Origin of the sequence: Sphaerisporangium sp. NPDC049003 (assembly GCF_043197795.1) — a bacterium.
In the GTDB taxonomy this organism is placed as follows: Bacteria; Actinomycetota; Actinomycetes; order Streptosporangiales; family Streptosporangiaceae; genus Sphaerisporangium.
The window spans coordinates 288358-372730 of record NZ_JBICTU010000003.1; the positions used below are offsets into that span (position 1 = coordinate 288358).

Annotated in this window: 66 protein-coding genes and 2 pseudogenes (1 of these 68 cut by a window edge); 34 read left to right on the forward strand and 34 right to left on the reverse strand. The window is 71.0% G+C overall.

Translation table 11 applies throughout. The annotated features are described in order from the left end of the window. The 3 genes in view from ACGFIV_RS04705 to ACGFIV_RS04715 are tightly spaced (each overlapping or abutting the next) and all read left to right on the forward strand, a layout consistent with a single transcriptional unit that may run on beyond the window. A protein-coding gene (locus tag ACGFIV_RS04705) for a DUF6421 family protein (protein WP_358552339.1) crosses the window boundary here: on the forward strand, positions 1-599 show its end. Its footprint begins 1462 nt before the window's first position; the window shows 599 of its 2061 coding nt (coding positions 1463-2061); its start codon lies beyond the left edge, outside the window; it ends in the stop codon at positions 597-599. Then, positions 596-1267: an SDR family NAD(P)-dependent oxidoreductase gene (locus ACGFIV_RS04710; protein WP_392831961.1), complete on the forward strand. Its 672-nt coding sequence runs from the start codon at positions 596-598 to the stop codon at positions 1265-1267. The genes ACGFIV_RS04705 and ACGFIV_RS04710 overlap by 4 nt, the downstream gene beginning before the upstream one ends. Further along, entirely contained in the window at positions 1264-2325 is a 1062-nt protein-coding gene (locus ACGFIV_RS04715; RefSeq protein ID WP_392831964.1) for a threonine aldolase family protein, read from the forward strand. Before ACGFIV_RS04710 ends, ACGFIV_RS04715 begins: the two co-directional genes overlap by 4 nt. 10 nt (positions 2326-2335) lie before the next feature. On the opposite strand, the gene ACGFIV_RS04720 is transcribed toward ACGFIV_RS04715, so the two are convergent. Next, a complete protein-coding gene (locus ACGFIV_RS04720; RefSeq protein WP_358552345.1) occupies positions 2336-3007 on the reverse strand; it encodes a DUF305 domain-containing protein in 672 nt (223 codons plus the stop codon). Between the two features lie 120 nt (positions 3008-3127). Between ACGFIV_RS04720 and ACGFIV_RS04725 the strand changes: the two genes are divergently transcribed. Next, positions 3128-3838, forward strand: a complete 711-nt coding sequence (locus tag ACGFIV_RS04725; RefSeq protein ID WP_358552347.1) for a DUF3105 domain-containing protein — start codon at positions 3128-3130, stop codon at positions 3836-3838. 69 nt (positions 3839-3907) lie between these two features. Here the strand turns inward: ACGFIV_RS04725 and ald are convergent, their stop codons facing one another. Continuing rightward, complete coding sequence (gene ald / locus ACGFIV_RS04730) at positions 3908-5023, reverse strand: alanine dehydrogenase (RefSeq protein WP_358552349.1); 1116 nt, start codon at positions 5021-5023, stop codon at positions 3908-3910. 385 nt (positions 5024-5408) lie between these two features. On the opposite strand from ald, the gene ACGFIV_RS04735 reads away from it, so the two are divergent. Then, the gene (locus tag ACGFIV_RS04735; protein WP_392831968.1) at positions 5409-7037 is read left to right on the forward strand and encodes an excalibur calcium-binding domain-containing protein; all 1629 of its coding nucleotides are present in this window, start codon (positions 5409-5411) and stop codon (positions 7035-7037) included. 31 nt (positions 7038-7068) lie between these two features. Here ACGFIV_RS04735 and ACGFIV_RS04740 read toward each other — a convergent pair whose 3' ends face one another. Beyond that, a complete protein-coding gene (locus ACGFIV_RS04740) occupies positions 7069-9252 on the reverse strand; it encodes a molybdopterin cofactor-binding domain-containing protein (RefSeq protein ID WP_358552353.1) in 2184 nt (727 codons plus the stop codon). A gap of 167 nt (positions 9253-9419) precedes the next feature. On the opposite strand from ACGFIV_RS04740, the gene ACGFIV_RS04745 reads away from it, so the two are divergent. From ACGFIV_RS04745 to ACGFIV_RS04765, 5 genes are all read left to right on the forward strand, one after another. After that, positions 9420-11132 (forward strand): PucR family transcriptional regulator ligand-binding domain-containing protein, encoded by a 1713-nt coding sequence (locus ACGFIV_RS04745; protein ID WP_358552355.1) that lies wholly within the window; start codon positions 9420-9422, stop codon positions 11130-11132. Positions 11133-11326: 194 nt separating this feature from the next. Beyond that, entirely contained in the window at positions 11327-12619 is a 1293-nt protein-coding gene (locus ACGFIV_RS04750) for a helix-turn-helix transcriptional regulator (RefSeq protein ID WP_358552357.1), read from the forward strand. Positions 12620-12791: 172 nt separating this feature from the next. After that, positions 12792-13376, forward strand: a complete 585-nt coding sequence (locus ACGFIV_RS04755) for a copper resistance CopC family protein (RefSeq protein WP_358552359.1) — start codon at positions 12792-12794, stop codon at positions 13374-13376. Positions 13377-13504: 128 nt separating this feature from the next. Continuing rightward, positions 13505-15493, forward strand: a complete 1989-nt coding sequence (locus tag ACGFIV_RS04760; protein WP_392832079.1) for a cytochrome c oxidase assembly protein — start codon at positions 13505-13507, stop codon at positions 15491-15493. 299 nt (positions 15494-15792) lie between these two features. Next, positions 15793-16170, forward strand: coding sequence for an ATP-binding protein (locus tag ACGFIV_RS04765; RefSeq protein ID WP_358552363.1), 378 nt, complete (start codon positions 15793-15795; stop codon positions 16168-16170). Positions 16171-16256: 86 nt separating this feature from the next. On the opposite strand, the gene ACGFIV_RS04770 is transcribed toward ACGFIV_RS04765, so the two are convergent. From ACGFIV_RS04770 to ACGFIV_RS04785, 4 genes are all read right to left on the reverse strand, one after another. Beyond that, positions 16257-19160 (reverse strand): ABC transporter substrate-binding protein, encoded by a 2904-nt coding sequence (locus tag ACGFIV_RS04770; protein ID WP_392831974.1) that lies wholly within the window; start codon positions 19158-19160, stop codon positions 16257-16259. Between the two features lie 288 nt (positions 19161-19448). Beyond that, entirely contained in the window at positions 19449-19955 is a 507-nt protein-coding gene (locus ACGFIV_RS04775; protein WP_392831976.1) for a GNAT family N-acetyltransferase, read from the reverse strand. Then, the gene (locus ACGFIV_RS04780) at positions 19952-20281 is read right to left on the reverse strand and encodes a DUF397 domain-containing protein (RefSeq protein WP_358552369.1); all 330 of its coding nucleotides are present in this window, start codon (positions 20279-20281) and stop codon (positions 19952-19954) included. Before ACGFIV_RS04780 ends, ACGFIV_RS04775 begins: the two co-directional genes overlap by 4 nt. Then, positions 20272-21090 (reverse strand): helix-turn-helix transcriptional regulator, encoded by an 819-nt coding sequence (locus ACGFIV_RS04785; RefSeq protein WP_358552371.1) that lies wholly within the window; start codon positions 21088-21090, stop codon positions 20272-20274. Before ACGFIV_RS04785 ends, ACGFIV_RS04780 begins: the two co-directional genes overlap by 10 nt. Positions 21091-21557: 467 nt before the next feature. Here ACGFIV_RS04785 and ACGFIV_RS04790 point away from each other — a divergent pair, with 467 nt between their 5' ends. Next, complete coding sequence (locus ACGFIV_RS04790) at positions 21558-22550, forward strand: LuxR C-terminal-related transcriptional regulator (protein WP_358552373.1); 993 nt, start codon at positions 21558-21560, stop codon at positions 22548-22550. Positions 22551-22928: 378 nt separating this feature from the next. Then, positions 22929-23438, forward strand: coding sequence for a hypothetical protein (locus ACGFIV_RS04795; RefSeq protein WP_358552375.1), 510 nt, complete (start codon positions 22929-22931; stop codon positions 23436-23438). Between the two features lie 96 nt (positions 23439-23534). Here ACGFIV_RS04795 and ACGFIV_RS04800 read toward each other — a convergent pair whose 3' ends face one another. Both ACGFIV_RS04800 and map read right to left on the reverse strand, forming a co-directional pair. Then, entirely contained in the window at positions 23535-25223 is a 1689-nt protein-coding gene (locus ACGFIV_RS04800; RefSeq protein WP_358552377.1) for a thiamine pyrophosphate-requiring protein, read from the reverse strand. Between the two features lie 38 nt (positions 25224-25261). Next, a complete protein-coding gene (gene map / locus ACGFIV_RS04805; protein WP_358552379.1) occupies positions 25262-26110 on the reverse strand; it encodes a type I methionyl aminopeptidase in 849 nt (282 codons plus the stop codon). A gap of 103 nt (positions 26111-26213) precedes the next feature. Here map and ACGFIV_RS04810 point away from each other — a divergent pair, with 103 nt between their 5' ends. Then, on the forward strand, positions 26214-26396 hold the full coding sequence (locus ACGFIV_RS04810; protein ID WP_358552381.1) for a hypothetical protein: 183 nt from the start codon (positions 26214-26216) through the stop codon (positions 26394-26396). Here the strand turns inward: ACGFIV_RS04810 and ACGFIV_RS04815 are convergent. Then, entirely contained in the window at positions 26393-26680 is a 288-nt protein-coding gene (locus ACGFIV_RS04815) for a hypothetical protein (protein WP_358552383.1), read from the reverse strand. The genes ACGFIV_RS04810 and ACGFIV_RS04815 overlap by 4 nt on opposite strands. A gap of 357 nt (positions 26681-27037) precedes the next feature. Then, positions 27038-27622, reverse strand: coding sequence for a hypothetical protein (locus ACGFIV_RS04820; protein ID WP_358552385.1), 585 nt, complete (start codon positions 27620-27622; stop codon positions 27038-27040). A gap of 97 nt (positions 27623-27719) precedes the next feature. On the opposite strand from ACGFIV_RS04820, the gene npdG reads away from it, so the two are divergent. The 3 genes from npdG (at position 27720) to ACGFIV_RS04835 (ending at position 30818) form a co-directional block, all read left to right on the forward strand. Continuing rightward, complete coding sequence (gene npdG / locus ACGFIV_RS04825) at positions 27720-28391, forward strand: NADPH-dependent F420 reductase (protein WP_392831983.1); 672 nt, start codon at positions 27720-27722, stop codon at positions 28389-28391. Between the two features lie 251 nt (positions 28392-28642). Next, complete coding sequence (locus ACGFIV_RS04830; RefSeq protein ID WP_358552389.1) at positions 28643-29818, forward strand: aminotransferase class I/II-fold pyridoxal phosphate-dependent enzyme; 1176 nt, start codon at positions 28643-28645, stop codon at positions 29816-29818. Between the two features lie 10 nt (positions 29819-29828). Beyond that, a complete protein-coding gene (locus ACGFIV_RS04835; RefSeq protein ID WP_392831987.1) occupies positions 29829-30818 on the forward strand; it encodes a threonine/serine dehydratase in 990 nt (329 codons plus the stop codon). Here ACGFIV_RS04835 and ACGFIV_RS04840 read toward each other — a convergent pair. Further along, a pseudogene (locus tag ACGFIV_RS04840) lies at positions 30816-31151 on the reverse strand (leucine-rich repeat domain-containing protein); the annotation flags it as partial. The gene ACGFIV_RS04835 and the pseudogene ACGFIV_RS04840 sit on opposite strands and share 3 nt — an antisense overlap. On the opposite strand from ACGFIV_RS04840, the gene ACGFIV_RS04845 reads away from it, so the two are divergent. Beyond that, the gene (locus tag ACGFIV_RS04845; protein WP_392831989.1) at positions 31035-31292 is read left to right on the forward strand and encodes a hypothetical protein; all 258 of its coding nucleotides are present in this window, start codon (positions 31035-31037) and stop codon (positions 31290-31292) included. The pseudogene ACGFIV_RS04840 and the gene ACGFIV_RS04845 sit on opposite strands and share 117 nt — an antisense overlap. A gap of 153 nt (positions 31293-31445) precedes the next feature. On the opposite strand, the pseudogene ACGFIV_RS04850 reads toward ACGFIV_RS04845, so the two are convergent. Continuing rightward, positions 31446-31751: pseudogene (locus ACGFIV_RS04850) on the reverse strand (leucine-rich repeat domain-containing protein); the annotation flags it as partial. A 341-nt stretch (positions 31752-32092) separates the two neighbouring features. Next, on the reverse strand, positions 32093-32314 hold the full coding sequence (locus ACGFIV_RS04855) for a DUF397 domain-containing protein (protein ID WP_392831991.1): 222 nt from the start codon (positions 32312-32314) through the stop codon (positions 32093-32095). Between the two features lie 398 nt (positions 32315-32712). Between ACGFIV_RS04855 and ACGFIV_RS04860 the strand changes: the two genes are divergently transcribed. Further along, positions 32713-32961, forward strand: a complete 249-nt coding sequence (locus ACGFIV_RS04860) for a cell division protein CrgA (protein ID WP_392831994.1) — start codon at positions 32713-32715, stop codon at positions 32959-32961. Positions 32962-33070: 109 nt separating this feature from the next. Here ACGFIV_RS04860 and panB read toward each other — a convergent pair whose 3' ends face one another. Then, positions 33071-33919 (reverse strand): 3-methyl-2-oxobutanoate hydroxymethyltransferase, encoded by an 849-nt coding sequence (gene panB, locus ACGFIV_RS04865; RefSeq protein WP_358558552.1) that lies wholly within the window; start codon positions 33917-33919, stop codon positions 33071-33073. A 355-nt stretch (positions 33920-34274) separates the two neighbouring features. Here panB and ACGFIV_RS04870 point away from each other — a divergent pair, with 355 nt between their 5' ends. Both ACGFIV_RS04870 and ACGFIV_RS04875 read left to right on the forward strand, forming a co-directional pair. Further along, entirely contained in the window at positions 34275-35786 is a 1512-nt protein-coding gene (locus ACGFIV_RS04870; protein ID WP_392831998.1) for an MFS transporter, read from the forward strand. 7 nt (positions 35787-35793) lie between these two features. Further along, positions 35794-36399, forward strand: coding sequence for a TetR/AcrR family transcriptional regulator (locus ACGFIV_RS04875; protein WP_392832000.1), 606 nt, complete (start codon positions 35794-35796; stop codon positions 36397-36399). A 27-nt stretch (positions 36400-36426) separates the two neighbouring features. On the opposite strand, the gene ACGFIV_RS04880 is transcribed toward ACGFIV_RS04875, so the two are convergent. From ACGFIV_RS04880 to ACGFIV_RS04905, 6 genes are all read right to left on the reverse strand, one after another. Next, positions 36427-38217: an NAD+ synthase gene (locus ACGFIV_RS04880; RefSeq protein WP_392832003.1), complete on the reverse strand. Its 1791-nt coding sequence runs from the start codon at positions 38215-38217 to the stop codon at positions 36427-36429. Positions 38218-38371: 154 nt separating this feature from the next. Then, positions 38372-39775 carry a BTAD domain-containing putative transcriptional regulator gene (locus tag ACGFIV_RS04885; RefSeq protein ID WP_392832006.1) on the reverse strand — a complete coding sequence of 468 codons (1404 nt, stop codon included), beginning with the start codon at positions 39773-39775 and terminating at the stop codon, positions 38372-38374. 238 nt (positions 39776-40013) lie between these two features. Next, the gene (locus ACGFIV_RS04890) at positions 40014-41936 is read right to left on the reverse strand and encodes a sensor histidine kinase (protein ID WP_392832009.1); all 1923 of its coding nucleotides are present in this window, start codon (positions 41934-41936) and stop codon (positions 40014-40016) included. Positions 41937-42039: 103 nt separating this feature from the next. Further along, entirely contained in the window at positions 42040-44052 is a 2013-nt protein-coding gene (locus ACGFIV_RS04895; RefSeq protein WP_392832012.1) for a sensor histidine kinase, read from the reverse strand. Between the two features lie 135 nt (positions 44053-44187). Next, positions 44188-44733: an MFS transporter gene (locus ACGFIV_RS04900; protein WP_392832015.1), complete on the reverse strand. Its 546-nt coding sequence runs from the start codon at positions 44731-44733 to the stop codon at positions 44188-44190. Between the two features lie 129 nt (positions 44734-44862). Next, entirely contained in the window at positions 44863-46368 is a 1506-nt protein-coding gene (locus ACGFIV_RS04905) for an expansin EXLX1 family cellulose-binding protein (RefSeq protein WP_392832018.1), read from the reverse strand. A 608-nt stretch (positions 46369-46976) separates the two neighbouring features. Between ACGFIV_RS04905 and glnA the strand changes: the two genes are divergently transcribed. The 4 genes from glnA to abc-f all read left to right on the forward strand — a co-directional run bounded on the left by glnA (position 46977) and on the right by abc-f (position 52041). After that, the gene (gene glnA, locus ACGFIV_RS04910) at positions 46977-48338 is read left to right on the forward strand and encodes a type I glutamate--ammonia ligase (RefSeq protein WP_358558535.1); all 1362 of its coding nucleotides are present in this window, start codon (positions 46977-46979) and stop codon (positions 48336-48338) included. A 329-nt stretch (positions 48339-48667) separates the two neighbouring features. Further along, entirely contained in the window at positions 48668-49042 is a 375-nt protein-coding gene (locus tag ACGFIV_RS04915; RefSeq protein ID WP_358562347.1) for a hypothetical protein, read from the forward strand. Between the two features lie 396 nt (positions 49043-49438). Continuing rightward, entirely contained in the window at positions 49439-50170 is a 732-nt protein-coding gene (locus ACGFIV_RS04920; RefSeq protein ID WP_392832023.1) for a hotdog fold domain-containing protein, read from the forward strand. A 236-nt stretch (positions 50171-50406) separates the two neighbouring features. Next, positions 50407-52041, forward strand: a complete 1635-nt coding sequence (gene abc-f / locus ACGFIV_RS04925; RefSeq protein WP_392832025.1) for a ribosomal protection-like ABC-F family protein — start codon at positions 50407-50409, stop codon at positions 52039-52041. On the opposite strand, the gene ACGFIV_RS04930 is transcribed toward abc-f, so the two are convergent. The 10 genes from ACGFIV_RS04930 to ACGFIV_RS04975 all read right to left on the reverse strand — a co-directional run bounded on the left by ACGFIV_RS04930 (position 52000) and on the right by ACGFIV_RS04975 (position 70807). Beyond that, entirely contained in the window at positions 52000-52338 is a 339-nt protein-coding gene (locus tag ACGFIV_RS04930) for a hypothetical protein (protein ID WP_358561199.1), read from the reverse strand. The two genes, abc-f and ACGFIV_RS04930, sit on opposite strands and share 42 nt — an antisense overlap. A 110-nt stretch (positions 52339-52448) precedes the next feature. After that, on the reverse strand, positions 52449-54299 hold the full coding sequence (locus tag ACGFIV_RS04935) for a hypothetical protein (RefSeq protein ID WP_392832027.1): 1851 nt from the start codon (positions 54297-54299) through the stop codon (positions 52449-52451). After that, positions 54299-56566 (reverse strand): hypothetical protein, encoded by a 2268-nt coding sequence (locus ACGFIV_RS04940; protein ID WP_392832030.1) that lies wholly within the window; start codon positions 56564-56566, stop codon positions 54299-54301. Before ACGFIV_RS04940 ends, ACGFIV_RS04935 begins: the two co-directional genes overlap by 1 nt. A gap of 6 nt (positions 56567-56572) precedes the next feature. Further along, a complete protein-coding gene (locus ACGFIV_RS04945; protein ID WP_358557765.1) occupies positions 56573-57745 on the reverse strand; it encodes a hypothetical protein in 1173 nt (390 codons plus the stop codon). A gap of 4 nt (positions 57746-57749) precedes the next feature. After that, the gene (locus tag ACGFIV_RS04950; RefSeq protein WP_392832033.1) at positions 57750-60338 is read right to left on the reverse strand and encodes a hypothetical protein; all 2589 of its coding nucleotides are present in this window, start codon (positions 60336-60338) and stop codon (positions 57750-57752) included. A gap of 12 nt (positions 60339-60350) precedes the next feature. Further along, a complete protein-coding gene (locus ACGFIV_RS04955; protein ID WP_358557771.1) occupies positions 60351-61934 on the reverse strand; it encodes an Hsp70 family protein in 1584 nt (527 codons plus the stop codon). 3 nt (positions 61935-61937) lie between these two features. Beyond that, positions 61938-62579: a nucleotide exchange factor GrpE gene (gene grpE / locus ACGFIV_RS04960; protein WP_358557774.1), complete on the reverse strand. Its 642-nt coding sequence runs from the start codon at positions 62577-62579 to the stop codon at positions 61938-61940. 364 nt (positions 62580-62943) lie between these two features. Further along, on the reverse strand, positions 62944-68049 hold the full coding sequence (locus ACGFIV_RS04965) for a DNA repair ATPase (protein WP_392832037.1): 5106 nt from the start codon (positions 68047-68049) through the stop codon (positions 62944-62946). A gap of 6 nt (positions 68050-68055) precedes the next feature. Beyond that, on the reverse strand, positions 68056-70113 hold the full coding sequence (locus ACGFIV_RS04970) for an SPFH domain-containing protein (RefSeq protein WP_392832040.1): 2058 nt from the start codon (positions 70111-70113) through the stop codon (positions 68056-68058). 10 nt (positions 70114-70123) lie between these two features. Beyond that, entirely contained in the window at positions 70124-70807 is a 684-nt protein-coding gene (locus tag ACGFIV_RS04975) for a hypothetical protein (RefSeq protein WP_358557785.1), read from the reverse strand. A 194-nt stretch (positions 70808-71001) separates the two neighbouring features. Here ACGFIV_RS04975 and ACGFIV_RS04980 point away from each other — a divergent pair, with 194 nt between their 5' ends. The 5 genes from ACGFIV_RS04980 (at position 71002) to ACGFIV_RS05000 (ending at position 77764) form a co-directional block, all read left to right on the forward strand. Next, the gene (locus ACGFIV_RS04980; protein ID WP_358557782.1) at positions 71002-71748 is read left to right on the forward strand and encodes a type 1 glutamine amidotransferase; all 747 of its coding nucleotides are present in this window, start codon (positions 71002-71004) and stop codon (positions 71746-71748) included. 109 nt (positions 71749-71857) lie between these two features. Beyond that, positions 71858-74845 (forward strand): bifunctional [glutamine synthetase] adenylyltransferase/[glutamine synthetase]-adenylyl-L-tyrosine phosphorylase, encoded by a 2988-nt coding sequence (locus ACGFIV_RS04985; RefSeq protein WP_392832044.1) that lies wholly within the window; start codon positions 71858-71860, stop codon positions 74843-74845. Between the two features lie 70 nt (positions 74846-74915). Then, entirely contained in the window at positions 74916-75413 is a 498-nt protein-coding gene (locus ACGFIV_RS04990; protein ID WP_392832047.1) for an NUDIX domain-containing protein, read from the forward strand. A gap of 103 nt (positions 75414-75516) precedes the next feature. Beyond that, positions 75517-76539 carry a hypothetical protein gene (locus ACGFIV_RS04995; protein ID WP_392832050.1) on the forward strand — a complete coding sequence of 341 codons (1023 nt, stop codon included), beginning with the start codon at positions 75517-75519 and terminating at the stop codon, positions 76537-76539. A 217-nt stretch (positions 76540-76756) separates the two neighbouring features. Then, entirely contained in the window at positions 76757-77764 is a 1008-nt protein-coding gene (locus ACGFIV_RS05000) for a polysaccharide deacetylase family protein (RefSeq protein WP_358560797.1), read from the forward strand. A gap of 13 nt (positions 77765-77777) precedes the next feature. On the opposite strand, the gene ACGFIV_RS05005 is transcribed toward ACGFIV_RS05000, so the two are convergent. Beyond that, positions 77778-77960: a hypothetical protein gene (locus ACGFIV_RS05005; RefSeq protein ID WP_358560794.1), complete on the reverse strand. Its 183-nt coding sequence runs from the start codon at positions 77958-77960 to the stop codon at positions 77778-77780. Between the two features lie 278 nt (positions 77961-78238). On the opposite strand from ACGFIV_RS05005, the gene ACGFIV_RS05010 reads away from it, so the two are divergent. The 5 genes from ACGFIV_RS05010 to ACGFIV_RS05030 all read left to right on the forward strand — a co-directional run bounded on the left by ACGFIV_RS05010 (position 78239) and on the right by ACGFIV_RS05030 (position 81693). Further along, on the forward strand, positions 78239-78388 hold the full coding sequence (locus ACGFIV_RS05010) for a hypothetical protein (protein ID WP_358560791.1): 150 nt from the start codon (positions 78239-78241) through the stop codon (positions 78386-78388). Between the two features lie 118 nt (positions 78389-78506). Next, positions 78507-79517, forward strand: a complete 1011-nt coding sequence (locus ACGFIV_RS05015; RefSeq protein WP_392832054.1) for a LacI family DNA-binding transcriptional regulator — start codon at positions 78507-78509, stop codon at positions 79515-79517. Between the two features lie 43 nt (positions 79518-79560). Then, positions 79561-80142 carry an IS607 family transposase gene (locus ACGFIV_RS05020; RefSeq protein ID WP_358560785.1) on the forward strand — a complete coding sequence of 194 codons (582 nt, stop codon included), beginning with the start codon at positions 79561-79563 and terminating at the stop codon, positions 80140-80142. After that, positions 80139-81485 carry an IS607 family element RNA-guided endonuclease TnpB gene (gene tnpB / locus ACGFIV_RS05025; RefSeq protein ID WP_392832056.1) on the forward strand — a complete coding sequence of 449 codons (1347 nt, stop codon included), beginning with the start codon at positions 80139-80141 and terminating at the stop codon, positions 81483-81485. The genes ACGFIV_RS05020 and tnpB overlap by 4 nt, the downstream gene beginning before the upstream one ends. 52 nt (positions 81486-81537) lie before the next feature. Next, on the forward strand, positions 81538-81693 hold the full coding sequence (locus tag ACGFIV_RS05030) for a hypothetical protein (protein WP_358560781.1): 156 nt from the start codon (positions 81538-81540) through the stop codon (positions 81691-81693). A gap of 65 nt (positions 81694-81758) precedes the next feature. On the opposite strand, the gene ACGFIV_RS05035 is transcribed toward ACGFIV_RS05030, so the two are convergent. Both ACGFIV_RS05035 and ACGFIV_RS05040 read right to left on the reverse strand, forming a co-directional pair. Next, positions 81759-82613, reverse strand: a complete 855-nt coding sequence (locus ACGFIV_RS05035) for a DUF1996 domain-containing protein (protein ID WP_358560778.1) — start codon at positions 82611-82613, stop codon at positions 81759-81761. A gap of 848 nt (positions 82614-83461) precedes the next feature. Then, complete coding sequence (locus ACGFIV_RS05040; protein WP_358549482.1) at positions 83462-84040, reverse strand: RICIN domain-containing protein; 579 nt, start codon at positions 84038-84040, stop codon at positions 83462-83464. Between the last annotated feature and the right edge of the window lie 333 nt (positions 84041-84373).

The following is an 84373-nucleotide window of genomic DNA, read 5'->3' on the forward strand; positions in this document are numbered from 1 at the left end:
ACGGCGACCTGCCGTTCGACCCCTTCATGATCAAGCAGCGCATGCCGTACTGGCTGTACTCCCTGGAGGAGCTGCGCTGCGACCTGACGGCGTTCGGCGAGGCGGTCAAGCTGGAGAAGGAAGGCGTGCCGCACGCACGGTACGTGCAGTTCGGGATCCTGTTCGACAGGCTGTTCCGGTTCCCGATCACCGGCGATCGGGTGCGCAACTACGACGGCCTCGGCGGCCAGCTCCTGTTCGCCTACCTGCACCGCAACGACGTCGTCCGCTGGACCGACAACCGGCTCAGCATCGACTGGGACCGGGTCGCCGGTTGCGTGGCGGACCTGCGCGGCGAGGTGGAGAAGCTCTACCGCGACGGCATCGACCGCTCCAAGCTGGCGCACTGGCTCGCCGCCCACCAGCTCGTCGCCGCCTACGTCGCCCCGCACCCCTCCTCGGTGTGGAACCGCGGCGCGGACGCTCTCCCCGTCGAGGGCTTCCCGAAGGCCGTGGTGGACGCGGTCCTGCCCGACGAGTTCCCCCTGAGCATGTTCTACGAGGCCCTGCGTCGTAAGCTTTCAGGCGTCATCGAGGCCACGAAGGGAATCCGCGCGTGAGCAACCCCAGCCATCGGCCCCGTACGGTCGTCGTCGCCGGGGCGGGCGGGCCCACCGGCCGCACCGTCGCGGCGCGCCTCGCCGCGCGCGGCGACATCGTGATCGGGGTCGGCAGGCACGAGGCCGACGGCGTGACCGCGGCCGACCTCACCGACCCGAAGGCCGTTCGCGAGCTGGCCCACCAGGTCCTCGCGGAGCACGGGCGGGTCGACGGGGTCGTCCACCTCGTCGGTGGCTGGCGGGGCTCGAAGACCTTCGCCGAGACCGACCTGGCCGACTGGGACGTCCTGCACGAGCAGCTCATCCGCACCCTGCAGAACGTCTCGCTGGCGTTCGAGCCGGCGCTGCGCGAGAGCGACGGCGGCCGGTTCGCCATCGTCTCGGCCAAGGCGGCCCAGGAGCCCACCCAGGGCAACGCGGCCTACGCGGCGGCCAAGGCCGCCGCCGAGGCGTGGACCCTGGCGCTCGCCGACGCGCTGCGCGGCACCCAGAGCGCCGCGACGATCCTGGTGATCAAGGCCCTGGTCAACGACGACATGCGCGCGGCGAGCCCGGAGCGCAAGTTCCCCGGCTTCACCGACGTGAACGACCTCGCCGAGGCCGTCGCCGGTCTGTGGGACCGCCCCGCCGGCGAGATCAACGGCACGCGATTGGACCTCACCACGTGACCCAGGCACGACGTCACCACGACCCCGCGGTGAAGGGGTTCGCCAGCGACAACTACGCGGGCGTCCACCCGGAGATCCTCCAGGCGCTGGCCCTCGCCAACGGCGGCCACCAGATCGCCTACGGCGAGGACGCCTACACCGAGGCGCTCCAGGAGGTCTTCAAGCGGCACTTCGGGCCGGCGGCCGAGGCGTGGCCGGTGTTCAACGGCACCGGCGCCAACGTCGTCGGCCTGCGGTCGATGACCGCGCCGTGGGAGGCGGTCGTCTGCGCCGAGACCGCGCACATCAACACCGACGAGGGCGGGGCCCCCGAGCAGAGCGCCGGGCTCAAGCTGATGAGCGTGGCCACGCCCGACGGCAAGCTCACCCCCGACCTGATCGACAGGCAGGCGTGGGGCTTCGGCGACGAGCACCGCGCCCAGCCCCGGGTGGTCTCGATCTCGCAGAGCACCGAGCTCGGCACGCTCTACAGGCCCGAGGAGATCACCGCGATCGCCGACCACTGCCGCGAGCTCGGGATGCTCCTGCACCTCGACGGGTCGCGCCTGATCAACGCCGCCGCGGCGCTGGACGTCCCCCTGCGCGCGCTGACCACCGACGCGGGCGTGGACGTGCTGTCCTTCGGCGGCACCAAGAGCGGGCTGATGTTCGGCGAGGCCATCGTCGTGCTCAACCCCGCGGCCGTGCGGGGCCTGATCTACCTCAGGAAGAGCGCGATGCAGCTCGCCTCGAAGATGCGGTTCGTGTCGGTCCAGTTCGAGGCGCTGCTCGGCGGCGACCTGTGGCTGCGCAACGCGACGAACGCCAACGCCATGGCCGCGCGCCTCGCGGCGGCCGTGCGCGACATCCCGGGTGTGACGCTGACCAGGGCCGTCGAGGCCAACGCGGTCTTCGCCGTGCTGCCCCCCGACGTGGCCGAGAGGGTGCGCAAGCGGTTCCGCTTCTACACCTGGAACGAGGCCACGGGGGAGGTCCGCTGGATGACGGCCTTCGACACCACCGAGGCCGACGTGGACGCCTTCGCCGCCGCGATCGCCGAGGAGATGGCCCAGGCCTGAGGGCCCAGGCCTACTTGAGGATCGAGGGGTAGGGCTGGGCGCCGCGCTCCTTCAGCAGGTCCGTCATGTACTGGATCTCGCTGTCCTGCGTGTCCACGATGCTCTGCGCCATGCCCCGCACCTCGGGGCGGTTCGACAGCTTCAGCAGCGCCTTCGCCATCTGGACCCCGCCCTCGTGGTGACGGATCATGAGCTGGAGGAAGAGGATCTCGGCGTCCTTGCCCTTGGCGGCCTGGAGGCGCTTCAGCTCGTCGGCCGAGGCCATGCCGGGCATCGCGGCCGGCCCAGCGGAGGGCGCAGCGGAGGGCACAGCGGAGGGTTCACCGGTCGCCGGGGCCGCGCCGTGGCCGTGACCCGCCATCCAGGCCATCGCGGGCCGGTCGGTCGCCTGGTTGAGGCCCCACTGCTGGAGCCATCCCATGAACACGCCACGCTGGGCCGTCTGGGTGGTGATGATGTCGTACGCGAGCGACCGGATGTGGGAGTCGTCGCTCGCGTCGCGCACGGCGAAGCCCATCTCGACCGCTTGGGCGTGGTGGACCGCCATGTCGCGCGAGAAGCCCGCCTCGGGCGAGGCGTCCCCCGGAGGGGCGGACCGCCCGGTGATCAGCAGCATTGCTACGGCGGTGGCCACGCAGGAGACCAGCGCGACGAGGACCAGGCGAGTTCGTGAGGTGATCATTGCCAGCCAGAAGAGTGATTGCCTTGGGCATTAGACGCAAACGTTATTACCTACCCACTATCCTCCACATAAGCACGGGAGCTTGACCATTCAGGGTCATGACCAGCCGTTGGAGGATTGATGGCCAAGGAGAGGACGCAGGCACGGCGGGAGCACCTCGCCCAACTGCGTGCCGCGCAGAAACGCAAAGAGCGGCGCACCGCCATGCTCATGTGGGGAGCGGGGGCCTTCGTCATCGTCCTGCTGGTCGGCCTGGTCGGTTTCTACGTCATCCAGGAGCGGTCGCAGTCGGCGCTGGACGGGGTCAAGACCTTCGCCTACAAGGGCTCGCAGCACACCCCGATCAAGGTCAACTACAAGGAGACCCCGCCGGCCGGCGGCGAGCACAACCCCACGTGGCAGCAGTGCGGGGTGTACGACCAGCCGATCAACAGCGAGAACGGCGTGCACTCCATGGAGCACGGCGCGGTGTGGATCACCTACAAGCCCGACCTCCCCAAGGCGGACGTCGACAAGCTGAAGGCGCTCGTCACCTCCGACTACCTCCTCCTCAGCCCGTTCCCCGGCCTCTCGGCGCCCGTCGTCGTCAGCTCCTGGAACCACCAGCTCCCGCTCAAGGGCGCCGACGACCCCCGCCTGGCCAGGTACATCACGAAGTACAAGCAGAATCCGCAGACCACCCCGGAGTACGGCGCGACCTGCTCCGGCCAGGGCAGCACCGACAAGCTCGCCTCCGACAACCCGCTGCCGACGACGATGCCCTCCCAGGCTCCGAGCGGTGCGGCGACGCCGGAGGCCGGCATGGCCCCGAGCGCCACGCCGTCTTCCTGACCCGCGCCTTCCCCCGCCGTACGGCCCCGCGACCCCGGTCGTGAGCGGCCGTACGGCGGATCCGCCGTCTCAGCGAAGGATCTCCTCCGGGCCCACCGCCGCGAGGCCGTGGGCCTCCCCGACGGGCGGGCTGGTGAGGGCGCCCCCGTGCGTGTTCAGCCCGAGCGCCAGCGCCGGGTCGTCCAGCAAGGCCTCACGCCATCCCTTGTCGGCGATCGCCAGGGCGTACGGCAGGGTCACGTTGGTCAGCGCGTACGTCGAGGTGTGCGGCACCGCCCCCGGCATGTTGGCCACGCAGTAGAACACCGAGTTGTGTACCCGGTAGGTCGGATGGGCGTGGGTGGTGGGACGGGAGTCCTCGAACGCGCCCCCCTGGTCGATCGAGATGTCCACCAGCACCGAGCCCTCCTTCATCCGGGAGACCAGCTCGTTGGAGACGAGCTTGGGCGCCTTGGCGCCGGGGATCAGCACGGCGCCGATCACGAGGTCGGCGCCGAGGACGGCGCGCTCGATCTCGTAGCTGTTGGACGCGACGGTCTGGAGATGCCCCCGGTAGATCATGTCGGCCTGGCGCAGCCTGTCGATGTTCCTGTCCAGGAGCAGGACCTCCGCCTGCATCCCGAGCGCGATCGTCGCGGCGTTCATGCCCGTCACCCCGGCCCCCAGCACCACCACCTTGGCCGGGTACACCCCAGGGACCCCGCCCATGAGCACGCCCCTGCCGCCGCCCTGCCGCATCAGGTGGTAGGCGCCCACCTGCGGGGCCAGGCGTCCCGCCACCTCCGACATGGGGGCCAGCAGCGGCAGCGCCCCGTTCCCCGTCTGCACGGTCTCGTAGGCGACGCCGGTGACCCCGGACTCCATCATCGCCAGGGTGAGCTTCCGCGAGGCGGCGAGGTGCAGGTAGGTGAAGAGGATCTGGCCCTCGCGCAGCAGGGGGTACTCGGAGGCGATCGGCTCCTTGACCTTGAGGATGAGGTCGCCCTCCCGCCACACCTCCTCCGCCGATTCGAGGATCGTCGCGCCCGCCGCGCGGAAGTCGTCGTCGGGGATGGACGACCCGGCGCCCGCCCCGCGCTCGACGAACACGTCGTGGCCGTGACGGGTCAGTTCGTTGGCTCCGGCGGGGGTGACGGCGACGCGGTGCTCGTGGTCCTTGACCTCTCGGGGTATTCCGACCTTCATGAAATCCTCCTTCGACCCCAGGGGTGGCCCTCTGGCATGTCTGTGGACTGCCCGCCACCCGCCCCGGTTCACTGTGCGAGCCGGGCTCTTGTGCGCTCCTGGCTCCCCGTTCGACCGTGCCGCCCGGCCCGCTTCCTGGAATCCCCGGCGCGGCGGGCGCTGTGGCGGGCCGTGACGGCCGGTCCGTGTTCACCCGGCGTTCCCCGGAAAGCTCCTGCCATGGAGCTGTTGGATGAATTGTCCTGTTGTGCGGCAAATTGTCAGGACATCTACAGCCTAGAACTCTCCGCCGAGAGGCCCATCTGCGGTTAGCTCGATGCCGCGAGCCTCGGTAGGCTCGCCCGAGCGATGTCAGTCAGGGGTGAGGATGCGTAACCATCCGGCGGTGGACGATCACAGTGATCGACCCAAGGCGCCGCCGGACGTTCCTGGCGCGTTCGGGGACGAGCCGACGCTCACCATGGAGCGTGTGCCGGCCCACCTGGAGGAGCCTCCGCACACCCCGGACCAGCCTCCGGACGCACCGGACCGGCCGCTCACGCCTTCCGACCGGCCCCCGTCCGGGAGCGGCGAGCCGCCGTCAGGGGCTGACAAGGTCGCGGCCGGCAGGTTCGGGGAGGCCGAGCCGCCGTTCGAGGCGGACAAGCCGCCGGCCGGTGCCGATGAGCCGCCGATGAGCCCGGCCGAGCCGCCGATCGGTCCGGCCGAGCCGCCCATGGGTCCGGCCGAGCCGCCGATCGGTCCCGGTCAGCCGCCGATCGGCCCCGAGGGGCCGCCTCCCGGACCCGGAGGCCCCGGCACGCCCGGCGGACCGGCCGGTCCGAGCGGGCCGCCGCGCGCCGCGCGCGCCACGACCGTCGCCCTGATCGTCGGGCTCTTCGTCGTGGTCCTCGTCACCGGAGTCCTCGGCACGATCGCCGTGCTGATGACGCGGGAGCCCGGCCTCCCGCTCGGCGCCTCGCCGCCTCGCCGCCTCGCCACCCCCATCCACTTCGCCCCCGTCATCGGCGTGCGGGCGGCTCCGTGCCCGGGGGCGGAGGCGGTGCTCGACGACGCGGGCACGACCTGCTACCAGGTCGACGCCGGGGTCACCGTCACCTCGGTCGTGAAGGTGACGACGGTCGCCGACAAGGACGGCACGTACTCCGTGCGCGTCGTGCTGGCCCCCGAAAGCCGCGAGAAACTGGCCAGCCTCACCAAGGACGCGCTCAACCAGCAGCTCGCCGTGGTGGTGGACGACAAGGTCGTCACCGCACCGAGGGTCGCGCAGCCGATCACCGACGACAGCCTCAGCATCGCGGGGCTCACCAAGGAGGCGGCCGACGCGCTGATGTCCCGCCTGCTGGGATCGGGGGGCGCGGTCACCGGCACGTCGGCTCCCGAGAACCCCGCCCAGACGTCCACCTGCCCGCCCGCCGACGGCGCCACCCAGCCCAACGGCGCCACGCAGCCTGACGGCACCAATGGCGTCAACGGCGGCAACGGCGTCACCCAGCCCAACGGGCCCATCGGCGCCAACGGCGCTACCGGCACCGACGGGAACCCAGGGACGACGGGGACGCCCCCGGCCAACGGCGCGCCCGACGGTGCCTCCACCTGCCCGCCCGGCACGGGAGCAGGCACGGGAGCAGACACGGGGGCAGGCACGGGAGCAGGTACGGGAGCAGACACGGGGGCAGGTACGGGGGGTCCCACGGGGACCAGCACCGGCGGCGCGCCCAGCACGTCCGCGTCCCAGCCGGGGTCCGCGCCGCTGGCGCCCCCGTCCGCGACGCACACGCCCGGCACCGGAGCCCAGACCTCGCCGGCCGCCCGCGACGGCGGGGCGCCGCAGACGCGGCCCACCGGTTCCTCGGCCATGAGCAAGCGCACCCCGGACCCCCGCTTCGCGAGCTGCAAGCAGGCCCACGCGGCGAACTACGGCCCGTACACCAAGGGCGTCCACGTGGAGTACGACTGGTACGTCGACGGCGACCACGACGGCGTCGCCTGCGAACGCGGCGACGTCACCTAGGGATCACACCAAGGCCGGGTGACGCCCGCGCCTACTCGGCCAGGGCGATGTCGTGGGGGCGGATGGGGACCCGGGTCAGGGGGAGTCCGGTGGCGGCGCGGACGGCGGCGGCCACGGCCGGGGTGGAGGACAGTGTGGGCGGCTCGCCCGCTCCCCGCAGGCCGTACGGCGCGTCGGGGTCGGGGTTCTCCAGGATCGACAGCCTCATGGGCGGCATGTCGAGGATCGTCGGGATCAGGTAGTCGGTGAACGACGGGTTCAGCACCCTGCCGTCGCGGACCTGGATCTCCTCCATGAGCGCGAGCCCGAGCCCCTGCGCCGAACCGCCGTGGATCTGCCCTTCGAGCGCCAGAGGGTTGAGGATCTTGCCCACGTCCTGCACGGCGGCGAGCTCGACGACCTTGACCAGGCCGAGCTCGACGTCCACGTCCACCACGGCGCGGTGGACGCAGAGCGCGAGCTGGGTGTGGGAGTCGCCCTGCCCGGTCACCGGGTCCATCGGGTAGGTCGGCCGGTGCCGGTACTCGCGGGTCTCCTCCACGGGCCCGAACGCCTCAAGCAGGTCTTCGAGCGGGACCCCCGGGTTCTCCTCCCGCAGCTTGTCCAGCCGCTCGCGCACGGCCTCGCACGCGGTCTTGACCGCGCCCCCGGTGACGTACGACTGCCGGGAGGCCGAACTGGAGCCCGCCGACCCTACGGAGGTGTCCGCCGGGGCGACGGTCACCCGCTGGATGCCGAGCTCGGTGCGGGCGATCTGCGTCTGGACCATGAGCAGGCCCTGCCCGACCTCGGCGGCGGCGGTGTGTACCAGCACGTGCGCCTCGCCGCCGAGCAGCTCGACCTTGACCCTGGCCGTCGAGTAGTCGTCGAAGCCCTCCGAGAAGCAGATGTTCTTGATGCCCACGCCGTACCCCACGCCCCGGCGCACGCCCTCGCCGTGGGTCGTCTGGGCCACCCCGCCCGGCAGGGAGCGCAGGTCGGGGGAGCAGTTGGAACCGGGCAGGGGCATGGCGGCCAGCTCACGCAGCATGCCGGCGAGCGGCGCCGGCGACTCGATCACCTGCCCGGTGGCCAGCCGCGACCCCTGCGAGACGGCGTTGAGCACCCGGATCTCGACCGGGTCGATCCCGCACGCCTCCGCCAGCCGGTCCATCTGGGACTCGTAGGCGTAGCACGCCTGGACGGCGCCGAAGCCGCGCATCGCCCCGCAGGGCGGGTTGTTGGTGTACGCGCCGTAGGCGTCGATCCAGACGGTGTCCACCTCGTACGGCCCGACGCCAAGGGAGGCCGCGTTGCCGACCACGGCGGGGGAGGACGAGCAGTACGCGCCCCCGTCCAGGATGATCTCGGCCCTGACATAGACGAGCTTGCCCTCGCGGGTGGCCCCGTGCTCGTAGCGCATCCGGGCGGGATGCCGGTGGACGTGGCCGAAGAACGACTCCTCGCGGCCGTAGACCATCTTGACCGGCCTGCCGGTGCGCAGGGCCAGCATGCTGGCGTGGATCTGCATCGACAGGTCCTCGCGGGCGCCGAACGCGCCGCCGACCCCGGCCAGCGTCAGCCGCACCTTGTCCTTGGGCAGGCCGAGGCAGGGGGCGAGCTGGTCCTGGTCGACGTGCAGCCACTGCGTCGCGATGTAGAGGTCGACGCCGCCGTCCTCCGAGGGCACGGCGAGGCCGGACTCGGGGCCGAGGAACGCCTGGTCCTGCATCCCGACCTCGTACTCCGCGGTGACCACGACCTCGGCCATGGCGGCGGAGGGCTCGCGGCCGACCCGCACCGGCTGGTGGCGTACGAGGTTGCCCCCCGGCTGCACCTTCGGGCACTCGGGGTCGAACAGGGCGCGTCGCGCGTCGCTGACCGCCTCGCGCGGCTCGTACTCGACCACGATCGCCGACGCCGCGCGCCGGGCGGTCTCGGGGTGGTCGGCGGCCACGATCGCGACGGCCTCCCCCTGGTAGCGGACCTGGTCGATGGCCAGCACGGGCTGGTCCTTGTGCTCCAGGCCGTAGAACCGCTCGCCGGGGACGTCCTCGTGGGTCAGCACGGCGTACACGCCCGGCATGGCCAGCGCGGCGCCCACGTCGATCGACCGGACCCAGGCGGACGGGTGGGGGCTGCGCAGCGTCGCGCCCCACAGCATGTCCGCCAGGTAGAGGTCGGAGGAGTAGGCGAACTCGCCCGTCACCTTCAGGTTGCCGTCAGGGCGGGTCACGCTGGCCCCGACCCCTTGCCCCTGGCTCTGGCTGCTCGCGGTATGGGTCACACGGGCAGTACATCAGCCCAGTTCAAGGCCGCCAATAGGCACACCCGTGAAACGCCGGGGCGGGCCACCGACGCTGCTTGTAGGTTCGTCCAAACGTGCGCGGTTAGCCTGGGTCTGTGCGCATACGTGATCTGCTGGCGATGGACCAGCTCCGGCTAGGCCTGCTGTCGGACCCCGGGCATCTGGACCGGCGCTTCACCGGCGTGCACATCACCGACCTGCCCGACCCCGGCCGCTACCTGTCCGGCGGAGAGCTGGTGCTGACGGGGATGATGTGGCGCAGGGAACCGGAGGACTCACGCCGGTTCGTCGAGATCCTCGCCACCGCGAAGGTGGCGGCGCTCGGCGCCGGCCGGGCCTGGCTCGGCGTCGTGCCCGACGACGTGGTCGAGGCGTGCCGCGAGCACGACCTGCCCCTGCTGGACGTGCCGACCGAGGTGTCCTTCCGCACGCTCAGCGAGCTGGTGGAGACGCGACTGGCGGGTGCGAGGGTCGTCGACCTGCGCGGCGCCCTCGGCCGGCACCGCCGGATCGTCGCCGCGGTGGCCGACGGCGCGGGCCTGGACGAGCTCTTCGCGCTGACCGCCGAGGAACTGGGCGTCACCGGCGCCGTGATCTCCTCGACGGGCACGGTCATCGCGGGACGGCTCGAAGGAGACCTTCCCGTACGGCTCGCGCGGGAGTACCTGTCGGCCACGCGGCTGCCCCATCTGGTGCGGACCCCCAAGGGGCCCTTCACGCTGTTCGGGGTCGACCGGGCGCACCGGGCGGCCGGGTGGGCTCTGGTCTGCGACGCCGACCTGCTCGCCGACGCCGACACCGGTTTCGAGCTCGCGGCCTGCGTGGCGCTGGAGCGCGGTCGCGCCGAGGAGGGCCGCAGGGTCGAGCGCCGCCTCGCGGAAGAGCTGATCGCGCTCGCCTGTTCCGGCGAGGCCGACCCCGCCGAGGTCGCCGCGCGGCTGCGCACCTGCGGGATCGACGCCGCGCAGCCGTACGCGGTGGTCACGGCGACCGTCACCCGGCCCGGCGCGACGGACGGGCCAGACCCCGCCGTGCTCGGCGGGCAGGTGATCGAGGAGCTGCTGGACCGCAGGGTGGTGGCCGCCGCGGGGGCGGACGGAGCCGTGGCGCTGGTGCCGTTGATCGACCCGGACACACCTGGTGGCCGTAAAGCGCATATGGGCGCGACCGGAAACGAGGCGGAGCGAGCGCCCGGGGCCGGGACCGGAAAGGAGTCCAGAACGGTGCCGGAAACCGGCACTGGTGCCGGGATCGTCCCCTGGACCGCGGTGCGCGTGCGGAGTAACGTGCAAGTGCAAGCCCGATCGCAAGTGCAGCGTAGTGTGCAAGCGCTTCTCGACCTGTTGGGGGGCAGGGTGGCGACACTTCAGGCGGCTCTGCCGAGGACGCGAGTGTCAATCGGCGTGAGCGCGGGCCTGATCGGCCCCGGAGCCATCCGCGGTGGCGCCGAGGAAGCGGGCCACGCGCGGCGCATGGCGGAGGCGCGCGGCGGAGGAGTGGTGACCAGCGATGAGATCTACACTCATGTCCTTCTGCTGGCCACCGTCCCCGACGACGTGCGGCGGTCCTTCGCTGATCGGATCCTCGCCCCGCTGTTCGCCTACGACCGAAGGCACCAGTCGGAGTTGGTCCGCACGCTTGGGACCTTCCTCGACTGTGCAGGTTCATGGAACGTTTGCGCGGAGCGTCTGCACGTGCATGTGAACACGGTGAGGTATCGCATCCGGCGGGTTGAGGAGTTGACCGGACGTGATCTGTCCTCGATGGCAGACAGGGTCGATCTTTTTCTCGCCCTGCGTGCCGGCTGAGTTACAAGTTAGCAGCAGGGATAGTCAGCAGCCCTGCTAAAGGCAGACGCGCTGGCTTCTGCTGTCATAGCATTGCACGTGAGGCCGGGTACGGTGATGACGAAGAATGCTAGTACGGACAAGGCGAGGCGGCGGCGCATGTTGACTCCCGTCGATGGCGGTCTAGCGGGTCTTAGATCTTTCAAGGGGTGCCAGTGACTAGTCAAGATCTCATAGGCCAGCGTATCAAGACGATGCGTCGGCAGCGTGGTCTCTCGCAAGCGCAACTGGCTCACCCTGAGCTCTCGGATAGTTATGTATCACTAATCGAGAGCGGCAAGCGAACGCCTACGGCGGCCGTTCTGGAATTGCTGGCGGCAAAGCTCGACTGTTCTCTAACTTATCTGATCAACGGCGTTACGGCCGAGCAGATGCAGGACCTGGAGCTCGGCCTCGGCTATGCCTCCCTGGCCCTGAACAACGGCGAGGTCGCCGAGGCCAGAAGCCGCTACGCCGACCTGCTGAGCGATGGCACCATCGCCGGCCTTTCCTCGCTGCGTCAGCAGGCGCAGTACGGTTACGCACTGGCGAGCGAGGCATGCGGCGACCTCGAAGAGGCGATCACCGTCCTGTGCCGGCTGCGCGAGCCCGGCGCTGATCCGCTGCCTCCGGAACGTGCCATCGCGGTCGCGATCGCGCTGTCGCGGTGCTACCGGGAGCGCGGCCAACTCGCCGAGGCGGTGCGCGTCGGCGAGGAGGCGATCATGGGCCCTGGCCGGCCCGTGTGGAGCGACGACCTGGTGGAGCTGGGCGCGACCCTGCTCGCCGCCTATGACGCTCGCGACGACATGCTCAGGGCACGCCAGTTCGCGGCGGAGTTGCTCGCCACGGCCGAGATGCTCGGCACCCCGCGCGCGACCGTCGCCGCCTGCTGGAACGCCGCCATCGTCGCCGAGCGCACCGGGCACGGGCAGGAGGCGCTGGCCCTCGCCGAACGCGCTCTGGCCATCCAGTCGGAGAACGGGGAGTCCCGCAATCTGGCGCGGCTCCGCATGCAGTACGCCGTGCTTCTGCTCCGGGTGCGTCCCGGGGACGCCACCGTGTGCCGTGACCTGATGCTTCGCGGCGAGCGCGGCATGGCCGAGTCTTCGGCCGGTACTCCCGACCTGGCGCGATGCGCCCTCGACCTTGCCCGGGTCGAGATCACCTTGGGCAACGCCGAGAAGGCCGTCGAGCACGCCCGCCGGGGCAGGGAGATGCTCGACCACCGCAATCCCGCGCTCCTCGCCGACGCCCACATAGTCCTCGGCAACGCGCTCCTCATGCTCGACGAGAACGCCGAGGCGGCCGAGGAGTTGGCGGCGGGTCAGGAGATCTTGGAGCACTCGGCCAACTCTCGAAGGGTGGCGGAAGGCTGGCTGAGCATGGCCAAGGCTCTTGAGCGCCTCGACGACGGCTCGGCGAGCCCGGAGGCCTACGAGCGGGCCCTCGTCTGCGCCGGCCTGTAGGCGGCCTGGCCCGGCTGTCCTCATGACCGGCACCGGTCGGATCGGCCTCGGCCCATCCGACCGGCCCGGCCGCGGGCGGGTGCCTCCCGGCAGGGCCTCGGCGGGCCCTGTTTTCCACAGGGGGTGCGTGCGGTGGGGGACCGGGCCCTCACCTGAGTAGCCTTAGGGTGCTATGAGGACTTCCCCGCTTGCCGCCGCGCTCGCGCTCGTCGTCGCCATCGTGCTGGGCACGGCCTTCGCGGCTCCAGCCCTGGCCCACACGGCGCTCAAGAGCAGTGACCCGAAAAAGGGCGCCACTGTCGAGAGCCTCGACGAGGTGACGCTGACGTTCAACGAGGCCGTGCGATTCCCCGTCGTGCTCGTGCGCGATGCGGGCGGCCACGCGTACCACGACGGTAAGCCCAAGATCGACGGGCCCAAGGTCATCCAGAAGGTGTCCGGCGCCCTGCCGTCCGGGAAGTACACCATCGCCTGGCGCGTGGTCTCCGACGACGGGCACCCCATCGAGGGGGAGATCCCCTTCACGGTGAAGGCCCCGGAGGCCTCGCCGTCGGCCTCGCCTGTCCCCTCCCCGCAGGAGAGCACCGCCGCGCCGAGCACGGCGGCCGCGACGACGCCCGCGCCGGTGGACGCGACTCCCGCCGCCCAGCAGGAGGAGCAGAAGAGCGGCGGCATCCCCGCCTGGGTGTGGATCGTGGTCTTCGGCATCGCCGGCATCGGCATCGGCATGGCCCTCAGCCTGCGGAAGAAGCCGTGAGCAAGCAGCCCGCGAGCAGGCAGCCGGGAAGCAAGCAGCCCGGAGGCAAGCAGCCCGCGAGCAAGCAGCCGGGAAGCAAGCAGCCGGGGAGCGAGCAGTCCGTCGGCGGCACGCTCGCCGGCGGCGGCGTGAGCAGGACCGTCCGCCTCGCGGTCGCGGGCGTGTGCGTGGCGCTCGGCGGCCTGGCCGTCGCCATGATCGTCGGGGGTGCGGCCACCCCGCGCATCATCCCCGGCCTGCCCGACGAGGGCACGCTGACCCGCTGGGCGCTGCCGGTGTCCAAGCTGACCATGGACGTCGCGGGCGTGCTCACCGTCGGCCTGCTGCTCCTCGCCACCACGCTGCTCCCGAGCGACAAGGGCCTGCTCGGGAAGTCCGCGCTCGGCTACGTCAGGGCCGCCTCGTGGACGGGCCTGGTCTGGGCCGTGGCGGCGGCCTCCACGCTGGTGTTCAGCCTGTCGGAGACGCTGGGCACACCGGTCACCGACGTCCTCGGCGGCGAGGAGCTGACCAGCTACGCCAGCCAGGTGCCCCAGGGCATCGCGCTGACCCTCGTCGTGCTCTTCGGCACCGCCATCGCGCTCTTCTCGCGCGGCGCGATCACCGCGGGCGCCTCCGGAGGGCTGCTGCTCCTCGCGCTGGCCACCCTCATGCCCCCGGCGCTGACCGGCCACTCCTCCTCCGCGCCGAACCACGGTCTCGCCACGACCAGCGTCGCGCTGCACCTGCTGGTGCTCTCGCTGTGGGTCGGTGGGCTCCTGCTGCTGTGCGCGCACGCCCTGCGCGGCGAGCCGCACCTCGACCTCGCCGCGCACCGGTTCTCCCGCATGGCGCTGTGGTGCTTCGCCGGCGTCGGCCTGTCCGGGGTGTTCAGCGCGATCGCCCGGCTGACGGCAGTTTCCGAGATCTTCACCACCTCCTACGGGCTGATCGTCCTGGCCAAGGTCGTCGCCTTCACCGGTCTCGGAGTGATCGGCTGGTGGCATCGCGGCCGCACCCTTCCCTCGCTGACGGCCGGGAACCCGGGAGCCTTCACGAGGCTCGCCGGCGTCGAGGGCCTGATCATGCTGGTGGCGGTCGGCCTCGCCGTCGCGCTCTCGCGCACCGCCCCGCCGCCCCTCGACCTTCCGGTCGACCGGGCGTTCGAGCTGCTGGGCTACCTGATCCCGCCGCCGGTCTCGATCGGGAATCTCCTGACCCTGTGGTGGTTCGACCTGTTCTTCGCGGTGCTGGCGGCCCTGCTGGCCGGGCTCTACGGCGCCGGAGTCGTACGGCTGGCGCGTCGCGGGGACCGCTGGCCGCGTGGACGCACGATCAGCTGGGCCGTCGGCGTACTCCTGCTCGTCCTCGTCACGCAGAGCGGCGTCGCGCGGTACGCCCCGGTGCTGTTCAGCGTCCACATGACCGAGCACATGATCCTTTCGATGCTCGTGCCGATCTTCCTGGTGCTGGGCGCCCCGGCGACCCTGGCCCTGCGGGCGCTGAAGCCCGCCGCGCGCCGGGGCGACCGCGGCCCGCGTGAGTGGATCGTCACGATCCTGCACAGCAGGGTCACCAAGGTCATCACCCACCCGGCGATCGCCACGGCCATCTTCATCGTCTCGACGTACGCCCTCTACTTCACCCCGCTCTTCGCCGCCGCCATGGAAGAGCACCTCGGGCACATCGCGATGACCCTCCACTTCCTGGTCAGCGGGTGCCTGTTCTTCTGGGTGATCATCGGAGTGGACCCGGCGCCGACCAGGCTGCCGTACTTCGGGCGGCTGCTGCTGCTCTTCGTCACCATGCCGTTCCACGCGTTCTTCGGGATCGCGCTGATGAACATGGGCACGGTCGTGGCCTCCGAGTGGTACGACCAGCTCGGCCGCACCTGGGGGGACCCCGCCCTCGCCGACCAGGGCACCGGAGGGGCCATCGCCTGGGCGTTCGGCGAGATCCCCACCCTGATCGTGCTGATCGCGCTCGCCTTCCAGTGGTACCGCGACGACGACCGTACGGCCAGGCGCGCCGACCGGCGCGCCGACGCCGTCGCCGCGAAGGAGGGCGGCACCGGGGACGCCGAGCTGGACGCTTACAACGCCTATCTCGCCAAGCTCGACAAGACCAACAGAGAGTGACCGGAGGGAGTCCCCTCTGGGGAGGAGGGGAACCTTCGCCCTCTCCTGAGCACGCCGGCACCTACCTGCGGGTAGCGTGGCATCAAGGAGTTCGGGCATAGACACCTTGGGTGGGCTTTCTCCGGAGAGCCCCACCGGGGTGGCTTCGCCTCTACCCCAAGCGAGTTCCAACCGCTCTTCAGCAACGCGTCGGTAGCGTCGCCGCCATCACACCAACAGGGCGACGCGGTGGGGCCGGGATCACGTAGCCCCGGAGCGGTGCGCCCAGGAGGGTTGGGGAGTTGTACGAAGAGTTGCGCATGCGCGGAAAGCGAAGTCTGGCGCCGGCGATCGAGGACTACCTGACGGAATGGTCCGAGCGTACCGGCATCACCGTCGAGGTCTGGGCGATGCCCAGGGAGCGGGTGACCGGGCCGGTCGCCGACGCCGTCTACGCCGTGGTGCTGGAAGCCCTGACCAATGTCGAGCGGCACAGTGGAGCCCACACCCTGTCCCTCGCCCTCACCACCGGACGCGGCGGGCTGAGGCTCACCGTGAGCGACAACGGCATAGGCTTCCCGCCGGGCCGCACGGGCCGGGGGATGGACACCATGAAGCGGCGCTTCAGCGAGGTCGGCGGGACGCTGACGATCAACAGCGTCGTCGGAGAGGGCACGACCGTGAGCGGCCAGATCTGACCCAAGGGGCCGCGCCGCGACAGCCGCGACCTAGGGCGCCACGATCGGCGCGCGGGGGCCGGGCGTTCGATCGGATGGCGGGGCCCTCAGTCACAGGTGGGGCTCGGGGGCTGCTGCGCGTAGAGGCGGCCGCACTGGCGGATCACGACCTGCTGCCCGGCCGGGTTCACGGTGACCAGCAGGATCGGACGGTCGAGGGCGTGCCGCCCGTCGGGGGCGCCGTGCAGCTTCACCAGCCCGCTGTCGCCGTCGATCTCCTCCAGCTTCTCCAGCGCCAGCAGCACGCCTCCCCGTTCGACCACGTCCGGCCGCCCGTCGGCCGTCGAGGGGCCTCCCTGGCCGGAGAACGCCACCTGGGCCGCCCGCATGAGCGCCTCCGCCGCGTCCTGCGCCTGCACCGCGTACTCCTTGGACGGCTGCTGGGTCCCGGCCAGCTTCTGCATGCCGAGCGAGGTGACCAGCGCGTCGAACTTCTGGAAGAAGTCGGTCCTGAACTGCCGGGGCACGGACGCCCAGGCGCTCGGCGACGCCAGCGCGACGTAGGTGACCCGCACGCGGTTGTTGCGGCCGAGTTGCGGCTCGTGGTCGTTGACGTACTGGGTGATGTCGTCGTTGGCCATGACCGTCAGCTGGTGGCACTGCGACTTGGCGATCGCGTCGACGAAGGCCCCGAACTGCGCGGTCCGCCCGGCGTAGTAGACCAGGTCGGGCTTCTCCGGCCGGGTGCACACCTCGGTGACCTTCTCCTCCAGACCGGCCGCGTTGGTGTACCCGACCGACGTCGCCCCCTTGCCGAAGGCGCGGACGAACCTGGCGCCGAGGTCCCTGCTGAACAGGTCGCTCAGCATGGTGTCGGTGAAGACCGCCGCCGTGCGGGCGGGCGGGATGCCCTGCGCGGGGAGGCCCTCGCGCGCCCAGCGCGCGGCCACGGTGGCCAGCAGGCTGTTCGGGGTGGCCAACGGGAAGAAGGAGGGGACGTAGGCGTCGCCGCTCTGGCGGCGTCCGAGATCGTCGAACGTCGCGGTGGTGCTGATCAGCGGGATGGCCTTGCGGGCGAGAAGCTGGATCGCGGTCTGCACCTGCTGCCTGCTCTCACCCAGCCCGACCACGCCGATGACGGTCGGATCGTCCTGGATCCTGCGCAGCGCCTCCTTGGCGACGTCCTCGGCGAAGCGGAAGTCGGCTCCCGCGTTCGCGATGAGGATCCGCATCTGCAGCTTGCTGCCGTCGCCGCTGTTGTCGATCAGCTTGCGCTGCTCCAGGGCGAGGCCGGCGAGCTCGCCGTGGATGTCGGTGATCGGATCGGCGGCGCCGGCCGACGACCTCCCCGTGGTGGTGAGCTTCCCGAAGTAGATCACCGTCGCGTACGGATGGCCGGAGGAGAGGATGGCGCGGTTCTGCTCGTCGATCACCCCGAGCATGCGGGAGAGGTGCGCGTCGAAGACGAAGTCGCCGTCGCCGATGCCGATGCACTCGCCGGTGGAGGCGCGCCAGATGCCGGGGCCGCAGTTGGTGGTGGCCGACGCCAGCACGCGGACGAACGACAGGGAGACCAGCGCCGTCACCACCAGCCACGGCAGGACCGGATGCGCCAGCGCGGGACGCCGCCGCCCGCGGACCGGAACGTTGATCTTCTCAAGGATCGGGGCGTCCTTGGCCTCCATCTCGATCCGCAGCACGCGGTGGGATCCCACGGCGCGGTCCCTGGCCAGCTCCGCGCCCCACCGCTGCCACAGCTCCTCGGTGAGCTCGGGGCGTCCCGCCATCACGGGAGCGCGGACGGCGGAGGGCGTCCCGGAGGACGGGCCCCCGGCGCCGCCCGGGCCGGTCACGACGACGAGCAGCGGGTCGGGCAGGCACGTGGCGGCCCGTACCTCCTCGATGCGCGTGACCAGGCGGGTGACGCCACCGTCCACCAGCAGGACGGGATAGGACGTGCGGGCCCACGCGACCCGCCGCCAGACCTTCCACAGCCGCCGCTCGTACCCCTGCCGGAGATCTTCGAGGAAGGCGTTCACCAGCAGGTGCTCGATGCCCTCGTTGGCCTGGACGGCCTCCTGCCTCTTGCGGTCCTCGGCGGACCCGGCCTCGTACAGGGGGACGGCCTCGGCGCGGCCCCGCGCCTGGAGCAGGCGCACGGCGAACCCCGTGATGTCGTGCGGCTGGTTCCTGCGCTGCCCCGGCATGAGGTAGGGCTGGCGGCGGAACCACATGTAGCGGCGGCGCCCGGCCCAGCTGCGGGACATCAGCAGCACGTGCAGCGACCCGATGACCGGTCCCGCGAGGATCGCGCACACCCCGAACAGGGTGGTGAGCTGGTCGGCCCACCCCGCGCCCAGCAGGGCGGTGGCGGCGGCCCACGCGGGCAGCGGGCCCTCGGAGTAGGCCCGCACGTTGGCCCAGAAGTTCCGCCGATCCTGGCCCGTGCCCGCCCGGATCTGCCTGCGGCGCTGCCGGACGGCCCTCTTCACCCCGTCGTGGAGCCGGTCGGGCTCGTCGTCGGTCACCTGGAGGTCGAGCAGCCACAGCACCTGCGCGAACAGGGGGAACCGCAGGTGCGCCTCACCGGGCGGGGCGACGGCGGCGAGGTCCCGCGTGGCCTGCCGCAGCTGCGTCACCAGCGCGGCGTACGGCGGCGTGTGGCGCTCCCGGACGGGCGGCGCGACCTCCTCCACGTCCAGCGTGGGGCCGAGGTGGGCGAACGGGGTGCCGTCGCACCGCGCTTCCAGGGCCTGGGTGACGGAGGTCGTCGCGGTGTACGGCCCGGTGACCCAGAGGACCGGCACCGGCAGGTCCCCGTTCCGCCAGGTGGGGCGGACGCGCATCTGGTCGAAGACGCGCAGGAACTCGCGGATGCCCTCGTGCCGCCGTCGGTAGCTCTCGTCGGGGTCGTGTTTCGAGATCACACCGATGTCGCCGGGGGGCGGGGAGATCGGCGCCGGGGCGACCGGGTCTCCCGGGAACGGGGAGGAAGGCACTGCTGAGGTCACTTCGGTCTGCTCCGGATCGACAGGGGCTTGTCGGGCTCGCTTTCCGGCGTTCTGAAAGAATGGATATGAGTGGTTTCCACTGGTTTTGGGGATGCCTGATTCCGTGTGGAGTGACCCCCCATGATCGGTCTTTGTGCATATGGGTGGATATGCAGGGCGTCGCTCTGTCCAGCATAGGTCGCAAGGCAAGCCGGCGGGGGTTCGGTCGCCTTATTCGCGGGTGGAACGCTCGCCTTTGATTTCGCGCGTCCGTTATTACCGCAATACCAATGCCGAAATGTCGGCGTATCAGAGGTCGCGGCGCATGCAGGCCCGGGGCCAGCGGTCCAGGCCGTGCGCGGCCTCCTTACGGCGCAGGGCGCGCAGCCCCGGTGTCAGCTCGGCGTCGTCGAGGTACCAGAACCCGCAGCGCTCGTAGTACGGGGCGTTCCACGGCACCCGCGTGAACGTGATCAGGGTGAGGGCGGGAATGCCCTCGTCCCTGGCGTAGGCCGCGGCGTGCTCGATGAGCGAGCGGCCCATGCCGTGACGCGCCGAGGCCGGATGCACGGAGACCTGTTCCAGGTGGAGGCTGCCGTCGATCACATCCGCGATGAGGTAGGCGACCGGCCGGTTGCCGGAGTCGGCCTTCACCCACGCCCGCCCGGCGCGCTGGTAGCCGGCCAGGACGTCGAGGGGGAGGGGCTCGTCGGCGGCGATCGCCGGCATGCCGATGTCGTCGAAGGCCAGCCCGGCCGCACGCTCGATGTCCTGGAGGAGGGAAAGCTCGTCGATGCCGGCCACACGGATGCTCATCGCGTCATTGTCGCCGGAGCGGAGCCCGGTGAACAGTCGTTATCCGTCTCGCGAGATGACCGGCCCTGGCGGGCGTCGCGGGCGGGCGGGCGTGACGGGGGCCTTGCCGAGGGGAAGCGCCGCCCTGTGGGCGGACATTTCCCTTTTTTCATGCTATTGATAAATAAAGACCATTGGGTGGGAGGGAAAATCAGGGCAGGGCCGCCGGGATCCTTGGAGTCGCGCACGGCGATCGAACCGGGAAGGTTGCTCGCCACCTCGACGCAGTGGCCGCCGTTGTCACCGCTGAAGGTTGATTTGCACCACTGCGCCATGCTTAAGTCCATTTGTCCGCTGCTTCCTTTATCACCTTGAGCGAGAGGGACTGTGGGTAGGCCTCGGACCTGATGGCGTCGTAGCGAGTGGTGAGCGATGCGATCACGTTTCGCTCATTCATCGTACGGCCATCCGGAATTGAATCCACATATACCGTATAAGGTGTGCCTCGCTGTTCGGCTATAACAAAACCGGCAAGCAGCCCGGGGATCGCCTCCGCGTCGAAGGGGACGATCTGGATGGTCACCTTCGGGTGCCGGGCGATTTCGAGAAGGTACTCCAGCTGCGCGCGCATCACCTCGGCGCCGCCGATGGGCCGGCGAAGGACTCCCTCGTCGATCAGGCTGAGGATCGCGGGCGGGCTCTCCTGGGACAGGATGTGCCTGCGCTGCATGCGGCCCCTGACCCGCTCCTCCACCTCCTCGGGCGGGCTGCCGGGGGCGCGCGAGAAGACCCGCCTGGCATACGGCTCGATCTGGAAGATGCCGGGGACCAGCAGTGGATCCCATGCCTGGAGCGCCGTCGCCCGGCGCTCCTCGACGGTCCAGTCGCGGAAGTGGTCGGGAACCGGGGGAGGGGGCGGCCAGCCTTCGAGGTGGAGGGTGGCGAGCACCCCGTCGAGGCCGAAGACGGCGTCGCAGCGCTTGGCGAAATCGTCGCTGGGAGTGCGCTTGAGGTTCTCGACGGCGCCGACGAGGCTGCCGGAGAAGCCGATGCGGTGGCCGAGCTGACCCTGGGTGAGCTTCGCGAGAAGGCGGTGGCGCTGGAGCTCGTACGCGAAACGGGCGCGCGCGGATTCCTCAGGGTTGATTTTCGTCATATGCGGCATTTCAAACTCCTCGCTCCGGCCTCCGGGGATGTCGCGGCAGGCGACGACCGTTCCATGTAGGAGACAACTCCTACATGTAGCTATTCGGCTACTCAAGGTAATGGACGTTGACGAATTCGGCCGCTCCTTGTGCGCGAAAGCGCGGGACGCGGCCGGCGGGGCCTTGACTCGCTCGAATCCTCGCGCCGTCAGGGTGTGCGGAGCGTCACCTTTCGAATCCATCGAGACCCCAAGGCCGTCGCGCCATAACAAGAGCGCATCGGCCCAGGTGAGCGGCGTGCGGGGGGCGGGTGCCCCATGTCGGATCTCTCCCCGCGGGGTGCGGAATGATCTCTTAATGACACCAGATCGGCAGAAATGATGACGAGACGGGCGTCAGTCAGTAAGGCTCACAGCTACGCCCCGCGTTCTTTGGGGATTCGGTCATCGGGACGCCAGGCATGGGAGGGCGAGTGTTGGTGCCTCGTTCGAGCCACGGGTTCTCACCGGCCGTGGCGGCGTCCCTGAGCCAGGCCGATCGAGGGCTTCGCGCGCGCATGGGGAACCATCACGCCCTGTTCGACTACTGGCGCTACGCCATGAGCGTGATCTGCGGCGTGGACGCGTTCTACGTGGGGTTCTACCGGGAAGGCCGGAAGATCGTCTACCCGTACACCTTCGACGACACCATCGCCTTCAAGAGGTACATCCCCCCTGAGGTCTTCGGGTACGGGCCGAAGGGGCAGGCCGCGTGGATCCTGGAACACCGCCGCCCGTACACCTTCGCCATGGACACCGGCCTGCTGCTGCATCGCGGCGTATCGTTCGGCGACGAGGAGCGGGTCTCGGCCGACGCCATCACGATCCCGCTGTTCGAGACCAGGACCGGCGTCCCGCAGGTGATCGGCCTCGCGTCCATCCAGACCTACAAGAGCAACGCCTACACCGACGAGCACGTGCGGGCGTTCGAGTGGACGGCGAGGTCCGTCATGACGGTGCTGGCGCGGGAGCGGGAGGACGACCTCAACCGCAGGGAACTGGCGGTTCCCGTGGACGGCGGGGCGGAGAACGACCAGCCCTCGGTCGCCGAGGTGGTCCAGGACGTCTCGGAGCTCCTCGCCGGCCTCCACGCCAGGATCTGCGTGCTCGAAGAGGCCGTCCCGATCGGCGAGCGCGGGCTGGCGCGCCTGGTCGCGGAACTAAGGCAGCAGTGCGAGCAGGGGCAGACCAAGACGATGGACATCATCTCGCGGCCGTCGGTCCACGCCGAGAACCTCCTCAACTCGCTGTCCTCCAAGGAAAGGGAGATCGCCTTTCTGATCGCCCGTGGAGGCATGACGAACAAGGAGATCGCCGCCCGCGTTTTCGTCACCGAATCCACCATCAAAGGACACGTCTCCCGGATATTGCGCAAACTCGGGGTCGAGCAGCGTTCGGGTATCGCGGCGAGGCTGGAGCATTTCTTCGACTAGCGGCACCACCGGCGGGCACGGGAGACGCCCCACCGGACGACCCGGGGATCGGGGCATCGGCCACGTACACGTTTGTTGCCTTCGGGATGCAATAAACGTGCAGCTGCACGTTCGAGGGACGTGCTTGCGGCTTTCCCCGGACCGTATTCGGCTATTCCGTCACCCACGGTTCACAGGAGTTCACCCGCTGAGCGCGGGTAGTACTAAGTACTGGCGCCCACCCGCAGAAAACCCCTCCTAGATGGGTGCGCTTTCGCAGATCCGTACAGATATTGTCCTTATGTCATGAGGGAGGGCATTGCCCGTACCTGGCGGCATTCCAGTGAGCGGCGGTCGCGCGAAGTCGTACGCGGTACGGGCGCAGGCAAGGAGCCGGCTTTGGAGGGGTTGACCATCGCCATCCTCGCGATCATGCTGTTTTCCGGAATCATGTTCTCCTGGAGGAACCGCCAGGAGAGCGACGCGCTGGAGTCCGTCGCCGGCGATTTCCCGCTCACTCCGGAAAGGGCAGCAGAGATCGTGGCGGGGGCCGGTCTGACGACGTGGGAAAGAATGGCGGGGAGAACCGCGAAGGTCGTACCGACCGTGGACGGGCTGCGGTTCGCGTTCGCGTGCAGGGCGGGAGTGATGGAATTCGAGGTGGGAGGCCTGCCGGGCTCGGAGGGCTGCCGGGTGACCGGCCGCGCCGAGCATGTAGCCGGCATCCGGCTTCCCGCGGTGGGAGGCCTCGGCGCGTCCTCCTCCACCAACGTTCTCTCCATGAAGATGGGAATGCCGTGTCACCCGGCGAAGCTGCTCCGGCGCCGCGAGCGGGTGTTCCGCGCTCTCTCGCGGGCGGCGCAGGGGCGGGCCGAGCGCGCCGACGCCGGCGAGGTGAGCCGGCGCTGAGCCTCCTTGAGGTCGTACGTCCGTTTCGTCGCCAGGCGGGGGGTGACGAAACGGACGTACGACGGGATTTCATGGCCGGAGGCCCGTGCGGGAGGTTCAGTCGCGGGTGATGCGGACGTCCACGACCGCGGACCGGCCCGACTCGACGGCGCTCAGCCCGCGTCGCAGGGCGGAGACCAGATCGGCGCGGTCGGTGACGGTCTCGCCGTGGGCGTGGCACGCGCGGGCCACCGCGGCGAGGTCGGGTGGCGCGCTGAAGCGCGTGCCCTCGGCGTCGCCCCGGGCGGCCGAGACCCCCTGCGGGAAGAGCTCGAAGACGGGCAGCCTGCTGGCCCGGTAGCCGTCGTTGTTCAGCACCACCGCCATGATCGGGGCGCTCGCCTCGGCGGCGAGGCACAGCGCCGCCGTCGGCACGCCGAACATGAAGCCGCCGTCGCCGAGCACGGTCACCACCCGGCTCCCCGGTGAGGCCATGCTCACCCCGACCGCCCCGCCGAGCCCCCAGCCGAGACCGGGCGACCCCGTGCCGTACATCGTGGCGGGCCTGCTGCGGTCCAGGACCTCGTGCAGGACGCGGGCGTTGGTCACGGCCTCCTCCACCACCAGGTCGTCCGCGCGCAGCACGTCGTTCAGCGCGCTGACCACCTCATGCGCCGTGATCGGCCCCTCCGCCGGGGCCGCGACCGCGGGGGGAGGGGCCGCCTCCGGCCGCCGGGCGGGGGGCATGGTGCGGCCCGTCTCCTCCAGTCGCTCGACGATCTGGCCGAGCGCGGTGGCGCCGTCGGCCGTCACGGCCACGTCGGCGGGGAACGTCCACATCGGCATGTCGGTCTTCAGCGGGTCGGCGTCGATGTGGACGATCGTGGCGTCGTCCCGTGGCCGGGTGAACCTCGGGATCCACGGCACGTCGGCGTCCACGACGAGGATCAGGTCCGCCTCCTCGACCGCCCGCTGCCCGCCGGCCGCAGTCAGGAGGTTCATCGGATGGGACGTCGAGATGTTGAGGCATCCGCTCTCCGCGAGGTCGACCACCCGGACCCCGGCCAGGTCGGCGAGGCGGGTGACCGACAGGAAGCCCTCGGGACGCCGCCCCGCCTTCGCCGTGATGAGCAGGGGCCGCTCGGCCTCCACCAGCCGCTCGGCGATCCATCGCACGGTGTCGGCGTCGGCCGCCGGAGGGCGCGGGACGGCGTACCCGGTGGTACGGCCGAGGTCGCGCGCGGGCGGGTCCATGAGGACGTCACGGGAGACCATGAGGTACGCCGGGCCCGGCAGGCCACCCGTCGCCACCTGCACGGCGCGGCCGACGGCGCGGGCGAGCATCGTGGGCCGGGTGACCTCCACGACCCACTTGGCGTAGCCGCGGACCGTGCCGGCCTGGTCGGGCACGTCCTGCTGCCAGTGGATCGTGTGCGAGCGCCCGCCGGGGGAGTCCGGCTCCTCGGCGTAGGGGGTCCTGCCCGCGATGACGATCACCCCGGCGCGGTCCCGCAGCGCGTTGTGCATCATGGCGCCGAGGTTCTGCGTGCCCACGTCCACGTGGACGAAGACGCACTGCGGGCGGCGGGTCACCTGCCAGTAGCCGTGCGCCGCCGCGAGGGCCACCGACTCGAAGGAGCAGGTGATGATCTTCGGGATGGCCACCTCCGCCTTGGCGAGCGTGGCGACCGCCTCCTGGAGCGGGGCGGAGTCCGTGCCGGGGTTGAGGAAGAGGTGCTCGACGCCGTGCTGGGCGAGCAGCCAGAGCAGGTGCTCAGCGGTGGTCGCCGGCTGGAACTCGTCCACGCGCGTTCTCCTCGTATATGACGTCATCCGGCCGTAGGTCACGGGAGCGTGAGGATCTCGCTGCCGGTGTCGGTGACGACGATCGTGTGCTCGAACTGGGCGGTGCGCTTGCGATCCTTGGTCACGGCGGTCCAGCCGTCGGCCCAGACGTCGTACTCGATGGTGCCGAGGGTCAGCATGGGCTCGATCGTGAAGGTCATGCCGGGCACCAGCGTCACCGACAGGGACGGGTCGTCGTAGTGCGGCACGATCAGGCCGGAGTGGAACGAGGTGGAGATGCCGTGGCCGGTGAAGTCGCGGACCACGCCATAGCCGAAACGCTTGGCGTACGCCGCGATGACGCGGCCGACGATGTTGAGCTGGCGGCCGGGGGCCACCGCCTTGATCGCGCGCATCATGGCCTCGCGGGTGCGCTCCACGAGCAGCCGCGACTCCTCGTCGACCTCTCCGACCAGGAAGGTCGCGTCGGTGTCGCCGTGGACCCCGCCGATGTAACCGGTGATGTCGATGTTGATGATGTCGCCGTCGTTGAGCACGGTGTCGTCGGGGATGCCGTGGCAGATCACCTCGTTGAGCGAGGTGCACAGCGACTTGGGATAACCCCGGTAGCCGAGCGTGGAGGGGTAGGCGCCGTGGTCGCACAGGAACTCGTGGCCGATGCGGTCGAGCTCGTCGGTCGTCACGCCGGGGGCGACGTGCCTGCCGACCTCCTCCAGCGCCTGGGCGGCGATGCGCCCGGCGACGCGCATGCGCTCGATCGTCTCGGGCGTCTGGACGTCGGACTCGCCCCTGCGGGGCTCCTTGCGGCCGACATACTCCGGGCGCTCGATGTGGGCGGGAACCTTGCGTGGGGGCGAGAGCCGTCCGGGCCGGAGCAGTGTCGTCATGCGCCAAGTCTAGTTCGGCTCCAAGGGGGCAGGATCTGCCCTGAGAGCGAGCACGGCGGGCGTTTCGGGCGTCATGCTGGAGGCCGCCGGGCGAGGAGGGCAAATGAGTGATGACCAGTGGTGGTTCTGCCTGAAGCACATGGCGGTCGAGCCCGACAAGGGCTGCCCCAACAAAGACCGTCTCGGGCCCTATCCCACGCGCGACGAGGCGGCGGCGGCGTTGCGGACGGCCGCCGCGCGCAACAAGGCCTGGCGGGAAGAGGACAAGGAGTGGGACGGCGACTAGCGTCCCGCCGACGAGCCGTCCGGGAACTGCCGGCGCCTCCACGGCCGCGTGGTGGCGAGCCGCCAGAGGGCCATCAGCCCGATGCCGCTCCAGATGAGGTTCAGCACCGCCGAAGGCCACGCGAAGTGGACGGCCGAGTTGACCATGAGCGCGACCGCGCCGCCCAGGTTGATGACCTGGTACGCCAGGCTGTCACCGGACATCTTGCGCATCGACAGCATGGCGTAGGCGTAAAGGAGCGCCCCGGCGCCGAGCATGCCCAGGATTTCGAGAACAAGAAACACGGCCTCAGGCCCTACTTAACAGGATTGATCGCCCTAAATTAGGACGCATGCGCCTAGGAGTGTACACATCTGCATAAGTCAGGCGTATGACCGTAAAGCGCAAGTTAAACCACCTTAATCTATGCGGAAGCTGGTCTGTACGGAGGGATGACGCACGCACGGCCCCGGCTCCGCGACGCCGGCGGTCGTCGCGTGGAGCCCCCGTGACCCCCTCGGTTCTCACGCTACGCCGATACTCGGGGCGGCCCCTGGGGCTCCGGAGCAGGCATGCGACGCGGGGGGTCAGGGTTCAGAAGCGAGCGGAAGCCCGTCCCATCCTGGTGAACGTATTGCCCACGATGATCCGGAAGATCGGCCTCAGTCGGCGACCTGGGGGCCGGTGATGCGCTCGGCGAGCCGGGCCAGCCGGTCGAGCAGCCTGGTGCGTGAGCGCGGGCTCTCGCCGGCGGCCATGCTCACCAGGTGCTGGGCGGCGTCGAAGGTGAACAGGCCGTCCCCGGCCGGGACCGCGAGCGCGTCGTGGGCCAGGCCCTCCAGCTCGGGGTCGCCGCCGTCGAGGGCGAGGATCGTCGCCCCCGTGCGCCGCGCGTCGTCGACGCGTTCGAGCAGCGGCACCGGGGCCTTGCGCTCGGAGACGACGAACAGGGTCTCGCCCCGCCGCGCCGCCTCGATGCGGTCGATGCCCACCGCGAGGTGCGGCGGGGCGCCGGGCGGCGGGGACCAGCGGACGAGCGTGGGCGCGAGCTGCGCGAGCCCGGAGACGCGGGCCTCGTCACCGAGGTGCGCGGCCAGATGCCACGGCTCCTCGTCGGGCGTGCCGACGACGAGCAGGCCTCCGGGGGTGCGGGTCGAGCGCAGGGAGAGCGCGAGCTCGCGGGTGCGCTCCACCCACCCGCTCGTGGAGAGCACCTCGCGGAGGAATGCCACCGACGCAGCGTCCATGGGTCCATGGTGCATCACCGCCCCCGCCGCCGTCCTGAGAAGAATCACCTGGCATGATCTGGAGAAATCAGGGGCGAGTAAGGAGACGAGCGAGATCATGAGCGATGAGCTCCGGGATGTCAGCGGCCTGTCGATCGGGATCCTCGGCGGCACAGGCGATCAGGGCAAGGGCCTGGCCCGCAGGTTCGCGCTGGCGGGGCACCCCGTGGTGATCGGGTCGCGGAGCGCCTCGCGCGCCCAGGAGGCGGCCGACAGCCTCGGGCCCGGCCTTCCCGTGCGCGGCGCCGACAACGCCGCGGCCGCCTCCGAGGCCGACCTCGTGATCGTGGCGGTGCCGTACGACGGGCACAAGCCCCTCCTTGAGGCGCTGCGCTCCGAGCTGACCGGCAAGATCGTTGTCGACTGCGTGAACCCCCTCGGCTTCGACAAGCAGGGCGCCTTCGCGCTGAAGGTGGAAGAGGGCAGCGCCGCCCAGCAGGCGGCGGCCGTCCTCCCCGGCAGCCGCGTCGTCGGCGCCTTCCACCACGTCTCCGCCGTCCTGCTGCTCGACCCCGATGTCGCCGAGGTCGACCTCGACGTGCTCGTGCTCGGCGACGACCGCGAGGCCACCGACACCGTACGGGCGCTGGCGGCGCGGATCCCCGGCGTGCGGGGCGTGTACGGCGGGAGGCTCCGCAACGCCCACCAGGTCGAGGCCTTCACCGCCAACCTCATCTCCATCAACCGCCGCTACAAGGCCCACGCCGGGCTCCGCGTCACCGACGTCTGAGCCCTGTCCCGGATGGAGGGGCCCGATGATCGGGTCCTTCCGGTGGCGTTCACCCGGGGGTCACGGGACGGACGCGCGAACGACGGGCAAGACGTCCCGCGTCGGCCGGATCCTGGCCGTCGACATCCGTACCGGCAGGCCCACTGCCGAGTACGCCTACCCCTTCGAGGACGTGGCCACCTTCGACCCGGAGGAGTCCACGGATCGAACAGATCTGACAAAGTGCCCTCATTGTGGTCATCCTTGACGACATGAGTTCCCTGCACCCGGACACGCGGGCCGTCCACCTGCCCAAGGCGCCTCTGAACGGCAGTACGCCGATGACGACCCCCCTGTACCAGACCTCCGGATTCGTCTTCGACGACCCGGCCGTCTTCGCCGACGGCATGGGCCGCCCCGACGGCGCCTTCGTCTACGGGCGCCACAGCAACCCCACGGTGCGCTCTCTGGAAGAGGCCGTCGCCGGCCTTGAGGGGGGAGTGGCCGCCGTCGCCACAGGCTCGGGCATGGGCGCGATCAACTGCGTGCTGCTCGGGCTGCTCAAGCCCGGCGACCACCTGATCGCCCAGACCGCGCTCTACGGGGGGACCGCCGCGACGATCGCCGACCTGGTCGGCCGGTTCGGGATCTCGGTGACCTACGTGCCCGAGGACGACCCCTCCGCGGTGCGTGAGGCCGTACGTCCGGAGACCAAGCTGCTCTACCTTGAGACCATCGCCAACCCGATGACCCAGGTGGCCGACCTTCCCGGCATGTGCGCCGCCGCCCGCGAGGCGGGCCTTCTCTCCGTGGTGGACAACACCTTCGCCTCGCCGGTCCTGTGCCGCCCGCTGGAACACGGCGCCGACATCGTGGTCCACTCCACGACGAAGTACCTGAGCGGTCACAGCGACGTGGTCGGCGGCATCGTGGTCTTCGCCGACGACGCCCTGTACCGCAAGGTCTGGTCGTTCTCCACGAAGCTCGGCGCCACTCCCGACCCCTTCGCCGCCTGGCTGACGCTGCGCGGCATGCAGACGCTCCCCCTGCGCATGGCGCGGCACTGCGACAACACCCGCCTGCTCGCCGGCCGCCTGGCCGAGCACCCCGCGGTCACCGCCGTCCACTGGCCGGGACTGCCCGGACACCCCTCCTACGAGCTCGCGGCCAAGCTCCTGCCCGACTTCGGGGGCGTCTTCTCCTTCGACCTGACCGGTGGTCGCGCGGCCGGCGAGAGGTTCATGAGCTCGGTACGGCTGGCGCTACTCGCCCCGTCGCTGGGCGGGGTCGAGACGCTGATCCTGCACCCGGCCACGACCTCGCATCGCACGCTGAGCGCCGAAGAGCTGAGCCGATCGGGGATCGGCGAGGGCACCGTACGCGTCTCGGTCGGCATCGAGCACCCCGAGGACCTGTGGGCCGACTTCGTCCAGGCCCTCGGCCAGTAGGAGCGACCAGATGACCGTGACACGCGAGGACATCGAGCGGGCCGCCGCCAGGATCGCCGGCCGCGTCCGCCGCACACCGGTGATGGAGGGGGAACCCGGGCTCCTGCTCAAGCTGGAAGGGCTCCAGCACGCGGGGTCGTTCAAGGTCAGAGGAGCCTTCAACCGCATCCTTTCCGCCGGCCGGCTGCCCGCGTCGGGCGTCACCGCGGCGAGCGGGGGCAACCACGGGGTGGCGGTCGCGTACGCGGCCCGCGTGCTCGGCGTCCGGGCGGAGATCTTCGTGCCCGAGATCTGCGCCCCGATCAAGGTCGCCGGCCTCCGGGCCCTCGGCGCCCATGTCACCCAGACCGGCGCGATCTTCGCCGAGGCGTACGAGGCGTCGGCCAAGCGGGCGGCCGACACCGGCGCCCTGGACATCCACGCCTACGACCAGGCCGAGGTGGTGGCGGGGCAGGGCACGGTCGGCCTGGAGATCCTCGAACAGGCCCGCGCGGCCGGGGGCGTCGACACCATTCTGGTCGCGGTGGGCGGCGGCGGGCTGGTCGGGGGCATCGTGGCGGCGGTGGCCGGCGCGGCCAGGGTCGTCGCCGTGGAGCCCGAGCGCATCCCGACGCTGCACGAGGCCCTCGCGCGGGGCGGCGGTCCGGTCCAGGTGGAGGTGAGCGGGGTCGCCGCCGACGCGCTGGGAGCCAGCAGGATCGGGCGCATCGGCCTCGACATCGTGAGGGAGGCGGGCGTGCGGGCGGTCCTGGTCGGCGACGACGCGATCGTCCGGGCACGCGAGGAGCTGTGGCGCGACCACCGCATCGCGGCCGAGCACGCGGGAGCCACCGCCCTCGCGGCCCTGCGGTCGGGCGCGTACGTCCCAGAACCGGGGGAGAGGGTCGCCGTCCTCGTCTGCGGCGCCAACACCGACCCGGCGACCCTCGTGGCAAGTCAAATGGTTGCCGCCCAGGTTGAGCCGTTTGAGGGCGGTGAGGTTTCCCAGCGACTTGGGTAGAGCGGTCAAATGGTTACGGTTCAGGTCGAGTCGTTTGAGGGCGGTGAGGTTTCCCAGTGACTCGGGTAGAGCGGTCAAATGGTTGCGCTTCAGGTCGAGTCGTTCGAGGGCGGTGAGGTTTCCCAGCGACTCGGGTAGAGCGGTCAAATGGTTACGGTTCAGGTCGAGTCGTTTGAGGGCGGTGAGGTTTCCCAGCGACTTGGGCAGGGCGGTCAAATGGTTGCGCTTCAGGTCGAGTCGTTCGAGGGCGGTGAGGTGTCCCAGCGACTCGGGCAGAGCGGTCAGTTGGTTGTCGCCCAGGGAGAGCTGTGCGAGGGCGGTGAGGTGTCCCAGCGACTCGGGCAGAGCGGTCAACTGGTTGTCCTCCAGGTCGAGTTCGGTGAGGGCGGTGAGGTTTCCCAGCGATTCCGGCAGGGTGGTCAGTTGGTCGCCGCTCAGGGAGAGCGATTTGAGGGCGGTGAGGTTTCCCAGTGACTCCGGCAGGGTGGTCAAATAGTTGCCGCCCAGGGAGAGCTGTTCGAGGGCGGTGAAGTTCCCCAGCGATTCCAGCGGGGCGGCCAGTTGGATGCCGCTCAGGGAGAGCGATCTGAGGGCGGTGAGGTTCCCCAGCGATTCCGGCAGGGCGGTCAAAAAGTTGCCGCCCAGGTCGAGCCGTTCGAGGGCGGTGAGGTTCCCCAGCGATTCCGGGAGAGCGGTCAAATGGTTGCCGCCCAGGTCGAGCCGTTCGAGGGCGGTGAGGTTTCCCAGCGACTCGGGCAGAGTGGTCACCTGGTTGCCACGAATGTCGAGCGAGATCAGGTGGGTGAGCTGGGCGAGTGACTCGGGCACTGTGCTCAGCCCGAGACCGGACAGGTCGAGGCTGATCGATCCGTTCTCCAGGCACTCGGTGATCCGTGTGAAGGCGATCGCCTGGCCTGCCTCGGGCTCCATCATGAGCTCTCTTCTCCTTGTCGCTCACGCGCCTGGGCTCGCCCCTGCGCCGTACCGGTCTCCGGCCCCCTCGGCCGCATCGGGGATGACGCTAGAGACCGGCACTGGAGAACGACTTGTAAGTCATGTCGGGTGGCCAGATCCGGACTCCGCTATCGTCAACGTGGTCACGGGTGTCCAGGAGATGGCCCGCTCGGCGACGTAGCGCCGTCCTCGGCGGTGACCTGTGCCTCACCCAGGCCGGGTCCTCTGGCGTGTGATGCGCACCCACCCTGCCGGAAGGACGAACTTGTCGTACCCCCGGCAGGTGGCTGGGACAGGGCTTTTGGGAGTGGAGGCGCTTCTTAGCCGAGCCGCCCGGTCTTCACGTCGCCGAGGAAGGTGGTCCATTCCCCAGGGGTGAAGACGAGCACCGGACCGGCCGGATTCTTGCTGTCACGGACGGCGACAAGCCCAGGGAGATTGCCGGCGACCTCAATACAGTTCCCGCCGCTATTGCCGCTGCGGGAGCTCTTCTTCCACGCAGCGCCAGGGAGGTCTGCCGAGGTCAGGTTCTTCGAGTCCATAGAGTCACTGCTTCCTTGATTCTTTCGAGCGAGTCACCTGGACGATATGCCTCTGCTCGTATCACGAGGGATCCTCCGGCGCGATCCCGCTGATTCCCGCACAGGTGGACCCGCTCAGCGAGAGCGGCCGGGGCCTGTGGCTGGTCCGGGAACTCTCGTCATCTTGGGGCTGGAAAGACGACGGGAGCGGCCGGCTCGTCTGGTTCGAGATGGCGTGAAAAGGGGGGCCTCGCGGTTCCCGTGATGCAGCTCGACGTTTTGAACGGGAGATACGGCGGGCATTGGCGGCCAGAGGACGCGGGCAGTGGCCTTTATATCGTCATTCCTCACCATGGCCCGCGGAAAGCGACTAGCGTTCAGGGTGATTTGTTCGTGAGGCGCTGGACAGGAGTCATTCGGTGGACGATTCCGATGCTCGTCGGAAACCGGTCGGGGGCGGATCGCGGTGGCAGGTTCTCACCGCGGTGCTCTTGCCGGTCGTCGGTGTTCTGTGGATCGCCGGCTTCTACGTCAGCCCGGAGGCCCCGGTTCTGGGTGCCCTGGGGAACTGGAACCTGCTGATCGGGTTCGCCCTCGTCATCACGGGCGTGGTGCTCGGGGTGGTCCTGCTGGTGAAGGCGGCGGTGGCGCCGCGCCGCCGGGCCTGACGGCGTCGAGGCCGTTCCGCGAAGGACGTCCGCGCCGGGGCGTGCCGCGATGGTGGGCCCTTGGGGAGATGGCTCCGGAGCCGGGGGTGCCGGCTCCGGAGTGGGCAGGTCAGCTGTAGCTGTGCTCCGCGGTGGGGAAGGCGCCGGAGGCCACCTCGTCGGCGAAGGCGCGGACCGCGTGGTCCATCTCCCCGGCCAGGTCGAAGTACTTCTTCACGAACTTCGCCGGATGCGGGGTGAGGCCCATGAGGTCCTGCCAGACGAGCACCTGCGCGTCGCACGAGGGGCCCGCGCCGATGCCGATGGTGGGCACCGACAGCGCGGAGGTGACCCGCGCGGCGAGGTCGGCGGGCACGCATTCGAGGACGACGGCGAAGGCTCCCGCGTGCTCCAGGGCCTTGGCGTCGGCCATGAGCTCGTCGCCGGACTGGCCGCGACCCTGCACGCGGTAGCCGCCGAAGGCGTTGACCGACTGCGGGGTCAGGCCGAGGTGGCCCATGACGGGGATGCCGGCCGAGACCAGCGTCTCGATCTGCGGGAGGACGCGGCGCCCGCCCTCCAGTTTGACCGCGTGGGCGCCCGCCTCCTTCATGAACCTGGCCGCCGACTCCAGCGCCTGCTGGGGTGACGACTGATAGGAGCCGAACGGGAGGTCGGCGACCACCAGCGCGCGCGACGAGCCGCGTACCACAGCGGCCGTCAGCGGGATGAGGTCGTCGACGGAGACGGGAAGGGTGGAGTCGTAGCCGTACACCACCATCGCCGCCGAATCGCCGACGAGCATGACCGGAATGCCGGCCTCGTCGAAGACTCTCGCCGTCATCGCGTCGTAGGCGGTGACCATCGGCCATCTCTCACCGCGCTCCTTGGCGGCTGAGATGTCGCGGACGGTCACTCTTCGCCCAGCTTTGCCGCCGTAGAGCGCGGTCGACGAGCTGGAAACTGACGTAGAGGACATCGTGGATCCCTCCAGGCCTCGAGGCGCCCTTGTGGCGTCCCCGGACGGTCAGATCATCGCACGTCTGACCCTTATAGCAACACCCGGGACGACTCCTGCCCATCCCCTCAGACCCGAGATCCGCGTCACTTCGCGGGCCTCGGCCAGCCCCCAGGAGGGTGCCGACCGTAACCCGGACGAAACCCCTCGTACACCCCCGATAAATATCGAAACGGTACGGTTGCGTATCGAATTAAGAAGCGCTACGGTAGCGTAGCGAAACACCGCCGTATCGAAATATCCGTGAAAACCGTGCTTTGGGGGCATAGTGGAACAACCGACAGGTCACCCACGCCGATGGCAGATCCTCGGCGTGATGGTGTTCAGCCTGCTGGCGATCGTTCTCGACAACACCATTCTCAACGTCGCGCTGAAGGTGATCTCCGACCCGGTGGCGGGGCTAGGGGCCACGCAGAGCCAGCTCGAATGGGCCATCAACTCCTACACCCTCGTCTTCGCCGGCCTGCTGTTCACCTTCGGGGTACTGGGTGACAGGTTCGGGCGCAAGCGCATGCTCCAGGTCGGCATGGTGCTGTTCGGCCTGGCATCCCTGGCCAGCGCCTACTCGACGGATCCGACCCAGCTGATCTTCGCGCGGGCCGCCATGGGCCTCGGCGGCGCGGCCGTCATGCCGGCCACGCTGGCGATCATCTCCAACGTCTTCGCTCCCGCGGAGCGCGGCAAGGCGATCGGCATCTGGGCGGGAGGCGTCGGCCTGGCCATCGCCATCGGCCCGATCACCGGCGGCGTGCTGCTTGAGCACTTCTGGTGGGGCTCGGTCTTCCTGGTCAACGTGCCCGTCGTGATCATCAGCTTCATCCTGATCGCGGCCCTGGTGCCCGAGTCGCGGAACCCCGACAAGGCCCAGCTCGACCCGTTGGGCGTGCTCCTGTCCATCATCGGACTGGTCGGCGTCGTCTACGGCATCATCAAGGGCGGCGAGCTCGGCACGGTCACCGACCCCGAGGTCTGGGCCCCCACCCTGGCGGGCGTCGCGGTGCTCGCGGCCTTCGTCTGGCACGAGCGCAGGACGGCCCACCCCGCATTCGACGTCCGGTACTTCGCCATCCCGAGGTTCTCCACGGCCGTCGCCAGCGTCGGGCTCGTGTTCTTCTCGATGATGGGCGTGATGTTCTTCCTGGCGTTCTACCTGCAGATCGTCAAGGGGTACTCCCCGTTGCAGGCCGGCGCGCTCGTGCTGCCGTTCGCGGCGGCGCAGCTCATCTTCTCGCCGCTGAGCGCCCAGATGGTCCGGCGGTTCGGCGCCAAGGTCGTCGCCACCACGAGCCTGGTGATCGTGGCCGCCGCGCTGGCGAGCTACTCGTTCCTCCAGGTGGAAACCTCGATCTGGGTCTTCGAGCTCATCGGCTTCGTCCAGGGCGCCGCGATGGCCAACATCAACCCGCCCGCGACCGAGGCCGTCATGTCCTCGCTGCCCCGCGAGAAGGCCGGCGTGGGCTCGGCCATGACCAACACCGTCCGCCAGGTCGGCGGCGCGCTCGGCGTCGCCATCCTCGGCTCGCTGCTGTCCGCCACCTACCGCGAGAACGTGGCGAGCTCGCTGACCGTGCTCCCGGAGAACCTCCGGCACGCGGCGGGTGAGTCGATCACGGCCACCATGGGCGCCGCGCAGGCGCTCGGGCCCAAGGGCGCCACGCTGATCGCCCCCGCCAAGCAGGCATTCATGGACGGCATGCACCTGACCGCCCTGGCCGGCGCGGTGGTGGCGCTGATCGGCGCCGCCGTGGTGGCGAAGTGGCTGCCCGGCAAGAACGCGCCCGAGACCCCGGTCGCGCGACCGGAAAGCAAGGAACCGGCAGTAGTGTGAGCTGATCATGGTGAATGAGCAGATGGGGACGGCCCGCACGCCGGGCCGTCCCCGCAGCGAGAAGGCGGAGAAGGCCATCGTCGACGCGACGATCGACCTGATCGCCGAAGGCAGCGGTGTGGCCGAGCTCTCCATCGAGGCGATCGCCGCGCGGGCGGGTGTCGGCAAGACGACGATCTACCGCCGATGGTCCAGCAAGGAGGACCTCGTGGTCGACGCGCTGGCCACCCTGAAGGCCCCGCTACCGGAGCTCGACGGTACGTCCGTGCGCGAGAACGTGGTCCGCTACCTGGCGGCCATGCAACACGAGTCGCACGACCGCCGCACCCGCTGCATCATGAACATCGCGCTGAGCGAGTCCGACCGCTTCCCGAACCTGGCGGAGCGCTTCCGCGAGATCGCGATCAAGCCCCGGCGGGAGGCACTCAGGGGGATCATCCAGCGAGGCGTCGACTCGGGGGAACTGCGCGCCGACGTCGACGTCGAGGTGGCGATGGCCGCACTGACCGGCGCGATGCTGTTCTTCACCAAGTGGGGCGACACCGACGGCGAGCTCCCCGCCGACCTGGCCGAACGCGTCACCGACCAGGTCCTCGGGGGTCTTCGCCCGTGAGCCGCCGCGCCACCTGAGCCGCCGGCATCAGGTGGCGGGGGTCTCCCGCCAGCGGTTGGTGATGGGCAGGCGCCGGTCGCGGCCGAAGTTCTTCGGGGTGATCTTCGGGCCCGGGGGATACTGCCGGCGCTTGTACTCCGCGAGGTCGACCAGGCGGATCACCCTCGCCACCAGCTCCGGGTCGTGCCCGGCCGCGACCAGCTCCCCCTTGCCCATGTCGTGCTCGACATAGTCGGCCAGCAGCCGGTCGAGCACGTCGTAGGGCGGCAGCGAGTCGGTGTCGCGCTGGCCGGGCCGCAGCTCTGCGCTGGGCTCCTTGGTGATGGAGTCCTCCGGGATGGGCGGCACGGCGAAGTGGTGCAGCAGGTCGCCCCCGCGCCCGGCCTGCGCGTTGCGCCAGGTCGAGAGCCGCCAGACCATGGTCTTCAGGACGTCCTTGATCGGGGCGAAGCCGCCGGCCGAGTCGCCGTAGAGCGTGGAGTAGCCGGTGGCCAGCTCGCTCTTGTTGCCCGTGGTCAGCACGAGGTGGCCGTGCTCGTTCGACAGCCCCATGAGCAGCATGCCGCGCACCCGCGCCTGGAGGTTCTCGGCGGCCAGGCCGTGCAGGTCGACCTCCTTCTCGAAGGCGTCGACGATGCCCTCGATGGGGACCAGCCGGGCGTGGAGCCCCTGCCGCTCGACCAGGTCGCGCGCGTCGCCCACCGAGTGGTCGGAGGAGTGGCGCGAAGGCATGAGCACGACGTGGACCCGGTCGGGGCCGACCGCGTCGGCGGCGATCGTGGCGGTCAGCGCCGAGTCGATGCCTCCCGACAGGCCGAGGATGACCGACCCGAAGCCGTTCTTCGTGAAGTAGTCGCGCACGCCGAGGACCAGCGCCGAGTAGACCTCTTCCAGGTCGTCGAGGCGCGGGGCGACGCTCGCGGGCTCGGGAGCGTAGGCGGGCAGCGGCTCGGCCGACAGCTCCAGCCGCTCGACGGTGATCGTGGTGCCGTCTCCGGCGTCCACGGGGAACGAACCGGGCCGGGCCCCGGGATCGGCGAGCGGCAGGTCGAGGTCGGCGACCAGGAGCTCCTCGCGGAACTGGCCCGCCCGCGCGACCAGCCCTCCCTCGGCGTCCACCACGATGGAGTCGCCGTCGAAGATGAGCTCGTCCTGGCCGCCGACCTGGTTGGCGTAGGCGAGCGCGCATCCGGCCTCACGGGCGCGGCCGGCGCACAGCTCCAGCCGTACGTCGTCCTTCTCGCGCTCGTACGGCGAGGCGTTGGGCACCACGAGCAGCCCCGCGCCCGCCTGGGCCACGGCCGACACCGGGCCGCCGTCCTGCCAGAGGTCCTCGCACACGGCGATGGCGACGTCGACGCCGTGGAGGCGGAAGATCGGGAGCCGGTCGCCGCGGACGAAGTAGCGGTACTCGTCGAACACCCCGTAGTTGGGCAGGTGGTGCTTGGCCGTGCGGGTGACGACGCGGCCGCGGTGCAGCAGCGCGGCGGCGTCCAGCGGCGCGCCCTTGGGCTGCCCGGTGCGCGGGGCGACCCCCGAGCGGTCGACGTACCCGACGACCACCGGGATGTCGCCGAGGCCCTCGCCGGCCAGCCGGGCGGCGGTGGCCTCCAGCGTCGCGATCGAGGCGTCGACGAACGACGTGCGGAGCACCAGGTCCTCCACGGGATACCCGGTGAGGAACATCTCGGTGAACACGACGAGGTGCGCGCCGCGGTCGGCTGCGCGGCGGGTCCACTCGACGAGCTTGGCGGCGTTGGCGGACAGGTCGCCCACCGCCGGGTTGGTCTGGGCCAGGGCTATACGCAGTTGTGGCACGGTCTCCACCTTACGTGTGGTCGGCCGCGAGGACCTCGCGGGTGAAAGGCACGAGGACCTTGCGGGTGGTGGGCACGAGGAGACCTTGCGGGTGGTCGGCCGCGAGGACCTCGCGGGTGACGGGCGCGCTACGTCGCGCCCGGGGCGTGGGGTGTCACGCCCCCGGGCTGATCAGGCCGGACTCGTAGGCCAGGATGACGAGCTGGGCGCGGTCGAACAGGCCGAGCCGGTCGAGGACGGAGGCGATCGCGGTGGCCACCGCGTCCTCCGGCACCGCCAGCGTCCCCGCGACCTGCTCGTTGGTCAGGCCGCGCGCCACCAGCTTCACGAGGTCCAGGTCGCTGTCGGACAGCCCCTTCAACCCGTGCGGGACGGCCGGGTCGCCCTGCCCGGCGAAGGTGGCGATGAGCCGGGTCGTCACGGCGGGGTCGATCAGCGCGTCCCCGGCCGCGGCGGCGCGGATGGCCGCGATGAGCTGCTCGGGCGCCGAGGTCTTCAGCACGAAACCGCTGACTCCCGCGCGCAGGGCCGCGTACAGGTTGTCGTCGGTGCCGAAGGTGGTCATCATGATCACCTTCGGCGGGGCGGCGTCGGCCAGGACGCGGCGGGCCGCCGCCAGGCCGTCCAGCCGGGGCATGGAGATGTCCATGAGCACCAGGTCGGGCTGGGTGCGGCGGATCAGCGCGATGGCCTGCTCGCCGTCAACGGCCTCGCCGACCAGCTCAAGGCCCGGCTCGCTCTCCATGATGACCCGCAGCCCGGTACGGACGAGGGCCTGGTCGTCGGCGATGACCACCCGCAGCGTCGAGGTCTCCAGCGCGCGTGCGCCGGACGGCGAAGAGTCCGGCGCCGGGGCGTCCAGGTGCGCCGCCTGGGCGAGGATGTCACGCTCTAGACGCTGGAGGGTCGTGCCGAGGTCGAGCCCGAGCTCCTCGCGGAGCAACGTGCGCGCCCGGCGCAGCGCTCCGAGGGCGTCGCCCTGCCGTCCCGCCCGGTACAGGGCGAGGGCGAGCAGCCGCCAGGCCTCCTCGCGCAGCGGGTGCGCCGAGGCGTGGGCCTCCAGGTCGGGGATCGCCGCGGCGGCCCTGCCGAGGCGCAGCGCCGCGTCGGAGCGGTGCTCGATCGCCATCAGCCGCAGCTCGTCCAGCCGCATCGCCTCGGCCGAGGCCCACTGCAGATCCGCGAACTCCGCCAGGGCGGGGCCCCGCCACAGGGAGAGCGCCTTGTCCATGCGCTCGAACACCGTGGCCGCGTCGTCACCCTGCTCGGCGCGTACGAGGCTCTCGAACAGCCAGGAGTCGACGCTCCCGGGATCGGTGCGCAGCGCGTAGCCGGGAGGGGCGGAGATCAGGACCTCGGCCTCCTCGCGGGGAGCCCGGTCGGGCTCCAGCGCGCGGCGCAGCCGGGAGACGTAGCCCTGGATCGTGGACAGCGCCTGCGCCGGGGGATCGCCGGGCCACAGCTCGTCGATCAGCACGCTCATGGGGACGGCGCGACCGTGGGCCACGAGGAGGCGGGCGAGAACGGCCTGCTGGCGCTGTCCGCCCAGATCCAGCACCGAGTCTTGGTGAAGCGCTTGAAACGGTCCGAGAGCATGAAATTTCAACATCGCAGCGCATAGCGTAGGGCCAAAAGCGCGGTTGTCCGTACGGCAACACCTGCTGACGTTCAGAGTGGTAAGAAAGCGTGACCAGCAGCCCGCCGCAGAGCGTGATCGCCTTCACCTCGGAGCGTGATCACCCCCGCTCCCGGGCGGAAGGGCACCTGAGCCGGCCAGGGTAGTACGGCCTGGCGGGTCAGAGCGGGAGCACGGCCTCCACCACCGTCCCGCCACCCGGCGCGGAGACGGCCCCGCAGCTGCCGCCCAGCTCGGCGGCCCTTTCCCGCATCGAGGTCAGGCCCACTCCCGCGCGCGGACGGTCCGGCAGCCCCTTGCCGTCGTCGCCGATCCGCAGCCGCAGGGTGTCCCTGCCGCGATCGAGGGTGATGTACGCGCTGGTGGCGTGGGCGTGCCTGCGGACGTTGGTGAGCGCCTCCTGGACGATCCGGTACACGGCGACCTCGACGGCGGCGGGCAGGTCGGACAGCTCGCCGGTGACCTCCACCGTGGTCTCGGGCGGACCCTCGGCGGCGAGGGCACGTACGGCCGAGGCGAGCCCGAGGTCGTCGAGCGCGGGCGGGCGCAGCCCGTACACCAGCTCCCTGATGTCCCCCGACACCGCGTCCATGCCGGTCCGCAGGTCGCGCAGCAGGGTGTCGGCCGAGTCGGGGGAGGACTTGAGGCTGCTGCGGGCCATGTTGATCGTCATCGCCATGGTCGAGAGCGTCTGCCCGAGGCCGTCGTGCAGGTCCCGGCGCAGGCGGCGGCGCTCCTCCTCCCGCGCGGTGAGGATCCGCTCGCGAGAGCGCTGGAGGTCGGCCGCCATGCGGACCGCGTGGGCGACGTCCGCGGCGTACGGCGCGAGGGTGCTGAGGACGCGCTCGTCGTGGGCGGCGGCGAAGCGGCGGGGGCCGGGGCGCCCGAGCAGCAGGCGGCCGACGGTCTCGCCGTGCCAGATCAGGGGGATCTGGCGGGGGGAGTCGCCCACGTCGCCGCTCTCGACGTACTGGGGCTTGCCGTCCTCCACCTCGACCGCCGCGCCTTCGACGGCGAGTCCGTCCTGCAGGACCGTGACCACCGACGAGAGCGCTCTGGCCGGGTCGGCGCTGCGCACCTCGTCGGTCAGGCGCTCGGCGAGCAGCCGGGGGTCGCCCACGCGGCCGTACATCATGCGGTCGACGAGCCGCTGGAACATCCGGCGCAGCGGCTGGAAGAAGGCCCCCGCGAAGAGCGCGGCGGCCAGGCCCGCGATCTGGTGCTGCTGCGACACCACCACGCTCGACAGGGCGCCGATGCCGAAGTAGACGCCGCTGACCACGGCGATCACCCCGGCGGCGACGAAGGCCCTGCTGACGATGGTGTCGATCCCGTACAGCCGGTAGCGCGTCACCGAGAAGGCTATGGCGATCGGCACGAGCGCCGCCCAGATCGTGGCGGGGGCCCACCAGTCATCACCGAGCACCATGAACGCGACGTACCCCGTGAAGGCCAGCAGGGGCCAGGCGATCTGCCGCCGCACCACCGGGCCCGAGTAGCGGAAACGGACGGCCAGGGAGAGCAGCGACAGCACCACCGAGCCGATGATGCACGTCCAGGCCACGTCGCTGACCATCGCGTTGTACGGTCTCAGCGCCTCGACGGCCAGCGGGTTCGGGATCACCACGGGAAGGGCGCTGGGGTTCGGCGCCGGCCTCACGATCTGCCGGGCCAGCTCGACCGAGATCGAGACGATGCCGAGGGCGGCGACCGGCCACCAGCGGCGGGAGGGCAACCTGCCGTCGGGTGAGAGGAGGGGCAGCAGGATCGCGAGCGACACGCCGCACACCGCCCAGCCGATCGAGGAGGCCCAGCGCAGGTAGGCGGCCGCGGTGAGCTCGCCGTCCGCCAGGAGGCGGAGCATCAGCCTGCCGCTGAACTCGCTGATCCCCCCGGCCAGGCCGCCGGCGCACATCAGCCACGCCATGGTCAGGCGGGGCCTGTGGAAGATCAGGAAGGCGCCCACGGCGGGAAAGGTGAGGCCGGCCGCCAGATCGGGGCTCGCGGGCGGGCCCAGCCGGTACTCGGGCGGCAGGCCGACGGAGATCATCAGTCCGACGACCACCAGGAGCGGGGACGCCACGCCAATGACGGCGGCCACCGTTCGCGGCGGCGTGATCCTTACCATCCCACCCACCCTTCCCGGCGATGGCCGGTTACTCGTGCTCTCCCCGCCATCCAGCGAATTATGGGGCCCTGTGATGCGACATTTCGTGCAAGGGAAGGTTGTAGGACTTGGTCGAGATGGTTCTTTGGTCCGAGGCCTCGTCCGCGGTCATCGGAAAGCTCACCTCGACGAGCGTGCCGCCCTCGGGCTCGGCCGTGATCGCGCACGTCCCGCCCAGCTCCGCGGCGCGCTCGCGCATGGACGCCAGCCCCACGCCCGCGCGGAACTCCGCGGGCAGGCCGGCGCCGTCGTCCCGCACGCGCAACCGCAGCTCGCCGGCCGAACGGCTCAGCGTGACCACGATGGACGAGGCATTCGCGTGGCGCCGGGCGTTGGTGAGCGCCTCCTGGGTGATGCGGTAGACGGCCACCTCGACGGCGGCCGGGAGCACGTCCAGCTCGCCCTCCACGGTAAGGCTCGCGTCCGGCTCGGCCAGCAGCCGTACGGCCCCTGCCAGGCCCAGGTCGTCCAGCGCGGGCGGGCGCAGGCCGTAAACCAGTTCGCGGATCTCCTGGGTCACCCGGTCCATGCCCGCGCGCAGGCGCACGAGCAGGCGTTCCGCCGACTCGGGGGAGTCGTGCAGCACCTTCCTCGCCATGGTCACCGACATGGCCATGTCGCCGAGTGCCTGCCCGAGGCCGTCGTGCAGGTCCCGGCGCAGGCGGCGGCGCTCCTCCTCCCGCGCGGTGAGGATCCGCTCGCGCGAGCGCTGCAGGTCGGCGGCCATGTTGGCGGCGTGGGCGACGTCGGCCACGAACGGGGTCAGCACCGCGATCATGCGCTCGTCGTGGGCGAGCGGAAAGCGCCTCTGGCCCGGCCGGCCGATGAGCATCCGTCCCACGCGCGCGCCGTGCCAGACCAGCGGCACCTCGCGGGGGGAGGGGCCGACCAGCCCCACCGCGACGCGACGCGGACGCCCGCCGGTCACCTCGACGGCCACGCCAGAGACGGTGAGGGACTCGCGGGCCGTCGCGACGACCGCCGCCAGCGCGCTCGCCGGCTCGGTGGAGTGGACCTCCATGGTCAGCCGTTGCGTCAGATGGCTCCCGTCGCCGCTGTGCCCGTAGAACAGCAGGTCGGCGAGCCGCCGCAGCGCTCTCCGCAGCGGCTGGAAGGCCACGCCCGCGAACAGCGCGGCGGCGAGCCCGGCGAACTGCCCGATCCCGACGGCCACCACGCCGAGGGTGCTGACCACGAAGTAGACGGCTCCGACCGCGCCCAGCAGGCCCGCCGCGATCAGCGTCCGGCTGACCAGGGTGTCGATGCCGTACAGGCGGTAGCGCGTCACCGCGATCACGATGGCGGCCGGCACGGCGGCCGTGGTCAGCAGGGCGGGCACCGAGTGCGGCATCCAGGTCTGGACGGCCCAGTCAACGGCCACCGTGTACAGCAGCCAGCCGATCTGCCGCCGCACGGTGGCGTCGGCGGTCCGGAACCGGTCCACCAGGGACAGCAGGCAGAGGCCCTCGGCGATCAGGTACCAGTCCAGGTCGAGGCCGCCGGCCCAGTCCCGTACGGGCGCCAGCGCCGCGATCTCGAAGGGGTTCGGCCCCGCGGGCGAGCCGGGCACCGCGGGCCGTACGACCTGAAGGAACGCCAGGAACAGCACCGTGCCCACGGCGAACGCCGCCACCGGCCGCCACCGGCGGGCGGGAAGCCTGCCGTCGGGGAAGAGCAGGGGCAGCAGGAGGTGCACCGAGACGATGGCCAGCGCGCCCATGAGCACGTTGTAGTCGCCGAGGAGTGAGGCTGTGGGGAGGTCGCCCGCGACGCGCGAGCGTTCCCAGAAGGCCTGAGACAGGCCGAGGGTCGCGGTGGCGAAGCCTCCGGCCAGCATCAGCCAGGCCACCGGCAGCCGGGGCTGCCGGAGGGCGAGCACCAGTCCGAGCGCGGGGTAGACGACCCCCACCACGTCATTCCCGCTCATCACGTGGTCGGAGCCGCCGACCTGTAACCGCAGTGACATCCCCACCGCGACGAGCCCGGCGGATGCCACCGCCAGCGATCCCGCCGCCAAGCCCAGCCTGCGCATTCCCCCTGCCCCCCCCTCTGCGCTCCCATGAAGCAGGAGGCATCCGGAAAAGTATCGGACGGCGGATAACGGGTAATCAACGATCTCTGGCTATCGCATTTCAACTGATATACAGCTCAAAAGTGCTGACTCCGGTCAAATAGGTCTTACAGGACGCGGCGGCTCACCGGCCGACGCTGGGAGCCGCAGGTCAGACGGCGGAACGGCGGCGGATCGCCGGGTGGTCACGTAGACGACCATCAGGCGGTCCTTCAGCACCTCCCGGAAACCGCCCGCCTCGTGGGACTTCTCCGGCCTGGTCTCGGGCACCGCCCTCCACACCAGGAAGCCGAAGACCAGCGAGGTCACGGCGTCGATCCAGAACAGCCACAGGAACCCGGACTGGGCGAGCCAGCCGCCCGCGACCATGGCGACCGCGAAACCGAGGTTGATCGCCCAGAAGAGCATCCCGAACGCGCGAGGACGGTCGTGCGGCGGGATCAGGTCGGCCACCAGGGCCTGGGAGGCCGGCCGGTAGGCGTCCACGACCATGCCGAGCACCGTCATCGCGGCGATGATCGCCGGCAGCGACGTGCTGTACCCGAGAGCGATCATGGTGACGGCCGTGGCGACCATCCCTCCGGTGAGGGTCGCCCGCCGGCCCAGGTGGTCGGACAGCCGGCCCGCGACGATCTGTGACATCAGCGAGTCACGCCGAACACCGCCATGACCGCGCCGGCCGTCGCCAGGGACATGCCACGGGCCTGGGTCAGGTAGATCCCGATGAAGGGCTCCACCATCGTGCCGAGCCGGCAGGCGTGTGAATGGGCTTCAGCAGAAGAACGGGCGGCTGGAGGGCAGGGCGGTGAGCGGGGCCCGGTCGGGATCGGGGGGCAGGGTGCCGTCGGAGGGCGTGTCGAGGGTGCCCGTGGCCGTGTGCTCCTCGGAGCCGGAGACCCCGGCGCCCGCCCCGGCGCCCATGCTCCCGCCCCCCGAGCCTCCGCCGAACCCTCCAGCCCCTGGGACTCCGACGCTTCCGAGCCCTCCAGCCCCTGGGCCTCCGCCGCTTCCGAGCCCTCCAGCCCCTGGGCCTCCGCCGCTTCCGAGCCCTCCGGTCCCGGGGAGCCCCCCGCTTCCGAGTCCTCCAGTCCCGGGGACTCCGCCGCTCCCGAACCCCCCGGCCCCCGCGACCCCGTCGCTTCCGAGCCCGTCGGATCCGCGGACCCCGTCGCCCCGGGTTCCGGGGTCGCCCTGGGTTCCCGGGACCCCGTCGCTCGGGGCTCCGGTGCCTTGGGCGGGTCGCCCGGCGCCGGTCGCCTTGTCGCCCTGGCTCCCGGGGGCCGCCGGTCCGTGCCCCGGGGCTCCGGGCGCCGTGCCGCCTGGTGACGTCCTGCCGGAGTCCCCGCCTGACGGGAGCGTGCCGCCGGGCCCGCCGTCACGGTCTCCCGCGCCGGCCCTCGGCCCGACCCCGCCGGTCGTGCCGTGCGCGGGGCGGTCGCGTGGCACGGGGGACGACTTCGCCGGGCCGTACAGGCGGCGCGTCGTGCGCTGGACCCCCCTCGGCACGAGGCGGATGCCGGTCGCGGTGACCCGCTGGCCGTACACGTCGGTGATGCGCACGGTGTACGGCCCGGTGCCGATGCCGTGGTCGGCCACCCAGTAGTTGTCGAAGTCACGGGTCAGGGCCTGCCACCGGCCGTCCCGCAGGACCTCCAGCCGCTGGAGGGGGTTGCCGTGGTCGATCGCCTGGATCGCCAGCCACCGGGACGACGAGCCCTGCTTCAGCCGGAACGCCACCGGTCGTGGGACCTCGGGGTTGTGCACCGTGTGGTAGCTGACCCGTGTCACGCCGAGCTCGGTGCCCGCCACGCGGGCGAAGGCCGGCCGGCTCAGGTCGAGCTCGCCCGGGGCGCATGACACGCACTCGTCGACCACCTGGACGCGGACCGTGCCGCCCGGTCCCGTCACGTCGAGATACGCCCCGCAGGCGGCCGACCCGGCGTACTGCTCGGCGGACACGGCCGCCACCAGGTCGCCGAGCAGGGCGCCGCCGAGAGAGCAGTCGCCGCCGAGCCACCTCGCGTTCTCGGCGGCCACGCCGCCCCGTCCGGTGACGACCCAGGACCGCCCAGTGACGAACCCGGACCGGCCAGTGACGAACCCGGACCGCCCGGTGACGAGGCCGGACCGGTCGTTGACGAGCCCGGACCGGCCCGGGGAGTCCCCACGGCCGGTCATGCCTTCCGCGCAGGCGCCGTTCCTGCCGGCCTGGGCCCCGAGCGCCACCAGCGTGAGCGCCGCCGCCATCGACAAGGCCCACGCCAGCCGCTGCCACACGACGGGCTGCCTGGCCGCCCCCGGGCGACCCAGCGCCGGGCGGCCGCGCCGAATTCTCAGCAGCGACGGCGGCACCGTGACCCGGGGCCACGGTCGCGACCACACGACCGGTGGCCGGCCTCGCCGCCGGAGGGACGGACGCCACAGTCGCCGCCGGAGGGGCGGATGCCACAGTCGCCGCCGCGGGGCCGGGTGCCCGGCGCGCCGCCGATCCGCGTTCATGTGCTCTCCCTCGCCGGACCTCACCCTTGACGAATGCAGAACGGCACCATGCTGTCACATTAAGCGACGACGTACCGCCCTCGACCGTCTACTGATCTCCGGCACGGCCACCGGGGGCTCCCGGTGGGTTAACGGGGTGTTTCCGTGACCTGCGGCGACGGGCGCGGCAGGCGATCTGGGAACCCCGTCCGGCCGCCATGGGATCCGAGTTCCGGGATATGGGTCACGCGGCCGGCTTGGTCGTGTCCTCACTACGGACCCGCGTAACGTGTGCGAAACACCAAGCGGGCAGACTGGTAGATGACCAGACAAGTCTTCCGCCGACTCAGAGACGGGTTCAGCGCGACGACGATGGTGTCCGACACCGTCCGGCAGAAGGGGATGCCTTGGACCGCCAGCAGGAGTTCGTGCTCCGTACGCTCGAAGAACGCGACATCCGGTTCATCCGGTTGTGGTTCACCGACGTGCTCGGCTTCCTCAAATCGGTGGCGATAGCCCCGGCGGAGCTTGAGGGGGCGTTCGCCGAGGGCATCGGCTTCGACGGTTCGGCGATCGAGGGTTTCGCCCGCGTTTACGAGTCCGACATGCTCGCCAAGCCCGATCCCTCGACCTTCCAGATCCTCCCTTGGCGCAGCGAGACGCCGGGCGCGGCCCGCATGTTCTGCGACATCCTCATGCCCGACGGCTCGCCCTCGCACGCCGACCCCCGCTGGGTGCTCAAGCGGACGCTCGCCAAGGCCGCCGACATGGGCTTCACGTTCTACACCCACCCTGAGGTGGAGTTCTTCCTCCTCAAGGGGCGGCCAGGGGACGGCCAGAAGCCGGTGCCGAACGACTCCGGCGGCTACTTCGACCACACTCCGCACAGCTCCGGCCACGACTTCCGCCGCAATGCGATCATGATGCTGGAGGCGATGGGCATCTCGGTGGAGTTCAGCCACCACGAGGGCGCCCCCGGTCAGCAGGAGATCGACCTGCGGTACGCCGACGCGCTCACCACGGCCGACAACATCATGACGTTCCGGCTGGTCATGAAGGAGGTCGCGCTGGAGCAGGGCATCTGGGCGTCGTTCATGCCCAAGCCCTTCACCGAGTTCCCTGGCTCGGGCATGCACACCCACATGTCCCTGTTCGAGGGTGACCGCAACGCGTTCTACGAGCCCGGGGCCGACTACCAGCTCTCCAAGATCGGCCGCTCGTTCATCGGCGGCCTGCTCAAGCACGCCGCCGAGATCACCGCCGTCTGTAACCAGTGGGTGAACTCCTACAAGCGGCTGTGGGGCGGCGCCGAGGCCATCGCCGGGCTGGGAGGCGAGGCGCCGAGCTACATCAGCTGGGGCCACAACAACCGGTCCGCGCTCGTCCGCGTCCCCATGTACAAGCCGCACAAGGGGAACTCCACCCGCGTGGAGTTCCGGTCGCTCGACTCCGCCTGCAACCCCTACCTGGCGTTCGCGGTGATCCTCGCCGCCGGCCTGAAGGGCATCGAGGGAGGGTACGAGATGCCGCCGGGAGCCGAGGACGACGTGTGGGCGCTGACCAGCGCCGAGCGCCGGGCCCTCGGCATCGAGCCGCTACCGCAGAGCCTCGACGAGGCGATCACGACCATGGAGCGCAGCGAGCTGGTCGCCGAGACCCTGGGCGAGCACGTCTTCGACTACTTCCTGCGCAACAAGCGCGCCGAGTGGCACGACTACCGCCGCCAGGTCACCGAGTTCGAGCTCGGCCGCTATCTCCCGGTGCTGTGAGCGCGGGCCGGCGGCGGATTTCCTGAGTATGCGGGCGTGGGGCCGGCGGCGGTGAGCCGCCGGCCCCACGCCGTCTCGCGAGCCCCGGGCCGCCCGCGGGCCGCCGGGCCGGCATTCGGCGGCGACGCGGCACGTCGCCGACCGGCGATCCCCTTCCCGCCGGGCCGCGGTACGCGATCATGTCCGGGCCGCCGCGGGTCAACCGCCGGACAACCGCCGGTCGAGCGCCTGCCGCTCGGACCGTCGCGGACGGTTTCCTTGAGGGGCCTCACCGGTCCTGTTGGGCCGGGCCATCAAAAGTGGGGCTCACACCTGGAAGGGAACCGAACATGCGCGTACTCGGCTCGAAACTCGGAATGATCGCGGTGGCCACCACCCTTGCCTCCGGGGCGCTTCTCACGGGCGCCACCGCGTCGCAGGCGGATGCCCTCGGCTGCAACGGAAACGTCTGCATGTACCTCTCCACCCCCAAGAACGGCACGGTGTACGTCGAGGCGTACCCCCAGCACGGCTCCTTCTACGGAAACTTCGATCTCACCGGCCCCAACGGGCTGTACCGGCACGGCTCTACCCAGACGTGGACCAACGGCGCGTTCGAGCCCAACCAGGTGTGGACTGGCATCCCCGCCGTCGTCGGGAAGTACTGCGTCTCGGGTTGGGACCACGGCCAGCGCATCGGGCTACCGTGCGAGAGCATCAAGTAAGCGTCGGCGATCTCAGCGGGGCGACGGAGCGCGCTCGTGCGGCCGGGTGGCCCCGGCAGGAGCCCTGCTGACCATACGAGATGCCCGTGAGCCAGGCGGGCCGTGGTCGTCGGGTCCGGCGTACCGAACTCCTGGGTGGCGACCTGGGGAATGGTGCGCCGGGCTCGGCGGTTGGGAGGTTCGTGCCGCCCTCGCCGAGGATCCGCTGTGCCTTGTCCAGCGGTGGGTCGGGCGGTGGGGGGCGTACTCGTCACGCCGCCGTTACCCCTGGCTAACGGGTCCGACACCGGGGCCTGATGCCATGACAGTGGAGCGTGCGGATAAAATGTGACGGTATCTCACAAAATTTACTAAGTGTCGCTCCTTGATGTGGAGCAGCATGGGGGGTGCTTCAGCATGACGACTTCGGCTGGCCTGCGTACCGTGCTCACCGTTCCGGCTCGCTTTCGCGGGCCCGAGGGCACCGCCAACGGAGGCTGGATCGCGGGCGCGCTCGCCGGCACCCTCTCGGGCACGCTTGAGGGGTCGCATGCGCTGGAGGTGACCCTGCGCCGGCCGGTTCCCCTGGAGACCGAGCTGGCCGTCGGTAATGTCGCGAACTCCGCCTCGCTCTCGCACGGCGGGCAGGCGCTGGCCGAGGCGATCCCCGTCGCCGAGGACGTGACGGCGCCGCCGTTCGTCCCGTTCAACGAGGCCGCCCGCGCGGAGGCCGGGTTCGCCGGTCTGACCGGGCCGCACCCCGTGCCCGGATGCTTCGCCTGCGGCCTCCGCAACCCGGGTGACGGACTGCGGATCTTCCCGGGTCCCGTCGAGGGCACAGATCTGATCGCGGCCGGCTGGAGGGTCCCGATGACCATCACCGACGAGGACGGTGTCGTCCCTGACGCCCTCGTCTGGGCCGCGCTCGACTGCCCCACGGGCTGGGCCCACGCGGGCTCCGGCGGGCCGGGCCTGCTGGGACGCATAACGGCGCAGGTCTTCCGGCGCGTGTACCCCAACGGTACGTACTCGGTCGTGGCGCGCGCCACGGGACGTGAAGGCCGCAAGCTCTTCGGCCAGAGCGCCGTGTACGAGACCGACGGCACCCTGGTCGCCGCCGCGAAGGCCACCTGGATCGTGCCCGCCTGAGACGGGCGCCGGGCCGTCCGCGAGCGCGTGGGCGGCCTTCGGCTGGTAGCGTAGCCAGGCGGTAATGGCGAAACGGAGCATGACATGGCAGGCGACGACGACATCTCCGGGTGATCCCGGATCCCATGGCCATCGGTGACGCGCCCCTCGCGCGGCCGCCGGTTGGCGATGTCCTCGTGTCCTGACCATGTCGCCGGGCGGGCTGCGCCGTGCCGGCCGAACGCGGAAGCGATTCGATGTCCGACGCCCAGATCGTTGTTTCCAACCTGTCCTTTTCCTGGCCCGACGACACCCCGGTGTTCCAGGACCTCTCGTTCACCGTCACGGCGGGACACACCGGCCTGGTGGCGCCCAACGGCGCCGGCAAGAGCACACTGCTCAGGCTGATCGCCGGCGCGCTTCGCCCGGCCTCGGGCTCGGTCACGGCCGAGGGGGTGGTGGGTTACCTGCCCCAGACACTGCCGCTGGCCGGTGACCTGACCGTGGCCGAGGTCCTGGGGATCGCTCCGGTGATCAGGGCACTGGACGCCATCGAGTCCGGAGACGCGAGCGCGGAGCACTTCACCACGATCGGCAACGACTGGGACATCGAGGAGCGCACCCGTGCCCAGTTGGACCGGCTCGGGCTCGGGGACGTCTCCCTCACCCGGCGCCTGCGCACCCTCAGCGGCGGCCAGGTCGTCTCCCTCGGCCTGGCGGGACAGCTGCTGAGGCGGCCCGACGTCCTGCTGCTCGACGAGCCGACCAACAACCTCGACCTCGACGCACGCCACAAGCTCTACGGCGTGCTCCAGGACTGGAACGGCTGCCTGCTTCTCGTCAGCCACGACCGGGCACTGCTCGACCGCATGGACCGCATCGCCGAGCTCGACCGGGGCGAGGTCAGGTCCTACGGCGGGAACTTCGCCGCCTACGAGGAGGCCGTGCGCGCCGCGCGGGAGGTCGCCGAGAAGAACGTCCGCGACGCCGAGCAGGAGGTCAAGCGGGAGAAGCGGGAGATGCGGCAGGCCCGGGAGCGGGCCGAGCGCCGGGCGGGAAACGCCGCCCGCAACCTCAAGAGCGCCGGCCTGCCGAAGATCTTCGCCGGGACGATGAAGCGGCGCGCGCAGGAGTCGGCGGGAAGGTCGGACGAGACGCACGCCGCGCGGCTCAGCGAGGCCAGGTCCCGGCTCGACGAGGCGGGCCGCACCCTGCGCGACGAGCAGAAGATCGCGCTCGAACTGCCCGATACCAGCGTGCCGGCCGGGCGCACGGTCTTCCTCGGCGAGCGGATACAGGTGCGCTACGGCGAGCGTGCCCTGTTCGCGGGGGAGGGCGCCGACCTGACCATCCGCGGGCCCGAGCGCATCGCCCTGACCGGCCCGAACGGTGTCGGCAAGTCCACCCTGCTGCGCGTGATCAGCGGCGATCTGGAGCCGGAGGCCGGTGAGACCAGGCGGGCCGACGGCCGGGTCGCCTACCTGTCCCAACGGCTGGACCTGCTGGACCTCGACCGCACCGTCGTGGAGAATCTGGCGGCGTTCGCGCCCGGGATGCCGGAGTCGCGGCGGATGCATCTGCTCGCCCGCTTCCTGTTCCGGGGAGCCCGCGTCCACCTCCCGGTCCGGGTGCTGTCCGGCGGAGAGCGGCTGCGCGCCACCCTGGCCTGCGTCCTTTCCGCGGAACCGGCGCCGCAGCTGCTTCTGCTGGACGAGCCGACGAACAATCTCGATCTGGTCAGCGTGGCCCAGCTTGAAGGCGCACTGCGGTCATACCAGGGCGCGTTCGTGGTGGTCAGCCACGACGAGCGGTTCCTCGCCGAGATCGGGATCGGCCGCCGGCTCCGGCTGTCAGAGGGCCGCCTGCTCGAAACCGGCGTTCCCGGCGCGTGAGGAGACCCCCGGCCCCTGAGTACCAGGGCCGGGGGTCTCCTCCTGGCCGAACGCGATCACGATGTACCTGCCGTTGGCGTAGCTGACCACGGGCCGCTGGAGCATGTCACCCACCCGGCGGGCGACCGCCTGGAACAGGTCCACCATCTCCTGGGTGTCGGCACTCACCCTGAACCGCCCCTTCTCAAGGAGCGTCTGGGCGACGTACGGGGCGAAGTTCGCCTCGCTCCGGACCTTTTCCTCCGCGCTGAGAGGGGTGTGCCGGGGCGCGGGCTGTGTGCTGAAGGGGTGGGTCATCGCTGCTCTCCTCGTGATCGCCGTCGGTCCAGCATTCCATCCGCGCCTCGCCTTTGGACTCATTACCGACCATGTGGGAGTCGCCAAACTGGACGAACGGGAAGAATGCGCTAAACGGTTACGTAGCCCTTGAGCAGGGAGACCGCACGCAGGGTGAGCAGGGCCAGGGCGGCGGCGGCGAGCAGGGCCGAGGTGCCGAAGATCACCCAGCGGAAGAGCCGGTAGGTGATAGGCGCCCTTCCTTCGCCGCCCCTGCCGGGCGTCCACGGGGGGCGCAGGTCGGCCATGCCGAGATCGGTGTCGTCGCCCGGGCCGGGAGCGCCGTCCCGGCTCGCGCTGTCGTCTCCGTCCGCGCCTCGGGGGCCGTCCCGGCTCGTGTCGCCGTCCCGGCCCGCGTCAGTGCGCCCGCTCTGCGGTACGCCGTCCGGCGACGGCCCGTTCGCCACGGGCAGGCCGGTGAGCCAGGCCAGCAGGCGGCCGATGGCGGCGTCGTCCGCCGGGAGGCCGGAGGCGAGGTACCGCACCTCGCCTGCCGTCCTGGCCAGGTCGCGGATCATGTTGCCGAGGCCGACGCCGTCGAACCAGGCGGGCAGCCGGTCGGCGTCGCGGCCGACGTCGGTCCCGCGGAGCAGGTCGGCCTTGGTGACCACCACGGCGACCCGCTTCTGCCGCCCGCCGTCCGCGCGCGCGGCGAGCTCGTTCCTGACCCGCTGGAAGGTGTCGGAGGGATCCTCGGCGGACAGCACGACACCGGCGGCTTCGAGGGACTGCCGTTCGGCGGCCGACAGGCTCTCCTGCACCAGCGGGAGGGCGAACGGGTCGACCACGATGAGCATCGCCTCGCCGTGCGCCAGGTAGCTCATCGCCTCGACCCGCGTCGCCCCGGTGAAGCCCTCGCCGGAGGGGTCGAAGAGGTACAGGATGCGGTTCCCGCTGCGGGTCCTCGCGCCGGGCAGCGTGATGTCCACCATCGTCGCGGACGGCGCCGCGGTCGTGGTCTTGGACACCTTGCCCAGCCGCAGCTCCCGGCGGAACCGGGCGAAGGCCATCTCGTCGCCCTGGACCACGAAGCCGGCGCGGCCCCGCGCGTCCTTCACCACGCCGTGGAGGGCGTTGATCGCGAGCACCATGAACGTCGTCTTGCCCGCGTCGGGCCCGCCGACGAACGGCAGGGGCTCGATCCTGGCGCGGCCGATCCGGTGGGGCAGCGCGCGTTCGCAGTTCGGGCAGTACGCCTGGAGGCGGAAGCGGCCGAGCACGATGGCGGTGGGCAGCCGCGTGCCGCACCGGCACACGTGCCGGAACGCCCCGTCGCGGTTCGGGGTCAGGCGCCTGTGCCGCTCGCCGCAGGTGGGGCAGGCGTACTCGGGCAGGGCGATCCGGGCGTAGCACCCGGGGTGCGGGCAGGTCTGCAGGATCCGCCGTGCCCGCATGAAGATCTGCTCAAGGCCGAGCAGCAGCAGCGCGCAGATGACCCACGCCAGCGTCCCGGCCGCGACCACCAGCGCGTACGCGGAGGTGAACGCCAGCCCGACGGCCCCGAGCGGGATCACGGCCAGCGCGACCCCGGCCACGACGGCGAGCCAGACGGGGAGCAGGAAGAAGCCCTGGACGTTCGTCATGAGCCGCCGCGTCACCGTGCTCAGGACCGTCCTGGCGGCCTCGCCGATGGCGGGGACGGCGGACCGGAGGATCTGCCACCAGTCCAGCGAAACCTGGCTGAAGAGGTAATGCCGGTAGGCGGGGTCCCGCTCGCCCCCTGCCGCTCCGGGGACCGCCGGAGACGCCCCGCCCGCCGTCGCGGGCAGCAGTACCCGCCCGGCACGCAGGAAGTACTGGCCGGCTCCCACCAGCGTGGCCGCCACCAAGGTCAGCACGCCCACGATCGGGAACACGTAGAGGAACCCGAAGTACATGCACGCGACCCACAACGCGATCAGGAACACCACAGCGATCGGCATCAGCGGGGCTCGCGTTTCCAGGGGGGGCCGCGTCGTCCCTTGGCCATGTCCCTCAGCCCGGCCGCCAGCTCGCCGTCGTGCTTGAAGTGCGACTCCACCGAGCCGAACAGCGACCAGCTGCTGAGCCGCGACCGCGCCCAGGCGTCCAGGTCGGGTACGGTCTCCGCCGCCAGGTGGAGCCGGACCGCCACCTCCAGCAGGGCCACCTGCTCGTCGCGGCCCCTGCGGCCGTCCAGCCAGGCGCGCGACAGCCCGGCGCGCCCGGCCGGGGGCGACTCCTTGATGACCTCGGCCCTGAACCTCGGGTCCCGCCGGGTCAGGGCACGCGCGGCGAAGGCCGTCGCCTCGCGGAGCAGTTCCTCGTCGGCCTCAGGGCCGAGGCCCTCCAGCCGCTGGAGCAACGCCGCCGCGTCCTTGGGGCGGGCCGCCTCGCCGACCCCGGCCGACAGGAGCACCACCTCGGCGTCCGTGGCGGGATAGCCGGGCACCGTGTCGCGCACCAGCTCGGCGAGCCGGACGAGGCCGGGGTCCTCCAGCCCCGCCGCCAGGAACGTACGGATGGGCAGGTCGCTGAGGTGGGGGGAGGCGCTCATGGCGGTGCCGAGCCGGCCGACCAGGGCCGCGCACTCGGCGGTGCCGGGCGGCGTCTCCCAGACGGTCAGCAGGGCCGCGTCGCGTTCCTCCGTCATGTCGTCCCGCACGCCGGAGCCCAGCCTGATCAGCTTCACGGTGGCGTCGATCCGCGAGATCCGCTCGCGCCGGAGCTGGGAGAGCACGACCGCCGTCCCGGTGCGCGGCGCGTGCGGCAGGTCGCGCGACTCCAGATGCCCGCACACCGCGTCCGACAGCATGCTGTGGCGGATGGCGGCCTGCGACTCCTCGATCCCGTGGACCGCCCCGTCGAGCGCCGCCTCGCGAAGGTCCGCCGGCAACCGTTCGAGCAGCACCCCAAGATCGCCCCTGCCGTCGCGGACCAGCGCGCGCGTGGCGCTCGCGAGGTCGGACGCGGCGACGGGCGCGCCGACCGCGTAGGCGGTGCTCGCGGCGTGCGCGAGCTCGTCCAGGTCACGGGCGGCGGCGAGCGCGCGTACGGCCTCGCGGCGGAGCGCGTCCCGCGTGTCCTGTCGCTTCGCGGGCCGGGGCGGGGGCAGGCCGGGGTCGCGCAGGGCCAGTACGGCGCACCGCGCGGCACAGCGTTCGGAGGTGTCGATCGGCGCGAGGTCGCGTACGGCCGAGGCGAGCGCGAAGCCCATCTGGCCGGACATCCGCCCGAGATCGTGCCACAGCCACTCGGGCATGTCCGCGGACAGGATCCGGGCGATCGCCGCCTGTTCCTCGGCGGTCACGCTCGGATCCCCCCGGCAGAACGCCAGCAGCGCCGCGCCCGTCTCCGGATCGAACCCCTTCGCGCCGTCGCGTCCAGGTTCCAGCTCGCTGATCGCGTCGATTCCCGCCAGGTCCGACCGTCGCCAGCAGCCGGTCACCGTACGGGCGAATCGGCCGAGAGAGGGATGCGCGTCCGAGCGCGTGTCCAGCCGTACGACGGCGGCGTCGAGGTCGGACGGCATCCAGACGTCCGGGGTCGTGCCCACGATCACGTACGGGGCGCTCGCGGGATCGGCGCTGTAGGTCAGGAACGGCAGGCGGGCCGCCACCGGCCAGGGCAGCGAGTAGGAGATGACGGCGATCCACCGCACGATCTCCTCGACGTCGGCGGACACCAGCACCAGGCGGCCGTGCCCCTGCGAGAGAGCCCTCCCGACGGTCTCCAGCAGGACGCCCAGCCGCGCGTAGGCGGCCTCGCCCGCCGACGCCAGCCAGGCGGCGAGCGACTCGGGATCGACGCGGTCGCCCGGCAGCGGGTCGGCGAGCTCGGGCAGGGCAGTGCCGGGGGAAGCGGGGACGTCCGACCACAGGGACGCCTGCCAGAACTCCACCGGCCGCAGCCCCGTGAGCTCCTCTGGGACGGTGACCACCGCGTGGCCGAGGAAGTTGCCGTACCGCCCGGAGTAGTCCTGCCCGAGGTAGACGCAGCGGGTGAGCACGCTCAGCCCGCCCACCGTGTCGTACGCCAGGGCGACGGGAAGCTCGGCGACCTGCGCGGGGGTCGGGGCGAGCGGGGCGTCCGGCGGAGGCCTGTAGGCGAGGTGCGCGGCGACCTTGGCCGCGAGGCCCGGAGGGAGCCCAGGAGACTCGGCGACGAACTGGAACCCGGCACGCCCGGACGGCCCGGCCTCCGCCGAGGTGTAGTGCAACTGCCACGCCACCACCCCTCACCTCCGCCGGCCGGTGAGCATGCCGAATCTGTACAGCAGCCACAGCAGGGGGTCTTCGACGCGGTAGGGGCGGATGCCTCCGGGACCCACCGCGTCGCGTCCGGGGACGCCGCCCAGGGCCGAGAGGCCGAACAGTGCGAAGTCGGTGAAGTGCTGACGCAGGTAGCGGTCGACCATCCCGGCCTGCCACTCGTCCAGCAGGGCTCTGACCTGCTCGTGGACCGCCTCCCTGTCGTCCAGGTCGAGCGTGCCCGAGGGAGTGCGCGCCCGGTGCAGCGCCGACTGCGTGTCCATGCCCTCCTGCAGCGCGTCGATCTTGCTCAGCGCCACCGCGACGGGCACCTTCAGCCGCCCGGACCCCGAACGGTCCCGCAGCAGCTCGGTCACCCGGCTGATCACGTTGATCGGGTCGCTGTCGGGGTCGCCCGCGTTGACGCCGCCCCCGGATCGGGCGGCCCCGCTCAGCGACGCCTTGGCCCCCGGCAGCTCCACCGGGTCGACCAGGAAGATGATCGCGTCGGCCGCGTTGAGGTAGCGCAGGTGCGTCTCGGTGGACTCCCGGCTCCTGAGATCCTCGCCGGCGGTGTCGAAGAGCACCAGGGTCAGCGACATCGTCCGGGCGCGCAGGCGACCCGGCACCGTACGGGTGAGCAGGTACACCAGCGGGTCACGCGGCTCGGTCGCGGCGGGCCGCGTGGTGCTGAGCAGCCGCTGCTCGCCGTAGAGCGGGCGGGCGAAGTCCTGCTTGTAGCGGGCGATCGTGCGGTCGTCGCAGGCGACCAGCGAGGCGTCCAGCTCAGCGCCGACCCGGTTGGTCAGCTCGTGCAGCAGCACGGCGATGTAGGTGCTCTTGCCCGACCCCTTGGCCCCGACCAGCGCGACGATGCGGCCCGGGTTCGCGCAGTACTCGGCGGGCAGCCGGTTGTGGCACTCCGGGCACGCCCGCCACCCGGTGGACCGCCCGCAGCCGGGGCAGTCGGCGCGGCGTCCTGGCCTGCGCACCGAGAAGACCGGGGGCAGGGACGCGGCTGCGGGGGAGCCGAGGTACTCGGCCAGGGTCTCGTCCAGCCGCGCCTCGCAACCGCCGCCGCGCCCGGCCCTGCCCGCGCAGCGGAACGCGATGCGGTTGCGGTCGAGCCGTGCGAAGCAGAACGGGCAGGTGATCTGCAAGGGCTCATCCCACCTTCATCCGCCGTACCGGCGGGTCGATCAGGGCCACGTCGCCCCCCGTCGCCCGGCCCCCGCCGGACGTGCCGAGGTCGCCCTCCGGTCCGCCGTCGAAGGCGAAGCAGCGCAGCCAGTACGGCTTCGCCCGCCGGGGCGCGGGGACGGTCAGGCGGGCGGGCACGTCCAGGTCGGTCCATTCGTCCAGCAGCACGCCGTCGTCGGCGGACTTGGGCTGCACGAGCCCCGGCTTGAGCACCAGGACGAGGCGGCGCAGGCGTACGGGCCGGTCGGCGGTCACCTCGACCACCACCGAGCGCCGCCACGCCGGGCCCTGCTGGCTCAGGTCGTAGTGGACAGGGACGTGCCCGGCCAGCCGGAGGCTCACGGCGGGGCCGCGCAGGCGCTCGCCGTGGATCAGGGACGTCGGCGCGACCTCGACGGTCACGGGTTCCCCCTCGGGGACCTCCAGCCGGACCCCGCCCTGCGCGCGGTAGGCGGCCGAGTTGACGATCATGCTGTGCCCGCTCCAGCGCACCTCCACCTCGGGCACGTCCGGCGGCCAGTCGAAGCCGACGTAGACCGTGACGCCGCGTCGCTGCGCGGTGAGGCGGGTCGGGGGCGCGAGGTCCACGTGGTCGGCGTGCGCGCCGATCGTGGCCAGCTCGCCGGCCACCGTGACCGCGAGGAGCACGCCGGGGCCGCCTCCCGGACGTATGGCCTGGCCCTCCCGGGTGGGAATGGACGGGATCGCACGGCTCGCGGCGCGCAGCTCGGCCAGCGACACCGTGGTGCCCACGGGCCACGGCGGCGCCGCGTCCAGCGCCACGATCTCCAGGACCCCGTCCGGGGGCTCCTCGTACCGCACGAGCAGCGTGCCGGGGGCCGTGGGGTCGCGGCGGAGGGTGAACTCGCCGACCGGCCGGGGGCGGCCCCGCGGGGTCACGGTGTGCCGCACGCCGGGGGTGACCACCTCGCCGTCCTGGCCCGGGTAGGCGGCCGAGACGACGTAGGTGTGGCTCGTGCCGTTGACCACCTCCCGGTCGCGGAACCCGGCGCCGTCGGCGGCCAGCGTCCGCCCGTCGCGGGTCACCACCGCCCGCGTGGCCTCGGGGGGCAGCGACCACCGGCCCGACACCACGCCGTCGCCCGCCGTCACCCGGACCTCGCGCGGCTCGGGCCGTACGATGACCGGGGCCGCCGCCGCGGGCATGGACACCGCCTCGTCCCTGCGCGCCACCACCGAATAGGTGACCGGCGTGTTGACCGGAGGCCGCTCGTCGCGCGCGGACGGCCGATCGGTCGTCTCCAGCGGCACGCCGTTCCTGAGCACGTCGTACACGACGCGGCCCGCCCGGGAGGGCGAGGGCTGCCACACCAGGCTCACGCCCTCGCCATGGAGGTCGGCCCGCACGGCCCGCGCCGGGTGGGGCGCCAGCCGTACGAGCAGCTCGGCCGCGCCGGGCAGGTCGGGCACCCGCTGGAGCGCGTCCCGCAGCGCGAGCCACGCGTCGTCGGGGTCGAGGGCGGCCCGCGCGCGGTCCCTGAGCTGTAAGGCCCGCGCCAGCCTGGCCCTGACCTCGGTTGCGAGCTCCGCCGCCTCGCCGGTGAGCCCGCCGGGGCCGAGCGCGTCGGCGAAGTCGGCCGCCGCGTGGATCTCCCCTGCGTCGACCAGCTCGCGCAGCCGCGCCGAGGACCCGCTGGCCACGCCGCCCTCCCCGCGGACGGCGAAGATCAGCCTGCGGGCGTCATCCGCGGCCAGATCGAGCTCGGTGGTCGCGTGCCGCAGCAGCGTGTCGTCGTACGGATGCTCGCGGACGCGTTCGCGCAGGCGGGAGACGATGTCGTACCGGATCAGGACGGCCGGGTCGGGGGAGTTGCGCAGGGCGGCCAGCACGGTGTCCGCGCTGATCGTCCACGGCCCCCGGCTGCGGGAGGCCCAGCGCCGCTCGACCTCCGCGAGCGCGTCCCGCACCGGTCCCGCGCCCGGCACCGCGAAGCCGTCGAGCACCCTCATGCCCGCGCAGCGCTCGCCGAAGACGAAACGGGCCAGATGGCTCAGCCCCAGGGTGTCGAGCGCCTCGCGCGCCTTGCCGTACCCGGGGTAGGGGGCGGCCTCGGGGAGCGCGTCGGGCTCGCGTACCTCGATCGACCGTTCGGCGGCCAGCCGCAGGGCCTCCTCCTGGCCGACGCCGCTCGAACGGGCGATCGTCGCCAGGAGCGCGGGGGAGAGCATGCGCAGCCGTCCCGCCGCGTCGTCGAGCCGGCCGCGGGCCTCGGAGAGCCTGCGCGCCGCCCTGTGCTCCGACTCGCCCAGCGCCGCGCGGAGCGGCCCGAGGTCGCCCTCCGCGGCGGCCGAGAAGATCGGGGCGAACCGGGCGTGGTCGGCCTCCAGCCGGTCGGCCAGCCGCTTGTACTTCAGCATGCCCCGCGCACGCCGCCAGCACTGGCGCACCAGCTTGACGGTCTCCGCCACCTCGGTCGCGGTCATCGCCTCGCCCAGCTGGTAGCGGACCCGCAGGTCCTCGGGCGGGAGCCCGCCCGCCTCGCGCGCGGGCTCCAGCACCTCGCGGGTGTACCGCTGCTCGTCGAAGGCCACGCGGCCGCCCGGCTAGCTGACCTGGACGCGGGACAGGGCGGCCCGGGACTCGGCCACCTCCTCCTCGGACATGCCTCCGATCTGGATGCGCAGCTCCAGCTCCTCGCCGGTCTCCCGCTCGCGGGAGGTCACCTGCAGCAGGCCGGAGGTGTCGAGCGCGAACGTCACCTCGATCGGCCATCCGGAAGGCTTGCCCGGCGGGATCTTCAGGACCCCCTCGGCGATCAGGCCGTTGTCGTCGGGCTCGTCGGACTCCGCCTGCCCCGCCTGCTCCATGACCTCGACGTTGACGCCGGTCTGGCCCTTGTCGATGGTGTAGAACTCCTGCGTCACCGCGGCGGGGAGCGGGTCGTTGGCGTGGACGAGGTGCTCGACGCTGCGCCGGCGGGACTCCTTGTCGGTGACGATGATCCCGAAGGCGCGGGAGGCGACCGTCTTGATGGTCCGCGCGGCGATCCGCTCCTGCTGGTCGGCCGACAGGCCCGCCCGCGCGGCCATGTCCTCCGCCTGCTCGCGCTCACCCGACAGCAGCAGCCGCCGGTAGGTCTCCTCGAAGGCGTACAGCGCCGCGCCCTTGGCCACCGCGAGGTCGGGGTCCTGGAGGCGGGGGGTGAGCTGGAACTCCTTCTGAAGGATCTCGGTCACCGCCGGCATCTTGGTGGAGCCGCCGACCAGCACCAGATGGTCGTACGCCTGCACGCCCTTGACCGCCGCCGTCTCCATCGTCCGCCGGGTGATCTCCATCGTGCGGTCGAGCAGGTCGCGGGTCAGCTCCGTGAGCGCCTCGCGGGTCAGCTCGACCTTGGCCACCCTGCCCTCGTGCACCACGCGGACGGTGTGCTGGGTGCGCGTGGAGAGCGTCTTCTTCAGGTCCTCGGCGTCGCGGCGCAGTTGCTGCTCGGACTGCTTGTCGAGCAGGGGGCTCCCCACGTCGGGGTGCTCGGCCTCGAACCGCTCGGCCAGGTACTCCACCAGCCGGTCGTCCCAGTCGGCGCCGCCCAGCTCGTGGTCGCCGTCGGTGCAGACCACCTCGATGTTCCCGCTGCGCAGCGTGATCACCGTGGTGTCGAAGGTGCCGCCGCCAAGGTCGTACACCAGGATCGTGTGGTCCTCATCGGGGTTGAGCACGCCGTAGGTGATCGCCGCCGCGATGGGCTCGGAGACGATGTCGATGACGTTGAGCCCGGCGATCTGGCCGGCCTTCCGCGTCGCGTCGCGCTCGGCCGCGCCGAAATAGGCGGGCACCGTGACGACCACGTCCTCGACCGGCTCGCCGGTCGCGGTCTGGGCGTCGTCGGCCAGCTTGCGCAGGATGAAGGCGGAGACCTCCTCCGGCGTGTACGGCCTGCCGTGCCTGACCCGCGGCACATCGTGCCCCATATCTCGTTTAATGCGGCTTACGACGAGGTCGGGTTCGAGCACGGCGCTGTCCTTGGCCGTGGCGCCCACCACGACGTTGTCGGGGGACTCGAAGAACACCACCGATGGAGTGGTGTCGGTGCCTTCGAGATTGCGCAGCACCGTCGGCCGTCCGACGTCGTCGACAGAGGCGATGCAGGAATACGTCGTGCCGAGGTCGATCCCATAAACAGCCATCGCCTAATCGCTCTCCTTTTTCGTGCCGTCGGCCGTGCCGCCGCTCGTACCGCCCTCGTCGCCCCCGGTGCCGGTCCCCTCTTCGGAGCCGGCCCGCCCGACCGCCACCGACGCCTTGCGCAGCACCCGGTCGCCCATCGCGAAGCCCTGAACCAGCACCTCCACGACCATCCCCTCCCCGCTCGCGCCCGCCTCGGCCGTACGGGCCGGGCGGTGGACGGCCGGGTCGTAGGCGTCGCCGGGCTCCACGGTGAGGAGCTCCGCGCCCGTACGGCCGAGCACCTCGGCCACCTCGTCGGCCAGCGCCGACAGTAGCGGGCCCACCAGCTCGGGGGAGGGGGGATCCGATTCCTGCCAGCGGGCGCCCTCGCGCACGAGCGTGTCGTAGAGCCGGTAGAGGCCGGCCCTCACCGGGGTCAGCGCCTCCTGGAGGAGCCCGTACCGCAGCTGCTGGTTCTCGGCGTGCAGCCGGTCGATGACCTGCTCCCGGTGAGCCGCCCGCTCGTGCTCGCGCCTGACCGTCTCGGTGAGCGCCGCCAGTTGCCGGGTGAGCTCCTCGGCCTGTCGCGCGAAATCCTTGGCGGCGTCGGGCTGAGCTGAGGGGGTGGCCTCACGAGGGGGAGGTCCTTCGGGGGGAGACGCCATCTATCTCCTTGTGGCGGCGATAAACGAATTCCTGACGCCTGTAACTCTATCCATCAAATGACCGCGCCCGGTAGAGATAAATCTGTCCACCAATGAGTCATATGTCGGACTTGCGGAGTCGCTTTTCGGCCTTCTTACGGCGACCGGATATACGCCATCGTGCGGTGGGTGGAGGGAATTGCTATAAACCTGGTAAACCTCAGGCGTCGCCTTAGCCGCACGGGCTCTCCAGCGGATTCCGCGCGGCACCTGGACCGCCCCAGGGTTTCTTGACGCGCCGCTTCTCGCAGGGCGCTCAGGACTATGTGAACGCCGTGCGATCGCGGGTCGTCCTTATCGGCGGGCCGGAATTCCCCCTCTGGCGTCAGGCGCCGTCGGCGGAGAGCCGGTGGGCCGCTCGTTCGATGGCGGACTCCACCGCGCCGACCCGGTCGGCGAGGAGGCCGACGGCGCCGACGGCCCTGCTCATCGGGTCGTCGTCCCGGCCCCCGAGCGCCCGCGCCCGCAGGTACCCTGCCTTCACCTCGGCCCACCGCCGCGCCTGGCCGGCGGTCATGGTGCCGCGAAGCTCGGCCAGCTTGAGCAGGTTGGCCTCGGCTCCGCCGGTGAGGGTCTGCGCCTCGCCCGCGTAGTGGTCGTCGATCAGCGCCTCCAGCTCCCCGTCGTTGGTCACCGGCAGGACGCGCTCGGCCAGCTTGTTCATGTTGCGGTAGGAGCCCTGCAGCTGGAACGGAGGTTCGGTCCGCGACTCGTCCGCCTGCGCGGCGGAGGCGATGTAGGCCTGGTTGACCGCCAGCACGACCTCCTGGACGCGCAGCAGCCTGCGCAGCACGGCCAGGATCTGGTCGAGCTCCACGGGTGAGTACGGGTGGGCGAGCCGGTCGGGCCGTACGGACTGGTCGCCCCTGGCCAGGCGCACCAGCAGCTCCACGTCACCGCTTTCCCTGGCCGACAGCGGCGCGAGCACGGGGTTCGACGTCAGCGCGTTCTCGATGTAGCTCAGCGCGAACAGTTCTTCCCTGCCCGACAGGACGTCGCCCAGGTTCCACACGTCCGCGCGGTTGGCGAGCATGTCGGGGACGCGGAACCGCCTGCCCGACTCGGTGTACGGGTTGCCCGCCATGCACACCGCGAACCGTTTGCCGCGCAGGTCGTACGTGCGGGTGCCCCCGTCCCAGACGCCCTCCATCCGCCGCTGGGCGTCGCACAGGGAGATGAACCTCTGGAGCAGCTCGGGGGAGGTGTGCTGGATGTCGTCGAGGTAGAGCAGCACGTTGCTGCCCATCTCCAGCGCGAAGGAGATCTTCTCCACCTCCTGCCTGGCGGTCGCGTCCGGCGCCTCGGCCGGGTCGAGCGAGGTGACGGCGTGCCCGAGCGACGGCCCGTTGACCTTCACGAAGACCATTCCGAGCCTGCTCGCCACATACTCCATGAGAGTCGTCTTGCCGTAGCCGGGCGGCGAGATCAGCAGCAGGAGTCCCATCTGGTCGGTACGCCGCGCGTCGCCGACCGTGCCGAGCTGCTTCGCCAGGTTGCCGCCGATCAGCGGAAGGTAGACCTCGTCCAGCAGCCGGTTGCGCACGAACGCGCTCATCACCTTGGGCTTGTACTCCTCAAGCCGCAGCCGGCGCCGCTCCCCGGAGACCAGCGCGTCGCGCTGCCGCTGGTAGGCACGGAAGGCGGGGACGCGCTCGGCCCTGAAGCGCCGGGTACGGGCCGTCAGCTCGTCGAGGCGCAGCCGCAGGCGACGCTCCACGATGCGCGGATGGGCGCCGAGCAGGCCCTCGACCGTGGCGGACAGGGCGGCGGAGGAGTCGTGGCGGGGGAGCGCGGTGCCGCACAGCTCGACGGCCACCGCCTCCGGCAGGTCGTCCGCCGTCCCTTCCGCGCCGTCCGTGGTGCCGCCGGCGGTCGTCGTGAGGAGCGAGCCCAGCCACGCCGCGACCAGCTGGTGCCGAGCGGCCAGGTCGTCGCCGAGCGCGCGGAGGTCATCCTCGAACCCCTTGTACGACGCGGACCCCGGACCGCCGAGAGCCTCGCGGAACCTCGCGAGCAGGGCCCGGGCCCCGGCGCCCGTGACGAAGCCGGCCGGCGTCCCTGACAGCTCCTCGAAGAGGTACTCGGCGGCCAGATCGATGGCGGCGCCGGCGGCGACGTGGCCCGCGCCGTCCAAGAATCCGGCCATGGCGGCCGACAGCTCCGCGCACAACTCCCCGATCGCCCCGGAACATCCCCCGGTGTCCGAGGTCTCCTGGCGGCCGAAGGTCGCGCGTGCCCGTGCCAGGGAGGAGGCCCGGGTCGACCACTTGGCCCTTGCGGGCCCGCCGGCGCCGAACGCCCAGAACAGCTGGGCCGCCGCGCGCTCCGCGGGCGGGTAGCGCAGCAGGGCGCCGCCCGCGTGCAGGCGCAGCAGGGCGTCCAGGATCGCCGTGGCGTCGTGATCGTGCACCCCGCGCTCGTAGCCCTCGTCGTAACGGGCCTCGGCCACCCGGCGCACCACCCCGAGCAGGGCGCCGTCGGTGACCGCCGCCGCGCGCAGCGCTTCGAGCGACAGCCCCTCGCGGCCCCCCTCGGCCGCCGCGAGGACCCACGCGGCCAGGTGCTCGCCCCGGTAGACCTCGGGCGACTCCGAGACCAGCGCCTGCTCCCAGAACGGCCTGGTCGCGGCGAACGCCTCGTCCCGTACGGGCGAGCGGTAGTCGGTCCCCGTCACGGTGAACGCCATCCGGCCGTCGTGGGGGACGAGCGTGAGGTCGAACGGCTGGGTGCTGACGGCGAAGCGGTGCGCTCCCAGCCGTATGGTGTCGCCACCGTCGCCGTAGAGGTCCTTCTGGTCGCGCAGCGTACGTCCCGCCTCCTGCCGGGCGGCCTTGATCTGCCCCGCCAGCTCCTCGGCGCGCACCTGGTCGCCGAGCGAGCGCAGCTCGTCCGACACGCCGCGCAGCTTCGCCACCATCGGATCGGAGGCGAAGTAGGCGTTGACGTCGTCGAGCGACTTCAGGCTCCCCACCCGGCGCCGCACCCCCGAAAGGATGCGCTCCGCCGAGTCGGCCAGGCGGTCGGTCCTGCGTGCCCGCTCGTCCAGCAGCGCCTGCTTGCGCGAGGAGAACGCCTCGTAGACGTCCTCCCGCTTGGAGGTCAGCCGGGCCAGGAAGTCGTCGAACTCGCCGAACCGGGACTCCAGGTTCTCCAGCTGGAGCAGCAGCCGCCCGAGCTGCTCGTCGCACCGCCCGGGGCTGTCCGCCATGGCGAGGGCGCCGGTGACGGCCTGCCCGAGCAGCGAGAACTCGGCCGCGAACTGGGCGCGGCCCTCGACGGACAGCAGCTCGCCCCGGCGGGCGGCGAGGATGGCCCTCGCGCGGTTCGCCCCGCCCAGCACCTCGCCGATCCGCTCCAGGATCGCCGTGCGGACGGTGGCGTCGGCGATGTCCAGGCTCCCGACGACCTCGGTGACGATCTCCAGCGCCTCGGCCTGCTCGGTGAGCCGCGCGCCGACCGGCTCGGCCTCGGCCACGGTGGACACGGCCGCGGCGTCCTCGGCCAGCCGGTCCACCTGTTCGTGGAAGCCGCTGAAGGCGTCGTCGCCTTCCAGGAACGCGACCGCCCGCCGCGCGGCCCCGCTGAGCTCGGTCTCCAGCCCGGCCGCCAGCTCGTCGATCCGGGTCACGTCGGCGAAACGCTGCTCCCGTATGGTCATGAGGCCGCCCTGGGCCCTGCGCAGCTCGGCCAGCCGGGTCACCCACTCGCCGGCCGTGGAGGGCGCCTCGCCGTGCAGGCGCCGCACCATCGAGGCGATGCGCGCAGCGGCCTCGTCGAGCGTGGCGGTCGCCTGCCCGGTGAGCGCCTGGACCTTCTCCAGCTCGTCGAGCACCTGCTCGCCCGCCGCCCGTACGGCCGCCAGCGGGGTGCTCAGGTCGCCGAGCCGGTCGTCGCCGAGCCAGTGGTAGTGGTCGGACATCCGCTCGCAGGCGGCGATGATGGCCTCGAACACCGCCGTGGACGGGCTCATCTCGTCGACCATCCGGCTGATCGACAGCGAGTCCGAGATGCCGCGTACGAGGTCGCCGTTGCCGACGCGCTCCAGCGGACCGGTGCCGGTGGGCCGCCTGGCGGCGTAGGTGTCGGACAGGTACGGAGTCTGCCAGACCTGCATCGGATGGACCCGGGCCGGCTCCTTGGACAGCTCGCGGAACACCACCAGCGTGCCATCCTCGAACAGCGAGTACCCGTGGCAGGTGATCGGGCCGGCCACCTGCTTGCGGATCACGTTGTACGGCAGCAGCAGCGTCCGGCCCTCGGTGCGGGCGTGGAAGACGTACAGCACGTCCTCGCCGTTGGTCGAGCGCACCACCCGCTCGTACTCCAGGTCCTCCACGTCGGTGTCGAAGGTCTTGGTGACGCCCGTGGCCAGGTGGTACCCGCCGGGGAAGATGATCCCCTGGTCCTCCGGGAGGCGGCGGCAGGCCTGCCCGATGCCGTCGAGGCGTACGACGGTCCTGGTCCTGGTGTTGAACACCAGATGCCGGGCCTCGGTCTCCTTGTACGGCCTGACGCGCAGAAGGATCAGCGGCCCGATCCTGGCGTGGTGAACCTCGGCGTCGGCCAGGCTCTGCAGCGGCTCGTCGACCGGCTCGCGGTAGATGCCCTCGCCGGTCTCGGTGTTGTTCTCGATCTTGATCGTCAGGTCGCCGCCGACGGTCTCGACGAACACCTCGTCACCGATGGAGATGTGCGGGTGCCGGCCGAGCACGTGGTCGTCGCGCGTCGTCTCGATCCATTCGAAGTCGTGCGACGAGGGGAACACGTGGTCGCGCTCGCCCCGGTTGTCCACGTACGCGATGGTGCCGTCGGCGGCGACGTTCCACCGCAGCACTCGCACGTCCTGCGTTCGCGGGCCGGTCTGGAAGACCGCGAGCAGCTTGTCGTCGACCTGCCGGAGCTGGAGCAGCCGGGTCTCCCGGTAGTACCGGTACAGCTCGGCGAAGTCCCGCTGGAACCGCTCGTCGCGCAGCAGCCCGGGGAGCTCGCCGCCGCGCGCGTCCTCGAAGCGGAACGACTCGCCCTCGCGCACGAACCGGTGGAGGGAGAAGACGTCGTCGACGGCCGTCTCCGGTTTCAGCCCGATGAAGACGTTGTAGCCGAACAGCATGAGCCCGCCCGCCGACACGATGTCGCGGGGCACGCAGTTGTTCTCCGTGCGGATCCGCTCGGTGCCGATGAGGCGCAGCTCGGCGCTGCCGAAGACCGCGAGGCGCTCGGCGTTGAGCGCCTCGGCCCGTCTGGCGAGCTCGGCGGCCTGCTCGGACAGCCGCGCCCGCAGCACGTCGTAGGTGCCCGCGTCCAGGGCCGCCGGTCCCGCCGGGGCGGGGGCGGCGGCCCCCGTCCCGGCAGCGCGCGGAGAGCCGTCGCCCGGTCCGGGCTCGTGTCCTGATCCGGTTCCGGCGTCCGCGCCGGTGAGAAGGTCGGTCATGGGGCGTCAGTGCTGGGCGCCGGCGGAGCCGGTGAGGATCGGGGCGGAGCCGTTGCCGGCGGTGAGGGCGCCGAGGGCCGAGACGGGCACGTCCGCGACGCCGAGGTGCCGCGCCGTGTCCAGCAGCTTGGTCAGCTGCCCGGAGTCGGGGCCTCCGGCCTTGATCAGCTGCAGGAGCAGTGCCGAGATCGACAGGTTCTTCACGTCGGACGAGCTGAGCGAGCCGAGCAGCCGGGTGACGTCCTCGGGGAAGCTCGACGACCCGTCCAGCCACGGCCCGGCCAGCTTCTTGGCCACCTCGGAGTGCTCGACGAAGCCGTCCACGCTCTTGCCGAGCGCGATGGAGCCCATGAGCCGGTCGAAGAACACCCCGTCGCCACCCACGATGCTGATGTCGGCCTTCTCCAGCCCGGCCGCAAGCACGACGGCCTGCGACTCGGCGATGGAGCGCTGGGCGTCGAAGCCGGCGAGCCGCAGGTCCTTCTCGGCCTCCAGCCGCAGGCGGTACTCCTCGTGGGTGCGGCTGGCGTCGTCCAGCGCGGCCATGGCCGCGGCCTTCTCCGTGAGACCCTCGGCCTCGGCCTTGAGCTTCTCGCCCACCGCGGTGGCGGCCACGAGGGTCTTCTCCCGCTCCACGGCGGCCTCGGCGCGGCCGACCTTCTCGATGGCCTCGGCGCCCCGCTCGCGCACCTGCACCTCGGCCAGTCCCGTCGCGGCCGCCTCCGCCTGGATCCCCTCGGCCAGGCGGATCTTCGCCCGCGCGTCGAACTCGGCGGCCTGCTGGCGCGCTTCGGCCAGCACCAGCTGCTCGCGCGCCTTGTGCTTGGCCGCCGTCTCGGCCGCCTCCGCGGCCTTGATGTCCTTGACCAGGCTTTCCTGGGCCTCGGCCTCGGCCTGGATCACCACGGTCTGGCGTACCCGCTCCGCCTCCTCGACGGCGCGCAGGCGCTTGATGATCTCCTCCTGCTCGGCCACGGTCTTCTCGACCGCGATGCGCTCGCGGATGACCTCGGCCATCGCCCGCTTCTCGACCTCCAGCTCCTTGTCCTTGGAGATCGAGGACAGCTGTGTCTCGCGCTCGCGGGCGACGACTTCCAGTTGGCGGTCCTTCTCGATCCGCTCGGTCTCGATGGCGATGACGCGTTCCCGGTTCTTCTCCGCGACCGCGATCTCCCTGGCCCTGTTCTCCTGCTGGACGCCGAGCTGCTCGTCCGTACGGATGTGGGCGGACTGGGCCCTGAGCCGCTCCTCGGCCTGAACCCGGGCGATCTCGGCCTCCTCGCGGGCGCGCATGGTCTCGACCTCGCGCTTCTGCTTGATCTCCGCGTCGGTCTGCCGCCGCTCCAGCTCCAGGATCGCCTCCCGCGCGTCGACGTTCTGGCGGGTGATCTCCTTCTCCTCGTGGCGCTGGAACTCGTTCGTGCGGACGTGCTCGATCGAGGTCAGCTCGGTGATCTTGCGGATGCCCTGGGCGTCGAGGATGTTCGCCGGGTCGAGCTTGGCCATGGGCGTCTGCTCAAGGAAGTCGATCGCGGCGTCCTCAAGGCTGTAGCCGTTCAGGTCGGTGCCGATGACCTGGATGATCTGGTCACGGAATTCGTCGCGCTTGGTGTAGAGGTCGACGAAGTCGAGCTGCTTGCCCACGGTCTTCAGCGCCTCGGAGAACTTCGCGCTGAACAGCGCCTGGAGCGTCGTCTCGTCGCTCGCGCGGGCGGTGCCGATGGCCTGGGCCACCTTCACCACGTCCTCGACGGTCTTGTTGACGCGGACGAAGAACGTGATGCGGATGTCGGCGCGGATGTTGTCCCGGCAGATCAGGCCCTCCTGGCCGGACCGTTCGATCTCGATGGTCTTCACCGAGATGTCCATGATCTCGGCCTTGTGGAGGACGGGCAGCACCACCGCTCCGGTGAAGGTGACGTCCACCGACTTGACCTTGGAGATGATCAGCGCCTTGCCCTGCTCGATCTTGCGGAACAGGCGTGTGATCACCAGCAGCGTGGTGAGCGCGATGACGAGCAGGACGGCGAGGAGCACGCCGAAACCCGTGGAGATGACGTCCAATGATGGTCCCTTACTTGGTCGGTGCGTCGGGGTCGAGTTCGGCGTCGTAGGGCGTGACCCAGAAGAACTCGCCGTCCGCGTCGTAGTCGAAGATCAGAGCGGTGTCGCCCGCGCGCAGCGCTTCCTCGTGCTTCCCGTCGCCCTCGCCGGGGCGGAGACGCGCGTCGCGTGCGGCCGAAGGCTCGGGCCCGTGTCCGCCACGGGAGGCGGGCTCGACGCCGAGCCCGTCCCGCAGCGCGTGGCCCGGCCACTGCAGTTGTCTGACCTGGATGACGGCGGACGAGCCGTCGGACGCCCTGACCTCGGCCTGGCCGAAGTCGGCGCCCACGCGTCCCGTACGGATGACGCACGTCCTGCCCACGAAGTCCTGGCGGGAGGGTGCCCGGTGACCGGCGAACACGCGGCGCAGGGGCAGCACCAGCCAGCGGGTGACCACCCATGCCGAGGCGAGCGCCACGAAGAGCAGGGCGGCGCGCGTGCCCCCTGACGGGGAGCCGGCCAGGGCCGTACCGGCCAGGCTCACGAACCACGCGAGGACGATGAGCAGCGAGACCGCGAGGGTCGCGGGCACCCCGCCCAGCCCGAGGACGCCCAGTGGCCCGGTGCCGTGGCCCGCGTCCGTGGAGTCGTCCGCGTCCAGGACGTCGAGGTCGGCCCCACCCAGCAACACGAGCGCCCAGTATCCGACGACCACTACCAGCAAGAAACTGAAGAGAACGGCCGGAAAACTCAACGCCGTATCGACGAACTCCCCCATCGGTGTGCTAATCCCCCTAGCGACCGGTTCCCCCGAACCGATAAACGAATTTATAGCGGGAAAGTTCCTAGTTTTCACACCAGAGTGGAAGTTGGGTGGAGCCGGGGGTTTCGGACACCCATAATCGAGGCATGGGACACCGCATTCTGATCATCGAGCATGAGGCCGAGGCCGGCCTCGGGTTCCTCGCCGGATGGCTGGCCGGCGCCGGGGTGACCTGTGAGATCGCCCGGCCGTACGCGGACGGGAAGGTCCCCGGCCTCGCGGCGGACGGCCTGATCGTGCTCGGTGGCGCGGCGTCGGCCTGGGACGACGAGGGATACGCCTGGCTGCCCGCCACGCGCGGGCTCATCAGGCGCTCGGTGGACGCGGGGCTGCCGACCCTCGGGATCTGCCTCGGCGCGCAGCTGATGACCCTGGCCTGCGGGGGAGCGGTCGAGCGGGGCGCGGACGGCCTGGAGGTCGGCCTGGGGTCGGTGTCGCTCCTGCCCGCCGCGGCCGGCGACCCCCTGTTCGCGCGGCTCGCGCCCACCGTCCGGTCGGTGCAGTACCACCAGGACGCCATGACGGCCCTCCCGCCGGGCGCGGTGCCGCTGGCGACGGGGGAGCGGTACCCGAACCAGGCCTACCGCCTCGGCTCCTCGGCATGGGCGGTGCAGTTCCACCCGGAGGCGACTCCCGAGATCTTCCTGTCCTGGACCGGGCCGAACGCCGGGGAACTGGCCGCGGGCGGGTTCGACGTTCAGGACCTGGACGCCACGGTGGTCGCCGCGCGTGACGAGCTGGAACGGACCTGGCGCCCGCTCGCCGAGGCCTTCGCCGCGGTCGTCACCGGCGGCCGCGTACAGGCCGACTCTCCGTTGCCTGATTTGTCCTGAATTGCCGCAATATTCGGGCCGGGCACCCCTTTCCATTCCCGGTGACCGGGCGATTACGGCGCGGAACCGCTAACGACGGACCAGTGAGTGACCGGCTACTTTGGGCATTGTGAACGCCGAGTCCCGTATGCAGACGACGGCCGGGCGCCTGGCACGGCTGGGCTTCGCCGACGGAGCCCAGGCCGAGCGGCTTCTCGACGAGCTGGGCCCCGAGGCCGTGGGAGATCTCGACCTGCTCGCGGCGCTGGTCGGCGCCGCCGACCCCGACCTCGCGCTCACCTCGCTCGCCCGTCTGGCCGAGCGCGACCCGAGCGTCCTCGGCGCCCTCCGCGCCGACCCCGGGCTCAGGGCACGGCTGCTCGGGGTCTTCGGCCTGTCGGCCGCGCTCGGCGAGCACGTCGTACGGCACCCCGGGCACTGGAAGCTCCTTGAGGGCGAGCAGGCGGTCCAGCGCATGCCCGAGCGCGACATGCGGGCCGAGTTGCTCGAGGCCGTCGGCGCCGACCCGTCCGAGGCCGAGCCCCAGGCTCCGCACGGCGGCACGGACACGATGTCGGCCCTGCGCGTCGCCTACCGGGGCCGGTTGCTGCACCTCGCCGCGCGCGACATCACCGGCCAGGCCTCGCTCTCCCAGGTCACCGCCGAGCTCTCCGACCTCGCCGCCGCCGCGCTGGAGGCGGGCCTCGCCATCGCCCGCTCCGACCATCCCGAGAGCGCCGACGTACGGCTCGCGGTGATCGGCATGGGCAAGTGCGGCGCGCGCGAGCTGAACTACATCAGCGACGTCGATGTGATCTTCGTGGCCGAGCCGCGTGACGGGGTCGACGAGACCAAGGCGCTCCGGGCGGCGACGCGGCTCGCACAGGGCATGATGAGGGCCTGCTCCACGAGCACCCCCGAGGGCGCCCTGTGGGAGGTCGACGCGGCCCTGCGGCCCGAGGGCAAGGCGGGCCCGCTCGTCCGCAGCCTGGCGAGCCACCTCACCTACTACCGCCGGTGGGCCAAGACCTGGGAGTTCCAGGCGCTGCTCAAGGCTCGTCCCGTCGCCGGCGACATGGAGCTCGGCGAGGAGTACGTCGCCGCGGTCAACGAGCTCGTCTGGCAGGCCGCCGCCCGGGACCACTTCGTCGAGGACGTCCAGGCGATGCGGCGCAAGGTCGAGGCGAACGTCCGCGCGAGCGAGGCCGACCGCCAGATCAAGCTCGGCCCGGGCGGCCTGCGCGACATCGAGTTCGCCGTCCAGTTGCTCCAGCTCGTGCACGGCCGCTCCGACGGCCTCCTGCGCCGCCGCGCCACGCTGCCCGCACTCGCCGCCCTGTCGCGGGGCGGCTACGTCGGCAGGGACGACGCGAAGGCCCTCGCCGAGGCCTACAGCTTCCTGCGGCAGGTCGAGCACCAGCTCCAGCTCCACCGCCTGCGCCGCACCCATGTCGTGCCCGAGAGCGTCACCGACCTGCGCCGCATCGGCAGGGGCCTCGGCATGGTCGTCGACCCGGTGGGCGAGTTCACCACCCGCTGGAGGCGGCACGCCATGGAGGCACGGCGGCTGCACGAGAAGCTGTTCTACCGCCCGTTGCTCCAGGCCGTCGCCCGGCTGCCCGGAGAGGAGGCCCGGCTGTCCACGGCCGCCGCCTCCGCGCGGCTGTCGGCACTCGGGTACGCCGACCCCGACGGGGCGCTCCGGCACATCGCCGCGCTGACCAGCGGAGTCTCGCGGAGGGCGGCGATCCAGCGGACCCTGCTGCCTGTCATGCTCGGCTGGTTCGCCGACGCGCCCGACCCGGACGCGGGCCTGCTGGGGTTCCGCCAGGTCAGCGACAAGCTCGGCGCGACCCCCTGGTACCTGCGCCTGCTCCGCGACGAGACCGCGGTCGCCGAGCGCATGGCCCGGCTCCTCGGCACCAGCCGCTACGCCACCGGGCTGCTGCTGAACGCCCCCGACGCCGTGGCCATGCTCGGCTCCGACGGTGAGCTCGCGGTCCGTCCGAAGGCGTCGCTCTCGGCCGAGGCCCACGCGTCCGTGGAGCGCCACTCCCACGACGCCGAGACCGCCGTCGCCTCCGTCCGCGCCCTGCGCCGCCGCGAGCTGTTCCGTACGGCCGTGGCGGGGCTCGTCGGCCGCATCGACATCGAGGAGGTCGGCCAGGCCCTCTCGGAGCTCAACGACGTCACCATCCAGGCCGCCCTGGACGCCGCGATCCACAAGATCTCACTGGAGCGGCGCGGCGACTTCCCGACCCGCTTCGCGGTGATCGCCATGGGGCGCCTCGGCGGGTACGAGTCGTCGTACGGCAGCGACGCCGACGTCATGTTCGTCCACTCGCCGCTTCCGGGAGTGGACGAGAAGGTCGCGACCGACGCGGCGCACGCGGTCGCCAACGAGCTGCGCCGCCTGCTCGCCCGGGCCGCCCCGGACCCGCCGCTGCAGATCGACCCCGACCTGCGCCCGGAGGGCCGTCAGGGAGCCCTGGTCCGCTCGTTGTCGTCGTACGAGGCGTACTACCGGCGATGGTCGTCTCCGTGGGAGTCCCAGGCGCTGCTCCGCGCCCGCTTCTCGGCGGGCGATCCCGGGCTGGGAGCCGAGTTCACGGCCCTCATCGAACCGCTCCGGTACCCGGTGGACGGCATCAGCGACTCCGCCGTGCGTGAGATCCGCAGGCTGAAGGCGCGCATGGAGGCCGAGCGGCTGCCCAGGGGCGCCGACCCCCTGCTGCACACCAAGCTCGGCAGGGGCGGGCTTTCCGACGTCGAGTGGCTGGCGCAGCTGATCCAGCTCAGGCACGCGTTCGACGTGCCCGAACTGCGCACCACCCGCACGCTGGAGGCCCTGCGCGCCGCCGTCGGGGCCGGGCTGCTGGCCGCGACCGACGAGGAGGTGCTCGCCGACGCGTGGCGGTTCGCATCCCAGATCCGAGACGCCATCATGCTGGTGCGCGGCAGGGCCGGCGACAGCGTCCCCGCCGACGTGCGCGAGCGCATGCTGATCTCGCGTGCCCTCGGCTACCCGCCCGACGGCTCGGAGGACTTCGTCGACGACTACCTCAGGACCACCCGCCGCGCCCGCGCGGTGGCCGAGCGCGTCTTCTACGGAGGCTGACCCGGCGCTTGACCCGAGTGGGTACTGTTGTTGGCGTCTGATTGACTCAAGGCCCGCAGGGGGAATGGTCGTGCCCATATCGGAGTTCCTCGCCGGGGTGCGGGCCAAGGTCGGCAACGACCTGCTCATCCTGCCCTCGGCGACCGCCTGCGTCTTCGACGATCAGGGCCGCATGCTCGTGGCCCTGCACAAGGAGCAGGGCGACCTCTGGGCTCCTCCGGGCGGCATCATCGAGCCCGACGAGTCACCCGACGACGCCGTCGTCCGCGAGGTGCGCGAGGAGATCGGCCTCGACATCCGGGTCCGCGGCCTGATCGGGGCGTACGGAGGCCCCCTCTACCGCGCCTCCTACGCCAACGGCGACCAGGTCTCCTTCGTCATGTCGGTCTACGGCTGCGCCGTGGCGGGCGGGGCGCTGAGCCCCGACGGCGTCGAGATCGACGAGGCGCGCTGGCTGTCCGAGCCGGAGACCGTGGGGCTGACCATGCCCGGCTGGGCCCCCGCGGTCATCATCGACGGCTTCGCCTGGTGGCGCGCCTCCCGGGACGCCCGCAGCCCGGTCGCCTGAGGCCGCGGCCACGCGGCCCGTGACAACCGATTGATCCCGTTCGACGTGAGTCGATTGCGGCCACCGTCGCGAAGGGTGTATCTAAAGTCGCGGGTGATCTCTTTTGAACTCTGTTTACATCGACCTCGCCATCGGGCTGGTCCTGGCGTTCCTGCTGTTCTCGCTGCTGGTGAGCGGCGTGAACGAGGGTCTCGTACGGCTGCTCGGCATCCGGAGCAAGTTCCTGTGGGCCTACCTCACCGACACGCTCGACGGGCCGAAGGGCAAGAGGTCGTGGATCCCGAGCACGGTCGGCGAGGTCTTCGCGCGGCTTCCCTTCAGCAAGGACGCGCGGCCGGAGTTCAGCCCGCTTCCGGCTCCGGTGCAGAGCACGGCCACCACGTGGTCCGGGCGGCTGTACGAGCGGCTCCGCGAGATCGACCACAGCAAGGACGGCAAGACGAGCATCGCCTCGATCCCGCCCGGGCGGTTCGCGGTGGCCATGATGGAGATCGCCACCAGCGAGGGCGGCGCGCCCGTCCTGCTGGCGAGGCTCGAACAGGACGGCAGCCCTCTGTACGGGCCGCTGAAGAGCGCGTGGGAGACCGCCCACGACGACCTGGACGCGTTCCGCAAGGGCGTCGAGGACTGGTTCGACGGCGAGATGCAGCGCCTCACCATGCTGTACCGCCGTTACGTCCGGTGGGTCATCGCCGCCCTCGGCCTGGTGCTCACGCTGGTGTTCAGCATGGACTCGCTGGAGTACGGCAGGGCGATCCTCACCGACAACGCCATCCGGGCGCAGGTGGCCGCCACGGCCGACGGGGGAGCGCAGTCGCTGTCGGGCCTTCGGGACAAATGCCCCGACCATCCCGCCGACCCGTACGCCTGCGTGACCGAGGTGCTGTCGGCTCCGGCCTTCGTCCAGATCGTGGGGAACGTCCCGGTGTCGGTGAGGATCCCCGACAGCGGCAGCCCCAAGTGGATGTGGAACGGCGGGGAGTGGCTTCACCGCCTGGTGAGTCCCGGCCACTGGCCCGGGTTCCTCATCACGTTCTTCGCCCTGCTGTTCGGCGCCCCCTTCTGGTGGGACATCTTCCGCCGCCTCACCGGGATCCGGGTACGCGCCGGCGAGACCACGAAGTGACTCGCAAAACCCCCTAAACGCGGACAAATGACTACATATGGCGACATATGTAGAGTTGCCGATAAATGCGGAATAAGGTGCCAGGCTTGGCGTTCGCACGTCGTGGAAGTCCCAGGTCAGTGGGGTAGGAGACCCGTATCTCATTCCTCAGGATGGTTGGGGGGCCATGGCCATGGGGGGCTTCGGGATACGTGGTATCGGAGTTCTGTCACTCAGCGTGATCGCGCTCGCGGGGTGCGCGGAGGGGAAGACCAAGGTCGTGGCGCAGCCGGCCGCGTTGGGCAAGTCCGCCAAGCCGGCGAACGCCCAAGACGCGCGCAAGGCGGCGATGGCGAAGGCCGCCAAGGTCAAGGCGAACGAGCTCGGCCAGATACCCGTGCTCATGTACCACCGCATCGTCGCCAAGCCCGCCGGTACCGACGACCGGACTCCCGAGCAGTTCCGCGCCGAACTGGAGCGGCTGGCGAAGGACGGCTACGTCCCCATCACGGCCAAGGAGTACACCACCGGCAGGATCGGCATCCCCGCGGGGACCCACCCGGTCGTGCTCACGTTCGACGACTCCTCGCCGTCGCAGCTCACGCTGGACGGCTCGGGGGCGCCCAAGCCGGACACCGCCGTCGGCATCCTCCGGGACGTCGCGCGCAAGCACCCGGGTTTCCGGCCGGTCGCCACCTTCTACGTCATCAAGGACATGTTCGGGACCTTCGGGCAGGAGGCCCAGGCGCAGGTCCTCGGATGGCTGCGGGACAACGGCTACGACATCGGCAACCACACCCGCGACCACCTCAACCTGCGCGGCCGCTCCAAGGAGCAGGTCACCGAGCAGATCACGGCGGGACACAAGCTGATCACCTCGCTGATCAAGGACGCGCCGAGCACGCTGGCCCTGCCGTACGGCAACCAGCCGAGCACAAAGGACTGGGCGCTCCGCGGCTCGGCCGGGGACGTCCGCTACAACTACACCGGGGTCTTCCTGGCGGGCTACACCCCGGCGGCGTCGCCCTTCAGCAAGGACTTCGACCCGCTCGGGATACCGCGCATCAGGGCCATGGACAAGGTCGGCGACTGCGCCCGTTTCTGCTCCACGGCGTGGCTCGACTGGCTGAACGCCCATCCCGAGGACCGCTACACCTCCGACGGCGACGTCGGCACCGTGGCCTACCCGAAGTTCAAGAACCCGTACGCGGCGCCGCGCTACACCCGCTACTCGCTGCCCTACTGACGGCCGCCGGCCGTCAGTGCAGGTCGAGCGCCATGAGGACGACCAGCCCGATGAGGTGGGCCACCACGACGAACACGATCAGGAAGACGAACACGAACTTGGCCGGCCCATGCTCGAAGTGCTCCCCCTCCTTGAGGGGAGGCAACTGGGCGCGGCGCTCGGCCAGGCGCTCCTCGATGGGCTTGCGACCAAACATGAACTGCCTCTCGCTCGGGGCAATCGCTACCTTCGCCTGCCCACTGGAACCACAACGTCGGGGACCCCGTGGAGGCTTCCTGAACCAGAGCCCCCGATCCGCCGGGCACGCTATGAGCGTATATCCCGCCATGTCCGCCCCCCCACCCGCCCAGCGGCGGGCGCATGGACGCGGGCCGGCGGGTTCGGGGGGCTCGGTGGACGGGCCCGTCGTTCACGACATATCGTGAGAATAATGATACGTAGCACGATGACGTCCGCCCCCAAGGAGAATGCACCATGACCCCCAAGAGCAAAAGGTCGCTCGTGCAGGAGCTCATCCAGGCGTTGACCAAGGTGACCTCGGGCGTCGTCGGCAACCCCATAAACCCGGGCCCGGTCGTCGACCCGAAAACCCACCGGCCCACCACCCCGCCCCGCCGCCGCTGACGCCGGATACTGCCGCCTCGTCTCCGCCGACCGGGGCTCACCGCCACCATCGTGAGCGCCTGATAATCACGGCAGGCAAACGGTTGCCATCCCTGCCATGCCGTGTTTTCGTCCGTGCATGGACAATCGCGACAGCGTACAGCGACGTGTCACGATAAATGACATCGCGGAGGCTACGGGCTTCGCCGCGTCCACCGTGTCTCGCGCGCTGTCGCGGCCCGGCCGGGTGAACGCGGCCACCCGCGATCGCATCGTGGCGGTGGCCCGCGAACTGTCCTATGTGCCCAACACCCACGCCCGCGCGTTGACCTCGGGACGTACGGAAACCGTCGCGGTCCTGGTGTCCGACGTGACCAACCCGTTCTACTTCGGGCTGATCCGGGGCACACAGCACCAGCTCAAAGCCGCAGGCTACGCCCACCTGCTCATCGACACCGAGAATTCCGGCGAACTGGAGTCGCACGTGCTGTCGAAGATGCGGCAGTCGATCGACGGGGCGATCATGGCCACCTCGCGGCTGTCCCGTCGTCTGCTCGCGGAGCTGGCCACCGAGCTGCCGTTGGTGGCGGTCAACCGCATGGTGCGCGGTGTCGAAAGCGTGGTGCTCGACTCCCCATCCGGTGTGGCGCAGGCGGCCGAGCACCTGATCTCGCTCGGGCACAGCGAGATCGTCTACATGTCCGGCCCGGAGAACTCCTGGGCCAACGAGGCCCGATGGCGCTCGCTGATCGCGGCGGGGGCCCGGCATGGGCTGCCGGTACGCCGCCTCGGTCCCTTCCCGGCCGGTCGGATGTCCGGATCGGCCGCCGCCGACGCGCTGATCAACACCCGTGCCACGGCGTGTATCGCCTTCAACGACCTCCTTGCCATCGGGATGCTCACCCGGCTGCGTGAGCGCGGGCTCGGCGTGCCCGGTGAGATCAGCGTCGTCGGCTGTGACGACATGTTCGGGGCGGATTTCTGCCACCCCACCCTCACCACGCTCGCCGCTCCGATCGAGCAGGCCGGGCGGGTGGCGGTGTCGATGCTGCTGGCACGCCTCAACGACAGTGCGCCGGCGACACGGCAATCGGCCGTGTTGCCGACGCACCTGATCGTGCGTGAGTCGACGGGTCCCGCCCCGCGCTAGGGGTGGCAACAGCTATCACTTCAGTATGTGTTAGTATGCATGGGTGAACTTGAAAGAGTGGGCTAAGGCACAGGGTGTCCACCCGATCACCGCTTACCGGTGGTATCGGGAGGGCACCCTGCCCGTGCCCGCTCGCAAAGTCGGGCGGCTGATCCTGGTCGGAGACATCGATCCCGCCACCCCGGGCGGCGCGACCACCGTGGTCTACGCCTGTGTCTGGTCGGCCGATCAGAAGGCCGACCTGGACGGCCAGGTCGCCCGGGTGGCGGCGTGGGCGACCGGGCGCGGCATGAGCGTGGACCGGGTCGTGACCGAGGTCGGTTCCGCCCTCAACGGGCGCCGCGAGAAGCTCCTGGCGCTTCTCGCCGATCCCGAAGTGGCCACGATCGTGGTGGAGCATCGAGACCGCTTCGCCCGCTTCGGCGCCGAGTACGTCGAGGCCGCGCTATCGGCCCAAGGTCGCCGCCTGCTGGTCGCCGATCCTGCTGAGGTCGACGATGACCTGGTGCGAGACGTCACGGAGATCCTCACCTCGCTGTGCGTCCGCCGGTACGGCCGCCGCGCTGCGGCGAACCGGGTGCGGCGCGCGGTGGCCGCCGCCACCGGAGGCGGGACGACCGGATGAAGGTGACGCAGGCCTACCGCTACGCCCTTGATCCCACCCCCGGGCAGGCCGCCGCCCTCGCCTCGCACTGCGGCGCGGCCAGGTTCGCGTTCAACTGGGGCCTGGGTGTGGTCAAGGTCGCCTTGTCCCAGCGGGAAGCGGAGAAGTCCTACGGGGTGCCCGAGGAGCACCTGACCGATGTGGCGTGGTCGCTGTACGGTCTGCGCCGGGCATGGAACGCCACCAAGGGCGTCGTTGCCCCGTGGTGGGCCGACAACTCCAAAGAGGCCTACAACAGCGGCCTGGACAACCTGGCGCGGGCGCTGAAGAACTGGTCGGCGTCTCGTAACGGCACCCGTCAAGGCCGCAAGATCGGCTTCCCTCGCTTCAAATCCAAGCATCGCGCCGCCCTGTCATGCCGGTTCACCACCGGCGCCATCCGCCTGGAGGCTGATCGCCGCCAGGTTACGCTGCCCCGGCTGGGGACGATCCGCACCGCTGAGTCGACGCGGAAACTGGCCCGCCATCTGGAGCGCGGCACCGGCCGGATCCTGTCGGCCACCGTCCGGCGGGAGGGGGGCCGCTGGCTGGTGGCGTTCACCTGCGAGATCGACCGCACCGACCGCATCCCCGTGAAGCCGGACGGCGTGGTCGGGGTGGATCTCGGCGTCAAAGAACTCGCGGTGCTGTCCACCGGCGAGGTCGTCGCCAACCCCAAGCATCACCGCTCGGCGCTCAGGCGGCTGCGCCGATTGAACAAGCGGCTCTCCCGCCGCGTCGGCCCGCACAACTCCGGCGGAGCCAGGCGTGAGCCCTCCGCCCGCTGGGCCGCGACCACAGCCGCCCTCGGCAAGGCGCACGCCCGCGTGGCCAACCAGCGGCGCGACGGCCTGCACAAGCTCACCAGCCGTCTGGCGCAAACCTATGGCACGGTCGTGGTCGAAGACCTCAACGTGTCCGGGATGCTCGCCAACCGGCGTCTCGCCCGAGTGGTCGCCGACGCCGGCATGGCCGAAGCGCGACGCCAGCTCGCCTACAAGACCATCTGGAGCGGCGGCAGGCTCATCGTCGCCGACCGGTGGTTTCCCTCCAGCAAGACCTGTTCGGGTTGCGGCGCGGTGAAAGCCAAGCTCGCCCTGTCCGAACGCACCTACGCATGCGCCGAGTGCGGCCTGGTCGCCGACCGCGACCACAACGCCGCGCTCAACCTGGCCGCACTCGCGGCCGACGTCGCCCAGAGTCGCGGGGAGACGCTAAACGCCCGCCGAGGAGCGGTAAGACCCAGCACCCGTGCCGGGCGCGCACCGGTGAAACGGGAACCCCGGAAACGGGGAACGCTCCGGTGCAAGCCGGAAGCTGTCTGAGGGAGTGCTTACCAAAGCGCACTCACAGGCAACGGTAGCTGACGATGTTCACTTGACGACGGTACTGGTCGACGCGCCGGTGTCGTTGATGATGACCGGGGTGGTCGGCAGGGTCGTGTACGGCGGGCTGGGAAAGCTGTTGGCCGGGGTGCCCTTCACGCCGGAGAGCACCATGTTCCACACGCCGTTGACCCAGCCGCCGATCTGACTGTAACGGGTGTACCACTGCTGCTGGGAGTAGGGGCCGACCTTCGATGGCGGTGTCGCCGGGCGTTACGGCTTCTTCGGATCCTGCCCGTAGCCGTTGCACTGGCGTCCGCCGTTGATGCAGTAGCCCACGAGGTAGGCCTGGCGCGGCGCGTTCCACCCGTTCATGAAGTCGTAGTGGAAGGTGTACGCGGCGCCCGAGGCGAGGGCCAGACCGCTGGTGTTCCCCCCGGCCAGCGGATACGGGACCTTGGCTTCGAGCATGGGCAGAGGTACGGGGTGGTCCGCCGGGCAGACTCCCCGGACCGGCCATGCCATGTGGGACTTGTGGTCGGCGCTGTCCAGGTGCACGCCGTCCCAGCAGCTCGGCGCCTTCAGCCGGGCGACCAGGGATGTGCCGCTCGGGCACGATGCGGGGAAGTCGGCGCCCTCGTAACCGGGGCACTTCCAGGTGCCTTGGTACGCGGAGGCGTCCGTCGCGCGGGCATCGCCGACGACGAGCCGGAACCCGGGCGGGAACGGCTGGACGGTGCGGTAGTCCTTGACGCCGGACTTGTAGTAGATCGTTGGCTTGTCCGGCAGCCGTACGGCGCCGTTCTGCAACAACGTCGGGAACCAGTACCCCGACGCGTCGAGCGTGTCCTCGCAGGACGTCGCCCCACCGACCAGCGCCTGCGGGGTGGAGTTCGCGTTGGTGGCGGGGTTGCCGACGAACGTGTGGTTGTGCGACGCGCCTGGCAGACCCGGGAACACGATCGGGTCGTCGCTGAGCCGATGGGTGACGGTGCAGTTCGCGTGCATCTCCTGGTACTGCGCGAACGGCGGATCGTCGGCCACTTGCACAGCACCGGCCGCTTGCGTGGCGCCTGCCAGCGTCAGGACGAGCGCGGCCGTCGCGACCGTGAGGGTGCGAATACTCATGACGGCTCCTTGGCGATCTGAGTATCGGAAGTGGGTGGAATCCGGACTTTATTACGGCAATGTTGCAGCGGAAAGCGCTTGCCAAAAGTTGCCACCGGGCATCCGGCCACCCCCAGGTGATCGTTTCCAGGCAGGTCAGAGGCGCGTGGTTGACGGTCCGCAGGCAGGCCGTTACACCGGGGAGAAGCGTGCCGGAAGAAACAGATGTGAAACACGCCGCAGGCGTCTGGTGGTGCCTTGTCAGGTCCGCGGCCCGGCAGATGCGGATCGCGGGCGCGAGGCTCTGTTTCGCCCCGCCCGAGGGGGCGAGCCGAGGGGGCGAGCCGAGGGCGGGGGGAGCCATCCGGGCCCACGGGATTGGAGCGCATGCGAAAGGCCGTCGGTCGTCCCTCTCAACGGAGGGACGACCGACGGCCTTTCGCGGGATGCCTGAGTGCCCTGTGTGTGCCCTGGCTGCTCAACCGCCAGCGTTCACGCAGGTCGTAAGCTCAGTGGCTCAGACGTCGTAGAGCTCGAACTCTCGCCTGCCCTTTCTCACCTGCGCCGATCACGTCGAGTAGTGCTCTGATCAGGCAATATAGCTCTCAACGTTTCCCACGGACTTCCGACGTTTTACAGCCTCGGACGGAACCAGAACGGAACTGACGGCCACGCGCCCGTTGTCGACGCAAGCCTTGAGCGCGCAACCAGCCTATTCAAGGTCTTCGGGAGACACCACATCTGGATCGCGCGATATACATCCGGGATCAGAGACCCCGCTCAGCCGAAAGCTGGCGAGGCGCGGTGCGTGATCTGTAACGGCCGGGCCTGGTCAATATCTCACCCGGCCCGGCCGCCACCTCACGCCATTAGTAGTAGATGTTCCAGCGCTGGTTCCAGCTTCCGTGGCACTGGTAGACGACAAGCGGTCGGCCGTTGGTGTAGCTGGCGCCCGAGATATCGAGGCAAAGCCCGCTCCGCAGATTGACGAGCTGGACCCAGCTGCTCCCCAAATCGGCCGGTGCCGGCACGGCTGTCCAGCGCTGATTGCTGGCGCCGCTGCAATCCCATTGCTGCACGCGGGTGTTGTTGCCGATCGCCCCATCGATCGCCATGTCGAGACACTTGCCGGAGAGCTGGTTCTTCAACTCGTAGACGACGTGGTTGTCCGCATCGATGTATTTCACGGTGATGATCCACCGCTGATTCCCGACCTCGACGCCCGGGCTGGCGGTGCGCAGCTGCCACAGCTGAGCCGGGGCACCGTTCGCCATCCCATTCGCCGTGGATGAGTCCATTTTTGTGTCGAGCACCATCTTGGTGCCGCTCTGTGGAAGCACGCTGATGTATGTGGTGATCGAGGCGTTCGCGGGGGCTTGACTGATGAACACGGTGGCTAACGCGACGAGGCTGGCAGCCGCGACCGCGAATAGCTTCCTGGTACGCATAAATCTCCTATTCCTCTGCCGACGTCGAGGTATCCGGCCTGGTGCCGATCCCCGCAGTCGCGCATGATGACCTTCCTTCCATATCCAGCTATCGTCAAGATCTTTTGGATCAATATCTTCTAGGCTGCTGCGGATGAGGGTTGGTCGCTTAGTTAGCCGCGAGTGGTCCTCGTGCGCCAGCTCTCGCCCTGCCAATCCCATTTGCCGTCGACCCATCGTGGAGCGGCAGCGCAGGGACCTAGGCCCTGTTTCGAAGTCGGCTGAGTGACGGCGTGTCGCGCCCGGACAAGCAGAGAGGTCTCCGGTAAAGGGTTCATCGACCAAGAAGAACCT

Bases quoted from the DNA above. Each gene is read 5' to 3' on its own strand.
- ACGFIV_RS04935 (WP_392832027.1), bottom strand. From the start codon at position 54,299: ATGCCGATCGCTGTGGTGTTCCTGATCGCGTTGTGGGTCGCGTGCATG.
- ACGFIV_RS05005 (WP_358560794.1), bottom strand. From the start codon at position 77,960: ATGTTTGGTCGCAAGCCCATCGAGGAGCGCCTGGCCGAGCGCCGCGCC.
- ACGFIV_RS04755 (WP_358552359.1), top strand. From the start codon at position 12,792: ATGAGGACTTCCCCGCTTGCCGCCGCGCTCGCGCTCGTCGTCGCCATC.
- ACGFIV_RS05035 (WP_358560778.1), bottom strand. From the start codon at position 82,613: ATGAGTATTCGCACCCTCACGGTCGCGACGGCCGCGCTCGTCCTGACG.
- ACGFIV_RS04725 (WP_358552347.1), top strand. From the start codon at position 3,128: ATGGCCAAGGAGAGGACGCAGGCACGGCGGGAGCACCTCGCCCAACTG.
- ACGFIV_RS04900 (WP_392832015.1), bottom strand. From the start codon at position 44,733: ATGTCACAGATCGTCGCGGGCCGGCTGTCCGACCACCTGGGCCGGCGG.
- tnpB (WP_392832056.1), top strand. From the start codon at position 80,139: ATGAAGGTGACGCAGGCCTACCGCTACGCCCTTGATCCCACCCCCGGG.
- ACGFIV_RS04775 (WP_392831976.1), bottom strand. From the start codon at position 19,955: ATGAGCATCCGTGTGGCCGGCATCGACGAGCTTTCCCTCCTCCAGGAC.
- ACGFIV_RS04835 (WP_392831987.1), top strand. From the start codon at position 29,829: ATGACCGTGACACGCGAGGACATCGAGCGGGCCGCCGCCAGGATCGCC.
- ACGFIV_RS05015 (WP_392832054.1), top strand. From the start codon at position 78,507: ATGGACAATCGCGACAGCGTACAGCGACGTGTCACGATAAATGACATC.
- ACGFIV_RS04895 (WP_392832012.1), bottom strand. From the start codon at position 44,052: ATGCGCAGGCTGGGCTTGGCGGCGGGATCGCTGGCGGTGGCATCCGCC.
- ACGFIV_RS04875 (WP_392832000.1), top strand. From the start codon at position 35,794: ATGGTGAATGAGCAGATGGGGACGGCCCGCACGCCGGGCCGTCCCCGC.
- ACGFIV_RS04765 (WP_358552363.1), top strand. From the start codon at position 15,793: ATGCGCGGAAAGCGAAGTCTGGCGCCGGCGATCGAGGACTACCTGACG.
- ACGFIV_RS04955 (WP_358557771.1), bottom strand. From the start codon at position 61,934: ATGGCTGTTTATGGGATCGACCTCGGCACGACGTATTCCTGCATCGCC.
- ACGFIV_RS04820 (WP_358552385.1), bottom strand. From the start codon at position 27,622: ATGGACGCTGCGTCGGTGGCATTCCTCCGCGAGGTGCTCTCCACGAGC.
- ACGFIV_RS04830 (WP_358552389.1), top strand. From the start codon at position 28,643: ATGAGTTCCCTGCACCCGGACACGCGGGCCGTCCACCTGCCCAAGGCG.
- ACGFIV_RS04915 (WP_358562347.1), top strand. From the start codon at position 48,668: ATGCGCGTACTCGGCTCGAAACTCGGAATGATCGCGGTGGCCACCACC.
- ACGFIV_RS04785 (WP_358552371.1), bottom strand. From the start codon at position 21,090: ATGACGAAAATCAACCCTGAGGAATCCGCGCGCGCCCGTTTCGCGTAC.
- ACGFIV_RS04855 (WP_392831991.1), bottom strand. From the start codon at position 32,314: ATGGACTCGAAGAACCTGACCTCGGCAGACCTCCCTGGCGCTGCGTGG.
- abc-f (WP_392832025.1), top strand. From the start codon at position 50,407: ATGTCCGACGCCCAGATCGTTGTTTCCAACCTGTCCTTTTCCTGGCCC.
- ACGFIV_RS04780 (WP_358552369.1), bottom strand. From the start codon at position 20,281: ATGGACTTAAGCATGGCGCAGTGGTGCAAATCAACCTTCAGCGGTGAC.
- ACGFIV_RS04965 (WP_392832037.1), bottom strand. From the start codon at position 68,049: ATGACCGACCTTCTCACCGGCGCGGACGCCGGAACCGGATCAGGACAC.
- ACGFIV_RS05010 (WP_358560791.1), top strand. From the start codon at position 78,239: ATGACCCCCAAGAGCAAAAGGTCGCTCGTGCAGGAGCTCATCCAGGCG.
- ACGFIV_RS04920 (WP_392832023.1), top strand. From the start codon at position 49,439: ATGACGACTTCGGCTGGCCTGCGTACCGTGCTCACCGTTCCGGCTCGC.
- ACGFIV_RS04870 (WP_392831998.1), top strand. From the start codon at position 34,275: ATGGTGTTCAGCCTGCTGGCGATCGTTCTCGACAACACCATTCTCAAC.
- ACGFIV_RS04980 (WP_358557782.1), top strand. From the start codon at position 71,002: ATGGGACACCGCATTCTGATCATCGAGCATGAGGCCGAGGCCGGCCTC.
- panB (WP_358558552.1), bottom strand. From the start codon at position 33,919: ATGTCCTCTACGTCAGTTTCCAGCTCGTCGACCGCGCTCTACGGCGGC.
- map (WP_358552379.1), bottom strand. From the start codon at position 26,110: ATGACGACACTGCTCCGGCCCGGACGGCTCTCGCCCCCACGCAAGGTT.
- ald (WP_358552349.1), bottom strand. From the start codon at position 5,023: ATGAAGGTCGGAATACCCCGAGAGGTCAAGGACCACGAGCACCGCGTC.
- ACGFIV_RS04720 (WP_358552345.1), bottom strand. From the start codon at position 3,007: ATGATCACCTCACGAACTCGCCTGGTCCTCGTCGCGCTGGTCTCCTGC.
- grpE (WP_358557774.1), bottom strand. From the start codon at position 62,579: ATGGCGTCTCCCCCCGAAGGACCTCCCCCTCGTGAGGCCACCCCCTCA.
- npdG (WP_392831983.1), top strand. From the start codon at position 27,720: ATGAGCGATGAGCTCCGGGATGTCAGCGGCCTGTCGATCGGGATCCTC.
- ACGFIV_RS04845 (WP_392831989.1), top strand. From the start codon at position 31,035: ATGGTTGCGCTTCAGGTCGAGTCGTTCGAGGGCGGTGAGGTGTCCCAG.
- ACGFIV_RS04930 (WP_358561199.1), bottom strand. From the start codon at position 52,338: ATGACCCACCCCTTCAGCACACAGCCCGCGCCCCGGCACACCCCTCTC.
- ACGFIV_RS04810 (WP_358552381.1), top strand. From the start codon at position 26,214: ATGAGTGATGACCAGTGGTGGTTCTGCCTGAAGCACATGGCGGTCGAG.
- ACGFIV_RS05040 (WP_358549482.1), bottom strand. From the start codon at position 84,040: ATGCGTACCAGGAAGCTATTCGCGGTCGCGGCTGCCAGCCTCGTCGCG.